The sequence below is a fragment of the Massilia sp. MP_M2 genome (genome assembly GCF_039123635.1).
In the GTDB taxonomy this organism is placed as follows: domain Bacteria; phylum Pseudomonadota; class Gammaproteobacteria; order Burkholderiales; family Burkholderiaceae_D; genus Telluria.
Genome location: NZ_JBCHJF010000001.1, coordinates 798,866 through 910,581, shown reverse-complemented (window position 1 = coordinate 910,581; position 111,716 = coordinate 798,866). Strand labels below are relative to the sequence as shown.

The 111,716-nt window shown below is 64.0% G+C and carries 109 protein-coding genes, 1 other RNA gene and 1 pseudogene (2 of these 111 running past the window's edge); 69 read left to right on the top strand and 42 right to left on the bottom strand.

What is annotated here, in order from left to right; translation table 11 throughout:
• Together RCH14_RS04100 and RCH14_RS04095 are read left to right on the top strand one after the other, a co-directional pair.
• Positions 1-204: the end of a dienelactone hydrolase family protein gene (locus tag RCH14_RS04100; RefSeq protein WP_343024872.1), read on the top strand. 681 nt of this gene lie to the left of the window's left edge; only the last 204 of its 885 coding nucleotides appear in the window; its start codon lies beyond the left edge, outside the window; the stop codon is at positions 202-204.
• 351 nt (positions 205-555) lie between these two features.
• Positions 556-1,254 carry a ZIP family metal transporter gene (locus tag RCH14_RS04095; protein WP_343025044.1) on the top strand — a complete coding sequence of 233 codons (699 nt, stop codon included), beginning with the start codon at positions 556-558 and terminating at the stop codon, positions 1,252-1,254.
• Positions 1,255-1,400: 146 nt separating this feature from the next.
• Here the strand turns inward: RCH14_RS04095 and RCH14_RS04090 are convergent, their stop codons facing one another.
• From RCH14_RS04090 to RCH14_RS04080, 3 genes are all read right to left on the bottom strand, one after another.
• Positions 1,401-2,249 (bottom strand): sulfurtransferase, encoded by an 849-nt coding sequence (locus RCH14_RS04090; protein WP_343024871.1) that lies wholly within the window; start codon positions 2,247-2,249, stop codon positions 1,401-1,403.
• A gap of 10 nt (positions 2,250-2,259) precedes the next feature.
• Positions 2,260-3,180, bottom strand: a complete 921-nt coding sequence (locus tag RCH14_RS04085) for a DMT family transporter (protein WP_343024870.1) — start codon at positions 3,178-3,180, stop codon at positions 2,260-2,262.
• Between the two features lie 235 nt (positions 3,181-3,415).
• On the bottom strand, positions 3,416-4,516 hold the full coding sequence (locus tag RCH14_RS04080) for an aromatic ring-hydroxylating dioxygenase subunit alpha (protein ID WP_343024869.1): 1,101 nt from the start codon (positions 4,514-4,516) through the stop codon (positions 3,416-3,418).
• Between the two features lie 331 nt (positions 4,517-4,847).
• Here RCH14_RS04080 and RCH14_RS04075 point away from each other — a divergent pair, with 331 nt between their 5' ends.
• Genes RCH14_RS04075 through dxs form a run of 3 tightly spaced genes read left to right on the top strand, consistent with a single transcriptional unit; the run spans position 4,848 to position 7,879 of the window.
• Complete coding sequence (locus tag RCH14_RS04075) at positions 4,848-5,114, top strand: exodeoxyribonuclease VII small subunit (protein WP_343024868.1); 267 nt, start codon at positions 4,848-4,850, stop codon at positions 5,112-5,114.
• Positions 5,111-6,004 (top strand): polyprenyl synthetase family protein, encoded by an 894-nt coding sequence (locus RCH14_RS04070; protein ID WP_343024867.1) that lies wholly within the window; start codon positions 5,111-5,113, stop codon positions 6,002-6,004. Before RCH14_RS04075 ends, RCH14_RS04070 begins: the two co-directional genes overlap by 4 nt.
• Positions 6,005-7,879 carry a 1-deoxy-D-xylulose-5-phosphate synthase gene (dxs, locus tag RCH14_RS04065; protein WP_343024866.1) on the top strand — a complete coding sequence of 625 codons (1,875 nt, stop codon included), beginning with the start codon at positions 6,005-6,007 and terminating at the stop codon, positions 7,877-7,879.
• A gap of 67 nt (positions 7,880-7,946) precedes the next feature.
• Here the strand turns inward: dxs and RCH14_RS04060 are convergent, their stop codons facing one another.
• On the bottom strand, positions 7,947-8,849 hold the full coding sequence (locus tag RCH14_RS04060) for a DMT family transporter (protein ID WP_343024865.1): 903 nt from the start codon (positions 8,847-8,849) through the stop codon (positions 7,947-7,949).
• Between the two features lie 94 nt (positions 8,850-8,943).
• Here RCH14_RS04060 and RCH14_RS04055 point away from each other — a divergent pair, with 94 nt between their 5' ends.
• Positions 8,944-9,999 carry a LysR family transcriptional regulator gene (locus RCH14_RS04055; RefSeq protein WP_343024864.1) on the top strand — a complete coding sequence of 352 codons (1,056 nt, stop codon included), beginning with the start codon at positions 8,944-8,946 and terminating at the stop codon, positions 9,997-9,999.
• On the opposite strand, the gene RCH14_RS04050 is transcribed toward RCH14_RS04055, so the two are convergent.
• From RCH14_RS04050 to RCH14_RS04035, 4 genes are all read right to left on the bottom strand, one after another.
• Positions 9,978-11,411, bottom strand: a complete 1,434-nt coding sequence (locus RCH14_RS04050) for an Ig-like domain-containing protein (RefSeq protein ID WP_343024863.1) — start codon at positions 11,409-11,411, stop codon at positions 9,978-9,980. The genes RCH14_RS04055 and RCH14_RS04050 overlap by 22 nt on opposite strands.
• A gap of 10 nt (positions 11,412-11,421) precedes the next feature.
• On the bottom strand, positions 11,422-12,648 hold the full coding sequence (locus tag RCH14_RS04045) for a DUF4214 domain-containing protein (protein ID WP_343024862.1): 1,227 nt from the start codon (positions 12,646-12,648) through the stop codon (positions 11,422-11,424).
• 214 nt (positions 12,649-12,862) lie between these two features.
• Positions 12,863-13,564 (bottom strand): 2OG-Fe(II) oxygenase, encoded by a 702-nt coding sequence (locus RCH14_RS04040; RefSeq protein ID WP_343024861.1) that lies wholly within the window; start codon positions 13,562-13,564, stop codon positions 12,863-12,865.
• 3 nt (positions 13,565-13,567) lie between these two features.
• A complete protein-coding gene (locus RCH14_RS04035; protein ID WP_343024860.1) occupies positions 13,568-14,122 on the bottom strand; it encodes a cob(I)yrinic acid a,c-diamide adenosyltransferase in 555 nt (184 codons plus the stop codon).
• Between the two features lie 80 nt (positions 14,123-14,202).
• On the opposite strand from RCH14_RS04035, the gene RCH14_RS04030 reads away from it, so the two are divergent.
• The 8 genes and pseudogenes from RCH14_RS04030 (at position 14,203) to RCH14_RS04000 (ending at position 20,117) form a co-directional block, all read left to right on the top strand.
• Positions 14,203-15,684 carry an FAD-linked oxidase C-terminal domain-containing protein gene (locus tag RCH14_RS04030; protein ID WP_343024859.1) on the top strand — a complete coding sequence of 494 codons (1,482 nt, stop codon included), beginning with the start codon at positions 14,203-14,205 and terminating at the stop codon, positions 15,682-15,684.
• A pseudogene (locus RCH14_RS24025) lies at positions 15,684-15,947 on the top strand (FAD-binding protein); the annotation flags it as partial. The gene RCH14_RS04030 and the pseudogene RCH14_RS24025, both read left to right, overlap by 1 nt.
• A 67-nt stretch (positions 15,948-16,014) precedes the next feature.
• The gene (gene glcE, locus RCH14_RS04025) at positions 16,015-16,734 is read left to right on the top strand and encodes a glycolate oxidase subunit GlcE (RefSeq protein ID WP_407070053.1); all 720 of its coding nucleotides are present in this window, start codon (positions 16,015-16,017) and stop codon (positions 16,732-16,734) included.
• Between the two features lie 3 nt (positions 16,735-16,737).
• Complete coding sequence (gene glcF / locus RCH14_RS04020; RefSeq protein ID WP_343024858.1) at positions 16,738-17,964, top strand: glycolate oxidase subunit GlcF; 1,227 nt, start codon at positions 16,738-16,740, stop codon at positions 17,962-17,964.
• A 37-nt stretch (positions 17,965-18,001) separates the two neighbouring features.
• A complete protein-coding gene (locus RCH14_RS04015) occupies positions 18,002-18,229 on the top strand; it encodes a type II toxin-antitoxin system Phd/YefM family antitoxin (RefSeq protein WP_343025043.1) in 228 nt (75 codons plus the stop codon).
• 137 nt (positions 18,230-18,366) lie between these two features.
• Positions 18,367-18,681 (top strand): hypothetical protein, encoded by a 315-nt coding sequence (locus RCH14_RS04010; protein ID WP_343024857.1) that lies wholly within the window; start codon positions 18,367-18,369, stop codon positions 18,679-18,681.
• Positions 18,682-18,753: 72 nt separating this feature from the next.
• Entirely contained in the window at positions 18,754-19,218 is a 465-nt protein-coding gene (locus RCH14_RS04005; protein ID WP_343024856.1) for a hypothetical protein, read from the top strand.
• Positions 19,218-20,117, top strand: a complete 900-nt coding sequence (locus tag RCH14_RS04000) for a DUF2145 domain-containing protein (protein WP_343024855.1) — start codon at positions 19,218-19,220, stop codon at positions 20,115-20,117. The genes RCH14_RS04005 and RCH14_RS04000 overlap by 1 nt, the downstream gene beginning before the upstream one ends.
• Positions 20,118-20,134: 17 nt before the next feature.
• Here RCH14_RS04000 and RCH14_RS03995 read toward each other — a convergent pair whose 3' ends face one another.
• On the bottom strand, positions 20,135-20,623 hold the full coding sequence (locus RCH14_RS03995) for a glutathione peroxidase (RefSeq protein WP_343024854.1): 489 nt from the start codon (positions 20,621-20,623) through the stop codon (positions 20,135-20,137).
• Between the two features lie 192 nt (positions 20,624-20,815).
• On the opposite strand from RCH14_RS03995, the gene RCH14_RS03990 reads away from it, so the two are divergent.
• Together RCH14_RS03990 and RCH14_RS03985 are read left to right on the top strand one after the other, a co-directional pair.
• Positions 20,816-23,089 carry a TonB-dependent receptor domain-containing protein gene (locus RCH14_RS03990; protein ID WP_343024853.1) on the top strand — a complete coding sequence of 758 codons (2,274 nt, stop codon included), beginning with the start codon at positions 20,816-20,818 and terminating at the stop codon, positions 23,087-23,089.
• 106 nt (positions 23,090-23,195) lie between these two features.
• On the top strand, positions 23,196-25,367 hold the full coding sequence (locus RCH14_RS03985) for a TonB-dependent receptor (RefSeq protein ID WP_343024852.1): 2,172 nt from the start codon (positions 23,196-23,198) through the stop codon (positions 25,365-25,367).
• 177 nt (positions 25,368-25,544) lie between these two features.
• Here the strand turns inward: RCH14_RS03985 and RCH14_RS03980 are convergent, their stop codons facing one another.
• Both RCH14_RS03980 and RCH14_RS03975 read right to left on the bottom strand, forming a co-directional pair.
• Positions 25,545-26,681 carry a PilT/PilU family type 4a pilus ATPase gene (locus tag RCH14_RS03980; RefSeq protein ID WP_343024851.1) on the bottom strand — a complete coding sequence of 379 codons (1,137 nt, stop codon included), beginning with the start codon at positions 26,679-26,681 and terminating at the stop codon, positions 25,545-25,547.
• A gap of 9 nt (positions 26,682-26,690) precedes the next feature.
• Complete coding sequence (locus RCH14_RS03975) at positions 26,691-27,734, bottom strand: type IV pilus twitching motility protein PilT (RefSeq protein ID WP_183556967.1); 1,044 nt, start codon at positions 27,732-27,734, stop codon at positions 26,691-26,693.
• Positions 27,735-27,788: 54 nt separating this feature from the next.
• On the opposite strand from RCH14_RS03975, the gene RCH14_RS03970 reads away from it, so the two are divergent.
• Together RCH14_RS03970 and proC are read left to right on the top strand one after the other, a co-directional pair.
• Positions 27,789-28,490, top strand: a complete 702-nt coding sequence (locus RCH14_RS03970; protein ID WP_343024850.1) for a YggS family pyridoxal phosphate-dependent enzyme — start codon at positions 27,789-27,791, stop codon at positions 28,488-28,490.
• A gap of 11 nt (positions 28,491-28,501) precedes the next feature.
• Positions 28,502-29,314, top strand: a complete 813-nt coding sequence (gene proC / locus RCH14_RS03965; protein ID WP_343024849.1) for a pyrroline-5-carboxylate reductase — start codon at positions 28,502-28,504, stop codon at positions 29,312-29,314.
• 63 nt (positions 29,315-29,377) lie between these two features.
• Here proC and RCH14_RS03960 read toward each other — a convergent pair whose 3' ends face one another.
• The 4 genes from RCH14_RS03960 to ubiA form a co-directional block, all read right to left on the bottom strand.
• Complete coding sequence (locus RCH14_RS03960; protein WP_343024848.1) at positions 29,378-29,680, bottom strand: hypothetical protein; 303 nt, start codon at positions 29,678-29,680, stop codon at positions 29,378-29,380.
• Positions 29,664-30,047 carry a phage holin family protein gene (locus RCH14_RS03955; RefSeq protein WP_343024847.1) on the bottom strand — a complete coding sequence of 128 codons (384 nt, stop codon included), beginning with the start codon at positions 30,045-30,047 and terminating at the stop codon, positions 29,664-29,666. The genes RCH14_RS03960 and RCH14_RS03955 overlap by 17 nt, the downstream gene beginning before the upstream one ends.
• Position 30,048: 1 nt before the next feature.
• Positions 30,049-30,369 (bottom strand): glycine zipper domain-containing protein, encoded by a 321-nt coding sequence (locus tag RCH14_RS03950; RefSeq protein WP_343024846.1) that lies wholly within the window; start codon positions 30,367-30,369, stop codon positions 30,049-30,051.
• 66 nt (positions 30,370-30,435) lie between these two features.
• A complete protein-coding gene (gene ubiA / locus RCH14_RS03945) occupies positions 30,436-31,290 on the bottom strand; it encodes a 4-hydroxybenzoate octaprenyltransferase (RefSeq protein ID WP_343024845.1) in 855 nt (284 codons plus the stop codon).
• Between the two features lie 304 nt (positions 31,291-31,594).
• On the opposite strand from ubiA, the gene RCH14_RS03940 reads away from it, so the two are divergent.
• Positions 31,595-33,097, top strand: a complete 1,503-nt coding sequence (locus tag RCH14_RS03940) for an alkaline phosphatase PhoX (protein ID WP_343024844.1) — start codon at positions 31,595-31,597, stop codon at positions 33,095-33,097.
• Positions 33,098-33,128: 31 nt separating this feature from the next.
• Positions 33,129-33,707: a PEP-CTERM sorting domain-containing protein gene (locus tag RCH14_RS03935; RefSeq protein WP_343024843.1), complete on the top strand. Its 579-nt coding sequence runs from the start codon at positions 33,129-33,131 to the stop codon at positions 33,705-33,707.
• A gap of 122 nt (positions 33,708-33,829) precedes the next feature.
• Here the strand turns inward: RCH14_RS03935 and RCH14_RS03930 are convergent, their stop codons facing one another.
• Positions 33,830-34,675 carry a rhomboid family intramembrane serine protease gene (locus RCH14_RS03930; protein WP_343024842.1) on the bottom strand — a complete coding sequence of 282 codons (846 nt, stop codon included), beginning with the start codon at positions 34,673-34,675 and terminating at the stop codon, positions 33,830-33,832.
• Positions 34,676-34,765: 90 nt separating this feature from the next.
• Complete coding sequence (locus tag RCH14_RS03925; protein WP_343024841.1) at positions 34,766-37,480, bottom strand: HWE histidine kinase domain-containing protein; 2,715 nt, start codon at positions 37,478-37,480, stop codon at positions 34,766-34,768.
• Between RCH14_RS03925 and RCH14_RS03920 the strand changes: the two genes are divergently transcribed.
• Together RCH14_RS03920 and RCH14_RS03915 are read left to right on the top strand one after the other, a co-directional pair.
• Entirely contained in the window at positions 37,479-38,144 is a 666-nt protein-coding gene (locus tag RCH14_RS03920; RefSeq protein WP_343024840.1) for a PAS domain-containing protein, read from the top strand. The two genes, RCH14_RS03925 and RCH14_RS03920, sit on opposite strands and share 2 nt — an antisense overlap.
• 396 nt (positions 38,145-38,540) lie before the next feature.
• Complete coding sequence (locus tag RCH14_RS03915; RefSeq protein ID WP_343024839.1) at positions 38,541-40,232, top strand: mechanosensitive ion channel family protein; 1,692 nt, start codon at positions 38,541-38,543, stop codon at positions 40,230-40,232.
• On the opposite strand, the gene RCH14_RS03910 is transcribed toward RCH14_RS03915, so the two are convergent.
• The gene (locus tag RCH14_RS03910; RefSeq protein ID WP_343024838.1) at positions 40,210-41,157 is read right to left on the bottom strand and encodes a LysR substrate-binding domain-containing protein; all 948 of its coding nucleotides are present in this window, start codon (positions 41,155-41,157) and stop codon (positions 40,210-40,212) included. The genes RCH14_RS03915 and RCH14_RS03910 overlap by 23 nt on opposite strands.
• A 147-nt stretch (positions 41,158-41,304) precedes the next feature.
• Between RCH14_RS03910 and RCH14_RS03905 the strand changes: the two genes are divergently transcribed.
• From RCH14_RS03905 to RCH14_RS03890, 4 genes are read left to right on the top strand one after another with little or no spacing between them, the layout of a single operon-like run.
• A complete protein-coding gene (locus RCH14_RS03905; RefSeq protein ID WP_343024837.1) occupies positions 41,305-42,495 on the top strand; it encodes a PilT/PilU family type 4a pilus ATPase in 1,191 nt (396 codons plus the stop codon).
• 18 nt (positions 42,496-42,513) lie between these two features.
• On the top strand, positions 42,514-42,987 hold the full coding sequence (gene rfaE2, locus RCH14_RS03900) for a D-glycero-beta-D-manno-heptose 1-phosphate adenylyltransferase (RefSeq protein WP_343024836.1): 474 nt from the start codon (positions 42,514-42,516) through the stop codon (positions 42,985-42,987).
• Positions 42,988-42,992: 5 nt separating this feature from the next.
• Entirely contained in the window at positions 42,993-44,162 is a 1,170-nt protein-coding gene (locus RCH14_RS03895; protein ID WP_343024835.1) for an aminotransferase class V-fold PLP-dependent enzyme, read from the top strand.
• A 14-nt stretch (positions 44,163-44,176) separates the two neighbouring features.
• Entirely contained in the window at positions 44,177-45,343 is a 1,167-nt protein-coding gene (locus RCH14_RS03890) for a lipase (RefSeq protein WP_343024834.1), read from the top strand.
• A 37-nt stretch (positions 45,344-45,380) separates the two neighbouring features.
• Here RCH14_RS03890 and RCH14_RS03885 read toward each other — a convergent pair whose 3' ends face one another.
• Both RCH14_RS03885 and RCH14_RS03880 read right to left on the bottom strand, forming a co-directional pair.
• Positions 45,381-46,535, bottom strand: coding sequence for an epoxide hydrolase family protein (locus RCH14_RS03885; protein WP_343024833.1), 1,155 nt, complete (start codon positions 46,533-46,535; stop codon positions 45,381-45,383).
• A 66-nt stretch (positions 46,536-46,601) separates the two neighbouring features.
• Positions 46,602-47,033: a pyridoxamine 5'-phosphate oxidase family protein gene (locus tag RCH14_RS03880; RefSeq protein ID WP_343024832.1), complete on the bottom strand. Its 432-nt coding sequence runs from the start codon at positions 47,031-47,033 to the stop codon at positions 46,602-46,604.
• A 75-nt stretch (positions 47,034-47,108) separates the two neighbouring features.
• Between RCH14_RS03880 and RCH14_RS03875 the strand changes: the two genes are divergently transcribed.
• A complete protein-coding gene (locus tag RCH14_RS03875) occupies positions 47,109-47,783 on the top strand; it encodes a TetR/AcrR family transcriptional regulator (protein WP_343024831.1) in 675 nt (224 codons plus the stop codon).
• A 7-nt stretch (positions 47,784-47,790) separates the two neighbouring features.
• Here the strand turns inward: RCH14_RS03875 and trmL are convergent, their stop codons facing one another.
• Together trmL and RCH14_RS03865 are read right to left on the bottom strand one after the other, a co-directional pair.
• Positions 47,791-48,261, bottom strand: a complete 471-nt coding sequence (gene trmL, locus RCH14_RS03870; RefSeq protein WP_343024830.1) for a tRNA (uridine(34)/cytosine(34)/5-carboxymethylaminomethyluridine(34)-2'-O)-methyltransferase TrmL — start codon at positions 48,259-48,261, stop codon at positions 47,791-47,793.
• A 28-nt stretch (positions 48,262-48,289) separates the two neighbouring features.
• A complete protein-coding gene (locus RCH14_RS03865; protein WP_343024829.1) occupies positions 48,290-49,030 on the bottom strand; it encodes a ComF family protein in 741 nt (246 codons plus the stop codon).
• A gap of 60 nt (positions 49,031-49,090) precedes the next feature.
• On the opposite strand from RCH14_RS03865, the gene RCH14_RS03860 reads away from it, so the two are divergent.
• The 6 genes from RCH14_RS03860 to RCH14_RS03835 all read left to right on the top strand — a co-directional run bounded on the left by RCH14_RS03860 (position 49,091) and on the right by RCH14_RS03835 (position 54,993).
• Positions 49,091-50,005 (top strand): methyltransferase domain-containing protein, encoded by a 915-nt coding sequence (locus RCH14_RS03860; protein ID WP_343024828.1) that lies wholly within the window; start codon positions 49,091-49,093, stop codon positions 50,003-50,005.
• Between the two features lie 308 nt (positions 50,006-50,313).
• Complete coding sequence (gene coxB, locus RCH14_RS03855) at positions 50,314-51,507, top strand: cytochrome c oxidase subunit II (RefSeq protein WP_343024827.1); 1,194 nt, start codon at positions 50,314-50,316, stop codon at positions 51,505-51,507.
• A gap of 39 nt (positions 51,508-51,546) precedes the next feature.
• Entirely contained in the window at positions 51,547-53,172 is a 1,626-nt protein-coding gene (ctaD, locus tag RCH14_RS03850) for a cytochrome c oxidase subunit I (protein ID WP_343024826.1), read from the top strand.
• Between the two features lie 119 nt (positions 53,173-53,291).
• Positions 53,292-53,873: a cytochrome c oxidase assembly protein gene (locus tag RCH14_RS03845; RefSeq protein WP_343024825.1), complete on the top strand. Its 582-nt coding sequence runs from the start codon at positions 53,292-53,294 to the stop codon at positions 53,871-53,873.
• Entirely contained in the window at positions 53,860-54,069 is a 210-nt protein-coding gene (locus RCH14_RS03840) for a DUF2970 domain-containing protein (RefSeq protein ID WP_343024824.1), read from the top strand. Before RCH14_RS03845 ends, RCH14_RS03840 begins: the two co-directional genes overlap by 14 nt.
• Before the next feature lie 48 nt (positions 54,070-54,117).
• The gene (locus RCH14_RS03835; protein ID WP_343024823.1) at positions 54,118-54,993 is read left to right on the top strand and encodes a cytochrome c oxidase subunit 3; all 876 of its coding nucleotides are present in this window, start codon (positions 54,118-54,120) and stop codon (positions 54,991-54,993) included.
• 15 nt (positions 54,994-55,008) lie between these two features.
• Here the strand turns inward: RCH14_RS03835 and RCH14_RS03830 are convergent, their stop codons facing one another.
• Positions 55,009-55,209: a twin transmembrane helix small protein gene (locus RCH14_RS03830; RefSeq protein WP_183557020.1), complete on the bottom strand. Its 201-nt coding sequence runs from the start codon at positions 55,207-55,209 to the stop codon at positions 55,009-55,011.
• 33 nt (positions 55,210-55,242) lie between these two features.
• Between RCH14_RS03830 and RCH14_RS03825 the strand changes: the two genes are divergently transcribed.
• The 7 genes from RCH14_RS03825 to RCH14_RS03795 all read left to right on the top strand — a co-directional run bounded on the left by RCH14_RS03825 (position 55,243) and on the right by RCH14_RS03795 (position 61,318).
• Positions 55,243-55,989 carry an SURF1 family protein gene (locus RCH14_RS03825; RefSeq protein ID WP_343024822.1) on the top strand — a complete coding sequence of 249 codons (747 nt, stop codon included), beginning with the start codon at positions 55,243-55,245 and terminating at the stop codon, positions 55,987-55,989.
• The gene (locus RCH14_RS03820) at positions 55,967-56,575 is read left to right on the top strand and encodes an SCO family protein (RefSeq protein ID WP_343024821.1); all 609 of its coding nucleotides are present in this window, start codon (positions 55,967-55,969) and stop codon (positions 56,573-56,575) included. The genes RCH14_RS03825 and RCH14_RS03820 overlap by 23 nt, the downstream gene beginning before the upstream one ends.
• A gap of 24 nt (positions 56,576-56,599) precedes the next feature.
• Positions 56,600-57,769: a COX15/CtaA family protein gene (locus tag RCH14_RS03815; protein ID WP_343024820.1), complete on the top strand. Its 1,170-nt coding sequence runs from the start codon at positions 56,600-56,602 to the stop codon at positions 57,767-57,769.
• Positions 57,769-58,662: a heme o synthase gene (cyoE, locus tag RCH14_RS03810; protein WP_343024819.1), complete on the top strand. Its 894-nt coding sequence runs from the start codon at positions 57,769-57,771 to the stop codon at positions 58,660-58,662. The genes RCH14_RS03815 and cyoE overlap by 1 nt, the downstream gene beginning before the upstream one ends.
• 41 nt (positions 58,663-58,703) lie before the next feature.
• A complete protein-coding gene (locus RCH14_RS03805) occupies positions 58,704-59,294 on the top strand; it encodes an SCO family protein (RefSeq protein WP_343024818.1) in 591 nt (196 codons plus the stop codon).
• Positions 59,295-59,323: 29 nt separating this feature from the next.
• Positions 59,324-60,403, top strand: coding sequence for an AI-2E family transporter (locus RCH14_RS03800; RefSeq protein ID WP_343024817.1), 1,080 nt, complete (start codon positions 59,324-59,326; stop codon positions 60,401-60,403).
• A 153-nt stretch (positions 60,404-60,556) separates the two neighbouring features.
• Positions 60,557-61,318: a glucose 1-dehydrogenase gene (locus tag RCH14_RS03795; RefSeq protein WP_343024816.1), complete on the top strand. Its 762-nt coding sequence runs from the start codon at positions 60,557-60,559 to the stop codon at positions 61,316-61,318.
• 100 nt (positions 61,319-61,418) lie between these two features.
• Here RCH14_RS03795 and RCH14_RS03790 read toward each other — a convergent pair whose 3' ends face one another.
• Positions 61,419-62,519 (bottom strand): NADH:flavin oxidoreductase/NADH oxidase, encoded by a 1,101-nt coding sequence (locus RCH14_RS03790; protein WP_343024815.1) that lies wholly within the window; start codon positions 62,517-62,519, stop codon positions 61,419-61,421.
• A gap of 258 nt (positions 62,520-62,777) precedes the next feature.
• On the opposite strand from RCH14_RS03790, the gene RCH14_RS03785 reads away from it, so the two are divergent.
• The 4 genes from RCH14_RS03785 to RCH14_RS03770 all read left to right on the top strand — a co-directional run bounded on the left by RCH14_RS03785 (position 62,778) and on the right by RCH14_RS03770 (position 67,189).
• Positions 62,778-63,077 (top strand): putative quinol monooxygenase, encoded by a 300-nt coding sequence (locus RCH14_RS03785; protein ID WP_343024814.1) that lies wholly within the window; start codon positions 62,778-62,780, stop codon positions 63,075-63,077.
• A gap of 259 nt (positions 63,078-63,336) precedes the next feature.
• Positions 63,337-63,903 (top strand): DUF3617 domain-containing protein, encoded by a 567-nt coding sequence (locus RCH14_RS03780; protein ID WP_343024813.1) that lies wholly within the window; start codon positions 63,337-63,339, stop codon positions 63,901-63,903.
• A 419-nt stretch (positions 63,904-64,322) separates the two neighbouring features.
• Entirely contained in the window at positions 64,323-65,351 is a 1,029-nt protein-coding gene (locus RCH14_RS03775; protein WP_343024812.1) for a glycerophosphodiester phosphodiesterase family protein, read from the top strand.
• 152 nt (positions 65,352-65,503) lie between these two features.
• Positions 65,504-67,189 (top strand): alkaline phosphatase D family protein, encoded by a 1,686-nt coding sequence (locus RCH14_RS03770; RefSeq protein ID WP_343024811.1) that lies wholly within the window; start codon positions 65,504-65,506, stop codon positions 67,187-67,189.
• Between the two features lie 43 nt (positions 67,190-67,232).
• Here the strand turns inward: RCH14_RS03770 and RCH14_RS03765 are convergent, their stop codons facing one another.
• The 5 genes from RCH14_RS03765 to RCH14_RS03745 all read right to left on the bottom strand — a co-directional run bounded on the left by RCH14_RS03765 (position 67,233) and on the right by RCH14_RS03745 (position 72,377).
• A complete protein-coding gene (locus RCH14_RS03765) occupies positions 67,233-67,592 on the bottom strand; it encodes a hypothetical protein (protein WP_343024810.1) in 360 nt (119 codons plus the stop codon).
• A gap of 28 nt (positions 67,593-67,620) precedes the next feature.
• Positions 67,621-69,171, bottom strand: coding sequence for an ATP-binding protein (locus tag RCH14_RS03760; protein ID WP_343024809.1), 1,551 nt, complete (start codon positions 69,169-69,171; stop codon positions 67,621-67,623).
• A gap of 6 nt (positions 69,172-69,177) precedes the next feature.
• Entirely contained in the window at positions 69,178-69,981 is an 804-nt protein-coding gene (locus RCH14_RS03755) for an alpha/beta hydrolase (protein ID WP_343024808.1), read from the bottom strand.
• Positions 69,982-70,067: 86 nt separating this feature from the next.
• Positions 70,068-71,408, bottom strand: coding sequence for a hemolysin family protein (locus tag RCH14_RS03750; RefSeq protein WP_343024807.1), 1,341 nt, complete (start codon positions 71,406-71,408; stop codon positions 70,068-70,070).
• Positions 71,409-71,468: 60 nt separating this feature from the next.
• Positions 71,469-72,377, bottom strand: a complete 909-nt coding sequence (locus tag RCH14_RS03745; protein WP_343024806.1) for a LysR family transcriptional regulator — start codon at positions 72,375-72,377, stop codon at positions 71,469-71,471.
• Positions 72,378-72,493: 116 nt separating this feature from the next.
• Between RCH14_RS03745 and RCH14_RS03740 the strand changes: the two genes are divergently transcribed.
• The 9 genes from RCH14_RS03740 to RCH14_RS03700 all read left to right on the top strand — a co-directional run bounded on the left by RCH14_RS03740 (position 72,494) and on the right by RCH14_RS03700 (position 81,501).
• Complete coding sequence (locus RCH14_RS03740; RefSeq protein WP_343024805.1) at positions 72,494-73,540, top strand: DUF475 domain-containing protein; 1,047 nt, start codon at positions 72,494-72,496, stop codon at positions 73,538-73,540.
• 134 nt (positions 73,541-73,674) lie between these two features.
• Complete coding sequence (locus tag RCH14_RS03735) at positions 73,675-74,250, top strand: TerD family protein (RefSeq protein WP_343024804.1); 576 nt, start codon at positions 73,675-73,677, stop codon at positions 74,248-74,250.
• A gap of 61 nt (positions 74,251-74,311) precedes the next feature.
• Positions 74,312-75,007, top strand: a complete 696-nt coding sequence (locus RCH14_RS03730; RefSeq protein ID WP_343024803.1) for a TIGR00266 family protein — start codon at positions 74,312-74,314, stop codon at positions 75,005-75,007.
• A 12-nt stretch (positions 75,008-75,019) separates the two neighbouring features.
• Positions 75,020-75,604 (top strand): TerD family protein, encoded by a 585-nt coding sequence (locus RCH14_RS03725; RefSeq protein WP_343024802.1) that lies wholly within the window; start codon positions 75,020-75,022, stop codon positions 75,602-75,604.
• 135 nt (positions 75,605-75,739) lie between these two features.
• Positions 75,740-76,144, top strand: a complete 405-nt coding sequence (locus tag RCH14_RS03720) for a GntR family transcriptional regulator (protein WP_343024801.1) — start codon at positions 75,740-75,742, stop codon at positions 76,142-76,144.
• The gene (locus RCH14_RS03715; protein WP_343024800.1) at positions 76,141-77,001 is read left to right on the top strand and encodes an ABC transporter ATP-binding protein; all 861 of its coding nucleotides are present in this window, start codon (positions 76,141-76,143) and stop codon (positions 76,999-77,001) included. Before RCH14_RS03720 ends, RCH14_RS03715 begins: the two co-directional genes overlap by 4 nt.
• Positions 76,998-78,392 (top strand): hypothetical protein, encoded by a 1,395-nt coding sequence (locus tag RCH14_RS03710; RefSeq protein WP_343024799.1) that lies wholly within the window; start codon positions 76,998-77,000, stop codon positions 78,390-78,392. The genes RCH14_RS03715 and RCH14_RS03710 overlap by 4 nt, the downstream gene beginning before the upstream one ends.
• Positions 78,393-78,410: 18 nt before the next feature.
• On the top strand, positions 78,411-78,560 hold the full coding sequence (locus RCH14_RS03705; RefSeq protein ID WP_343024798.1) for a hypothetical protein: 150 nt from the start codon (positions 78,411-78,413) through the stop codon (positions 78,558-78,560).
• Positions 78,561-78,654: 94 nt separating this feature from the next.
• Positions 78,655-81,501, top strand: a complete 2,847-nt coding sequence (locus tag RCH14_RS03700; RefSeq protein WP_343024797.1) for a PAS domain-containing protein — start codon at positions 78,655-78,657, stop codon at positions 81,499-81,501.
• 199 nt (positions 81,502-81,700) lie between these two features.
• Here RCH14_RS03700 and ggt read toward each other — a convergent pair whose 3' ends face one another.
• Together ggt and RCH14_RS03690 are read right to left on the bottom strand one after the other, a co-directional pair.
• The gene (ggt, locus tag RCH14_RS03695) at positions 81,701-83,467 is read right to left on the bottom strand and encodes a gamma-glutamyltransferase (protein ID WP_343024796.1); all 1,767 of its coding nucleotides are present in this window, start codon (positions 83,465-83,467) and stop codon (positions 81,701-81,703) included.
• Positions 83,468-83,896, bottom strand: a complete 429-nt coding sequence (locus RCH14_RS03690) for a hypothetical protein (protein WP_343024795.1) — start codon at positions 83,894-83,896, stop codon at positions 83,468-83,470.
• 177 nt (positions 83,897-84,073) lie between these two features.
• Here RCH14_RS03690 and pstS point away from each other — a divergent pair, with 177 nt between their 5' ends.
• From pstS to RCH14_RS03660, 6 genes are all read left to right on the top strand, one after another.
• Positions 84,074-85,102, top strand: a complete 1,029-nt coding sequence (gene pstS, locus RCH14_RS03685) for a phosphate ABC transporter substrate-binding protein PstS (RefSeq protein WP_343024794.1) — start codon at positions 84,074-84,076, stop codon at positions 85,100-85,102.
• Between the two features lie 90 nt (positions 85,103-85,192).
• On the top strand, positions 85,193-85,855 hold the full coding sequence (locus tag RCH14_RS03680) for a response regulator transcription factor (protein ID WP_343024793.1): 663 nt from the start codon (positions 85,193-85,195) through the stop codon (positions 85,853-85,855).
• A gap of 21 nt (positions 85,856-85,876) precedes the next feature.
• Positions 85,877-88,567 carry an EAL domain-containing protein gene (locus RCH14_RS03675; RefSeq protein ID WP_343024792.1) on the top strand — a complete coding sequence of 897 codons (2,691 nt, stop codon included), beginning with the start codon at positions 85,877-85,879 and terminating at the stop codon, positions 88,565-88,567.
• A gap of 107 nt (positions 88,568-88,674) precedes the next feature.
• The gene (locus RCH14_RS03670) at positions 88,675-89,244 is read left to right on the top strand and encodes a hypothetical protein (protein ID WP_343024791.1); all 570 of its coding nucleotides are present in this window, start codon (positions 88,675-88,677) and stop codon (positions 89,242-89,244) included.
• A 5-nt stretch (positions 89,245-89,249) separates the two neighbouring features.
• Positions 89,250-90,722: a hypothetical protein gene (locus RCH14_RS03665; protein WP_343024790.1), complete on the top strand. Its 1,473-nt coding sequence runs from the start codon at positions 89,250-89,252 to the stop codon at positions 90,720-90,722.
• Entirely contained in the window at positions 90,689-91,216 is a 528-nt protein-coding gene (locus RCH14_RS03660; RefSeq protein WP_343024789.1) for a hypothetical protein, read from the top strand. Before RCH14_RS03665 ends, RCH14_RS03660 begins: the two co-directional genes overlap by 34 nt.
• Positions 91,217-91,274: 58 nt before the next feature.
• Here the strand turns inward: RCH14_RS03660 and yghU are convergent, their stop codons facing one another.
• From yghU to RCH14_RS03630, 6 genes are all read right to left on the bottom strand, one after another.
• On the bottom strand, positions 91,275-92,117 hold the full coding sequence (gene yghU / locus RCH14_RS03655; RefSeq protein WP_343024788.1) for a glutathione-dependent disulfide-bond oxidoreductase: 843 nt from the start codon (positions 92,115-92,117) through the stop codon (positions 91,275-91,277).
• Positions 92,118-92,454: 337 nt separating this feature from the next.
• Positions 92,455-93,345: an RNA polymerase sigma factor RpoH gene (gene rpoH / locus RCH14_RS03650; RefSeq protein ID WP_343024787.1), complete on the bottom strand. Its 891-nt coding sequence runs from the start codon at positions 93,343-93,345 to the stop codon at positions 92,455-92,457.
• Between the two features lie 587 nt (positions 93,346-93,932).
• A complete protein-coding gene (ftsX, locus tag RCH14_RS03645; RefSeq protein WP_343024786.1) occupies positions 93,933-94,853 on the bottom strand; it encodes a permease-like cell division protein FtsX in 921 nt (306 codons plus the stop codon).
• On the bottom strand, positions 94,850-95,521 hold the full coding sequence (locus RCH14_RS03640) for an ATP-binding cassette domain-containing protein (RefSeq protein ID WP_343024785.1): 672 nt from the start codon (positions 95,519-95,521) through the stop codon (positions 94,850-94,852). Before RCH14_RS03640 ends, ftsX begins: the two co-directional genes overlap by 4 nt.
• Before the next feature lie 15 nt (positions 95,522-95,536).
• Entirely contained in the window at positions 95,537-96,709 is a 1,173-nt protein-coding gene (ftsY, locus tag RCH14_RS03635; RefSeq protein ID WP_343024784.1) for a signal recognition particle-docking protein FtsY, read from the bottom strand.
• Between the two features lie 99 nt (positions 96,710-96,808).
• Positions 96,809-98,506 (bottom strand): thiamine pyrophosphate-binding protein, encoded by a 1,698-nt coding sequence (locus tag RCH14_RS03630; RefSeq protein WP_343024783.1) that lies wholly within the window; start codon positions 98,504-98,506, stop codon positions 96,809-96,811.
• A gap of 251 nt (positions 98,507-98,757) precedes the next feature.
• Here RCH14_RS03630 and RCH14_RS03625 point away from each other — a divergent pair, with 251 nt between their 5' ends.
• From RCH14_RS03625 to RCH14_RS03605, 5 genes are all read left to right on the top strand, one after another.
• Positions 98,758-99,183, top strand: coding sequence for a hypothetical protein (locus RCH14_RS03625; RefSeq protein WP_343024782.1), 426 nt, complete (start codon positions 98,758-98,760; stop codon positions 99,181-99,183).
• 10 nt (positions 99,184-99,193) lie between these two features.
• Positions 99,194-99,751: a hypothetical protein gene (locus RCH14_RS03620; RefSeq protein WP_343024781.1), complete on the top strand. Its 558-nt coding sequence runs from the start codon at positions 99,194-99,196 to the stop codon at positions 99,749-99,751.
• 88 nt (positions 99,752-99,839) lie between these two features.
• Positions 99,840-100,187: RNase P RNA component class A (rnpB, locus tag RCH14_RS03615), an RNA gene on the top strand.
• 58 nt (positions 100,188-100,245) lie between these two features.
• The gene (gene glpK, locus RCH14_RS03610) at positions 100,246-101,739 is read left to right on the top strand and encodes a glycerol kinase GlpK (protein ID WP_343024780.1); all 1,494 of its coding nucleotides are present in this window, start codon (positions 100,246-100,248) and stop codon (positions 101,737-101,739) included.
• A gap of 53 nt (positions 101,740-101,792) precedes the next feature.
• Complete coding sequence (locus RCH14_RS03605) at positions 101,793-102,080, top strand: hypothetical protein (RefSeq protein WP_343024779.1); 288 nt, start codon at positions 101,793-101,795, stop codon at positions 102,078-102,080.
• A gap of 51 nt (positions 102,081-102,131) precedes the next feature.
• Here the strand turns inward: RCH14_RS03605 and RCH14_RS03600 are convergent, their stop codons facing one another.
• Positions 102,132-104,426: an EAL domain-containing protein gene (locus tag RCH14_RS03600; RefSeq protein ID WP_343024778.1), complete on the bottom strand. Its 2,295-nt coding sequence runs from the start codon at positions 104,424-104,426 to the stop codon at positions 102,132-102,134.
• Positions 104,427-104,771: 345 nt separating this feature from the next.
• On the opposite strand from RCH14_RS03600, the gene RCH14_RS03595 reads away from it, so the two are divergent.
• Entirely contained in the window at positions 104,772-106,244 is a 1,473-nt protein-coding gene (locus RCH14_RS03595; protein ID WP_343024777.1) for a diguanylate cyclase, read from the top strand.
• Positions 106,245-106,328: 84 nt separating this feature from the next.
• Here the strand turns inward: RCH14_RS03595 and udk are convergent, their stop codons facing one another.
• The 4 genes from udk to RCH14_RS03575 all read right to left on the bottom strand — a co-directional run bounded on the left by udk (position 106,329) and on the right by RCH14_RS03575 (position 108,673).
• Positions 106,329-106,970 carry a uridine kinase gene (gene udk, locus RCH14_RS03590; protein ID WP_343024776.1) on the bottom strand — a complete coding sequence of 214 codons (642 nt, stop codon included), beginning with the start codon at positions 106,968-106,970 and terminating at the stop codon, positions 106,329-106,331.
• Between the two features lie 73 nt (positions 106,971-107,043).
• On the bottom strand, positions 107,044-107,223 hold the full coding sequence (locus RCH14_RS03585; RefSeq protein ID WP_343024775.1) for a hypothetical protein: 180 nt from the start codon (positions 107,221-107,223) through the stop codon (positions 107,044-107,046).
• Positions 107,224-107,489: 266 nt separating this feature from the next.
• Positions 107,490-107,879 carry a response regulator gene (locus RCH14_RS03580; RefSeq protein ID WP_343024774.1) on the bottom strand — a complete coding sequence of 130 codons (390 nt, stop codon included), beginning with the start codon at positions 107,877-107,879 and terminating at the stop codon, positions 107,490-107,492.
• Between the two features lie 158 nt (positions 107,880-108,037).
• Positions 108,038-108,673 carry a response regulator gene (locus RCH14_RS03575; protein WP_343024773.1) on the bottom strand — a complete coding sequence of 212 codons (636 nt, stop codon included), beginning with the start codon at positions 108,671-108,673 and terminating at the stop codon, positions 108,038-108,040.
• A 503-nt stretch (positions 108,674-109,176) separates the two neighbouring features.
• On the opposite strand from RCH14_RS03575, the gene mraZ reads away from it, so the two are divergent.
• The 4 genes in view from mraZ to RCH14_RS03555 are tightly spaced (at most 7 nt apart) and all read left to right on the top strand, a layout consistent with a single transcriptional unit that may run on beyond the window.
• The gene (gene mraZ / locus RCH14_RS03570; RefSeq protein WP_343025042.1) at positions 109,177-109,605 is read left to right on the top strand and encodes a division/cell wall cluster transcriptional repressor MraZ; all 429 of its coding nucleotides are present in this window, start codon (positions 109,177-109,179) and stop codon (positions 109,603-109,605) included.
• A 7-nt stretch (positions 109,606-109,612) separates the two neighbouring features.
• A complete protein-coding gene (gene rsmH / locus RCH14_RS03565) occupies positions 109,613-110,572 on the top strand; it encodes a 16S rRNA (cytosine(1402)-N(4))-methyltransferase RsmH (RefSeq protein WP_343025041.1) in 960 nt (319 codons plus the stop codon).
• Positions 110,569-110,841: a cell division protein FtsL gene (gene ftsL / locus RCH14_RS03560; protein ID WP_343024772.1), complete on the top strand. Its 273-nt coding sequence runs from the start codon at positions 110,569-110,571 to the stop codon at positions 110,839-110,841. Before rsmH ends, ftsL begins: the two co-directional genes overlap by 4 nt.
• A protein-coding gene (locus RCH14_RS03555; protein WP_343024771.1) for a penicillin-binding protein 2 crosses the window boundary here: on the top strand, positions 110,838-111,716 show its beginning. The gene runs 897 nt beyond the window's last position; the window shows 879 of its 1,776 coding nt (coding positions 1-879); the start codon lies at positions 110,838-110,840; its stop codon lies beyond the right edge, outside the window. Before ftsL ends, RCH14_RS03555 begins: the two co-directional genes overlap by 4 nt.

The window sequence follows — 111,716 nt, the reverse complement described above, 5'->3', positions numbered from 1 at the left end:
GCAAAGGACACGGGCATCCCGGTCGAATCGGTCCAGCGCATGCAGGCCGCGCTCGACAAGGGCAACAGCCGCTCGACGATCCACGTCTACCCGGAATCCGGCCACGCCTTCCACGCCGACTACCGCCCGATGTACAACGCGGCTGACGCGCAGGATGGCTGGAACCGCGCGCTGGCCTGGTTCGCCAAATACGGCGTCGCCTGATCTAGGGAAGCACCGATTAATTCATGGCGGCGGACTTGGCGTTGAAAAGAGCCATCCTGCGGCGTTGCAAACTCTCGCAATAGCTCGCTATTGCGAGAGTTTGCGCCTTGCAGGCTGACTTTTTCAACTGCCAATTCCATCCCCCAGAATAAATCAGTGCTTCCCTAGCAGGCTTCGCCTTGGACGAGGGCAGGCCGGGAGCGGTACAATGCCCGGTTTGCGGCTCGTCGCGCGCACAGAACAAGAGGCTTTCAAATCGACCCGCTTTCAGCCCCATTCATCGACCCGACCCTGGGCTCCATCCTGCTGGCGACGCTCGTCGCTGGTGTCGTCAGTATCTCCGGGGCTGCCATCTTTTCGTTTGCCCTGTTGTCGAAAGTGGTGGAAAAGATGGTCAGCCTGTCGGTCGGCATCATGCTGGCCACCTCGCTGCTGCACGCGTTGCCGGAAGCGTTCGATTCGGGCGCCGACACCCGAAGCCTGTTCGCCACGCTGCTCGGCGGCCTGCTGGCCTTCTTTTTGCTGGAGAAGGCAGCGCTGCTGCGCCACTCGCATCACCACGAAGGCGATGGCCACCACCACGCCCATGGGCACGACGCGCGCGAAGCCGGCAAGGCCGGCTGGATGATCCTGCTCGGCGACGGCATGCACAACTTCACCGACGGCATCCTGATCGCTGCTGCCTTCCTGGCCAATCCGGAGCTGGGCATCGTCACCGCGCTGGCGATCGTCGCCCATGAAATTCCGCAGGAAATCGGCGACTTCATCGTGCTGCTCAATGCCGGCTTCTCGCGCCTGCGCGCCTACGTGTTCAACCTGCTGTGCAGCCTGATGGCGGTGGCGGGGGGCTTGCTCGGGTATTACACGCTGGACCGCGCCAGTGGGCTGATTCCGTACGTGCTGGTGTTTGCCTCATCAGGGTTCATCTATATCGCGGTGAGCGACCTGATGCCGCAGATGCAGCGCCGCTCGACATTGCGCGAGTCGGTGCCGCAGGTGTTGCTGATCGGGCTGGGCGTGGCGATTGTCGTCGCGTTGCACGCGTTTTGATGCGGGCACGGTGATCGGCAGCGGTGGTGCGTTCGTGCGCACGATCTTGACGTAGGGTGGACGGCTCCGCCGTCCACGCGGTGATCGGCAGTGGTGGCGTTTTGGTGACGGCCGATCGTGGCGTGAACCATCGACGCGTGGACGGGTTATCCCTTCACCACCGGCCGCGCGGGATCGGCAACCCACTCGCTCCACGACCCCGGATACAACGCGGCGCCCGGCAAGCCCGCCACTTCCAGCGCCAGCAGGTTGTGGCAGGCGGTCACGCCCGAGCCACACTGCATGATGGCTGCGGCAGGATCATCGAGCAGGGCGCCAAATTCTTCCCGCAACTGCGCTGCATCCTTGAAGCGTCCGTCTGGTCCCAGGTTCTCCTTGAAGAAGCGGTTCTTCGCGCCCGGAATATGCCCGCCGACCGGATCCATCGTCTCGTTCTCGCCGCGATAGCGATCGGCCGCGCGCGCATCGATCACGATGCGCTGACCGCTCTGCAGATTGTCCAGCACCTCAGCCACCGTCACGGTCGGCACGAACGGCGCCCGTATGCTGACGGCTCCGTGCGGCCTGGTGCGCACCTCGGTGGTCAAGGGCTGCCCGGCTGCCTCCCACGCGGCCATCCCGCCATCGAGCACCGCGACTGCCTCATGCCCCAGCCAGCGCAGCAGCCACCACAGACGCGCCGCGAACATGCCGCCGTGCGCGTCGTAGGCCACCACTTGCGTGGCGTCGTCGATGCCAAAGCCGCGCAGTGCCTCGACCAGCGTTTCTTTGTCGGGCAGCGGATGGCGGCCACGGAACATGCCATCGGCCCCGGTCTTGACGCCCGAGAGCACCGTCTCGATATCGGCAAACACCGCGCCCGGCAAGTGGCCGCCGGCGTAACCGGCACGGCCGGCTGCCATGTTCATCAGGTCGTGGCGGCAATCGACGACGACCCAGGCCGGGTCGTCGATGTGCGCGGCCAGGTCGGCGGCAGAAATCAGGGTCTGGTGCATGACGGTTCCTTTACGTTTCGCTGGCAATCGGATCGGTGTCCTTGACGACGGCGCCGCGCGCCGTCTTGCGGGTATTGTAGAACGTTGCAGCCACGCCCGACACCAGGATCACGCCCACGCCCAGCCAGACATGCCAGTCGAACGTGTCGCCCCACAGCAGCAGACCCCACAGGCACGAAAACACGATGCCGGTGTACTGCAGGTTGGCCACCACCAGCACCTTGCCGACCCGGTAGGCGCGGGTCATGGCCATCTGCGCCATCAGCGCCGCGCCGCCGATCCCGGCCAACAGCAGCAGGCTGTATGGCGTGTGTGCGTGGAACACGGCGCCCTTTGGCCCGTCGCCGGCCAGCGTGGCAAGCAGGCCCACCACCGCGGTGGTCAGCGAAAAGAAAAACACGACGCGGTATTCGGGCTCGCCCAGCAGGCCCAGTTTGCGCACCTGCATATACGCCGCGGCCGATACCACCGACGAGCACACACCGGCCAGCGCGCCCAGCCACTGCTGGCTTTCGACCGCCGGCTGCAGCACCATCGTCACACCGAAGAAGCTCATGCCGATGGCGACGACGAGCGGCCATTCGGCGTGCTTGGTGCCGGTCCACCAGCCCAGCGCGAACATCCAGGCCGCGATCCAGATCGGCGCCATGTAGTTCAGCGTCATGGCCGTGGCCAGCGGCAGGCGGCCGATGGCGAAGAACCACATCCACAGGGCGGTCACGCCGACGAAGCTGCGGATCAGGTGCGATTTCGCGAACGGCGTCTTGAACGTGCCGCCACGGTGGCGCACCATCGCCAGCAGGATGACGGTGCCGATCAGGCCCCGGTACATCAGCAGTTCGGACGTGGAGTAGAAGTCGGAGGCGAGTTTGACGCCCGCGCCCATCGCGGCGAACGCGAAGCTGGCGAACAGCATCCAGAGTGAAGCCATGGTATTCCCAATAAAAAAAGGAGGGGCAGCCGGCTGGCCACACCCTCCGCAGCGCTGCGTGTCACGACACGACTAGGGAAGCACTGATCTATTCTGGGGGATGGAATTGGCTGCGGAAAAAGCCGCCATGCAAGGCGCAAATCGCAGCAATAGCGAGCTATTGCGAGAATATGCAACGCCGCAGGGTGGCTTTTTTCCGCGCCAAGTCCGCCTCCATGAATTAATCAGTGCTTCCCTATAGCGCCATCTTGCTGCGATACCACTCATGGAAGTGCTGCATGCCGTCTTCCATGGGCGACTGGTAGGGACCGACCTCATTGACGCCGCGCGCCACCAGGATCTTGCGGCCGGCGTCCATGCGCAGGCCGATTTCATCATCTTCGACCGCCGTTTCCATGTACGCCGCGCGTTCGGCCTCGACAAATTCGCGCTCGAACAGCACGATCTCTTCGGGGTAGTAGAACTCGACCACGTTGCGCGTCTTGTCCGGGCCATCGGGCCACAGCGTCGAGACCACCAGCACGTGCGGATACCACTCGACCATGATGTTCGGGTAGAGCGTGAGCCAGATCGCGCCGTACTTCGGCGGCGCGCCGTTGTTGAACTTGAGGATTTGCTCCTGCCAGCGTTTGTAGGCAGGCGAGCCGGCCTTTTGCAGCGCGCGGTTCACGCCCACGGTCTGCACGCTGTAATCCTGGCCGAATTCCCATTTCAGGTCGTCGCACGAGACGAAGTTGCCCAGGCCCGGGTGGAACGGTTCGACGTGGTAATCCTCGAGATAGACCTCGATGAAGGTCTTCCAGTTGTAGTCGCATTGATGGACTTCGACGTGGTCGAGCATATAGCCCGAAAAATCGAGGTCTTTCGTCACTGACAGTTGGCCGAGCTTGTCCATCACGTTGTAGCCGTTCTGCTCGAACAGCAGCCCGTTCCAGTTCTGGAGCGGGGTCTTGGACAGGTTCAGGCACGGCGTATCGGCGAAATGCGGCGCGCCGATCAGTTCACCCTTGAGATCATAGGTCCAGCGGTGCAGCGGGCACACGATATTGGTCGCATTGCCGCGCCCATTGAACATGAGCGCCTGGCGATGACGGCAGACGTTGGACAGCACCTCGATGCCATTGGCATTGCGCACCAGCATGCGGCCTTCGTGCTCGGCGGCGAGCGTGGCGAAGTCGCCCGTTTCGGGCACCATCAATTCATGGCCGACGTAGCGCGGGCCATTCACGAACAGCTGCTGCATCTCTCGTTTGAGCAGCGCCTCGTCAAAATACACAGTTACCGGAAGCTGCGCGTTGGATCGCGCCAGCTTGGCGTGGGTAGCCAGATCGGACATCCCAACCCCCCTTAAATAAGCATCCAAAGAAGAGAAAGAATCCAAAGACCAGTATTTAAGTAAAGGAATACGGTATTTCGGACAGAACCGGCGATTATACTTCGTAACGAGCTCTACCGTCTTGGTCCGGCGCGCGGCTGTTGCGTGCGCTGGCGGGGAAATTGCCTTGGTGGCATGATTTTCATGATGAGGATGGGCGTGGCCCAATCGATGGATGGGGCTGCATGTTGCAAATGGTGCAATGTGCGCCCCCCGCAGTGTGGGATTGATCTAAAATACGCGATTGGATTGACCCACGGCGCACAACTGGACGCCCTTACGATACCGACTTATGGCAAAGAATATGACAGCGGGCAGCGCAGTGGCGACCACGACGCCACCCGAATCCTTCGAAGGGGCGATGGCCGAACTGGCCCAGCTCGTGACACAGATGGAGTCCGGCGCCTTGCCGCTGGACGCGTCGGTTGCGGCGTATGCGCGCGGCTCCGAGCTGGTCAAGTACTGCGCAGGGCAGCTCGAGAAAGTCGAGTCGCAGGTCAAGGTGCTCGAAGGCGACATGCTCAAGCCGTTCTCGGGCGACGACGAGGGCGTGCAATGAGCGCGCTGGCGTTCGCCGACTGGACCCGCCAGGTCCAGCACGATGTCGAGGGCGCGCTCGACGCGTTCCTGCCAGCGGCCAGCCAGGTGCCGCACAAGCTGCACGAAGCGATGCGCTACACGACGCTGGGCGGCGGCAAGCGCGTGCGCCCGCTGCTGGCGTATGCCGCCGGCGCGCTGTTCGACGCCGACCCGGCTGCGCTCGCGCGGGTGGCGAGCGCCGTCGAAATGATCCATGTGTATTCGCTCGTGCACGACGACATGCCGTGCATGGACGACGACGCGCTGCGCCGCGGCAAGCCGACGGTGCATGTGGCGTACGACGAAGCGACCGCGCTGCTGGTGGGCGATACGCTCCAGGCGCAGGCCTTCACGGTGCTGTCCGAGTGCGCCACCGTGCCGCCGGCGCGCCTGTTGACGATGGTGCGCCTGCTGGCGCAGGCGGCCGGCTCGAACGGCATGTGCGGCGGCCAGGCAATCGACCTCGACAGCGTTGGCCTGGCCTTGACGCGCGATGAACTCGAACGCATGCACCAGTTGAAGACGGGCGCGATGCTGCGTGTGTCGGTGCTGCTTGGCGCGCTCGCGGGGCGCGATCTGACGCCACTTGAAGTCGAGGCCCTGAACGCCTATTCGGGCGCGATAGGCCTCGCGTTCCAGGTGGTCGACGATGTACTTGATGCGACCGCCGACTCGGCCACGCTGGGCAAGACTGCCGGCAAGGATGCGGCCGACAACAAGCCGACCTATGTGTCGATCCTCGGCCTGGCGCCTTCGCGCGACCTGGCCGAGCAATTGCGGCGTGACGCGCATGACGCGCTGGCGCCATTCGGAGAACAAGCACAGCGGCTGCGTGAACTGGCAGACCTGATCGTGCAGCGGAAGGCCTAAATGAACCTGCTAGACAATATCAACGACCCGTCCGACCTGCGCAAGCTGACGCGCACCCAGCTCACGCCACTGGCCAAGGAGCTGCGCCAGTTCCTGCTCGAGTCGGTCTCGAAAACGGGCGGGCACCTGTCGTCCAACCTGGGCACGGTCGAACTGACCATCGCGCTGCACTACGTGTACGACACGCCGCGCGACCGCATCGTATGGGATGTCGGCCACCAGACCTATTCGCACAAGATCCTCACGGGCCGCCGCGGCCGCATGCCGTCGCTGCGTCAGCTCAATGGCCTGTCGGGCTTCCCGAAGCGCGACGAAAGCGAGTACGACACCTTCGGCACCGCCCACTCGTCGACCTCGATCTCGGCCGCGCTCGGCATGGCCGCAGCCGCCAAGATCAAGGGTGAAGACCGCCACGCCATCGCCGTCATCGGTGACGGCTCCATGACCGCCGGCATGGCGTTCGAGGCCCTGAACAATGGGGGCGTCGAAGACGACGTGAACCTCTTGGTCATCCTGAACGACAACGACATGTCGATCTCGCCGCCGGTCGGCGCGCTCAATCGCTACCTGGCGCGCCTGCTGTCGGGCCAGTTCTACGCCGCCGCCAAGAACGTCGGCAAGAGCGTGCTGCCGGCGCCCGTGCTCGATCTGGCGCGCAAGCTCGAAGAACATGCAAAGGGCATGGTGGTCCCGGCCACGATGTTCGAGGAATTTGGCTTCAACTACATCGGCCCGATCGACGGCCATGACCTGGAATCGCTGATCCCGACGCTGGAAAACATCAAGAAGCTCAAGGGCCCGCAGTTCCTGCACGTGGTGACCAAGAAAGGCCAGGGCTACAAGCTGGCCGAGGCCGAGCCGATCCTGTACCACGGTACCGGCAAGTTCAATCATCTCGAAGGCATCAAGCCGGCCACCGCGCCGGGCAAGATCACCTACACCGAAGTCTTCGGCAACTGGCTGTGCGACATGGCAGCGGCCGATCAGCGCCTGGTCGGCATCACGCCGGCGATGCGCGAAGGCTCGGGCATGGTTCGCTTCCACCAGGAGTACCCGCAGCGCTACTTCGACGTCGGCATCGCCGAGCAGCACTCGGTGACGTTCGCGGCCGGCATGGCCACTGAAGGGGTAAAACCTGTATTGGCGATCTACTCGACGTTCCTGCAGCGCGGCTACGACCAGCTGATCCACGACGTGGCGCTGCAGAATCTCGACGTGACCTTCGCGCTCGACCGCGCGGGCCTGGTCGGCGCCGATGGCGCGACCCACGCCGGCAATTACGACCTGGCCTACCTGCGCTGCATCCCGAACATGGTCGTCATGGCCGCGTCGGACGAAAACGAATGCCGCCAGATGCTCACGACGGCCTACCACTATCCCGGTCCGGCGGCCGTGCGCTATCCGCGCGGCGCCGGTGTCGGCACGCCGATCGTCGAGGCCTTGAGCTCGATCGAGATCGGCAAGGGCGAAGTGCGCCGTAACGGCAAGAACATCGCCATCCTGGCCTTCGGCTCGATGGTCTCGCACAGCATCCTGGCCGGCGACGAACTCGATGCGACGGTCGCGAACATGCGCTTCGTGAAGCCGCTGGACGTCGACCTGGTCAAGCGCCTGGCGCAAGACCACGACCTGATCGTGACGGTGGAAGAGGGCTGCATCATGGGTGGCGCGGGCGCGGCCGTGATGGAAGCGCTGGCCGCCGCCGGCATCGCCAAGCAGGTACTCAATCTGGGCCTGCCGGATACCTTTATCGACCAGGGCGATCCGGTGGCGCTGCTGTCGTCGGTGGGCCTGGACGCCAAGGGCATTGCGGCATCGATCCGCGCGCGCCTGTCGGCCTCTGGTGAACCGCGGCTGGTGGTGAATAACGGCTGACGCGATTCTTGCGCGTCGCGACGCAAAAAGGGCTGGCGATTCACGCCAGCCCTTTTTTTATTGTTTTTCAGGTTTTCCTGGTGCGTGTGCACAGATACACGGCACCGGCCGTGACGGCGAAGCCGGTAATCGACAGCGCGCCGAGCTGCTCGCCCAGGACGGCCAGTCCCATCAGCGCTGTTGTTCCCGGGATCAGGTAGAACAGACTGGCGACCCGGCTCGCATCGCCCCGCCGCATCATCAGGAACAACAAGCTGACGGCGCCGATGGAATTGACGAGCGACAGCCAGCCGGAGGCCAGGATCAGCGTCGGCGTCCACGTCACCTGCCAGCCTTCGAGACCCAGCGCCAGCGGCAGCGCGACGGCCGTGGCCACGGCCAGCTGGATGCAGCCGCCGGTGCGCAGGTCCAGGCCGGCGCAGTACTTTTTCTGGTACAGCGTGCCCAGCGTGATGCCGGCCAGGGCCAGCACCACGGCGCCGATCCCCGCTGCGCCCGTGTCCCAGTCCACGCCCTTGCCAAGAGTCACCAGCAGCACGCCGCCGGCGCCTGCGCCCAGCCCAAGCCACTGGCGCACGCCGACGCGTTCGTGCAGGAACACGCCCGCCCCGAACGCGGTACACAAGGGCATCGCGCCGATGATCAGGGCCGAGACGCCTGCGCTCACGCCCAATTTGAGGCCCGTGTACAGGCCCCCGAACTGCAATGCCTGCACCAGCAGGCCGACGACGACGAGATGCGCGTACTGCGCGCGCTGGCGCGGCCACGGTGCGCGGGTGAACAGGGCCACCAGCAGCAGCACCAGCGCGGCCAGGCCGAAGCGCAGGACCAGCAGCGTGAACGGGCCGGCAAAGGGCAGGGCCAGCTTGCCGACGACGTAGCCGGAACTCCACATCAGGACGAACACGAACGGTAGCGCGAATGCGGCAGATGGGCGTGCGACGGGAATGGGTTGGACGAGGATGCGCATGACGGTCTCCGGTGGTGGAGAAGCCACATTACGCCTCGCTGGTTACCGATACAATATGCTGATCGGTCAACATACTGTTTCCAATGGGGATGCAATGCTGGATTTGAAGCCACGCGATTTTACGGATTTGTGGGCCTTTGTCCGGGTGGTCGAGACGGGCAGTTTTTCGGCAGCGGCGCGCCAGACGGGCACAACCAAGGCCAGCGTCAGCAAGGCGGTGGCGCGACTGGAAGGCGCGTTGCAGGTCAAGCTGCTCAATCGCTCGACGCGCCGCATTGGCCTGAGCGAAGCGGGGCGCGACATTCACCGGCATGCGCTGCGCATCGTCGACGAAGCGCGCGCCATCGAGAGCACGGTCGCCGGCTTGACTGCAGGGCCGGCCGGCACGCTGCGCGTGACGACATCGATGGCGTTCGGCAATGCGCAACTGGCGGCCTTGCTACCGGCGTTCATGCGCCGTTATCCGGACGTGCGCGTCACCCTGACGCTGACCGACCGGCATGTCGATCTGGTGGAAGAGGGTGTTGATGTCGCACTGCGCCTGAGTGCCGACATCGGCTTGACGAGTGCCGTGGCGCGCCCGGTCGCGCCGCTGCGTTATGTGCTGACCGCCGCGCCGGCGTATGTGGCTGAACATGGCATGCCGCCCGATCTCGCGGCGCTGGGGGCGCATCGCTGCCTGACATTCGCCGACGCCGGCCCTGGAGCGCACTGGCGTTTCGACGATGCCGGCACGCTGCTCCAGATCACGCCGGCACGCGCGCTCGCCATCAACAGCAGCCAGGCGTTGCGTGAGGCGATGCTGGGCGGCGCCGGCATCGCGCTGCTGCCAACGTTTGTCGTGGGCGATGATATCCGCGCAGGGCGCGCCGTCCACGTCCTTCCGGCATCGAAGCCGCTCGGGATGTTCGGCAGCCACGTGCTGGCGGTGTATCGCGAGAACCGGTTCCTGCCGCAAAAGGTCAGGGTCTTCATCGATTACTTGCTGGAGCACTTCGGTACGCTGCCGCCGTGGGACGCGTTTCTGCTTGCGCCGCATCGGGATGGGGGCGCCCATGACGACACAAGCCCGCTGTCGTCAGAGAGCGGGCTTGCGATTGATTGTATTGCCGGCGTGCGGCAGGCAGCTTACGAGACGTTGCCGAAGTAGACGTTGCCCGCGCCGTCGGTGTAGGCCTGGCCGCTGCCGATGATGGCGATTGCGATATCGTCGTTATCGATGACGGCATCGCCGTTGTTTACTACCATCAGCTTGAAGTCATAGACGTCGAAGATGACTGCGTCGGTGCGTGACTGCGCTACGTCGTTGTAGGCCGCGGTGAGCTGCGCATACAGCGTTTCGAGGTCAGACGCACCATCAATGTTGTCGAGCGATCTAAAGACCTGCTGTACGTCCTGGGTGAAGTCGAATAACACCAACGCCGTGTTGCCGACCTGGACCATATCGATCGATGACGCCGACTGGCTGCCCGGAACGTACGTCGACAGGTTCGACTCGGCGCCAGTGATGTATGTCAATCTGTCAGTGCCCGCCGATACGATGATCAGGTCGCCGTTCAAGCCACCATCAATCGTGTCGTTGCCGTCACCACCGTGAAGAGTGTCGTTGCCATCGCCGCCTGACAAGGTGTCTGTGTCCGCGCCGCCAAACAGCAGGTCGTCGTCGTCGGTGCCGGACAGATTGTCTTCGCCGTCGAAGCCCCACGCCGTGCGGGCATTCACGATGACGTCGCTCCCGATCGTGCCGAGGGTGTAGACACCCTTGTTTTGATCAAGCGCCTGGCTTGTCGAGCCGTTGACCGCGAACGTGCCGCTGGAAACATCGACTTGTGCGCCGATCTGCACCGTGCCAGCAATCGCCCTGCCGTCCGTTTCGGTCGATTCCACCTCAGAGTCGGGTCCACTGGTAAGCATCACAATCTCGCCAGCGATGCTGCTGGTGAGCGAGATGCCCGCGTCATCGAACGATACTTCCAGCGTCGGTGTGGTACTGATCGTGAAATCGAGCGCTGCGGTTCGCGCGCTGATATTGCCGGCCACATCGTACTGGCGCACCTGCACGCTGTAGTTGCCAGCGGCGCTCAGTTCGAGCGTGTCCATGCCGCTGCCGTCGTTGGTGTCGCCGTAGGTCCAGCTCTTGCCTTTGTCGGTGGTGTATTCCCAGGCGGTGCCGGTATTCTGCTCCAGGCCGGTGATGTCGATCAGGCCGGGCGTGGCCGATCCATTGTTTGGCGCATTGTGCAACGCGATGGCCGGGGTGTCAGGCGCTTCGGTGTCGAGCGTGAAGCTGAATTGCTGGTCGTTGCGGTTGCCGGCCACGTCCGTGACGCGCACTACGAAGAAGTTCGCGCCTTCGTGCAGGGCTGGTTGCGCGGTCCAGACATCGGGCACCGACGCGTCGTTGACATTGACGCGGCCAATCTGCTGCAGTACCTGGTACTCGACCGTGGCACCTGCTTCGACGTACTCGAGATTCAGCGTGCCATCGTTCGTCACCCCATCGTTATTGGAGCCCAATTTGCCATGATAGCTGTCCGTGGCGAGCATGACATGGGGCCACATGGTGAAGCCGTCAAAAACGATCGTCTGTGTGACGGGGGGGGGTGGTCGAGCCGTTGGCATCGACGGCGCGCAGCGAAATGGTGGTGCTTTGATCGACCGGCGCAGGCGCCATGATGGACACTGCGTTGTCGTTGCCAAGCATCGTCAGGGTTGGGACTGGAAAACCCAACTGCACTTGCTTGAGTATCACGGTATTGGTGTTCGCATTGACGTCGATGTTGGCATCCGTCCAGTTCTTGCCGTCGAGCGAGTATTCGAAGTGCTGGCCTGTGCGCAGGTCGCGGCCCGTGTAGCTGAAGGTAACGTCGGCAGCGCTGTGGTTGGTGACGTTGTCGTCCTTCTGGTCGAGTTCGTCCTGTTCGACGTGTTCGAATGCCAGTTTCAGGTTAAACGTCGGGGCCGGCGCCGTCACGACCGGCGCCGGCGGATACACGACCTCGATCGCTGCCGGCAGGCCACCCTTGGCCAGGGCGGCAACAACGTCCTTGAGCGACGCATTGGCCGGCATCACCTTGAGCACCTGGTCCATGCCGCCGCCGCGCAGCAGCGAGTCGAGCGTGACCGGATTGCCGGCCGCTGCCTTGGCGGTGTCGGCCAGCGTCTGGGCCAGCGCGACCGGGTCGCCTTTGCCGCGCGTCGTGTCGAACAGGGCGAGCAGGGTGGTGCCGCTGGCGATCGCCTCCACCACTTGCGGGGTCTTGGTGGCGGTGTCGGCGAACGACACGGCAGCCTTGACCAGCGCATCGATGTCGCCCGTGGCGGTGTCAATGGTGACAGCGCGCACCAGGATGCGGGCCGCTTCGACCGACGCGTAACCGCTGTACTGACTGCCCGATGCTTCGACCTGGGCGGTGAAGGCGTCAACCGCCGACTGGCGCAGCGCAGTCAGCGCCTTGTCGATGCCCTGCGCGCCGCCCATGATGGCGACGGCCACGTCAGCCACTGATGCATGACCTTGCCCCACCACATTCGACCAGTACGCCAGGCCGACCGTATCCGGTGCGCGGTTGAACAGCGCCTGGTAGATATCGCTGATCCGTTCGTTGACGGTATCGCTGCCGTAGCGAACCTGCGCCTCTTCCGAATTAGCAAATGCCTGCGTGATTGCAGACAGGTTGCCATCGTTGTCGGCAAGTTGCTTGGTCCAGAATGCCAGGCCGGCAGGATCAGCTGGGCGACCATAGAAGGCCAGGTAGAACGAGTTGACGGTGGAGGCGAAGGCGGTTTGTGTGCTCATGATCCAAGAAAGTGATGGGCGGGACGGAGTGTTTCCGCAAATCATTATATTAATCACCAAACCAGCAAAAGTCGTCAATACATGAATGATGTGTGGGATAAATCTGACATTGCATAGCAGAATAGCATCGAATCATCGCCCCTCACGATGGCGAAGATGTCATGGAATTACGAAAAATCGCTAAACGGTAAATATGATTGTGGTACTCAAAGGATCAGTCAGCGTGGCCGAACAGCGCCTCGGCGCGCTGATACAGAATCCAGGATGTGGCGATGTATTTGTCGCCGCTGACAGGCACGTTGCCCCGGTGCGTGTGCGTGAAGCCCGCCGGTGCAATGACCAGCCGGCCTTTCTTGGGAGCGATCTTGCGGCCCTGGTACAGGAACTCGGTCTCGCCGCCCTCGGCCACATCGTTCAGGTAGACCATCCACAGCAGCACTCGATGGAGCGACTCGCCACTGGCGTTTTGCGGATAAATCTCGGAATGCCAGTGGTGATAGCCGCCGCTGCCACGCCGGTACTTCTGCAAGTTGATCGTGCCGGGGCGGTACAGCAGGCGCAGCAGCTCATCGATGTTTGGTCGCCCGAGCTCTTCGAAGTTGGCCAACGACAGCACGGTTGGCACGCCAGTTGCGGGATGCTCGAGCGTGGGCGAGAGTGACCCCATCAGCAGCATCCGATAGCGTTCGGCGTAGGCGGCCAGATGGCGCGCCATCGTGTCCACCAAGAGGCCGGTGGCGTCGGCCCACTCGGGGTGCTGGTTGATCGTGATGTCGTGGCTGTCCTTCTTGGCGACATCGACGCCGTTGCCCGTCTGCCCGCGCACGACCTTGTCGCTGGCATCGAAACGCTGCACCAGCGCGTCGCACTGCCGCGCGGTGAGCGCGTCGTCGTAGACGCCGATGAAGTCGTCCATGGCTTACTTTTGTTTGCGCTCGTGATTCCAGAGCACGTCGCCCCCGCCCGCAAAGCGGTTCAGTACGCGCGCCAGCACGAACATCAGGTCGGACAGGCGATTGACGTACTGGCGCGGGTGCGCGTGGATCTCTTCTTCTTTCGACAGCGCGACGATCGCGCGTTCGGCGCGCCGGCACACCGTGCGGCACAGGTGCGCCGTGGACGCCGCGCGCGAACCGGCCGGCAGGATGAATTCCTTCAGCACCGGCAGCGTGGCGTTGTATTTCTCGAGCATGGTGTCCAGGCGCAGCACGTGTTCTTCCTTGATCATCTGGTAGCCGGGGATGCACAGCTCACCGCCCAGATCGAACAGGTCGTGCTGGATGCCCACGAGTTCGTCGCGCAAATCCGGCGGCATGTCTTCGCACAGCAGCAGACCAACGAAGGAATTGAGTTCGTCGACTTCGCCCAGTGCGTGGATACGGGCGCTGTCCTTGCCGGTGCGGCTGCCGTCGCCAAGGCCGGTGCTGCCGTCGTCGCCGGTGCGGGTTGCTATTTTTGAGAGGCGGTTGCCCATGATGTTCTCTTATGCAGTAGGGTGAAAATACGATGGCATGAGGATACGACAAAACCTGCCGATTTGCTTACAATCGAACCATGTCTTCGTCCAATCCAGCCTTGCCTGACCGACGTGCGCAGGTCGTCGCCGCCCTGCTGGCGCGCGTGCCTGCAGCGTGCGTCCTGTTTGCACCCGAAGACACGCGGCCCTACGAATGCGACGGCCTGGCGGCGTACCGCCAGCTGCCGATGGTGGTGACGCTGCCGACCGACGAAGAGCAGGTGCTGGCGATCCTGGCCGTGTGCCGCGCATTGAACGTGCCGGTGGTCCCGCGTGGCGCCGGTACCGGCCTGTCGGGCGGCGCGTTGCCGATCCACGATGGCGTCGTGCTCTCGACCGCGCGCATGAACACCATCAAACGGGTCGATCACCTGGCCCGCACGGCTGTCGTGCAGCCGGGCGTGCGCAATCTGGCCATTTCCGAAGCGGCCGCCAGCCACGGGCTGTATTACGCGCCCGACCCGTCCTCGCAAATCGCCTGCACCATCGGCGGCAACGTCGCCGAAAACGCGGGCGGCGTGCATTGCCTCAAATATGGCCTGACGATCCACAACGTGCTGCGCGTGCGCGTGGCCACGATCGAAGGCGACATCGTCGAACTGGGCGGCGCCGCGCTCGACGCGCCGGGCCTGGATCTGCTGGCCGTGTTCATCGGCTCCGAAGGCATGCTCGGCATCGTGCTCGAGGTGACCGTGAAACTGGTGCCCAAGCCGGCGCTGGCGCAGGTGATCATGGCCTCGTTTGCCGACGTGGTCACGGCCGGCAATGCGGTGGCCGATGTCATCGCGGCCGGCATCATCCCGGCGGGCCTCGAGATGATGGACCGCACCTCGGTGCGCATGGTCGAACCGTTCGTCAAGGCCGGCTACGATCTGGACGCCGCCGCGATCCTGCTGTGCGAAGCCGATGGTACCGCGCTCGAAGTGGCCGAAGAGATCAGCCGCATGAGCGCCGTGCTGGCGCGCGCTGGCGCCACCGCCATTACCGTGTCGCAGAGCGAAGCGGAGCGCGGGCGCTTCTGGTCGGGTCGCAAGAATGCGTTTCCGGCGGCGGGGCGCATCTCGCCCGATTACTACTGCATGGACGGCACGATCCCGCGCAAGCAGCTCGCGCGCGTGCTGGCCGGTATCGCGGCGATGGAAGTCACGTACGGCCTGCGCTGCTCGAACGTGTTCCATGCGGGCGACGGCAATATGCATCCGCTGATCCTGTTCGACGCCAGCGTCCCGGGCGAATTCGATCGGGCCGAAGCGTTTGGCGCGGCCATCCTGGCGCTGTGCGTCGAGGTGGGCGGCACCATCACGGGCGAGCATGGCGTGGGCATGGAAAAGATCGGTTCGATGTGCGTGCAGTTCGGGCGCAAGGAGCTCGACGCCTTCTTCGCTGTCAAACACGCGTTCGATCCGTGCGCGCTGCTCAATCCCGACAAGGCCATCCCCACGCCGCACCGCTGCGCCGAATTCGGCAAGCTGCACGTGCACCACGGGCAGGTGCCGTTTCCCGACCTGCCGCGCTTCTGATGAATACCGTCGAATTCTTCCAGCAGCAGGTGAGGGCGGCGGCCGCCAGTGGCCAGCCGCTGTGCATCCGTGGCGGCGGCACCAAGGATTGGTACGGCGGCGCGCCGGGCGGCGCCATCCTCGACACGCGCGCCCATGCGGGCATCGTCGACTACGAGCCGACCGAACTGGTGATCACGGCGCGCTGCGGCACGCCGCTGGCCGAGATCGAGGCCGCGCTGGCCGAACGCAACCAGATGCTGGCCTTCGAGCCGCCGCATTTCGGTCCGCAGGCCACGCTGGGCGGCGTGATTGCCAGCGGCTTGTGCGGCCCGCGCCGCGCGCGACTTCGTGCTGGGCGCCACGCTGCTCGATGGCCGCGGCGACGTGCTGGCGTTCGGCGGGCGGGTCATGAAGAACGTCGCCGGCTACGACGTCTCGCGCATGCTGGCCGGTTCGCTCGGCACGCTTGGTGTGCTGCTGGAAGTCTCGGTCAAGGTGCTGCCACGGCCGTTTGCCGAGACGACGCTGCGTTTCGCGCTGAGCGAGATCGACGCGCTGCGACGCCTGAATGCGTGGGGTGGCCAGCCCTTGCCCATCTCGGCCAGCGCCTGGGTCGATGGCGAGCTGGCGCTGCGCCTGTCGGGCGCCGAGGCAGCAGTCGATGCCGCCGTGCGGGCTCTGGGTGGCGAGACGATGCCGGCGCCCGATGCGTTCTGGCGCGCCGTGCGCGAACAACGTACCGCCTTCTTCGATGGTGAGCATGCGCTGTGGCGCCTGTCGGTGCCGTCCACCACGGGCGCGCTGGTGCTGGGCGGCGCGCAAATGATCGAATGGGGCGGCGCCCAGCGCTGGCTGCGCGCCGATGGCGACGCGCTTGCCGCGCAGGCAATCCGGCGCACCGCGCAGGCGTGCGGCGGCCATGCGACGCTGTTCCGGGGCGGCGACAAGTCGGCCGGCGTGTTCCAACCGCTCGCGCCGGCGCTGGCGCGCATCCACGCGCGCATGAAAGACGCATTCGATCCGGCGCATATCTTCAACCCCGGCCGCATGTACCAGGAAAGCAAATAAGGCATGCAAACCACTCTGGCCGACTTCATCAAGGGCACGCGCGAGGGCAACGAGGCCGAGGCAATCCTGCGATCCTGCGTGCACTGCGGTTTCTGCACCGCCACCTGCCCAACCTACCAGTTGCTGGGCGACGAACTCGATGGCCCGCGCGGGCGCATCTACCTGATCAAGAATGTGCTCGAAGGCGCCGAGCCGACCCGCAAGACCCAGTTGCACCTGGACCGCTGCCTGACGTGCCTGAACTGTGAAACCACGTGCCCGTCAGGCGTGAAGTACGGGCGCCTGCTCGATATCGGCCGCAAGCTGGTCGACGAGCGCGTGGCGCGGCCCCTGGGTGAGCGGCTCACGCGCACGACGCTCAAGGCCTGCTTGCCGCGCGCGGCCCTGGCCACACCCGCATTCAGGGCGGGGCGCCTGCTGCGGCCCCTGTTGCCGCAGGGGCTGCAGGCCAAATTGCCGTCCGTGCGCGCCGCGGGCCGATGGCCGACACGCGTCCACGCGCGCAAGATGCTGGTGCTCGATGGCTGTGTACAACCGGGGATGGCCCCGAACATCAATGCCGCCGCCGCGCGCGTGCTCGATGCGCTGGGCGTGCAGCTGAACGTGGCACCCAGTGCCGGCTGCTGCGGCGCGCTGCGTTATCACATGAATGATCAGGACGGCGGGCTGGCCGACATGCGCCGCAATATCGACGCCTGGTGGCCGGGCGTGGAAAATGGCGCGGTCGAGGCGATCGTCATGACCGCGTCTGGCTGCGGCGTCACCGTCAAGGAATATGGCCACCTGCTGGCGCATGATCCCGTGTACGCCGCCAAGGCCGAACGCATCAGCGCGATCACGCGCGACCTGTCGGAAGTCCTGGCGCTGTTTCAGGAGCGGATCGCCGCACTGGCAAAAAAGAAGGGCGGCCCGCCCGTGGCGTACCACCCGCCATGCACGCTGCAGCATGGCCAGCAAATCCGGGGCAAGGTCGAAGGCGTGCTGCAGGCGGCCGGCGTCGATGTGGTGCTGTGCGCCGACAACCACCTGTGCTGCGGCTCGGCCGGCACCTATTCGGTGCTGCAGCCGGCCATCTCGCTGGCGCTGCGCGAGCGCAAACTGGCCAGCCTGGCCGCAACCGGGGCCGACCACATCGTGTCGGCCAATATCGGGTGCATCGCGCATTTGCAGGCAGGGACCGGGACGCCCGTGAGGCACTGGATCGAATTGCTGGAGCAGATGCTGTTCTGATCTGCATTTTTTTCTACCAATGCAGGCGTGAATGCATATGAGAATCTTCAATTTGCCTGACCCGCATGTGACTCTTGAGTCTGTTATCGACCACGCTGTCCAGGATGCCGACGTGATGGTTATTGCGCGTCGCAATGCCCCAAACGCGGTTGTCATGTCGTTCGACTATTACAGCATCCTGATGGAAACGATGTACTTATTGGGCACGCCAGCAAACGCTGCTCACCTGGCGAAGTCGCTTGCCCAGGCGCGAAAGGGAACATGAGGTATCGAAGGGTGCGCCGGACTGGATAGCGCGGTAAACAGCGTGTCTTCGCGTGGATCGGCGTGAGGCGAGGCGCGTCAAGCGCGCCCGTGGTAGCATCGCCCCGACCCCAGCAACGAACACCAGCAGGAACGATCTTGAGCTTTACCTTTCAACTCGTGCGCGAGGACGACGACAGTCCGCGCGCCATCGTCTTCGAAGACAGCAGCACCCCGGGCCTCGTGCCGGTATGGGAAGCCGCCGGCGTCTACGACGCGCTCTACAACAGCGATGGCCAGGTGGCACGCGACGTGTCGCGCCGGCTGGCGTATGGCGTCGACCGGTTGAATGACGACCCCGGGCTGGCCAATCTGCTGCCGCCCGGTCTGTCGATGGAGGTGGCGATCCGCTTCCTGGACAACGTCACCCGCGCCTGCATCACCCACGGCGCAGCCCATATCCAGACCCGCTAAAATTGCCCTATGGTCATTCGGCGCAAGGGCTTGTACCATACGAGCGTTCAGCTCGCCAAATGAAAGAGTGCCATGACCTTGCCTACCCTCTCCCGTACGCTGTGCCTGACCCTGTTTGCTGCGGCCTGCAATGCGCCCGCGCAGGCTGACAGCTTCACGTCGTCCGCGTCCAGCGCCGGCTCGGCGTCGTCGGCCAGCATTTCCGATTCGGTCAGCAGTTCCAGCAACAGCTCGAGCGACGACGACAAGGTCGCCGCCGGCCAGTACCGTGTGATCAACATCGCGCATGCCCCGAACAAGCCCGACACCACCCGCCTGACGCTGCGCGCGACCGCTGCCGGCCAGGCCCGTTCGTTCGAGCTCGACGTGCCCAACCGCGCCCTCGCGACCCGCACCGTGATCGCGGGCGACGTGGTCCAGGTCAGTGAGCGCGCCTACGGCTACGAATTCGCCTACGCGGACACCCAGCGGCCGTTCTTCCTGGCGCTGCAGGACGAGTGGTACCGCGAACTGGGCTCGCGCAGAGTCACGATCTGATGCTCGTGCGCCAGGCCGCGCTGGCGCTGCTGTTGTGTGCAAGCGGCAGTGCCTGGGCCGGCTTTCCCACCTTCTGCGAGCGCTCGCGCGAGCTCAGCGCGATGGAGCAGGACCGCGTGCTGCGCTTTGCCGGCGTGGTCAAGCAGGAGCTGGCGCGCTCGCCTGGCCGGGTCGCGCTGATCGCGCGCGCCGGCACCGACCTGAGTCGCTTCGATCTGGTGTATTCCCATGCCGGCGTCGCACTGCGCGACACGCCGGGCGCCCCGTGGGCCGTGCGCCAGCTGTATTACGCGTGCGACGAAGCGCGCCCGTACATCTTCGACCAGGGCATCGCCGGCTTCGCGCTCGGCGCCGACGCCCCGGGCAAGGGCCATATCGCACTGTTGTTCCTGCCCGACGAGCACAGCGCGTCGCTCGAACGCGCCGCCCGCGACAAGGCGCTCGCGCTGGCCCTGCTGGCCGGTCAATACAGTGCGAACGCTTATGCCTATGGCAGCAAGTATCAGAACTGCAACCAGTGGGTGGCCGAGCTGATGGCCAGCGCCTGGGGCGGGGCCGCAGGTGACGGCAACGCGCGGAAAGAAGCGCAGGCCTGGCTGCGCGCAAACGATTACGTCCCCGGTCCGGTCAAGGTGCCATCGCACTTCACGATGTTCGCCGGGCAGTTCGTGCCGCTCGTGCACGTGGACGACCACCCGGTGGAAGACCTGCACGCGCTGTCGCTGCAGGTCAGCGTGCCGGCCTCGATCGAGGCCTTCGTGCAGCGCCGCGCGCCCGAAACACAACGTGTCGAAATCTGCCACGACGAACGCCGGATTGTCGTGCGGCGCGGCTGGACACCGCTGGGCGCAAGCTGCGACCCGGGGCCGGGTGACGAGGTGATCGCCATCGCGCCTTGAGCGCCGGCGCTGTCGGATCAGGCCCCGTTCGCCAGCACCTTCTCGATATCCCCACCCAGGTCTTCCGGCTTGGTGGTTGGCGCATAACGCGTGACGACCGCGCCTTCGCGGTTGACGAGGAACTTGGTGAAGTTCCACTTGACGGCCTCGGTGCCCAGCACGCCGGGTGCCTCGCCCTTCAGGAAGCGAAACAGCGGATGCGCGTCGTCGCCATTGACGTCGACCTTGGCGAACATCGGGAACGTGACGCCGTAGTTCTTTTCGCAGAACGCGCCGATCGCGGCCTCATCGCCCGGCTCCTGGTGCCCGAACTGATTGCACGGGAAGCCCAGCACCACCAGCCCCTGGTCCGCATAGCGGCGCTGCAGCGCTTCCAGGCCCTGGTATTGCGGCGTGAAGCCGCAGGCGCTGGCCGTATTGACGATCAGGAGCGCCTTGCCCTGGTAGCGCGCCAGGTCGACCGGCTGGCCGTCGAGGGCGGTGGCGTTGAAATCATAGGCATTCATTGAAGTCTCCTTGTTGTAAACAGTGCAGTTTACGCTACTGCTGGCAGGCGCACTGCAGATCGTTGGCACCGGCGGTGTCGGTTGGCCAATCAACGCTGTGAGATTTCTTCCGTCTTAGCATTTCTTAACAAATTTCGGGCGCAACGCATGCGACAATCACGCTCGTTCAAACGTCCCGTCACCCAGGTATTCATGTCACGTCATCGTTCTTCCGCCCTGTTGTTCGCATTGCTCGCGCCTGTCTGTGCATTGGCCCAGGAAACCGCCGTACGGCCGGCCGATCCCGTTACCGGCGCCGTGACGCCGACCGCCCCGGCGCTGCAGGCGCTTGAGGTTCCCGTCGCCTCCACCGTCGCCGTGACGGCCGCGCGTTCGTCGAACCGGATCGACCGCCAGGCGTATGACGTCAAGAGCGACGCCGCGTCCACCAACGACACGGTGGCCGACACGCTCAACAAGGTACCGTCGGTGGCGGTGGACCCGGACGGCAACGTGACGCTGCGCGGGCGCAGCAATGTGCAGATCCTCGTCGACGGCAAGCCGTCGGCGATGATGCAGGGCGAGAACCGCGCCGCGGCGCTGGGCGCGATTCCGGCGGCCGATCTGGATTCGGTGGAAGTGATCAACAACCCCGGCGCGCAGTTCGGCAACGAAGGCGGCGGTGGGCCGATCATCAATCTGGTGATGCGGCGCGAGCGCACGCCGGGCGGTTTCGGCGCCGTCAATGCGAATGTCGGCCCGGAAGGGCGCGCCAATGCATCGAGCTTCGGCAGCTACACGACCGGGCGCATGAGCGTGCAGGGCGGCGTGTACGTCCGGCGCGACACGCGTGGCAGCGACGGCGAAACAAACCGCGACCGGATCGATCCGCTCACCGGCGCCGTGGCCAGCAGCACGCAGCGCTCGAACAGCGAGACCGACACCGAGGCCGTGGGCATGAACAGCTCTGTGACCTACAATCTGGGCGACAAGGACGTGTTGTCGGCCAAGGCCAGCTTCTCGGCCAACGGCAGCGACGGCCTGTCGCAGGAACGCTATCGCGGCGTCAACGCCGACGGCAGCATCGACGGCGACTACCTGCGCTCGACCGTGCGTGACAACGACAACCGCAGCTACAGCCTCAGTGGCGGCCTGGATCACAAGGGTGCGCGGCCCGGCGAAATCCTCAAGGTCGACCTGCGCCTGTCGGGCAACAAGGGCGAGGCCGACACGCGCTTTGCCAGCGATTACACGGTGCGCCCGGCCAATTCGACCGCACCTCGCACCCACCAGAACAACCTGACCGAAACGCGCGTGATCGACTTCACGGGCGACTATGAACTGCCGGGCGAGAAGGGCGTGTTCAAGGCCGGCTACAAGGTCGCGCAGAACAGCAATGTGTTCGACACGCGCTTTTTCAATGTCGATGAGGCGACGCTGGCGGAGAGCCTGAGCAACCAGCGCACCAACCGCTTCGAGCTCGATGAAACGACCGTGGCCCTGTATGGTACTTATCAGCTTCGCCTGGCCGAAAAGTGGGGCTTGCTGGGCGGGCTGCGCACCGAATATACCGACCTCGATCTGAACCAGGTCACCACGAACGTCAAGGCCAACAACCATTATTTCGACGCGATCCCGAGTGCATTCCTGACCTACGATCTGTCGGACGATACGGCGCTGCGCCTGAGTTACGCGCACCGCATCCGCCGGCCGGGCGCGGGCGACCTCAATCCCTTCGTCGTCTACCGCGACGAAACCAACGTCTCGTCGGGCAATCCCGACCTGATGCCCACCAAGACCGACTCGATCGAGCTGGGGCTCGAAACCAAACTGGGCAAGGTCGAAACCAATGTGCGTCTGTATGCGCGGCGCGACTCGGATCTGATCCAGGAGCGGCGCACCTTCATCTCCGATACGGTGCTGCTCACCACGCGCGAGAACGCGGGCAGCAGCAATTCGGGCGGCCTCGAATTCACGTTCAGCGGCCGCGTCACGCCCAGCTTGACGGTCAACGCCAGCGGCAACCTGGGGTATTCCGAACAGTCAGTGCTCGGCAGCAGCCAGGACGACAAGCGCAGCGCCACGTCGCTCAGCGGTCGCGCGCGCGTGAGCTACCAGATCAATCCGACCAATAGCCTGCAACTGGTGCTCAATGCGCAGGGCAAGACGCTGTTCGGCGAAGGCTACCGCCAGCCCACGCGCAGCGCTGACCTGAGCTACCGCCGTAACCTGAGCCAGGCCCTGAGCCTGGTCGTGAACGTCAACGATGTCTTCAACTCGCAAAAGACCGAATCGATTACCGAGACCGACCGCCTGCGCGAATACAGTATCCGCCGCCAGGAAGGACGCCTCGTGTATGTCGGGTTGTCGTACCGCTTCGGCAGCTTCGGCAACGCAGGACAGCGTCGGCCGGATGGATCGCGCGTCGGGCCCGGCGCTGGACCAGGATTCGGGCCACCGGGCGGCGGCATGGGGCCGGGACTCTGATTGATCGGCCCGCATGCGGGCAGGGTAATTTGACGATGTGCCGTTTGCGGCAGCAGGGGCATGACAGAATACGGCACCTTTGAATCTGTCATGACTGTCCCCCCAGATGCTTCGCCCCACGCTCGTCGCGCTTTCCCTGTCTGCCTTGCCTGCCTACGCCCAGAACGCACCGGCGCCGGCACTTTCCACGGACACTGTCCAGAAGGTCGAAGTCAAGGCCGACGCCAACGGCTATGATCCGCGCCGTGACGATACCGCCAGCAAGATCGTGGTCTCGACCGAGGAAATCCGGCGCTATGGCGACACCTCGGTGCTCGACGTGTTCAAGCGCCTGCCGGGGATCACGGTCAGTGGTGGCGCCGGGCGTGGCGGTGGCGAGATCCGCATGCGTGGCCTGGGCAGCGGCTACACACAGATCCTGATCGATGGCGAGCGCGCGCCGGCCGGCTTCGACATCGACGGGCTGTCGCCCGATTCGATCGAGCGCATCGAAATCCTGCGCGCCGCCAGCGCCGAGTTCTCGACGCAGTCGATCGCCGGCACCATCAACATCGTCCTCAAGCGCGCGGTAAAAAATGCGCAGCGCGAGCTGCGCGTCGGCTACGGCAAAAGCGGGGAGGTGAGCAATCCTTCGGCCAGCTTGAGCATGTCGGACCGCGTCGGCAAGATGTCGTACTCGCTCGCCGCGAGCGCCTGGCGCTACGAGTTCGACCGCCCGTCGCCATTCGAAGAATCGCAGATCGATGCCACCGGACGCCCCACCTTCGTGCGGCGCACCGTGCAGACCGATCGTGGCAAACCGCAGGGTATCAACCTCACGCCGCGGCTGAACTGGACGTTGGAGAACGGCGATACGGTCAGCTGGCAGTCGCTCGTGACGCACCAGCGCACCGATTACCAGGGTGGCGCCGTGGTCGACACCGTCCTTGGCCTGCCCCCGCGGTACGACGCGCGCAGCATGACCAGCGATGGCAGCAGCACCGTGGTGCGCTCGGACCTGAACTGGATGCATAATCTGGACGAGGGCGCGAAGCTGGATCTGAAGCTGGGCGTGAACGGCATGCGCAGCGATGGCAACTATCATGAAGAAGACGCCCGCACGACGGACGGCGTCGCCCGGCTGGCGCGTGACTCGGTGGTTCTCAGCGACACCGACGAAGCTGGCGTCACGGCGGTGGGCAAGTATTCGCGGCCGTGGAAAAAAGACCATGCGCTGTCGATGGGCTGGGATGCCGGCTACGCGGTGCGCGACGATGCGCGCGGCGAGGTGGAACGGTTCCCGCTCGCGGGCACGACGTTGCGCCGCAATGAAGAATACGAGGCTACCCTCAAGCGCCTGGCGCTGTTCGTCCAGGACGAGTGGAACGTGACCAAGCAATGGTCGATGTATGCGGGCCTGCGCTGGGAAGGGTTGGAGACGCGCAGCAGCGGCAACACGTTCGAGACCAGCACCAACCGCGCCAGCGTCTGGAGTCCGCTCGCGCAGACGCTCTACAAGCTGCCCGACAGCCGCGATCAGGTACGCGTGGCGCTGACCCGCACCTTCAAGGCACCCCTCACGGGCAGCCTGATCCCGCGACGCTTCACGACCCCGAACAACAGCCAGACCGACCCTGACTATCGTGGCAATCCCGACCTGAAGCCCGAACTGGCGACCGGCATCGACGCGTCCTACGAACATTACTGGGCCGAGAAGGCGCTGCTCAGCGCCAGCCTGTCGGTGCGGCGCATCAGCGACTACACGCGCCAAGGCCTCATCGTCGAAGACGCCCGCTGGATCCAGACGCCGGTCAACGATGGCGATGCGCTCACGCGCAGCCTGGAGCTGGAGGCGAAGTTTCCGCTGTCGGCCGTGTTGCAGGACGTGCCGGACATCGACCTGCGCGCGAGCCTGGCGCGCAACTGGTCGCGCATCGATGCGGTGCCGGGGCCGGACAACCGGCTCGACCAGCAGGTGCCTGTATCGGGCACGCTCGGCGTGGACTACAAGGCGCCGGGTGGCAAGCTCACGACGGGCGCGAGCTTCGCCTTCAAGAACGGCGGCAACGTGCGCGTGAACGTGGAGCAGTCACGCTACCAGAGCGTGCGGCGCGAGCTCGACGTGTATGCGCTGTGGAAGCTCAACCCGACCTACCAGCTGCGGCTGGCGGCAACCAATCTGCTGCGCCAGGATGCGGTGTCCGAGTCGCGCTATGCGGACGATAACGGCGTGCAGCGCAGGACGACGTTTGCCGATGGGCAGGCGATGGCGCGGGTGACGCTGGAGTCTCGGTTTTAATCGCCGCGGGTGAATCGATGCGCCCGATTGACCTTACCGGGTAGGGTGGACGGCTGCGCCGTCCACGCGGTGATCGGTATCGGTGCCGATTTCGTGCCGGATGAATTTGGCGCTAACCATCACCGCGTGGACGGCATAGCCGCCCACCCTACGTCACCAACCCATCTCACCACCCCATCACACCAACCCCAACGCCTGCGTCCCGCTCGAAAAATCGCGGTTCTTCGCGTGCTTGCTATTGAGCTTGATGTTCAGCCGCAGGTCATTGACCGAGTCCGCATTGCGCAGCGCGTCTTCGTAGGTGATCTTGTCGGCCTCGTACAGGTCGAACAGCGCCTGGTCGAACGTCTGCATCCCCAGCTCGCGCGACTTCTTCATGATTTCCTTGATCTCATGGACTTCGCCCTTGAAGATCAGGTCCGAAATCAACGGTGAGTTCAGCAGGATCTCGATCGCCACCACGCGGCCCTTCGATTCCTTCTTCGGAATCAGGCGCTGCGACACCAGGCCTTTCAGGTTCAGCGAGAGGTCCATCAGCAGTTGCTGACGGCGCTCTTCGGGGAAGAAGTTGATGATGCGGTCCAGCGCCTGGTTGGCGCTATTGGCGTGCAGCGTGGCCAGGCACAGGTGGCCCGTTTCGGCGAACGCGATCGCATGCTCCATCGTTTCGCGGTCGCGGATCTCGCCAATCTGGATCACGTCGGGCGCCTGGCGCAGCGAGTTTTTCAGCGCCGCTTCAAAGCTGTCGGTGTCCACGCCCACTTCGCGCTGCGTGATCACGCAGTTCCGGTGCGGGTGGACGAATTCGACCGGGTCTTCGACCGTGATGATATGGCCGTAGCTGTTCTCGTTGCGGTAGCCGACCATCGCCGCCAGCGTTGTCGACTTGCCGGAGCCTGTTGCGCCGACCATGATCACCAGCCCGCGCTTGGTCATCACGACGTCCTTGAGCGTATCGGGCAGGCTCAGTTCCTCGAACTTCGGGATCGCAGTGGTGATCACGCGCAGCACCATGCCTACGCAGCCCATCTGCATGAAGGCCGAGACACGAAAGCGCCCCAGGTCGCCCGGCGTGATCGCGAAATTGGCTTCGCGCGTGAGCTCGAACCCGGCGCCCTGCTTGTCGTTCATGATGGCGCGCGCCAGGTCGCCCGTGTGGCCGCTGGTGAGCGGCTGGCTCGAGACGGGCGTCATGCGCCCGTCGATCTTGATCGCCGGCGGAAAGCCCGCCGTGATGAACAGGTCCGAGCCGCCCTTGGTGACCATCAGGCGCAGCAGGTCGAACATGAATTTGGTAGCCTGGTCGCGTTCCATCAAGGGCCCTTAGCCGAGGAAGTTTTCGGGGATCTTGGCGGCGCTGCGCGCAGCCACCGACGAGATCATGTTGCGGCGTACCAGGTCGGTCAGGTTCTGGTCGAGCGTCTGCATGCCGACATTGCTGCCGGTCTGGATCGCCGAGTACATCTGGGCGATCTTGGCTTCGCGGATCAGGTTACGGATGGCCGGCGTGCCGATCATGATTTCGTGCGCCGCCACGCGGCCCGAGCCGTCCTTGGTCTTGAGCAGCGTTTGCGAGATCACGGCCTGCAGCGATTCGGACAGCATGGCGCGCACCATCTCTTTTTCTTCAGCCGGGAACACGTCGACGATACGGTCGATGGTCTTGGCGGCCGACGACGTGTGCAGCGTGCCGAACACGAGGTGGCCCGTTTCGGCAGCCGACAGCGCCAGGCGGATCGTTTCCAGATCGCGCAACTCGCCGACCAGGATCGCGTCCGGATCTTCGCGCAGCGCCGAGCGCAGCGCATTGCTGAACGAGAGCGTGTGCGGGCCGACTTCGCGCTGGTTGATCAGGCATTTTTTTGAGTCGTGCACGAATTCGATCGGGTCTTCGATCGTCAGGATGTGGCCATATTCCTGTTCGTTGAGGTGATTCACCATCGCCGCCAGCGTGGTCGACTTGCCCGAGCCGGTCGGGCCCGTGACCAGCACCAGGCCGCGCGGCTTCAACGCCAGTTCGCCGAAGATCTTCGGCGCATTCAGGTCTTCGAGCGACAGGATCTTGGACGGAATCGTGCGCAGCACGGCGGCGGCGCCACGTTCCTGGTTGAACGCGTTGACACGAAAACGCGCCAGGCCGGGAATCGCGAACGAAAAGTCGCACTCAAGCACTTCTTCGTACTGCTTGCGCTGGCCGTCGTTCATGATGTCATAGATCATGCCGTGCACGTCCTTGTGCTCCAGCGGCGGCAGGTTAATGCGGCGCACATCGCCATGGACGCGGATCATCGGCGGCAGGCCGGCCGACAGGTGCAGGTCCGAGGCCTTGTTCTTGACCGAGAAAGCGAGTAATTCCGATATGTCCATTTATAATCCCTGTGCCGCAAACGGCCTCAAAAATATTTCCTATAGAAAATCATTATGTCCATAATCGCCGGGAACTTGCAAGCTGTCGAAGCAACAATCACCGATGCCGTAAAGGCATCGGAACGCGCGCGCAACGATGTCCAGTTGCTGGCCGTATCGAAGACGTTCCCTGCGCAGGCGGTGCTGGATGCGATGGCCGCCGGTCAGCTGGCGTTCGGCGAAAACTATTTGCAGGAAGCGCTCGACAAGATCGCAAGCGTCGCGCAGGCGCAACCAGATGCGGCCGTCGAGTGGCATTTCATCGGCCCGATCCAGAGTAACAAGACGCGGCCCATCGCCGCCAGCTTCGCCTGGGTGCATACGGTCGAGCGGCTCAAGATCGCGCAGCGTCTGTCCGAGCAGCGGCCACCCGAACTGGATCCGTTGAATATCTGCCTGCAAGTAAACATCAGCGGTGAGGCCAGCAAGAGCGGCGCATCGCCCGAGGACTTGCCGGCGCTGGCGCGCGAGGTCGCGCAACTGCCGAACCTGCGCCTGCGCGGCCTGATGGCGATTCCCGAACCGACCGCCGATGTCGCAGAACAGCGCGCCGCCTTTGCGCGCGTGCGCGCCCTGTTTGACGCGCTGCGCGCTGAAGGCCTTGAATTGGATACGCTCTCGATGGGCATGTCGGGCGACCTGGCGCCCGCAATCGCCGAGGGCGCGACGATCGTGCGTGTCGGCAGCGCCATTTTTGGCAAACGCGATTACACCTGACAGGACCACGCATGAAGATCGTCTTTATCGGCGGCGGCAATATGGCCGCAGCCTTGATTTCCGGGCTCGTGAAGGTCGCGGCTTCCGGCGCGCACATCCACGTGGTGGATCGCAATCCCGAAGCACTCGAGCGCCTGGCACGCGACTATGGCGTGGGCACTGCGACCGCCATCGACGAGGGGGTGCAGCACGCTGAAGTCGTGGTGCTGGCCGTGAAACCGCAGCAGATGCGCGAAGTGGCCGCTGCGCTCGCGCCGCACCTGACGCGGCAACTGGTGCTGTCGATCGCGGCGGGCATCCGCAGCAGCGATCTGGCACGCTGGCTGGGCGGCTACGACGCCATCGTGCGCACGATGCCCAACACGCCCGCGCTGATCGGCATGGGCGTGACGGGCATGGCGGCGCAGCCGGGCGTGAGCGCCGCGCAGCGCGAGCAGGCCGACGCCGTCATGCGCGCGGTCGGCAAGACCGTGTGGCTGGACGACGAAGCGCAGATCGACGCGGTGACGGCGGTATCGGGCAGCGGCCCGGCGTATGTCTTCTATTTTCTGGAAGCGATGCAGGAAGCCGCGCGCGCGATGGGCCTGAATGCGGAGCAGGGCAGGGAACTGGCGCTGGCCACGTTCACCGGCGCGGCGCAACTGGCGGCGCAGTCGCCTGAAGCCGTCGACGTGCTGCGCGCGCGCGTGACGTCAAAGGGCGGCACCACGCATGCAGCCATCGACAGCATGGAAGCGGCGGGTGTGAAAGGCGCGATCGTCGCGGCGATGCGGGCCGCGGCAGCGCGTGGCAAGGCGCTCGGGGACGAGCTGGGTCAGGATTGAGCGCATGAAAAAAGGGGCGCCGCCAATGCGGACGCCCCCTTGTGTGATGCGGCAGTGCGGGGTTCAATGCACCTCGAACTTCCGCCACCCCAGCACTGGTAACACCTTCTGCGCCAGCTTGTAGGCCGACAACCCTGCGGTGATCGCACCGACCACCCAAGTGGGCCTGGTCAGCAGGATGCCCACCCCGACGCCGGCGGCAGTCAGAATGGCTTTCTTGTGCTGCGCCACGTAGCCCGTGGTGCCACCCATTGCCGACGGCGTGCGCAGCAGCGTCACGTCGGCCGACATCTGGGCGCGCTGTTCGGCGCATTGCGCCGCCAGCAGGCGGCGGCGCACCGCCAGTGGTTCAGAGTTTGTGGTCATCGATCGGCTCTCCTTTGACAGCTTGCGCATCCTTGCGCAGTTCGGCCAGCGTGGCAGCCATGATCGGCCCACGGGTCGTCAGGTCACCACGGACCTTGAAGAACGCCAGCACACTGCCCAGCGCGAACAGCAGCGTCATGCCGCCAACGGCGAGCAGGCGGTGCGTGTCCCAGAACAGCACCAGCACGAACAGGATTGCCAGCAGCACCGCGACCACGCCGAAGAAGGCGGCAGCGATGCCCCAGGCCACGTAGCCGAACAAGCGCTGCGTTTCTTCCTGCAGTTCGAGCGCTGCCAGTTCCAACCGCGTGCGCAGCATGGCCAGCAGATTGGCCCCGATGCGCGAGATGGTCGCGGGGATCGTCATCTTATTTACGGACGATCAGCATGCCGATGACGACACCGATGGCAGCGCCCAGGCCAACCGATTTCCATGGGTTGTCCTTGACGTATTCGTCGGTGGCCTTGGCGGCGACCTTGGTGCGCTCGACCACGGTTTCTTCAGCGTTGATCAGGCCGACCTTGGCCGAGGCCAGGGTCTGCTCGAACCTGGCCTTGGCCGATTTGAGTTCTTCGCCGGTCAACTGGCTGCCGTTGCGCAGCCACGATTCCGCGTCGCCGATGACGCTCTTCAGGTCGTTGACCAGCTGGTCACGGGTATTGGTCTGGGTCGGGATTTTTTCGATCATATTGGGCCTCTTGGTGTGGTGGTCGATCGCGCTGCCGGAGCAGCGCTGAATGCATTTTGGACAATATTAACCTAATGCATAATCTAGTGCGACACCAATGAACAGTGCGGCCCCCAGCCAGTTGTTATGGCGGAAGGCCTTGAAGCAGTTCGTCCGGTCGCGGTAACGGATCAGCGTGTAGTGATACAGCGCGATCGCGCCTGCCACCCCCACACCGGCCACGAACCACCAGCGCAGGCCGAGCGACCAGCCACACAGCAGGAAGATCGCCAGCGACGCGCCGTAGCACAGCATGATGGCTGCCACGTCGAAACGTCCGAACGTGATGGCGGATGTGCGCATGCCCAGCTTGATGTCGTCGTCGCGGTCGACCATCGCATACGCGGTGTCGTAGGCCACGGCCCAGAACACGTTGGCCACCAGCAGCCACCAGGCCACGCCCGGCACCGCGCCCTGCACGGCCGCAAACGCCATCGGGATGCCGAAGCCGAACGCGATGCCCAGGTAAGCCTGCGGAATGGCGAAGAAGCGCTTGAAGTACGGGTAGGTGCCGGCGACGATCACGGCCACCACCGACAACTGCTTGGTCAGCGCGTTCAGCGGCAGGATCAACAGGAACGACGCGATCGCCAGCACCGCCGCGACCATCACCGCTTCCCAGCCCCGGATCTTGCCGCTCGTGAGCGGCCGGTCGACCGTGCGCTTGACGTGGCGATCGAAGTCGCGGTCGGCATAGTCGTTGATGGCGCAGCCGGCGGAGCGCATCAGTGCCGTGCCGATGACAAAGATCGCCAGCACATGAAGGGCGGGCACGCCGCCGGAGGCCATCCACAGCGCCCACAGGGTTGGCCACAGCAGCAGCAGGATGCCGATCGGCTTGTCGGCCCGGATCAGGCGAAAGTAGAGCGCGAGCTTGTTCATCGTGTTCGCTTTTTGTGGCAAAAAATATTGATCGGAAGACAGCAATTCTAGCCGGTTTGAGGACGCCACGCGGCGCGCCCTTGCACCAGCAGGCGTCATGCTGCGGGCATGACAAGCATGTGTCACGACCAATGGTGTATGCCAAAAAATTGTCTTTTTGTTGTCATTAACTTGACACGATCGTTTGCTTTAATGCATCGGTCCGAGCCGTGGTGGTAAGGACAGGCGGGCCGCCGGTTCGGCGCTGCCAACATTTCAGATGCCGGCCCACCGGCTCGCACGTCCCATTAATGGAGAAGTACACATGAACAACCACGACACGTCGCCGTCGCGCCGCAACCTGCTCAAGGGCATCGCCGGCGCGGGCGCGCTGCCATTCGTCGGCGCCTTCGCTGCGCTGCACGCACGCGAAGCAGCGGCCGCCAATGGCGTCACCGCACTGATCGACAGCCCGTACGGCACGATCGCGCCAGTCGCTGATCTGAGCACCGGCCTGCCGCTGCTGCAACTGCCTCCCGGCTTCACGTACAAGAGCTATGGCTGGCGCGGCGACACCATGACCGATGGCCGCCCATGCCCGGCCGGCCACGACGGCATGGGTGTGATCGCCACGCGCAAGGTCGGCCGCAGCACCGAACAGGTGTTGGTGCGCAATCATGAAATTACCAGCAGTGCGGCTGGCAATTTCATCAACGCGTACAGCTTCTACGACGGCGGCACCATTAGCGCCAGCACGACCAACCGCTCGTGCGGCGGCACGACCAACCTGGTGTTCCGCGACGGCGACTGGGTCAGCATGACGCCAAGCCTGGGCGGCACGCAGCAGAACTGCGCCGGCGGCGTCACGCCATGGGGCACGTGGCTGACCTGCGAAGAAGTCGGTTCCGACGCGATCACCGCCGGCGGCAAGAAGCATGGCTACGTGTTCGAAGTGACGGCCGATCCGCGCCAGACAACCGGCCAGCCGATCGTCAACATGGGCCGCTTCGCGCACGAAGCCGCCGCCGTCGACCCGACCAACTGCAACGTCTACCTGACCGAGGATTCGTCGGGCAAGTCGGGCTTCTATCGCTACGTACCGGACATCAAGACCGGCGCCGCCGGTTCGCTGGCGCGCGGTGGCGTGCTCGAAATGGCCAAGGTCAAGGGCGTCAACAACGTCAACCTGGCCGTGGCCAGCGTCGACAACACCTACGAACTGGAATGGGTGTCGATCCCCAACCCGGACGCCAACCGCGGCAACAGCGTGGGCCTGAATGGCCAGGCGATCAGCAATGCCGCCGGTCCGTTCAACCAGGGCTGGGCCAAGGGCGCGCTGCGCATGAACCGTGGCGAAGGTATCTGGTACGCGCAGGGCAAACTGTACGTGATGGACACGTCGGGCGGCCCCGTCAATCGCGGCGCGATCTGGGAACTGGATCTGGCCAGCCAGACGCTCAAGTGCATCTATTCGAGCCCGAGTCAGCTGGTCGGCAATATGGGCGACAACCTGACGGTCAGCCCGCGCAATGCGATCCTGATCTGCGAAGACTCGTCCAGTGCCATTACCGACCAGTTCGGCTTCGGCCAGCGCCTGATGGGCCTGACGGGCGGCGGTGATGCGTACATCTTCGCCAAGAACAATGTCAACCTGACGACGGCCCAGCTGAGCGCCGCCGGCAAGTCGACGGCGCTTGCCGGCGATGGCCGGGGCAATGAATTTGCCGGCGCCTGCTTCGATCCGACCGGCCGCTACCTGTTTGTCAATATCCAGACGCCAGGCATCACCTTCGCGATCTCGGGTCCGTGGGCCAAGGGTCCGCTGTAATTCTCACCGCATTCATTCAAGGATATTCACCATGACCATCAACAAATTCGTCGCCGCCGGCCTGGCCGCGCTGGCGTTCTCGACCCTGGCGCCGGCCCACGCTGCGCTGCTGGTCAGCTCGGACAGCGCGGCTGGCAATATCGTGACCGACTACAGCGCTGCTGGCGCCGTGTCGTTCGACCTGGAACTGGTCAATTTCACCGGCACCACGCTCAACTTCGTGCTGCAGGAAGCCGATATCGGCGGCCCGCTGAGCCTGAGCGCGATGGTGCTCAACCTGAGCGGCATGTCGTTCCCGCAGTTTACCTTTGGCCTGCAGGGCATCCGCTTCGCGGCGCCGGGCACCGTGACCGCGTTCACGCAAGACCTCAGCGTCAACAGCTCGTTCTACAACGCGGCGATCACGTTCGCCAATGGCGAGCCGGCCGAGTTCCAGTTCGGGAACCCGACCGTCGTCGATGGCCGCAGCGACTGGCTGCTCGACACCAGCGGCATGCGCGCTGGCGACACGTTCTCGATTGTGGCCGAAGTGCCGGAACCGTCGACGGTCGCGCTGATGCTGCCGCTGCTGCTCGGTGGCTTGATGGTGGCCCGTCGCCGCCAGGGCTGATCGGGCTGGTTGCTTTGCGTTGAACGCGTGGGCGGGGTACCCGCCCACCCTACAACGAATTCGTAGGGTGGAAGGCTATGCCGTCCACGCGTTCAACCCGATGTTGCACCGCATGGACGGTATTACGGGCGTTCAGGGTGCACGGCCCGGGCCGCGTCGCGTTGCGCGGCGAGCGCCTCCGATGCGCGCAGGATCTGCGCGATCCGGCTGACCTGGTCGGACGGCGGCTGCTTGACCAGCACCACCAGCACCCCTAGGCCGACGGCGAACACGAGCGCCGACTGCACCGCACGGCCGATCCGCAGCACTCTCCCCGGCAACATCAGCAAGGCGCCGATGGCGATCCCTGCCAGCGCGCCGCCGACGTGGGCCGCGTTATCGGTGCCGGTCATCAGAAAGCCCATGCCGATATTCAGCGCCACCACCTGAAAGATGACTTTCAATTCGATTTTTGCCGCCGTCCCGGCGCACAGCGCATGCACCAGCAGGGCGCCGGACGCGCCGAGCAGCGCGCCGGACGCGCCGATGCTGACCGTGGTCGCGAAGTGGGGTGTGAAGCCCATCGCCGACGGCACCAGGTCGTAGCCCATATTGCGCACGGCCACGCTCGCATACCACCAGGCGCTGGCCAATCCGCCGAACAGCCCCGACAACAGATAGATCAGTGTAAAACGTGTACGGCCCCAGACCGCCTCGGACAATGGGCCGATCTGCGACAGCATGAACATGTTCAGGCCCAGGTGCAGCGCGCCGCCGTGCAGGAACATCGAGGTCACCAGCCGCGTCCAGTCGCCGGTGAGGGTGTAGGGGCCCAGGTTGCCGCCCCAGGCGGTCAGATCGGCCGGGCTGGGCGACATCCAGTCGACGCCGTTCATGCCAAGATAGACCCAGGCGCCGATATTGAGCAGGATGAGCCAGAAGGTGGGGGACGTGAAGAAGCTCGGGCGCTTGCCCGGTGTTGTCAGCATGGTTGTTTCCGAAAATAAATCACCGGTGAAAATAGCACCTTTCGGATTCGCCGTCGATTCGCTATCGCTGATCCGCGTCGATTGGCGCAGTCACGCCCGCTTCGCACCCAATGCGATGTGCAAAATCAATGCACTCGCATCATAGGGCTTCGACACGACAGGGCGCCCGCGGAATCGCTGGTCGATGATCGCCGTGTCGCCGTAGCCGGTGACAAACATGAATGGCACGCCCTGCTCGCTGAGATATTCCGCAACGGCCAGGCTGGTTTCGCGGCCAAGGTTGTAATCGAGTACGGCAAAGTCAGGCGTGAACTGGCGAAGTGTCTCGAGCGCTGCGGCAACGGTAGAGACGACCTGCACACTTTCGGCACCCATCGACAGCAGCGTTGACTCGGTTTCGATTGCGATCAGCAAATTATCCTCTACCAGCAGGATGTTTCCGATCGGCGGCGGCAGCAGGGACGACGGGGCTGGCGCGATGATTGGATACGACATGGTCGGTGCGTCGTCATTGCTTGATACATAACGCGCTGGAATCTCGAAGCGCGCTATCACGCCACCTGGCGCAAATTCGATCGCCGCTTTACCCCCCAGTTCGTGGGGAATCGCACGTTCGATGATGGTCGAACCGAAGCCGCGTCGGGTGGGCGGCACGACGACGCTGCCGCCGTGTTCGGACCATTGGACCGAAAGGTCACCCGCAGGGCCACGCTCCAGGAGCAATTCGGCATGGCCGCCCTCGTGCTTGAATGCGCCATATTTCGCTGAATTGGTGATCAGTTCATGGAACACCAACGCCAGCGTGCCGAACGCTTCTGGCTCAATGGCCCAATCGCTGCCAATGACGATCACGCTGGCAGCATTCTTGCCGAGGTAGGCAGCGGCCTCGATGCGTACCATATCGCTCAGCGACTTTGGTCGCCATCCGCTACTGGTCAATTGGTCGTGAGCACGCGCCAGAGCGTGGATGCGCGAGCTGATATCTTCGGTGAACTGCGTGACCGAGGTCGCGCTGTTGCCGCATTGGCGTACCAGTCCGACAATCAGATTGAGAATATTGCGGACGCGGTGGTTCAGCTCGGCGATCAGCGTGTCTTGCTGGTCATTGCTTTGCTTGCGCATCTTCTCGGCTGTATCGGTCATTCTGAGCATCACTTCAAGCAGAGAGACCCGCAGTGATTCGCCCGTGTCACGGTCGGCATCGCTCCATTGCGCCGATTGCCCATGCACACGTTCTTTCCACAGCGCGAAACTGGCGCGTGGCGTATAGCGCAAGACCCCTGCATCGGCGCGCACGACTTTGTCGGGCTTGCCCGCCCACTTCACCTCTGCAACCAGCTCATCGCGGAAAAACAGCACGAAGTCACGCGGGCTGCGCGAGATGGGAACGGCCAGCAATCCCGCCACGCCCGGGCAATCGGCCACCGCTTCCGGGCACGTCTGTGCCAGGCAATGCGTGGTAAAAACCTCGCTGATAGCGGCGCCGTTCAAGAATTTCACCAGCCGCATCATGGCGGGCAGGCCAGGTGTGGATCCAACCCGTCGCACGAGGCCGTCGACATACGTGGCCATGCCGCTGGCATGCAAGCTTGTGCGCAAGTCGGACAGCATCGCAAACAGATTATCTTCGCCAACCGCGTTGGGTGACACCAGCGACAACATGCGCATATGCGTCTCGCGAGACACCGCGCGCCCGCGCTCCTGCCCACGGCGGACAAAGTTCTCGATGATGGATGACGCCATCTGGCCGTAGAACTCAAGGGCCATCCGCAGTTTGGCGGCCAGGTAGCGGGGACTGTTATGGTGACATACCAGCAAGCCCCACAATTTGCCGTCGACGATCAGCGATACCGACATCGAGGCGCACACCCCCATATTGCTCAGGTATTCGATGTGTACCGGTGAGACGGCGCGCAGGGACGCCATCGACAGGTCGAGCATCTCGTTTTTGGCGTCGAGAAGCGGCACCAGGAGCGCGTTCTGCGCCTGTACGTTGACGACGACGCGCAGCGGGTTGACCAGATACAGCGCACGCGCCTGCGCCGGGATATCGCTGGCGGGGTAGCGCAGGCCCAGGAAGCTCTCCATGCCTGCTGCGCTGCGTTCGGCAACGACCTCGCCGCTGAGGTCTTCATGAAACTTGTAGACCATTGTTCTGTCGTACCCGCAGAGGGAGCGCGTCTGCGCCGCCAGCACATCGCAGAAGCGGTCGATATCGCTGGCGTCACGCAATTGGCTGAGCAGTGACACCATGCGCCCCGAGGCATCGTCACCGGCGGCCACCGATGGTTCGCATTCGATGATGATCGACTCGGCCGTACGCGAAACCGACAGATCGAACAAGTGCGCGTCGATCCCATCGGCACCGACCGGGACACTGAACAGGTGTCGCACGCCGCCTTTCATGCCGATGACCTGCAATTCACAGCGGACATCGTGCAGCGCGCGCCGTCCTATCAGCTCATGGAGTGGACGCCCACTTGCCTGGCTGACCTCGGTCGGCAGAAAATTTGCCAGGTTGTCGGAACAGCGAACGACGTTCCAATCTGGCGATACCTCGAGCAGAAAGCCATGTGGCTGAATCTGACCCAGAAATGCGATCCGTTCATTTTCACACGGCGTCGGTTCGATCTGTTGTACGCCCGGGTTGGTGATCATGCCGCGGCTTCCTTGAATGGTGATTGTCAGGCCAAGAGGAGCGATCATATCAAATGAGCCATAAAGGATCAAAACACAAATATTTTTTTCAAGAAAAGAATGAAAATAGTTCTTTATTTGCGTTTTCAATATGTAAAATATACGCATGGAAAATCTTTACACTTCTCAGCTGTTAGAGTTGCTTGTCGAGACGAGCGCCGTGACCTGGGCCGTTGGCGCGGACGGCTACATCGTCGATATCCCGGAATGGGCCGCCTTGACGGGCCAGAGCGTTGAAGACATCAAAGGAGAGGGGTGGATGAATGCAATCCATGGCGAAGACCTGGAGCGCGTGCGCTCTGCCTGGATGACAGCCATCGCGCATGGCTCGCATTACAACACCGACTATCGACTGCGATGTGCCGATGGCGTCTATCGTTGGTTCAATGCGCGGGGAATGCCAATCGTGAATGTCGAGGGAACCATCCAGAAATGGATCGGCGTCGTACTCCCCATTGCCGGATTGAACCGGTTCAGGCAGCCTGCGGCTGCGTCGTCAGGCACCACGGCGCCGTACGTCGACATCACGCCGGGCGCCTTGCGTGCGGCACGCGCGATGCTCGGCTGGTCGGCCAGCAAGCTTGCCGACATGGCCGATGTGTCAATTTCGACGATCCGGCGGATCGAAGAAGCTGATGAGCGCAACAGCACGCGCAGCACAACGGCGCGCAAGCTGATCGCGTCGCTCGCGCAGCAGCCGTTGACACTGATCGCTTCTGCCGAAGGCGTGATCGAGGGCGTGTCCAGGCGCACAAAAATGGGACAAGGATAAAGGCTGCCGAGACCATCGCCATGCATTGGGTCGGCGGTATTTGACAGCATGAGGCCGCCTATGGAAACGTCAGCGACTGGCCTGGCGTTGCCAGCAATAGTGCGGGCGCGACATCGACAGGATGCTAGACTTTGGGTCCCGGGCGCCACTGTCCGGCCATCCAGACCGATCGCATCGCAGGTCCGTGCCAGCGTGTTTGCGCCGGCACTTGCGTGCCCATCGCTGCCGAGCCGCAGGCGTGCCACGACGCGGGTGCGCCCGCCAGCGTCACGCCGGACCGGTCGCTTGCCATCGCGCCGGATGTCGTGATAACAGCACCGTCACGCCCGTCCGAGCCGCGCCATTCGCCGTGCGATCACACAAGTGCAAGGAGTCATTTTGAGTAGATTTTTTTCGATGAGATTACTGGTCTCGCTGTCCCTGGCCTTACTGCTGGGGCTTACCCACCCACCGGCGTTTGCCGCCGGCCAGGATGCCGAGGCGCCCGCCGCCGCCGAACCGGCCACCCCCGATCCACTCAAGCGCGAGACGCCGCGCTCGATGGTGTCCAGCCTGCTCGGCGCCCTGGGCGAATCCGACTACGATCGCACCGCGCTGTACTTCGACTTGCCGCCGGCGACCAGCTCGCGCCAGCGCACCAGCGCCGTGGCGCAGGCGCGCGCCTTCCATGCGGTGCTGGACGATGGCGGCACGCTCGATACCTTCATCACGCTGTCCAACGATCCCAACGGCAAGATGAACGACGACTTGCCGGTCGAGCAGGAGCGCATCGGCGAGATCGCCATCCAGGACAAGAAAATCCCGGTGCTGCTCTCGAAAGGGCAGGACGGCGAGCATCAGGTGTGGCGCGTGTCGCGCGAGACGCTGACCCAGATCGCTGCGGCCACCAAGCGCGCACCCGTGGTCACCGAGCCCGAGGTCGATGAGATCATCGTGGCTGGCGCACCGCTGAAGGACTGGGCGCTGCTGCTCGGCCTTGGCGTGCTGGTGTTCGGCGGCTTGTGGATGCTGTCGGCGCTGATCGTCGTCTGCATGCGCAAACTCGTGCCCGACCCGGAAGCCAACGGCCTGTACCGCTTCTTCGAGGCAGCCTTGCCACCGGTGAGCCTGTTGATTGCCGTGGGCGTGTTCTATAACTGGGCCGAGCAGTTGCCGGTATCGATCGTGGCGCGCCAGACTTTGCTGCGCTACACCGGCATCGTCTCGGTCATTGCCTTTGTCTGGTTCGGCCTGCGCCTGGTCGATGCGATCTCTGAACTGGCGATTGCCCGCATGCAGCGCAGCCAGCGGCGTCAGGTCATTTCGGTCATCACGCTGGCGCGCCGCGCCGCCAAGGTCATCCTGCTGGCGTTTTCGGGCATTGCGATCCTGAGTACCTTCGGCATCGACGTCACGACCGGGATTGCGGCGCTCGGTATCGGCGGTATCGCGCTGGCGCTGGGCGCCCAGAAGACCGTGGAAAACCTGGTCGGCAGCGTGACCGTGATTGCCGACCGCCCGATGCAGGTGGGCGACTTCATCAAGGTCGGCGACGTGGTGGGCACCGTGGAAGACGTCGGCATCCGCTCGACCCGCATCCGCACCAATGAGCGCACGATCGTGACGATTCCAAATGGCGACCTTTCGGCGCGCCAGATCGAGAACTACGCCGCGCGCGACCGGTTCCTGTTCAATCCCGTGATCGCGGTCGACTATGGCATTTCGTCGGCCAAGCTGAGGGAAGCGATTGCCATCGTCCAGCAAGTCCTGGCCGAAGAAAAGAATATGGCCGAAGGGCACCGCGCGCGCTTGGGCAGCATCAGCGAGCGCTCGTTCAACATCGAGGTGTTTTCCCACATCGATGTGCACGAATTCGATACGCAGGTGATCATTCGCGAAACGCTGCTGCTGACGATCTTCGAACGCCTCGAAGCGGCCGGCATCAGCCTGGCGTTCCCGACGCAGACCATCGTGTTCTCGCCGTCGCAGCTGGAAGCGGTCAGGGGCGGGCCTGCGGCCGGTGACGACGCCAGCGAAACTGGTGAGTCGGCCGTCGCTGCAGCGCCGCCAGCCGTCTGGACCGGCGCTACGCCGCCGCCTCGTACGTGATCATCTCGACGCCGGCCAGATGACATTCACTCACCGCCCGCATCACCGCATCGATGGCGGCGCGGCGGGTGAAGCTCTTGCGCCAGGCGATCACGACGCGACGCGATGGCGCCGGCCTGGTGAACGGCACATAGGCCAGCAAACCGTTCGACTCGCTCAGGTCGGTGACTGACGCACGCGGCAGCACCGTCAGGCCGATGCCGCTGGCGACCATGTGGCGGATCGTTTCCAGCGACGAGCCTTCGAACGTGCGCTGCATGCCGGTGCCACCGCCCGGCGCCGCGAAGCGCGCCATTTCGGGACACACTTCCAGCACCTGGTCGCGGAAGCAGTGGCCGGCGCCCAGCAGCAGCATCGTTTCGCTTTTCAGGTCTTCGGCTGAAATTTCCTTGCGCTTGGCCCACGGGTGGTGTTTGGGCATGGCCACGATGAACGGCTCGTCGTACAGCGGCTGCACCGCCATCCCGTGGTCGGGCAGCGGCAGCGCCATGATCGCGGCGTCGAGCTCGCCCTGGCGCAGCAATTCCAGCAGCTTGTGCGTGAAATTCTCTTGCAGGATCAGCGGCATCTGCGGCACCGTGTCGATCAGGTTTTTCACGAGCGGGGGCAGCAGATACGGGCCGATCGTGTAGATCACGCCCAGGCGCAGCGGGCCGGCCAGCGGGTCCTTGTTTTGCTTGGCCAGTTCCTTGATGGCAGCGGTCTGTTCCAGCACGCGCTCGGCCTGCGCGACGATCTGCGCGCCCAGCGGCGTGACGGAGACCTCGGAGCCGCCGCGCTCGAACAGCAGCACACCCAGTTCGTCTTCCAGCTTTTTGATGGCGACGGAGAGCGTGGGCTGGGCCACGAAACAGGCTTCGGCCGCGTGGCCGAAGTGCTTGGCGCGGGCGACGGCGACAATGTATTTCAGTTCGGTCAGGGTCATGGTGGGTGTCTCGACTAGGCGCGTTGCCGGCGCCGCGTGGTGAGCGGGGCAGCAGGGTGCACGCCGTGAAATAATGATGTAGCGAGAATGATAGTCGATATAATCTCTTGATAGGCTTGGCCTATGCATCTTTTCTGAAAGGCCCGCATGTCCACCACGTTTGGCCCGGCGGAAGCCCAGGTCTATATCCACAAACTGCTCACGGTGATGCATCACCAGGGCGGTTCCGACCTCTTCATCTCGGCTGATTTCCCGCCGAGCATGAAATACCAGGGCGCCATGAAAGCGCTCAGCCAGCAGCGCCTGAGCGGCGAAGTCACGCGTGCGCTCGCGATCTCGCTGATGAACGAGCGCCAGCGCGCCGAGTTCGAAAAAGAAATGGAGTGCAATTTTGCGATCTCGCTGCCCAACGTCTGCCGTTTCCGCGTGAACGTCTACGTGCAGCAGCAAAGCGTCGGCATGGTCGTGCGCACCATCTCGTCCGAGATCCCCAATTTTGAAAAGCTCGATCTGCCCGAGGTGCTCAAGGACGTCGTGATGACCAAGCGCGGCCTGGTGCTGGTCGTGGGCGGCACCGGTTCGGGCAAGTCGACGACGCTGGCGGCGATGATCGACTACCGCAACAACAATTCGGCCGGCCACATCATCACGGTCGAAGACCCGGTCGAATACGTCCACAAGAACAAGAATTGCCTGATCACGCATCGCGAAGTGGGCGTCGATACGCTGTCGTGGCACAACGCGCTGAAGAACACGCTGCGCCAGGCGCCGGACGTGATCCTGATCGGCGAGATCCGCGATACCGAAACGATGGAACACGCGATCGCGTTTGCCGAAACGGGCCACCTGTGCCTGGGCACGCTGCACGCGAACAATGCCAACCAGACGATGGACCGGATCATCAACTTCTTCCCCGAAGAGCGGCGCAACCAGCTGTTGATGGACCTGTCGTCGAACCTGCGCGCGATCGTCTCGCAGCGCCTGGTGCGCACTGAAGACGGCAAGGGCCGCAAGGCCGCCATCGAAATCCTGCTCAACACGCCGACGATTGCCGAGATGATCCTGAAAGGGAACTTCCAGAGCATCAAGGAGATCATGCACAAGTCGCGCGAGCTGGGCATGTGCACGTTCGACCAGGCCTTGTTCGAGCTGTACAACAAGGGCTTCATCAGCTACGACGAAGCGATCCGCAATGCCGACTCGGCCAACGGCCTGCGCCTGCAGGTCAAGCTGTCGGGCGAGCGCAAGGAACCGGGCCTGCCTGCCGGCGCGGCGCGGCCATCCGAATTGTCGATGGCGCTCGACGAAGAGCCTGACGAAGAACCTCCCAAGTATTGATCTGCCCTCTATTTATTTATGCCTTCATTTGAAAACAAGCTCTGCACGCGCGCCGACCTGGCTGCGCGGATCGCCGCACTGCCCAAACCGGTGGTGCTGACCAATGGTGTCTTCGACATCCTGCACCGCGGCCACGTGACCTATCTGGCGCAGGCGCGCGAACTGGGCACGTCGCTCGTGGTGGCGGTCAACACCGATGCCTCCGTCAAGCGGCTGGGCAAGGGCGACGACCGCCCGCACAACACGCTGGCCGATCGCATGGCCGTGCTGGCCTCGCTGGAGTCGGTCAGCCTGGTGGTCGAGTTCGACGAACAGACGGCGCTCGAAGTCGTCCAGGAAGGCCGGCCCGACATCTATGCCAAGGGCGGCGACTATGTGATGGACCAGATTCCCGAAGGGCAGGCCGTGCTGGCGTATGGCGGGCGCGCGGTGGCGATCGACTTTGAACATGACCGCTCGACCACGAAATTAGTGGCGCGGATCCGGGGCTGAGCGGCATGGTAAAGCCACCTGCGATGCCGGCACTGGCCGGCCTGTATCCGGCCTCGCCCGACGGCATCGTCAATCTCGAGCACGGCTACTTTGGCGCGATGGCGCAGCCGGTGCAGGCGGCGCTGGTTGAATCGGTCGACTATCTGAATCGCCATCTGAGCCCGTTCCTGCGGGGCGCGCAAGCGCTCGAGCATCACGCGGTGCTGTGCGCGCGGCTGGCCAGGCTGATCAATGCCGATCCGCACGAGATCCTGCTCACGCGCAGCGCCAGCGAATCGATGCAGGTGCTGATCGGCCAGTACCACCGGCTGGCGCCGGGCGACGGCGTCCTGTGGAGCAATCTCGATTATCCGGCGATGCGCTACGCGATGGCGTGGCTGGAAGGGCGGCGCGGCGTCGTGCCGACCGAGCTGCAATTGACGCTGCCCCTGTCCGGTGACGCGCTGCTGGAACAGTATGCGACGGCGATACGCGATACGCCTGGCCTGAAGCTGATCCTGCTCTCGCAGGTGTTCCCGGCCAACGGCCAGTCGGTGCCGGTGCGCGAAATCGCCGCACTGGCACGTGCGCGCGGCGTCGACGTGCTGGTCGACAGCGCGCATGCGTTGGGCCAGCTGGGCGTCGATGTGCAGGCCATGGGCATCGACTTCGCGGGTTTTAATTTGCACAAGTGGATCGGCGCGCCGCCGGGGCTGGGCTTTGCGTACATCCGGTCTGCGCGCCTCGACCGGATCGAGCCGCATTTCGGTGACCGCGATTATCCGGCGAACGATATCCGGGGACGCCTGCACGCTGGCATGCCGCCGATGAGCGCGATCATGGCTGCGCCGGTGGCGCTCGACGTGCATGCGCAGCTGGGCGGTTCGGCCGCGAAAGGCGCGCGGCTGGCGTGGCTGAGAAATTATTGGGTGCGGCGCGTGGCGGACCTGCCGGGCCTGCAGTTGATGAGCCCGCTGGTGGGCGACACGGCGCTGGCGGCGTTCACGATCGACGGCATGCGCGCGCGCGACGTGCAGGCGGCGCTGCTGGATCGCTTCGGCGTGTTTACGGTAGAGCGCCATATTGGCGACGTCAGCCTCGTGCGCGCCACGGTGGCACTGACGACGACAGTGGATGAGCTCGACCGTCTGGTCGAGGGATTGACGGTGCTGACCCGCGACGCGGCAGGTGCCTGATGCCGGGCACGTCCATGCACATGCTGTCGCCGATTCCCGCAGACCTGATCCATGGCGCAGTCGAGCTCGAACCGACCGACGCCGGCCTGTTGCCGCAGCGTTTGCCGGCCTGGGCGCTCGCGCATTGCCCGGATGTGCAACTGGCGCTAGCCGCAGCACAACCATCCGGCGTGCGCCTGGCGTTCCGGACCACGGCCCGCGTCGTCGAGTTGCTGGTGCTGCCGACCAAGCGCCGTTACGGCAAGATGGCACCGCGGCCCGACGGTATCTATGATTTGGTCGTTGATGGAAAGCTGCTCCAGCAGGCGAGCGCGCCGGGCGGCAAACGCCTCGACATCGACATGATCAGCGGCGCCACCAGGGTGCATCTTGGCGAGCCGCACTGGCTGCGCTTTGCCGACCTGCCGGCAGGCGACAAGACCGTCGAACTCTGGCTGCCGCATGACGAGACGACCGAGCTGGTGAGCTTGCACTCGGATGCGCCGGTGTCGCCGCTGTTGGCTGGCGGCCAGCGCCGCTGGCTGCATCACGGCAGCTCGATCAGCCAGGGCTCAAACGCGACCCACCCGACCGGCATCTGGCCTGCGGTGGCGGCCAGCCTGGCCGGCGTCGATCTGTTCAACCTGGGCTTTGGCGGCAATGCCTTGCTGGATCCATTCACGGCGCGCACGATCCGCGACCTGCCTGCGGACCTGATCAGCCTGAAGCTCGGCATCAATCTCGTCAACACCGACCTGATGCGGGTGCGGGCGTTCGGGCCGGCCGTGCACGGGTTCCTCGACACGATCCGCGAAGGACGGCATCGCAGCACGCCGCTCCTGGTGATCTCGCCGACCTGGTGCCCGATCCATGAAACGACGCCGGGGCCGACCATGTTCGATGGCAAGGCGATGGAGCAGGGCAGGCTGCTGTTTCGGGCGATGGGCAATGATGCCGAGCGGCGCCAGGGCAAGCTGACGCTGGGTGTCATCCGCGAGCAGTTGCACAGGATCGTGGCGCAGCGGGCCGAAGCGGATGCGCACATCCATTACCTCGATGGCAGCGCGCTGTATGGCGCATCGGACAACGCGCACCTGCCGCTGCCCGATGCGCTGCATCCGGACGCCGCCACGCACCGGCTGATCGGCGAGCGTTTTCATGCGCAGGTGTTTGCCGATGGCGTGTTCGGCCATCGGCTCTGACGGGTTACTGGCGTGGCCGATGCCGCCAGGCCTGTGGTCAGACCATCGTGCGGAACGTCGCACGAAGATGCTCGACCAGAGCAGCCGGGTTTTCCATCGCAGCGAAATGGCCGCCGCGCTCGGCTTCGCCAAAAAAGCGCAGATCGGCGAAGCGCGCTGCGGCCCAGCGCTGCGACAGCCGCATCTGCTCGCCTGGAAACATGCTGATGCCGGCGGGCAGGGGAAGCGGGGCGGTGGGCATGCCCTTTGCCATTTCGCGCGCGCCTTCCCAGTAAAAACGTGCCGAGCTCGGGCCGGTATTGGTCAGCCAGTACATCATCACGTCGTCGATCAGGCGGTCCGGTGCGATCGTGCGCTCCGGCTGGCCGCCGGTATCGGACACGTCCTGGAACAGCGCGTACAGCCAGCTGGCCAGGCCCACCGGTGAGTCCGCCAGCGCAAACGCGACAGATTGCGGGCACGTGCACTGCAGCTTCATATAGCCTGAATATTCTCTCTCGTAGCGGGCGGCATCGTAGAGCATGATCTGCTCTTCTGGCGTCGCGTCGGCGATTTCCTGTTTGGTCGGATGGAACATCACCATGTTCAGATGGATGCCCGCCAGGCCCGGCACGCGCATATGTGCCAGGGCGCTCGTGACGGCCGCGCCCCAATCACCGCCTTGCGCCACCCAGCGCTCGCCGTAGCCGAGGCGGCGCATCAATTCCGCGAAGGCCTGCGCCGTGCGGCCCACGCCCCACCCCGGTTCGGTGGGCTTGTCGGAAAAGCCGAAGCCGGGCAAAGACGGAATCACCAGGTGGAACGCGTCGGATGCCAGGCCGCCATGCGCCTGTGGCTGCGTCAGCGGACCGATCAGCTCGCGAAATTCCAGCACGGACCCCGGCCAGCCATGCGTCAGCAGCAGTGGGGTCGCGTCCGGTTCCGGTGAACGGATATGCAGGAAATGAATCCCCAGTCCATCGATGACCGTACGGCTGCTGCCCCAGTCGTTGAGCGCGGCTTCCGTGCTGCGCCAGTCGTAACCGTCCTGCCAGCGCTCTACCAGTGCGCGGATGCGGGCCAGTTGCGGCCCCTGCGAGGTGTCGTTCACGGTCTCGGCATCCGGCCAGCGCGTGCGCGCCAGGCGGTCGGCGAGGTCGGTCAGGTCGGCTTCTGGAATATGGATGGGAAACGCGTCGATTGCAGTGTGCATGGCAAGCCTGTCAGGTCGTTGATGGGGCAGTGGGCAGGACCGGCGCGGCCCATGTCCTTTTGGGTTTTACAGAACGATCTCGCCCTGGTCGGCGCCATTCCAGTAGTGGATTCGTGCGGCGCGAACGCGTATCATGACCAATCCCGGTGTGTCGACGCCTTGCTCGAACCAGTGATCGAGTCCCGCCGTCCAGTGCGCTGCGAACATGGTCTTGTCGCGAATCAGGTCTGCGTTGCCTTGTACCGCGATGAACAGCGGTGGCTGCCCGCGCGGACCAGGGGCGCCGGTGAAAGTCAGGCTCACCGCGGCGTCGCGCCCGATGTCAGCCACGGTACGGGCTTGTTCATAGGTGAAAAAATAACTGTCCCCGTCATAATCGACTTCGCCGTTGTTGCTCATCGGTCGACTGGCGAAGGCGCCGCCTTCGGTGCGGGTCGAGAGCATGCCAAAATCGATTGCCCTCATATTGTCAGATAGAAATTTCAAACGCATGTCCATCGCTTCACCTTTGATTGAGAGTCCAGAAACTGAACTATACCATTCAGTTCAGTTTAATATGATGACTATTTTGCCATGCAACTGACATCGAGCCTGCCGGAGCCAGAACCAACGCCCACCACGCGCAAGCGGGGCGGCCGGCCGTCTGCCGAGCATGCGGGTGAAGTGGATCGGCGCATCCTCGATGCGGCGACGACGCTGTTCCTGCGCGCGGGTTTCGATGCGACGAGCTGCGACCAGGTTGTGGCCATGGCGGGTGCCGGCAAGGCCACGCTGTACGCACGTTATGCCAACAAGGACGCGTTGTTCAGCGCGGTTGTGCACCGCGCTCTTGAGGGCGCCGCGCCGGCTGCGCCCGACTTGCCGGCTGCCATGCCGGTGCGGGAACGCTTGCGCGCAGTGGGACTGCATCTTCTGCAGCATGCTCTTACGGAAGAATCGGTAGCGCTGCTGCGGGTCTGTTTAACGACCGCACAGCGGCTCCCTGCATTGTCGCGGCTGGTGGACCAGTCCGGGCGCGACAGCGGCGTGGCGAGCATTGTGGCCGCGCTGGCCGGACCGGCGCAAGATCAGATCGCAGCAGCCACGGCCATCGCGCAGCGTTTCATCGATCTGGTCATCGTGCCACAGCAGATGCGCGCGCTGGTTGGCGACGATCGCGAGCACCTCGACGCCGCCGCGCCGCGCCGGGTCGACGAGGCCATCGATCTGCTGGCCCGCGCTGGTCTGCTGGATGCGTTCGAGGATTAGCGTCGGTTCAGGCGCCGCCGGCGTAGCCGTTCTGGCGCCAGGCTTCGTAGACGACGACGGCCACGGTGTTCGACAGATTCAGGCTGCGGTTATCGGGGCGCATCGGCAGGCGGATGCGCTGGGCGGGTGGGAAGGTCTCGCGCAGGGCAGGGGGCAGGCCGCGCGATTCCGGGCCGAACACGAACACGTCGCCCGGCTGGAACTGGGCGTCGGCAAAGGGCGCCGAGCCGTGCGTGGTCAGGGCGAACATGCGTGCTGGATCGGGCTGCGCATCAAGCAGGAACGCATCCCAGTCCTTGTGCACCTTCATCGTGGCGTAGTCGTGGTAATCGAGGCCGGCGCGGCGCATCTTGGCGTCGTCCAGCGGAAAGCCGAGCGGCTCGATCAGGTGCAATTGCACGCCGGTGTTGGCGCACAGGCGGATCACATTGCCGGTATTCGGCGGGATTTCTGGTTCGACCAGGACGACGTGGAACAACGTGCTTCTCCTTGATAAGACTTGATGCTCATGCATGTGGCGGGGTGCGCGCAAACACGATGTTCGTCACGCGCGCGGCGCCCGCCTGTTTCAGTACTGCGGCGACTTCTTCCAGTGTGTGGCCGCTCGACATGACATCGTCGATTACGCCCACATGCCGACCCCGCACGTCGACGCTGCTGGCCACATCAAATGCGCCGCGCACGTTTTTGCGCCGCTCGCCGGGTGCCGCGCCCGATTGCGGTGCTGTCTCGCGCAGCCGGTGCAGCAGTTGCGGGGCGACCGGCACGCCCAGCGCGCGGGCCAGTGGGCGCGCGACTTCGAGCGCCTGGTTGTAGCCGCGCTCGATCAGCCGGGCCGGCCCCAGCGGCACCGGACACAGCACGTCGGGCAGCACCGGCGCCGGATGCACGATGGGCACGATGGCCCCATGCAGCACGCGCGCCATCCACGGCGCCAGCGCCAGTTGCGCGCCAAATTTCAGCTGCAGCACCAGGCCGTCGAGCGGCGCCGCGTAATCGCAGGCCGTCCAGGTGGCGTCGAATGACGGTGCCTGCGCCAGACACGCACCGCAATGCCGCGCGGTGTCCAGCGCGCCGGTCGGGTTGGCGCAGCAGGGGCAACGCGGCACGGCCAGCACGTACGCCCGTTCGCATTCGGCGCACACGGCTGCCCGCGCGTGCCCGCCGCACAGTGCGCAGCAGGAGGGCAGCAGCGCGTCCAGCAGAGCGTGCAGGATGCGTGTCGGCAGCGGGCGAAGGTCCGGCATCGGCTCGGCGTCCCACAAACGGTTAAACTGCCCACATTATCTCATCACGCACCCGATCCCATGGCATCTCCTCAATCCCCGTCCACGCTGAGCGCGCCTATTGACCTGTCGCGGGTGCGCAACCTGTTCGCGCGGCCCGAGCGTATTGCATCGTCGGATTTCCTGCGCCGCGAAATCGCCGCGCGCATGCATGAGCGCCTGAGCCTGGTAAAAATCATCCCGAAGCAGGTGCTCGACGCCGGCTGCGGCCCCGGGGGCGACCTGGGCCTGCTGCAAAAGACCTATCCATCGGCGCAGATCGTCGGCCTGGACGGCGCCGGCGCCATGGTGCGCGCGGCGAAAAAGCCGGGTGCATCAGGGCCGCTCAATCAGTTATTGAGCCGGCTGATGCCGGCCAAGGCGGGCGTCGACATCCTGTGCGGCGACTACGGCAACCTGCCGCTCGGCCCGAACTCGGTCGATTTGTTGTGGTCAAACCTGGCACTGCACTGGCATCCGCTGCCCGATCGCGTGTTTGCCGAATGGCGCCGCGTGCTGCGCGTCGAGGGCTTGCTGATGTTTTCCAGCTTCGGCCCCGACACGTTTACCGAACTGCGCACGGCATTTGCGGCGCTGGATGCGTACCCGCACACGTTGCCATTTGTTGACATGCACGATTTCGGCGATCAGCTGGTCGAGGCGGGTTTTTCGACACCGGTCATGGACATGGAGCGCATCACGGTCACCTACGACACGCCGCAGGCGCTGCTGCGTGACGTGCGTGCGCTGGGCGGCAATCCGCTCGAATCGCGCCGGCGCGGGTTGATCGGCCGCGCAGCCTGGCAGCGGATGCTCGCTGCGCTCGAGGCGCAGCGCCTCCCCGATGGCAAGCTGGGCCTCACCTTCGAAGTGATCTACGGCCACGCATTTCGTCCGGCGCCGCGCACGACGACGGCCGGCGAATCGATCGTGCGCTTCCAGCCAAGAAAACCGTAATATCGCCGTCGTGCATGGCCAAATTGGCCAGCCCCCGATATTCCTTGAATAAAAATTAGTGCTTTAGATATAATCAATTGCTATTTTTCATGTCTAGCCGATAGAATCGCTTCAAAAAGCGGCATCGCCAGGCGCGCAACAGAAGCAGAGCAGAAACAGAAAAGCAACAGAAAAAGAATTGCAGCAGCCGCAGAGATGCCCCGGCACGGCATCGTTGTTCTGCGGCCAGCACGGAGCGGCGTCGTTCGTTCGTGGAATGGCTGACCGTTTAAAAATAATTCTTATTTTTTGGGTGGTTGGGGACATACATGACATATGCAACGCGACTTCGGGCCGTGCTGTACGGCTGTGCCGTACTCGGCGCCGCCGCTGGCTCTGCGCCGGCTTGGGCGCAGCAACTGACGGGCCGACCTCAAGAGCACCAGCTCAATATGCAGGCCCCGGTTACCGCCGTCGGCGCCGACATCTACGACTTGCACACCTGGATGATGATCGTCTGCCTGGTGATCTTCGTCGCCGTGTTCGGCGTCATGTTCTACTCGGTGTTCAAGCACCGCAAATCGCTGGGCCACAAGCCGGCCACCTTCCACGAATCCACCGCTGTCGAAATCGCCTGGACGATCGTGCCATTCCTGATCGTCATCGGCATGGCCCTGCCGGCCACCAAGACCGTCGTCGCGCTGAAAGACACGTCCAATGCCGACCTGACCATCAAGGCCACGGGCATGCAGTGGAAGTGGGGCTACGACTACCTGAAAGGCGAGGGCGAGGGCATTTCGTTCCTGTCGAACCTGGCCACGCCGCGCTCGCAGATCGGTGAACCCGGGGTAGCCCCGACCGAAGCGCGCACGCAAAATTACCTGCTTGAAGTCGACAACGAGATGGTCGTGCCGGTCAACAAGAAGATCCGCATGGTGTTTACCGCCAACGATGTGATCCACGCCTGGACGGTGCCGGCTTTTGCCATCAAGCAGGATGCGATCCCCGGCTTCGTGCGCGACGGCTGGTTCAAAGCCGAGCAGATCGGCGTCTACCGCGGCAACTGCGTCGAGTTGTGCGGCAAGGACCACGCCTTCATGCCGATCGTCGTGCGTGTCGTGTCCGACGCCGATTACACCGCCTGGGTCGCGGGCAAGAAAAAAGAGATGGCGGCGCTGGCCGACGATCCGACCAAGGTCTGGACCATTGACGAGCTCAAAACCCGTGGCGAAGCGGTCTACACCGCCAATTGCGTGGCTTGCCACCAGGTCAATGGCAAGGGCATCCCGGCCGCGTTCGCGGCGCTGGATGGCTCGCCGAATGTTCTGGGCAACAAGGCGAACCAGATCGACATCCTGCTGCACGGCCAGAAGAGCGGCAAGTTCCCGACCGCGATGCCGGCCTGGCCGCAATTGTCCGACACCGAGATCGCCGCCGTGATCACCTATACCCGCAATTCCTGGTCGAACAAGGCTGCAGAAAATATCGTCCAGCCGGCCGAAGTCCTGGCCGCCCGCAAATAATGTACGCCACCAACGCACGTAAAGAGCAGGGGTAACGCCATGAGCACCACGACGATCGACCACACACCGGGTCACGGCAACGAGCACGGCAACGAGCACGGCCACGCACACGACGGGCACCATGACCATCCGCACGGCTGGCGCCGCTGGGTGTATGCCACCAACCACAAGGACATCGGCAGCCTGTACCTGTGGTTCTCGTTCATCATGCTGCTCTCGGGCGGCGTGCTCGCGCTGATGATCCGCGCCGAGCTGTTCCAGCCAGGCCTGCAATTCGTGCGCCCCGAATTCTTCAATCAGCTCACCACCATGCATGGCCTGATCATGGTGTTCGGCGCGATCATGCCGGCGTTCGTCGGCTTTGCCAACTGGATGCTGCCGCTGCAGGTCGGCGCGTCCGATATGGCATTTGCGCGCATGAACAATTTCTCGTTCTGGCTGCTGCCACCGGCCGCGATCCTGCTGGGCGCGTCGTTCCTGGTGCCGGGCGGCGCCACCGCCGCCGGCTGGACGCTGTATGCGCCGCTGTCGACGCAGATGGGTCTGGGCATGGACATGGCGATCTTCGCGATGCACATCATGGGTGCCTCGTCGATCATGGGCTCGATCAACATCATCGTCACCATCCTGAACATGCGCGCGCCCGGCATGACCTTGATGAAGATGCCGATGTTCTGCTGGACCTGGCTGATCACCGCCTACCTGCTCATCGCCGTGATGCCGGTGCTGGCCGGCGCGATCACGATGACGTTGACCGACCGCCACTTCGGCACCTCGTTCTTCAATGCCGCCGGCGGAGGCGATCCGGTGATGTACCAGCACATCTTCTGGTTCTTCGGCCACCCCGAGGTCTACATCATGATCTTGCCGGCCTTCGGCATCGTCTCGCAGATCATTCCGGCCTTTGCCCGCAAGCCCCTGTTCGGCTACGCATCGATGGTCTACGCGACGGCATCGATCGCGATCCTGTCGTTCGTCGTCTGGGCGCACCACATGTTTACGACCGGCATGCCGGTGACGTCGCAGCTGTTCTTCATGTACGCGACGATGCTCATTGCCGTGCCTACCGGCGTCAAAATCTTCAACTGGGTCGCCACGATGTGGAAGGGCTCGATGACGTTCGAGACGCCGATGCTGTTCGCGGTCGGCTTCATTTTCGTGTTCACCATCGGCGGCTTCACGGGCCTGATCCTGGCGGTCACGCCGATCGACATCCAGGTGCACGACACCTATTACGTCGTGGCCCACTTCCATTACGTGCTGGTGGCCGGTTCGCTGTTCGCGCTGTTTGCGGGCTTTTATTACTGGGCGCCAAAATGGACCGGCCACATGTACCCGGAAGCGCGCGGCAAGACGCACTTCTGGCTCTCGCTGATCACGTTCAACGTCACGTTCTTCCCGATGCACTTCCTGGGCCTGGCCGGCATGCCGCGCCGCTATGCCGATTACGCGGTGCAGTTTACTGACTTCAACATGATCGTCTCGATCGGCGCGTTCGGCTTCGGCTTCAGCCAGGTGTACTTCCTGTTTGCGGTCGTGCTGCCGACGATCCGCGGTGGTGCCAAGGCGCCCGCCAAGCCATGGGAAGGCGCCGAAGGCCTGGAGTGGACCGTGCCGAGCCCGGCGCCGTTCCACACGTTTGAAACGCCGCCGCTGGTCAAATAAGGGGTATCTGATGACCACGCCACGCAAAACCAACAACCTGAGAACCGCGCTGTGGCTGGGCGGCCTGGCGCTGTTCTTCTTCATCAGCGTGTTCGTCAAGTTCACGCTCTTGAGCTGATATGGCCACCAGCCTCAAGTTGCTGCGCCTGAACCGCCGCACCCTCGGCAAGCTGGTGGTCGTGGCGGTGGCGATGTTCGGCTTCGGCTATGCGCTCGTGCCGGTGTACCGGCAGATTTGCGAAGTGCTGGGCATCAATGTGCTCACGCAGCAGGATGGTTTTGTCGCGGCGCCGACCAATAGCCAGGTCGACAAGTCGCGCACGATCACGATCGAGCTCGATGGCAATTCGCAGGGTCCGTGGCGGTTCCGGCCCACCACACGCAGCATCGACGTGCATCCGGGCGAACTGGCCACCGTCATGTACGAGGTCGTCAACACGCAGGGGCGGGCCGTGAAAGCGCAGGCGATTCCCAGTTACGCGCCGCAGTCGGCCACGCCGCACTTCATGAAGGTCGAGTGCTTCTGCTTCCGCGAGCAGACGCTGGCCCCGAACGAAGCGCGCCAGATGCCGGTGGTGTTCTTCATCGACCCAAAACTGCCGCGCGAAGTGAAGAACATCACGCTGTCGTACACGTTCTTCGAAATTGGCGGGGCGTTCAAGGCAGCCGCCGCGTCGAAAGAAGGCGATGCAAACGGATAAGCCCCATCAGCGCAAGGGCAGTTTTTTGTCCAGCATGAAGGCCGTGCTGTGGTCGTTCTTCGGGGTGCGCAAGCGCGCCGATTACGAGAGCGATGCGGCCAGCCTGAACCCGGTTCACGTGATCGTCGCCGGCCTGATCGGGGTAGCGATCTTCATTGGCCTGATCATGCTGGCCGTGAGTTTTGCAGTGGCCTAGTTTCTCAGTTCGACGCAACAATCAACAGCATCGCCCGAGGAGATAAAGATGAGTTCGTCACAACCAGCTTCGCCATCGACTGCCGCGCCTTATTACTTCGTTCCTGGCCCCTCGCGCTGGCCGCTGCTGGCCGGCCTGTCGATGCTGGTGACGATGGCCGGCGCGTCCGGCTGGGTCAACGGGCTGCCGTTCGCGGCGCCGGTTTGCCTGACGGGCATCGTTGCGATGCTGGTCGTGCTGTACTTCTGGTTCGGCGAGGCGATTGGCGAATCCGAATCGGGGCTGTACGGCAAGCGCATCGATTTGTCGTTCCGCTGGTCGATGAGCTGGTTCATTTTCTCGGAACTGATGTTCTTCGGCGCGTTCTTCGGTGCGCTGTTTTATGCGCGCGTGATTTCGATGCCGTGGTTGGGCGACCTGGATCACCAGATCCTGTGGCCCGATTTTTCGGCACATTGGGGCAATACGGGGCCGGCCGGCATCGTCGAGGGCTTCCGCACGATGGGGCCGTTCCCGATCCCGACCATCAACACGGCGCTGCTGCTGACGTCGGGCGTGACGCTGACCATCTCGCACCATGCACTGCGCGCCGGGCACCGCGGCAAGACGGCGTTCTGGCTGGCCGCGACCATTTTGCTGGGCGCCGTGTTCATGGGTTTCCAGGTGTACGAATACATGCACGCCTACCAGGACCTGAACCTCAAGCTCACGTCGGGCATCTACGGTTCGACCTTCTTCATGCTGACTGGGTTCCACGGTTTTCACGTGACGATGGGCGCGATCATGTTGTCGGTAATTCTGTACCGCGTGCTGCGCGGGCATTTCACGGCCGAACATCACTTTGGTTTCGAAGGGGCCGCGTGGTACTGGCACTTCGTGGACGTGGTGTGGCTGGGCCTGTACGTGGTGGTGTACTGGCTGTAAAGTAGGCGCAACCGGTCAGCGCAAACCCGTCGGCGCAATCCACCCCATCTGGTGCGCCGCCAGCAGGCACAGAAACAGCACGATCGACAAGCCCACCCGCAGCGCCAGCGCATTGACGGTGCGGTTGGTGCGCCCCTTGTCGCGCATCATGAAGAACAAGGCCGACGCCAGGCTGGCCAGAATCAGGACGAAGGCGATGGCAACGAAGATTTTCATGATGGGCCCGCGAAAGGTTGAGAATTCATTGTAATGCGCTTCGCCTTCCGATTTCGTCCCGTCGCCCTGATTGCAGCACTGATTGTGGCCCTCATCGGCATCTTGCTCGGCAACTGGCAACAGGACCGGGCCGCCTACAAGACCGAACTGCAGGCGCGCCAGCTGGCGCGCGCCGCCGAGCCGCCGTTGACCCTTAGCGCCACCACCGCCACCGCCACCACCGCCACCGCCCCGGCCCCGGCCCTTGAATTTCGCCGCGTGCGCGTGCACGGCGAATTCGTCGCCGGCTGGCCCGTCCTGCTCGCGAACCGCCCGCGCGCAACCCAGTCCGGGTTCTACCTCGCAATGCCGTTTAAAATAGCGGGTGCAGATACGCATGTGCTGGTGCTGCGTGGCTGGTTGCCGCGCCAGGCCGAGTTCGACAAGCTGCCGCCGTTTGCGACGCCAGCCGGGCTGGTGACGCTCGAAGGGCGCCTCGTCCTGTCCGCCGGCAAGGTGATGGAGCTGGGCGACGGCCCGCCGCTGGCGCCGGGAGCGGCGGTGCAGAACCTGACGCCGCAAGCGCTGGCGCAGGCGAGCGGCCTGCGCTTGCTGCCGTTCGTGGTGCAGCAGACATTGCCGGCAACATCGGCCGACCCGATGGTGCGCGACTGGCCACTGCCTGACGCGGGCATCGACAAACACCGCGGCTATGCCTTCCAGTGGTATGCACTGGCGGCGCTGGCCCTTCTTTTTTATGTGATGACGGGATTTCGACGTGGCTCAAGAACAACTCGCTGACCCTGACACCGCGCGCCGTCGCGGCCGCCTCAAACTGCTGCTGGTGCTGCTGATCTGCGCCGCGCCGCTGATCGTGTCGTACATTACCTTCTACATCGTCAAGCCGACCGACCGCACCAATTACGGCACGATCCTCGATGCGCGCACGCTGCCGATCCCGCAGATGGCCACGACCACGCTCGATGGCCAGCCGCGCACGCTCGCCGACCTGAAAGGCAAATGGGTCATGCTGCGCGTGGGTGGCGGCAAGTGCAATGACGAATGCATGCGCCAGCTGTACGCGATGCGCCAGTGGCGCACGATGCAGGGCAAGAACATGGAACGCATGGAACGCGTGTGGCTGATCACGGACAGCGAACCGCTCGACACCGTCCTCATGCGCGAATACGACGGCATGGAATTGCTGCGTTCGCCGGCCGCGACAGTGGCCAAGTGGCTGCCGACCGAAGCGGGCCGCCCCCCGAGCGACCATATCTACCTGATCGACCCGCTGGGCAACCTGATGATGCGTTTCCCGTACCAGCCCGAACCCGGCCGCGTCTACAAGGACCTCGCCAAGCTGCTCAAGGCGTCGGCCATCGGCTAAATCACGTCACCCGTAAAGAATCACATGGACCTGTCTTCCCTCATACACCTCGGCCTGATGGGCCTGCTCGTGGCCAGCCTGCCGCTGGCGATCGTCTGGATGTCGTCCGACGCCCACAAATACCGCAAGCTGGTCTGGGTGATGGTGTTTCTCACGTTCGACCTGATCGTGTTCGGCGGCTTCACGCGCCTGACCGACTCGGGCCTGGGTTGCCCGGACTGGCCGGGCTGCTACGGTGAAGCCAACCCGTTCCTGGCGCACGAGCAGATCGCCGCCGCCGAAGCGGCGATGCCGACCGGCCCGGTCACGGTGGCCAAGGCCTGGATCGAGATGATCCACCGCTACCTGGCGATGGGCATCGGCGCGCTGATCCTGGCGCTGCTGTTCACGTCGGTCAAGCAATGGCGCCGCACGCACGACGCCGTGTTCCAGCCGGCCATGCCGATCGCCTTGCTGGTCTCGGTGCTGGTGCAGGGCGCATTCGGCGCCTGGACCGTCACGCTCAAGCTGCAACCGGTCATCGTCACCATCCACCTGTTGCTGGGCATGACACTGCTGGCAATGCTGGTCTGGATGGGATGCCGTGAAGACGCGCTGCTCAAGCCGCCGGCGCCGCTGCAAAGGGCAGGCACTGCGCCGGGCCTGGTCGCACGGCTGCGCGCTCTGCGCTGGCTGTCGCCCCTCGCCGCCGTCGTGCTCACCGTGCAGATCGCGCTGGGCGGGTGGGTAAGCACTAACTATGCAACCATGGCCTGCGACACGTTCCCGCTGTGCCAGGGCGCGGTCGTGCCAGAGCTGGACTTCGAGCATGGCTTCCACCTGTGGCGCGAATTGGGCAAGACGATGGAAGGGCATTATTTGCCATTCTCGGCGCTGGTGGCGATCCACTGGGTACACCGCGCCTTCGCGCTGGCCGTCGTGCTGGTGCTGGGCCTGGCCGCGTGGCGCGCCTGGCGTCTGCCGGCGCTGGGCAAGACCGCACGTCTGCTGGTACTGGTCATGGTGGCGCAGCTGCTCACCGGCATCGCGACCGTGTATTTCAGCTTCCCGCTGGCGATTGCCGTCATGCATAACGCCGGGGCGGCGCTGCTGGTGATTTTGGTGACCATGTTAAACTACCGGGTGAAGTTCCAACTCGACGCGGCCCGCGCTGTCCCAGCGCCCGGAATCGCCGCGTCCGCAAGCACCCATTGATGACAACCCAGACAGCCATCCCCAAGCCCCAAAGCCGTTTCTCGCAGTATTGGACCCTGACCAAGCCGCGCGTGACGAAGCTGGCAGTTTTCTGCGCCGTGATCGGGATGTTTCTCGCTACGGACGGCTTCCCGGGCTGGCAAACGCTGATCGCCGGCACGGTCGGTATCTGGCTGCTGGCCGCTGCCGCATTCGCCGTCAATTGCCTGGTCGAGGCGCGTGTCGATGCGCGCATGACGCGCACCGCGCGCCGCGCCACGGCCTCGGGCGAACTGAGCACGACGCAGACCGTGGTCTTCTCGTCCATCATCGGCGGCCTGGGCATGCTGGTGCTCTACACGCTCGTCAATCCGCTGACCATGTGGCTGACCTTCGTCACGTTCGTCGGCTACGCTTTCATCTATACGCTGCTGCTCAAGCCGAACACGTCGCAGAACATCGTCATCGGCGGCCTGTCGGGCGCGATGCCGCCCGCGCTGGGCTGGGCAGCGGTGGCCAACGAGGTGCCGATGGAAGCGTGGCTGCTGGTCCTGATCATTTTCATGTGGACGCCGCCGCATTTCTGGGTGCTGGCAATGTACCGCCGCGAAGACTACGCGCGCTCGGGCCTGCCGATGCTGCCGATCACGCACGGCATGAAGTTCACTGGCCTGCAGGTGTGGCTGTACACGATCGGCCTGGCTGCCACCACCTTGCTGCCGTTCGCGGTCGGCATGAGCGGCCTGATCTACCTGGCGGCGGCGGTGCCGCTCAACGCCGTTTTCCTGCGCCACTCGTGGCGCGTGCACCGCAACTACAGCGATGCGCAGGCGCGCAAGACGTTCACCTGGTCGATCGTTTACCTGTCGCTGCTGTTCGCGGCGCTGCTGGTCGACCATTACTTCAAGTTTTGATTCGCAAATTTTAATGCGCAAGTTCTGATGATGGGTTCAAGATGAAACGACTGCTGACCATAGCGGCGTTCTCGGCCGTGGCGCTGTTTGCCACCGGCTGCGACAAGCTGCGCGACAAAGCCCCTGCCTTCCATAACACGGACGTGACGGGCGTCGACTATGCCAAGGGCTTCACGCTGACCGACCACACCGGCAAGGTACGCACGCTGCAAGACTTCCGCGGCAAGATCGTCGTGATGTTTTTCGGCTATACCCAGTGCCCGGACGTGTGCCCGACCACGATGGCCGAAATGGCGACCGTGCTGAAAGAAATGGGCCCGTCGGCCGACGAAGTGCAGGTGCTGTTCGTCACGGTCGACCCCGAGCGCGACACGCAGGAACTGCTGTCGCACTATGTGCCGGCGTTCGACAAGCGCTTCATCGGCCTGTACGGCGACGCCGCCGCGACCGCCAAAGTGGCCAAGGAATTCAAGGTTTTCTACGCCAAGGCGCCGGGCGCCGACGCCAGCAGCTACACGGTCGACCACACGGCCGGCAGCTTCGTGTTCGACAAGCAGGGCCAGTTGCGCCTGTTCGTGCGCCATGGCCAGGGGCCGGGCCTGATCGCTCACGACCTGCGCCAACTGCTATGATGCCGTAAACACCACTTCCCTGAGGCAGCATGGAGCAGCAACGATCCGGCAGAAACTACACCCGTATCGCCATGGTCATCCTGCTCACGCTGGGCTGCCTGTATGTGCTGCGGCCCTTCCTGCCGGCGATCCTGTTCGCCGCCGCCGTCGCCATCTCGAGCTGGCCGCTGTACCTGCGGCTGCTCACGCGCCTGAACGGCCAGCGCACGATTGCGGCGCTGACCATGACGCTCACGCTCACGCTGCTGTTCATCATTCCGTTGTCGATGGTCGCCTACAACTTGGGCGACGACGTCGCCCGTGGCTTCGGCGAACTGCGCATGCTGATCGAGCACCGCGAATTGGCGCCGCCCACCTGGCTGCGCGAGATCCCGCTGGTTGGCCCGTCGGTCGAGACCTATCTGAACGACCTGATCGCCAGCCGCGAGCAGATGCTGGCGCTGGCCCAGCGCATGCTCGAGCCGGCGCGCCACTGGCTGGTCAAGGGCGGGCTGATGCTTGGCACCGGCGTCGTGCAAATGAGCCTGGCCGCGTTCGTGAGCTTCTTCCTGTACCGCGACGGCAACGGCTTGCTCTCGATCATCGAAGTCACGATGCGCAAGGTGATGGGCGAGGGCGCCGAATCGATTCAGGCCACTGTCAGCCAGACGGTGCGCGGCGTGATGTATGGCCTGCTCGGCACCGCGCTGGCACAGGCAATCGTCGCCGCCATCGGCTTTGCGATTGCCGGCGTGCCAGGCGTGCCGCTGCTGTCGGTGCTGATCTTCCTGACGTCGCTGATCCCCTTCGGCCCGCCACTGGTCTGGGGCGGCGCCGCGCTCTGGCTGTTCGCGCAGGGTGAGACGGGCTGGTCGATCTTCATGACGGTCTGGGGTGCGGTATTGATCAGCGGCGTCGACAACGTCGTGCGCCCGATGCTGATCAGCCGTGGCAGCAGCCTGCCGTTCCTGCTCACGCTGCTCGGCGTGCTGGGCGGCCTGATCGCATTCGGCTTCATCGGGATGTTCATCGGGCCGGTCCTGCTGGCCGTGGGCTATTCCTTGATGAGCGAGTGGACCGGGACCGAAGATCCGATCGTCAAGCACGACGAGGAACGCGTCGTCGAATAGGGTTCAATCGAGTTTTCCTGCTGGAACCGTAAGAGGGGTGCGCGAACCCCTGTGCTATCGTCGACAGCACATACTCGTGAACCAACAAGGCGTGATGGATGGCTCGCTTGCTGCTTGCAACCGGGCTGTCTTCGCCTGCTCGAAAGGAATTCAATGAACCGTTTTAACGAAAAAACCATCCTCGTTACCGGCGCCGCGTCGGGTATCGGCCTGTCGGCCGCCCGCCGTTTTCTGGATGAAGGCGCCCGGGTCGTCATGCTCGATATCGATGGCGATAAACTCGACAAGGCCGCGGCCAGTCTTCCCCAAGATCGTGTGCTGGTGCAGGTCGGCGACACCGCCGACAAGGCCACCGCAACAGCGGCCGTCAAGGCTGCCGTCGAACGCTTCGGCAGCCTGCATATTCTGATCAACAATGCCGGTATTGCGACGGATGGCGACATCATGGCAACGAGCGAAGAAGACTTCGAGCGCGTCATGGCCGTCAATGTCACCGGCTACTATCACATGGCCAAGGCAGCGATGCCCGAGCTGGTCAAGTCGCGCGGATCGATTGTCATGACGTCATCGGTCTCTGGGTTGGGCGGCGACTGGGAAATGTTCGCCTACAACACGTCGAAGGGCGCGGTCAGCAATATGGTGCGCGCGATGGCAATGGATGCAGCCAAGGATGGGGTGCGTGTGAACGCGGTCAATCCAAGCTTGACCAAAACCGGGCTGACCGAGGACATGGTCAACAAGCCTGAGCTGATCGCCAAATTCAACGAGCGCATGCCGCTGGGCGCACCGGAAGATCCGGATGGCATCGCCGCTGCGATGGCGTTTCTGGCGAGCGACGATGCGCGCCTCATTACTGGTGTGAACTTGCCGGTGGATGCGGGATTGATGGCATCGAACGGTCCGCCGCCGCAGTAAGACATTGGCAGCACGGGGACATGCGTTTGGCATGCCCCCCGCTGTACGGTGATGTCAGGCGTGGGCGAAGCGCAATGAGCCCTTTCCGCCGACACACGGTTTACTTCTGCATGCTGTAACGCTCGAGCCAATGCGCATATGGCGCCGGCAACACCCAGGTCGGACGCTCAATGCCCAGCTCCTTGGCGGCTTCCAGCGGGTAATGCGGATTGGCCAGGTGGGCGCGGCCGACCATGACCAGGTCCAGCTGTTCGTCGGCCACGGCGCGCTCCGCCAGGTGCGGACCGTCGAAGCCCCACGCCGACGCGACCGGGATGCCGGCTTCGTCACGCACGCGCTTGGCCACCGGGCCCAGGAAGGCCGGTCCCCAGGGGATATTCACATCCGGAATCGTGAAGTTGACGCTGACGCTCAGCATGTCCAGACCGCGCTGGCGCATCATGCGAACCAGTTCGATCGACTCGTTGACGGTTTGTTCATCGTTGCCATCGTATTCGATGACACCAAGGCGCGCGGTGAGCGGCAGGTTGGTCGGCCAGATTTCGCGCACGGCTTCCAGGGTCTCGAGCAGGAAGCGGCTGCGACCGGCGAAGTCACCGCCGTACTGGTCGGTGCGCTGGTTGGAGTGCGGCGAAAAGAAGCTTTGGCCCAGGTAACCGTGCGCAAAGTGCAATTCGAGCCATTCGAAGCCGGCAGCAAGCGCGCGACGGGCAGCGTCGACGAAATTGGCCTTGACGCGCGCGATGTCGTCCAGCGTCATTTCCTTTGGCACTTTCGGCAGGTTGTTGCCGAAGGCAATCGCCGACGGTGCGATGGTATCCCAACCGTAGGCATCTTCCGACGGGATGTGGTCGTCGCCTTCCCACGGACGGTTGGCGCTCGCCTTGCGGCCGGCGTGGCCGATCTGGATACCGGCGACCGCACCGGCGGCCTTGATACGGGCCGCAATGTGGGCCATGCCCTCGACCTGTGCATCGTTCCACAAACCGGTGCAGCCCGGGGTGATCCGGCCTTCGGGCGAAACTGCTGTCGCTTCCACGATCACCAGGCCCGCGCCGCCGCGGGCAATGCTGGCGTAATGCGTCTGATGCCAGTCATTGACGAAGCCATCGTTGGCGGTGTACTGGCACATTGGCGGTACCGCGATGCGGTTGCGCAAAGTGACGTCTTTGAGTGTGAACGGTGTAAATAAGGCTGCCATTGATTTTTCGTTTTCGTAACGTGAGGGTCAAGCCGCGGTCTTCGCCGCGACGGTCGGCCAGTATAGAAGGAAGGCGGAAAGCGTGCTTGAGGGGCCAGCTTTTTGCGGCTGTGGCGGTCGATCCGCGCTGAACGCGCGTCACGCAAACTCCGGCCAGCGCGTCCGATCAGTCGCTGTTCCTGGGCAACGTGAAGCAGCCGACTGGCCCGCGCAGACCGTTGTGATAATCTTGTCGGCCGCTCACTTTCAGGGACCATCATGACGTTGCCCGTTGTTGCTATTTTCGTTGCCAAGCCCGGTTTTGAACAGAAACTGGAAACACTGTTATGCAGCGTTGTCGAGCCGACACTGCGCGAGGAAGGCTGCATCAGCTACCAAGTGAACCGCGACATCGCCAATCCACGTCGCTTCGTATTCACGGAGGAGTGGCAGAGCAAGGCGGACCTTGACCGGCATCTTGCAGCGCCGCATCTGAGGATGCTGGCGGAGCAGGTACCGGAGTTAATCGAATCGAGTGATGTGTTCCTGCTGGCGAAGCTTGTCGGCGGTGCAGCATAAGCTTGCTGGCCGTGAACTTCTAGAATCCAAAAACTGTTGAGCAATCGACTTGAGAAGTCTGGTATCAAAAGCCGGGGTCAGGTCCGACATTTGGACACGGACTCTGCGTTAAGCAGTCATCGTTCGTCCAGCAACGATAAGCATAGTGTTGAGCTCGTGTCTGAATGTCAGACCTGAGGTGGTCCGGATATTCTGCACGCGAATTTCACGCCTTGCCCGAATCGCATACACTGAAACCCCTCACCTATCAGGAGCCAGTATGCGAACGAAACACGCCACACAGATCGTCTTTGTCCTCGCCAGCCTCTGTGCAGGGCAGGTATTCGCGCAGCAACCGACCATCAAACCCGGGCTGTGGCAGATCGATATGTCGCTGTCTGACAAAGCGGCGGGCAATCCGCTGGGGGGCTATGTCGAGCTGATGAAAAGCCAGATGGCCTCGATGACGCCCGAGCAGCGCGCGCAGATCGATAACATGCTGGCCGCCAGCGGCACCGAACTGAAAGGCGATGGCTTACGCACGAGACAGTGCATTACCCAGCAAAACATCAACGATTTCGATTTGTTCGGTAAAAAAGGCGCAGATTCCTGCACCAAGAAGATGACACCCATCGCCGGCGGAATGAATGTGAACATGGTCTGCACCCAGCCTCGGATGAAGGTCGACGCCGTCTTGAGGGCCGACAGTGAAACGGCGTATCGGTTCGAATCGGTCGCTACCGTGCCGGGGCCGGGTGGCCAGGAGATCAGCCAGAAATCCAGCGGCACCGGTCGATGGCTGGGAAGCGACTGCGCAAAAACCGGCACGGCAGCCGCTGGCCGATAATCTGTACGGCGTCGTTTAACGTAGCAAAGGGCGGCCTGGCAGGCGCTCATTGCGGTACGCATCGTCCAATCCTGCAACACCCCGTTGTCACGCAGGCCATCTTCCGTAAAAAAAACCATACCTGATCGACATGCTGGCCGCCAACGTGCGCTGGCCATGTGTCGATCCACCGGGCCATCTCCGGCGCAAGGCAACCACTCCCAAAGTGTGGCCGCATCAACAACAGCTTGGCGCGCGAATTCATGCCACTGTCATCATGCCGAATTAGCATCCCCCCGTCAGCGCCGCCAGGATGGCGCTGACAACTTCTGCTGCGCCCGCCCGTAGCGCGAGGCAGTACAGCCAGACAGTCCGGCTGTTCCCCTGCAGCGCCTTGCTTGCTCAAAATAACGCATATAACTTGAAGAGGGTTTGCTTTTATGAAAACGTCGCATCTCGGACTGTTGCCGCTCGCGGCCATGCTGTTCGCGCCGGTCGCCGCCCACGCCATGCCCGTATCGACACTCACGGGCGAGCGTCCGCTGGTGATTGCCCATCGTGGCGCGAGCGGTTACCTGCCGGAAGAGTCGGTGCAGTCCTATCAACTCGCCATCCGCATGGGCGCCGACTATATCGAAGGCGATGTGTACCTGACCGCCGACAACAAGGCGGTGATGCTGCATGACGCGACGTTGAACGCCACGACGAATGTCGTGGCGTTTGCGGCGACGCATCCCGAGATCGCCGCCCTGCGTTCCAGCAATGGGACGTACGATGTGCGCAGATTCACGCTGGCGCAACTGGAGCAGCTGTCCGTGACGTGCCGCAACGCCAATGGCTACTGCACTGACAAGACCTATTTCGACCCGGCCATCTCGTACAGCTTCACGTCCTACGACGCCTTCCTCGACCTGGCCTACAACCACTTTCTGGAGACCGGCGTGGCCATCGGCGTCTTCCCGGAAGCCAAGCAGACCGGCCTTGGCGTGGCGGAAGCCATCCTGGCGGGCCTGACCAATGCGAAGTACAACGGCTATTTCACGACGGCGGGCCGCGCGCTGACGCAGTCGTTCAATGCGGCGCAGGTAGAGTACCTGAACACCAACTCGTCCATCCCGGTCAGCTATCTGGGCGTCTGCCCCACCACGGCGGCAGGGGCAGCAGCGGTCGCCGCCATCGCCGACGGGATCGGCCCTTCGGCGAGCCTGCTCAGCGCAGCCTGCGTAAAGGCCGCGCACGACGCCGGAATGACGGTGACGCCGTACACGTTCCTGAACAATCCGGCCAGCTATGAGGCGGCCTACAACCTCGGTGTGGACGGCGTCTTCACGAACTACCCTGACATCGCTGTCACCGCGCGCGACGCTGTATTCGGGCCGGCCACGCCGGTGCCCGAGCCGCATTCACTGGCGCTGCTGGGCCTGGGTCTGGCCGGCATCATCGGACTGAAAAAGCGCAAGCAGGCTTGACCACGGGAGTGATTTGCACGCCCGGCCGGCATGTCCGGCCGGGCGTTTTCTCCAGCGCCGGTAATTCATGCGGCAAGCATCGCCCGCGTCATCAGAGCGTCATCGGGGCTCGCTAAGATTTGCCGTCTTTCACTTTTGCCAATTGTCACCCCATGAACCAATCTGACTCACGCCGCAATTTCATTCGTACCTTCTCCCTCGGCACCGTCGCCGTGTCCGCACTCCCGCTCGCGGCCTGCGGCGGCGGCGACGGCGACGACCGCACGGTCAGCTTCGCGCATGGCGTGGCCAGCGGCGATCCTCTGGCCGACCGCGTCATCCTGTGGACGCGCATCACGGCCACCGGCGCCGGTGACATCGACGTCGGCTGGGAAATTTCCGAGACGAGCGACTTTTCGCGCACGGTGGCCTCGGGCAGCCTGCGCACCGGGGGCGCCACCGACTTCACGGTGAAAGTGGATGCCACCGGCCTGACGGCCAACCGCAGCTATTTCTACCGCTTCGGCTGCTACGGCCAGCTCTCGCCGGTGGGCCGTACGAAGACGCTGCCAACCGGCAGCGTGTCACGCGTGCGCTTTGCCGTGTTCAGCTGCTCGAACTATCCGGCCGGCTACTTCAACGTGTATGCCGACGCTGCCAGGTTTGACGATATCGATGTCGGCCTGCACCTGGGCGACTACATCTACGAATACGCCGCCGGCGGCTATGCCTCGCAGAGCGCGGCCACCCTGGGGCGCGTGTCGAAGCCGACCACCGAGATCATCACGCTGACGGATTACCGGATCCGCTTCCAGCAATACCGCACCGACCCGGACCTGCAGGCGGTGCATGCACGCATGCCCTTCATCACGGTCTGGGATGACCATGAACTGACCAACGACACCTGGAGCGGTGGCGCCGAGAATCACGATCCGGCCACCGAAGGCTTGTGGTCGGCGCGGCGCCAGATGGCGATCCAGGCTTATCACGAATGGATGCCGATCCGCGTGCCGGACGCCGCGCGGCCGGACAGGATCTATCGCTCGTTCGATTTCGGCAATCTGATTTCGCTGCACATGCTCGACACCCGCGTGATCGGTCGCGACAAGCAACTGGGCTACGCCAGCTATGTCGGCGCCGACCGCAGCTTCAACAGCGCCGCGTTCACTGCCGATGTGACGAACCCGGCGCGCCAGCTGATGGGCACGGAGCAGACCGCCTGGCTGCAGGGCCAGATGAGCAAGTCGACTGCCACCTGGCAGATCCTGGGCCAGCAGGTGCTGATGGCGCGCATGCTGCTGCCGTCGCCGATGGTGCTGGGCACCACGGGCTATCCGGCGTACTTCGCGATCGCCGCCAAGGTCAAGGCCGGTGTGGCGCTGACCGCCGCCGAAACGCAGTTGCTTGCGGCCACGCCGGTGCCATACAACCTCGATGCCTGGGATGGCTATCCTGCAGCGCGCGAAACGGTGCTGAACATGGCGCAGGCGCTGAACAAAAACATGGTGGTGCTGGCGGGCGACACGCACAATGCCTGGGTCAGCGATCTGGCCGACCAGCAGGGGCGGGCAGTGGGTGTCGAATTCGGCGTCCCTTCCGTGACCTCGCCCGGTTTCGAAAGCTATTTCCCGACTGCCGCGCCCGCCACCATCGCGGGCGGCATGGAGCAGCTGATCGGGCCGCTGCAATACGCCGAGACGGCCTTGCGCGGCTTCGTCGTGCTGACTGTGACGCCGACCGAAACACGGGCCGAGTACCGCTACGTCGATACGATCACGTCGAAGACCTACAAGGCGGCCGTCGGCAAGACGCTGCGCATGTTGCCGGGCGCAGCGAACCGCAAGATCGTGGCCGCCTGACGGGTGCGTGGAGCGAGGCGCCGGTCCTCGCTCCTTACCCCGTTCAACACAATCCCAGCTGCCAGACGAGCTTCTCCCGATCCTTTTCCAGCAGCTGCACCTCGACCCCCTTGCTGGCCGAGCGCGTGATCACGACCGTCTTGTGAAAGTAGGTGTACCCGATGCTGACCACGCCCGAGCTCTCGGTGCCCTTGACGTCGGCCCGGTCGAGGTTGAGCTTCAGGTTCTGCAGGATCTTCGCATCGGTCCAGCCGGCCGACAGGCGCACGTGGCGCGTGCGGTCGTCGCCATTGGCCTGCGGATAGACGCGCTCGCAGGCATGGGCGGGGGCGGGCGCCAAGACAAGCGTGGCCAGTGACAGCAAGCCTGCTGCGAGAAGGTTCAGGGACAAGGCGCGGGTCATGGTGTTGATGTCGGTAAGGAATAGGTGATCACTGTAGCAGCAAGCGCAGTCTCTCGAGATCGATCGGCTTGGTCAGGTGGTGGTCGAACCCCGCATCGTGCGCCAGTTGCCGGTCGCGCTCCTGGCCCCAACCGGTGGCTGCAATCAGCTTGGTGCTGGCGCAGGCATCCAGAGCGCGCAGGCGGCGCGCCAGTTCGTAGCCATTGAAGTCGGGCAGGCCGATGTCGAGCAGCGCGACCTCGGGCAAGAACGTCGGCGCCAGCGCCAGCGCGCCCGCCGCCGTATGCGCCAGCTGCGTCGTGCAGCCGAACAGCTCGAGCATCGTCGCCATCGTCTCGGCCGCATCGACATTGTCATCGACCACCAGCACCCGCAGCGGCGCCGGCTGGCCCGGCGCCGCCGTCGCTGGCTCGGTCACAGCGCAACCGGCAATCAGCGGCAGGCGCAGCGTGAACTGGCTGCCGCGGCCCGGCCCGTCGCTCTCGCCCAGGATGTCGCCGCCATGCAGCTCCACGATGCCGCGCGCCAGTGCCAGCCCGATGCCCAGGCCGCCGCAGGCGCGTTCGCGCCCCGGTTCCAGCTGCGTGAACAACTGGAAAATCGTGCCCAGCGCACCGGCCGGGATGCCGATGCCGTTGTCGCGCACGCGCAGCTCTGCGTGGCCGGCTGAGCCAGCCAGTTCAACATCGATCAGCCCGCCATCGGGCGTGTACTTGGCCGCGTTGCCCAGCAGGTTGATCACGACCTGCGCCAGGCGCGTTGCATCGCCATCGACGGTCAGCGGCATATCGGGCAATGCCAGGCGCAGCGTGTGGCGCGCCGCCGTCATCACCGGCGCCATGTCGTGCACCGCGCTGTGCACCAGCGCTGCCATGTCGACCGGCGCGCGCCGCAGCTGCATGCGGTTCTGCGTAATGCGCGAGACTTCCATCAGGTCGTCCACCAGCCGCGTCAGGTGGCGCAGCTGGCGGTCGAACGCGCCGATCACGCGCGCGTCGTCGTCGTTGCCATGCTTGATCTTCAGAACATCGAGCGCGCTGCGCATCGGCGCGAGCGGATTGCGCAGCTCGTGCGACAGCGTGGCGAGAAATTCATCCTTGCGCAGGTCGGCTGCCGACAACTGCGTGTTCACGGCCTGCAACTGCAGGTCGAGCTGGCGCTGGGACTCGCGGGCATCGTCGGCAGTGTCCGACCCGCACATCAGCGCGTTTTCGTACGCGTGCCGGCCATCATCGCGAAACAGCGCCCAGTGGTCGATCTCGCGATCGCCCGCGCGCTGGCGCACGAGCTGGAGCAGGACTGGCAGCCGCGCGCCGCCCGGCCTCAAGAGGTCGATCTGGATGTCATGCGCCGCGCCCTCGCTCTGCAGGCGCGGCACGCAGCACGTGTAGTGGAACAGGCGCGCGCTGGCCGGCAGCAGATCGTGCAGGCGCGTACCCACCAGCGCCCCCGGGCGCATGCCTAGCCACGCATGCAGGCTGGCGTTGGCCGTGAGGATCATGCCGTGTGCATCGGTTGCCATGAGGCCGCAAGCAGCCTGGTCGAAAAACAGGTCGGTCGCGGTGACGGCGGTATTCATCGACGGTCAGCGTGGTGGCTGCGCGAGGAAGGCGTCGATGGCGTCCGAGACGGCAGTCGGGGCGCTCATGTGCGGGCAGTGGCCGACGTTCGGTACCAGCGCGAGGGCGCTGTCCGGCAGGTGCCGGTGCAGCCATTGGCCCACCGTGCGCGGCGCGATCAGATCGTCACTGCATTGCAGGATCAGCGCGGGCGTCGTGGACCTGGGCACGTCAAGGCGATGGTCCGAGCGGAACGTGACGCTGGCGAAGTGATGGGCAATCTCGGGATCGTTGCGGCAGAAATTGGCCGTCAGACCGGAGGCCAGGTGAGGCTGGTTGGGGGCGCCCATGATGGCGGGTGCAAGGCTGTGCGACCAGGCGATAAAGTTCGTTTCCATCGTCTCGAGCAGTTCGTCGATGTCGTCGCGCGTGAAGCCACCGGTGTAGTCGCCGTCATTGATGTAGCAGGGCGATGGACTGACCATGATCTGCGCCGCGAAGCATCCGGGCGCGGCAACCGTGGCCAGCATGCCGATCGTCGCGCCGACCGAATGGCCGACAAACACGACCGGGCCGCTGGCATACGCGTCGATGAGGGCAAGCAGGTCGTCGGCGTGACCTTGCAACGACCCATGGCGAACATGGTCATAGGCCGACAGGTCGGAGCCGCCGGAGCCGGCGAGATCATAGGTGAGGACGCGATACCGGTGCTGGTAGGCGGGGGCGAGGTGACGCCACATTGTCTGGTCGCACCCGAAACCATGGGCAAACACCATGGTAGTGGCACCCTGGCCAGCGAGGTGAACGTTATGGCAGAGCTGGGCGGACATTGAATGCCTCTCGTCGGTTCACGCAGATGTACACAAAAAATAACATCATTCTTGTGTAATGTCAGCAATGCCGATGCAAAAGGCTGTTAGTCGTGGTCGTCGTTCTCGCCGGCGCGTGTCAATTGCGGGATCACCTTGACCAACAGGATGCGCGGGCCAGTCATTTTCTTGACCACGACATCGAACTGCGGAAAGCCGATGCGCTGGCCCTGCTTCGGGATATCGCCAAGCTTGGCCATCAACAGGCCGCCGACCGATTCCACGTCGTCCAGCCCCATCTGCTCGTTGTCGATGTCGATGCCAAGCAGGCGCTCGAGCGAAAAAATCGGCAGGCTGGCCTTGCCGATCCAGGTGCCGTCAGCCTGCTTGAGCCAATCGTTCTCGTTCATCCGGAATTCGTCGCGGATCTCGCCGACCATCGCGCCCAGCAGGTTGTCGAGCGTGACGAAGCCAACCGGGCGCTTGCCCTTTTCGCCGATCAGGGCGAAGTGGGGCGCGCCGCCGCGAAAGCGCCGGAAGATGTCCTGCGCCGGCGTGCGCGCCGAAATCGATTCGACCGGCCGCAGGAACTGGGTCAGGTCGCCGATGGGCCGGCCCGACTGCAGCGCGAAATACAGGTCTTTCAGGTGGACGATGCCGATGACTTCCTCGCCGTCCTTGTCGAAATACGGGTAGCGCGAAAAGCGGTTGCGGCGCACGGTTTCCAGGTTCTGCTCGAGCGAGCGGCTGGCGTACAGGGCGCTGACTTCGTTGATCGGTCGCATCAGCTCGGACACCGCCAGCTGGCTGAAGTCGAGCGACTGGGCCAGGATATTGCGGTCATCCTGCGTGATCTTTTCGGCCGGGTTGCTGGTGCGCAGAATCAGTTTGAGTTCGTCGAGCGAGTAATGATGGTCGTGCCCGCCCTTGCCGGCCAGGCCCGCCACGCGCAGCAGCGTATTCGCGCTGGCATTGAGCAGGGCAATCGCCGGGTACATCGCCCAATAGAACGCGTACAGCGGGATGGCGCACCACAGCGCCACCGATTCCGGCAGCCGGATCGCCAGCGTTTTGGGAGCCAGTTCGCCAACCACGATGTGCAGGAACGAAATGACCGAGAACGCGACGATGAACGAAATGCTGTGGATCAGCTCTTCGGATGTCACCCCGAGCAACGCGAAGACCGGTTCGAGCAGGCTGGCAAAGGCCGGCTCGCCGACCCAGCCCAGGCCCAGCGACGCCAGCGTGATGCCGAGCTGGCAGGCCGACAGGTAGGCGTCGAGCTTGCCGTGGACTTTCTCCAGGATGCGTCCGCGCAGGCCGGTGGTCCTGGCGATGGCGTTCACGCGGGTCTTGCGCAGCGTGACGATACTGAATTCGGCGGCGACAAACAGGCCGTTCAGCGCGACCAGGAACAGGGCGAGAACGAGGAAGAGAATATTTTCCATGCTGGAGATGTATTAACAAAAGGCAAAGCCAAGGGGGCATTGTACAACCCAAAATGGCCCTTATCCGTCTGCCAACGCGCCTTTGTGCACTGCCGACAGGATTGCCTCGACCGCCGGATGCTTGATCTTGCGTTCGTTCGAGATCGCGTAGAAGTGTTCGCGCACCTCCGGCACCCGCCCGACCAGCTCGGCGCCGAGCTGGTAGTCGATGTCGGCAGCGGGCGCAGCCGGCGTGAAGAACAGCCCCAGGCCACGCCGGCCAAAGGTATTCAATAACGCGTTGTCTTCGAATTCGCCGACCACGTCGGGCCGGATCGCATGGCGCTCGAACCAGTCGTCGATCTTGCCGCGCAGGGCGTTGTTGCGCGTGGGGAGCAAAAACGGTGCGCCATGCAGCGACCCCGGAAAGTCCTCGCGGTACTCGTGCGCCAGAACCGGGGCGCCGACGACGAACATCTCGCTCTCTGACAGCAAGTGGCTGAACACGCGCAGCGTGGTGCCGGTGGGCACGGCGCGGTCGGTGAGCACCACGTCGAGCTTGTGCAGCGCCAGGTCGCCCAGCAGCGCCTCGTACTGGTCTTCGTGGCATACCAGCCTTACCGGCGTGGCCAGCTGGGTCGTTACCTCCAGCAGGCGGTAGGCCGTGAACTTGGGCAGCGAATCGGAAATGCCCACCGCCAGGCGGATGCGGGTGCTGTCCGATGCATCGAGCGCCTCCTGCATCTGTTCGCCCAGCAGGAAAATCTGGTCTGCATACGACAGCGCCAGGCGGCCCGCTTCGGTGAGATTCAGGCGCCGGCCCTGCTGGGTGAAGAGTGCCTTGCCAAACGCCTGTTCAAGTAGGGTAAGCTGCGTACTCACCGTCTGGATGGCAAGCCCGAGGCGCTCGGCGGCGCGCGTAATGCTGCCTTCTTTTGCGACTACCCAGAAGTAATAAAGGTGACGAAAATTCGGGAGTGCATGGCTCATGGCTTCTGTTTTTCGGAAGTAATCTTTCGATTATCTTCGCTTTTTCAATTGCTTGCCAACCTTTACACTAGTTCGTCAGCACCGTTTTTCAAAAAATTTATAAGAGGGGAATATTAATGAAGTACTTTACCTGGTCATTCATCGTGACCGCGGTCTGCCTGGCCCTCTCGGCCTGGTGGGGATTTGAGCACGGTGGCGTTTCGGGCATGGTCACCGCGCTGGGCGTGGCGACCATTCTGGCCGTCATGGAAGTGTCGCTGTCGTTCGATAACGCGGTGGTCAACGCGTCGGTCCTCAAGACCTGGGACGAGTTCTGGATCAAGCTGTTCCTGGGCGTCGGCATCATCATCGCCGTGTTCGGCATGCGACTGGTGTTCCCGCTGGTCATCGTGGCTGTGGCCGCCGACCTGGGCGCGATGGAAGTCTGGGACCTGGCGCTGTCGGATCCAAAAGCATTCTCGATGCACCTGACCAATCACCACGCTGAAGTGGCGGCATTTGGCGGCATGTTCCTGCTGCTGGTGTTCCTGAACTTCATGCTCGACGATGAAAAAGAAACCCACTGGCTGGGCAACTTCGAGAAAAAGCTGGGCTCGCTGGGCAAGGTCTCGTCGATCGCCGTCATGATCGCCATCGCTGCACTGCTGTTCAGCCTGACGTATGTCGATGAAGCGCAGAAGATGGTCGTGGCGATCGCCGGTATGTGGGGCATCCTGGTCTACGTGGCAGTCGATATGCTCAGCAGCCTGCTCGAAAAGAGCGAGTCGAGCGGCGGCAGCGTCGGCGATGCGGTCAAAAAGGGCGGTATCGGCGGTTTCCTGTACCTTGAAGTGCTGGATGCATCGTTCTCGTTCGATGGCGTGATCGGCGCGTTTGCGATCACCAGCGACGTCGTGATCATCATGCTGGGTCTGGCAATCGGCGCGATGTTCGTGCGTTCGATGACCGTGTTCCTGGTGCGCAAGGGCACGCTCGATGAATACGTCTATCTTGAGCACGGCGCGCACTACGCGATCGGTATCCTGGCCGTGATCATGCTGGCCAGTATGAAGTGGCATGTACCAGAGCTGATCACCGGCGGTGTGGGCGTGGCCTTCATCCTGGCGTCGCTGTGGAGCTCGCTGCAGCACAAGAAGAAGCACGCCGCGCTCGCCGGCGCGTAAGGTGATGGCGCCGCCGTCCACGCAGTGATGGTTGACGGTGGCGCCATTCTGGTAGTAAAGAATTCGCTGCGAGTGGCAGAACACCAGCTCGCGGCGCTTGCAACCCGGTGTTCACTATTTAGGAGATTCTCACCATGGCAATCAGTCTGCAAAAAGGCGGCAACGTCAACCTTTCCAAAGAAGCGCCAGGCCTGACTTCATTGAAAGTCGCACTCGGCTGGGACATCCGCGCCACCGATGGCGCAGCCTTCGACCTCGACGGCGCCGTGTTCCTGCTCAACGCAGCCGGCAAGGTCCGTTCGGACAGCGACTTCATCTTCTACAACAACCTGAAGTCGGCCGACGGTTCGATCGTCCACTCGGGCGACAACACCACCGGCGCCGGCGACGGCGACGATGAATTCGTCACCATCGACCTGACCAAGGTCCCGGCCGACATCGACAAGGTCGTGCTCGGCGTGACCATTCACGAAGGTGAAACCCGTCGCCAGAACTTCGGCATGGTCGGCAAGGCGTTCATCCGCTGCGTCAACAACGGCAACAACGCCGAAGTGGCACGTTACGACCTGTCGGAAGACGGTTCGACCGAAGCGGCCATGATCTTTGGCGAAGTCTATCGCAATGGCGCGGACTGGAAATTCCGCGCGATCGGCCAGGGCTTTGCTGGCGGCCTGGGCCCACTCGCCCGCAGCTACGGCGTCAACGTTTAATCATTCAAGCCAGGGCGCTTCTACGGGGGCGCCCTGCGTGGAACCAATCTAAGGAAGCCAAATGCCAGTATTTACCGTGACCGGGGACGTCGATCCTTTCCTTCATGTGTCGATGAAGCAGGGCGAGACCATCTATTGCGAATCCGACGCGATGGTGATGATGGAATCGACCCTCGACCTCAAAGGCAAGATGAAGGGCGGGCTCGGTAGTGCACTGATGCGCACCTTTGCCAACGGCGAGTCGTTCTTCCAGCAGCACATCGAAGCCACGCGCGGCGATGGCGACTGCCTGCTCTCGCCAACCCTGCCGGGTGCGATGCAGACGGTCGATGTCGGTCCGAGCCACTACATCATCAGCGATGGCGCGTTTGTCGCGGCCACGTCCGGCGTCGACCTCAAGGTGCGTACGCAAAGCCTGGGCAATGCGCTGTTCGCCAACAGCGGCGGTTTCTTCGTCACCGAAACGGGTGGCCAGGGCCAGTTGGTGGTGTCGGGCTTCGGGTCGATGTCGGTGCTGGATGTCGAGCCGGGCAAGGACGCAATCATCGACAACTCGCACGTGGTGTGCTGGGACAGCACGCTGCGCTACGAGATTTCGATCACGACCGGCACCAGTGGCGGCTTCCTGGGTAACCTGATCAACAGCCAGACCAGCGGCGAGGGCATGGTCCTGCGCTTCTCGGGTCGTGGCAAGGTGTATGTATGTTCGCGCAACCGCACTGCATTCAAAGCCTGGATGCAGCAGCCAGCGAAATAACGGAGGAACGCAATGTCAGTCAATCTGCAAAAGGGCCAGAAGATCTCTCTGGACAAGGAAGCCGGTGGCGGCCTGTCCCGCGTGACCATGGGTCTGGGTTGGGATGCGATCAAGTCGAAGGGTTTCTTCGGCTTCGGTGGCGGCAAGTCGGACGCCGTCGACCTGGACGCATCGGTGGTCATGTTCGACGAATCGAACAAGCCGGTGGACGTGATCTGGTTCCGCCAGCTCAAGAGCAAGGATGGCAGCATCGTGCACACGGGCGACAACCGCACCGGCGCCGGTGATGGCGACGACGAGCAGATCACCGTCGACCTGAGCGCCGTGCCGGCATCGGTCAAGGCGCTGGTCTTCACGGTCAACAGCTTCACCGGGCAGACCTTTGCCACGGTGGAAAACGCCTACTGCCGCCTGATCAATGCAGGTAACCAGCAGGAAGTGGCGCGCTTTAACCTGTCGGTGACGGGTTCGCACTCGGCGCAGATCATGGCCAAGCTGTACCGCCATGGCGGCGAGTGGAAAATGCACGCGATCGGCGAGAACGGCAACGGCCGTACGTTCGACGATCTGATGCCGCAGATTACGGTGCATTTGTAATCGACGGGATTGTTTAATCAGAGAACCGGGGCCTTGTGCCCCGGTTTTTTTATGGCTTGGCCTCTTTCCGCATTGAGCATTGACAACGCCAACAACCGCGTTTACTGTATTAGCCAACTAATACACCAATACGCAATGACCACTTCACTGTTTTCGATCATCCCCGGCTCTTCCGAGCCGATCTACCGGCAACTGGTCGACCAGGTGCGGCGCCTGGTCGCCGGTGGCCAGCTGGCGCCCGGTGCGGCATTGCCCTCGGTGCGTGAGGTGGCCCAGCAGTTGACGGTCAATCCGATGACGGTCTCCAAGGCTTACGGCCTGCTCGAACTTGAAGGCGTGCTCGATCGCCGGCGCGGTGTCGGCATGGTCGTGGCCGATCGCGCAGCCGGTGCGGGCGCGGGCACGGCTGCCGATGCCGCCGATCGCGCCGCACTGCTGCGGCCCACGCTGGAGCGCGCGGCGCGTGAAGCGCGCGAACTCGAACTCGATCCGACCACCGTGCTCGCTCTTTTCACACTCATCCTCAAGGAATCACCGTGACACCATCCCCGATCCAGATGCGCGGCGTGGCCAAGCAATTCGACAGCAAGGCCATTCTCGATAACCTCGACTGGGAAGTGCGGCCGGGCCAGGTGGTCGGCTTGCTCGGGCGCAATGGCGCCGGCAAGTCGACGTTGATGGAATGCCTGCTGGGCCTGCGCGAGACCGATGGCGGCAGCGTCCTGCTGTTTGGCGAACCGCTGCATGCGTTGACGGACGCAACGCGCGCCCGCATCGGCTACGTGCCGCAGAAATCGGATCTGTTCGAGTGGATGACGGCGCTGCAGATGCTGGACTACTTCAAGGCGATGTACCCGCGCTGGAACGATGCGAAAGTCGCGTTGCTGCTCGAACGCTGGGGCTTCGATGGCCTCATGCGCAACAAGCCGATCCGCAGGCTCTCCGGCGGCGAGCAGCAGCGCCTGTCGATCATCCGCGCGCTGGCGCATGATCCCGACCTGCTGGTGCTGGACGAACCCGCGTCGGCGCTGGACCCGGCCGGCCGGCGCAGCTTCTTGTCCGAACTGGTCGACGGCGTGATCGAGCAGGGCACCACGGTGGTCTTCTCGACCCATATCCTGACCGACCTCGAGCGCGTGGCGCCCGACGTGGCGTTTCTCAAGAATGGTCGCATCGCGCTGCAGGGCGAACTCGACACCCTGCTCGATGGCGCGCGCCGTGTGATCGGCCCGGCCAGCATGCTGGGCACCGCCTTGCCGGGCGAGCTGCGCCGCAGCCAGGCGGGCGATGGTTCCGTTTGCGTCATCGTGCAGGGCGGGGCCCCAATGGCTGAAACGCCAGGCGTGCGCGTCGAGCCGCTCGGCCTGGAAGACCTGTTCATCGAGGTCACACGGTGAGCGCGCGTCTGCAACAGTACCGCATGCTGTGGCAAGCCGCGCATGTGCAGATCCATCCGCGCGCACAGACAGTCCTGTGGTCGGCCATCGCCATCCTGACCGTGGCCGTGGCCGCGCTCATGGGGGCGGCGTACGGCGTACTGACCGGGCTCGGCTGGGCCTTGTGCACGCCGGCTGGTCTGTTGCTGTTTGACTGGACCATGGCCTTGGTGCCAGGCGCGCTCGGCATGAACACGCCCGCCAACGCCCAACTGGTGCCGGCCATGCGCGCTCGTCTGGTCGAACTGGTGCTGCTGGTCTGGTTCGCCGCAGTCGGCCTGCTGGCCGCAGGGTTGCAGTTGATCCCGGCGGCGTCGCACCTGGTGCTGCCATTCGCCATGGCCGGCACACTGGGCGTGGCGACGCTGATCGCCGGCGTCGGCGCTGGCCTGGTACTGATGCTGCCATTCTTCTTTCCGTTCCTGAGCGAGGGGTGGCAGGAATGGCTGCGCGACGCTGCCGCGCAGCCTGGCGTCATGCCGCTGCTGGCGGCGGCCATCATTCTGCTTGTCATACCGGTGGTGCGGGCGCTGTTTCCCCGGGGCGGCGAGCGCCACTGGGCCATGCGCGAGCATCTCGCCCTGTTGTCAGGCGGCAGCGGCAGCAGCGCCTTGTGGGAAGGCACGCGCCGGTACTCGGTGCGCCGCTTCCTTGCGCGCCATGGACCGGGGCGGCATACGCCGGGCGCGCTGCTGCTGCATGCACTTGGCCCGAACCTGTTCTACCTGATGGTGTCGACAACCATCGGCGCGGCGCTGGCCTTCGCCGCCATGACCTGGCACTTGCGCGGCACCCCTATCTCCGACGAGAGTGTGCCCACGATGCTGATGATCGGCGGCACCATGCTGTGCTTTTTGTTTCCTGTTGCTGCCGTGCCATTCTGGCTGGCGCGCACCCGCGGCGAGCAGGCACTGGTACGGTTGGCGCCGGTGTCGCCGGTCGATCCGGCCCGCTTCAACGCGCTGCTGGCCCGGGCCATGCTGCGTCAGGGTCTGGCGATTTGGGCCTGGGCCTCGGCGGTTTCGCTGTTGCTGGCCCTTGCCATTGGTGCGCGCGGGATCGAACTGGTGTGGCAGGCGTGCCTGTGCTGCGTTACCTTGTCGGCACTAGCACTCTTGCTGCGCGACCATGCGCGTGCGCCGCGCTGGGGGATGGTGTTCTACGGACTGGCGGCGCTCGGACTGAGCTTTATCGGCCCGATCCTGGCCGTGTTTGGCGCCAAGTGGCTGGGCTGGCCGATCTGGTCCAGCGCCACTGTTAGCTCCCTCATGCTGACCGGCGTGCTCGTGCATCGGCGCTGGCGGCGCATGTGCGACGCACCGATCGCGTTTCCGGTGGGCCGCCTTGGCTGATCGCCACGCTGGCGATCCTTGGCCTTCTGCTACATCAATAACAGCATGCTGGCGCTGGCCAGCGCCAAGTGGGGGCCGCACGCGCCGGCGAGCAGGGCACCAGCACGGGCCCAGCATGTGCGTGCGCGCTGGCACAAGGCGCAGCAGCGCAGCGCCATGGCAGCGTAGTGCAATCGGGCGCACTGCCCATGCCATAATGCGCAGACCATGAGCGTGCGCACCCAATTTCCGCTGACAGCCGGCCCCGCAGTCTGTCGATCCGATGCGTGATCCCAACGCATTTCCCATCGACGGCGGGGCGCTCGGCGCCGCGATTCGCGACCACGACTGGGCCGCCACGCCGCTGGGGCCCATCGAGGGCTGGCCGGCCACGCTGCGCACCGGCGTGAGCATCGTGCTCGGTTCGGCGTTCCCCAGTTTTCTGGTCTGGGGCGCCGAGCAAACCTTGCTGTACAACGATTCCTACGCCGAGATCCTGTGCGACAAGCATCCGCATGCACTGGGCCGCAGCTTCCAGGCCGCCTGGCCCGAAATCTGGGACGTGCTCGCCCCGCTGGTCGAGCGCACGCTGGTCGGCGGCGAGTCGTACAAGATGCACGACCTGCCGCTGGTCATGCAGCGCAAGGGTTATGCCGAGCATACCTGGTTCACGTTTTCGTATGGCCCGGTGCGCGGCGACGGCGGCGAGATCCTCGGCCTGTTATGCACTTGCATCGAAACCACCGACACCATCCTTACCCGACGCCGTCAGGTGGCCGACGAGGCCGTGCTTCGCGAGCACGAAAGCAATTCGCGCATCGATGCCGAACGGGTGCAGCTGGCGCTGGCTGCCGGCGCCATCATCGGCACCTGGTTCTGGGATTTGCCGACCGACCGGTTCACGGTCGACGAGGCATTCGCGCGCGCCTTCGGCCTCGACCCGGCGCTTGGGCGGGTCGGTCTGAGCCTGGCCCAGATCGTCGCCACGGTCCACCCGGACGACCAGGCCGGCCTGGCGCAGGCGATCAATACCGTCATCGCGCGCGGCGGCCATTATGCCCACCAGTACCGCGTCAAGCGCACCGATGGACGTTACTACTGGATCGAGGCCAACGGCCGGGTTGACCTGGCGCCGGACGGTACCGGGTTGTCGTTCCCGGGCGTGCTGATCGACGTCGAGGGCCGGCGCGCGGTCGAGGCCGAACGCGACCAGGCGATCCTGAAGCTGCGCGCCCTCAACGAGCAGCTCGAGCAGAAAGTCATTGCCCAGGCACTGGCGCGTGGCCGCACCTGGCAGGTCAGCCCGGACATCCTGGGCGTGCTCAATGCTGACGGTTTCGTCGAGACGTCGAACCCGGCCTGGCAAACCACGCTGGGCTGGACCGAAGAAGAAATCGCCAGCACGCACTTCATGGAGTTCGTTCATCCGGACGACCGGGCGCTGACCCGGGCCGTATGGCGCGATGCGCTCGAGCGCGACATCCCGGCGCTGCGTTTCGAAAACCGCCACCGCCACAAGGCCGGCGGCTGGCGCTGGCTGTCGTGGGTGGCGGTGCCGGACGAGGGCAAGGTGTATTGCTCGGCGCGTGACGTGACGCTTGAAAAAGAAGCGCAAGCCGAACGCGACCGCATGTGGGACACGTCGCCCGACCTGCTGCTGACGATCGATTTCAATGGCGTGTTCCGGCGCGTCAATCCGGCCTGGACCGACTTGCTCGGTTATACCCCCGAGGAACTCGTCGGGCATCATGCCACTGACTTCGTCGTGGCCGAGGACCATGCCCTGACGGTCGATGCCTACGTCGCCGCAGCTGAAGGCAGGCAGCCGCGCCTGGTCAACCGCTATCGCCACAAGGATGGCTCGACACGCTGGATTTCGTGGGCCGCCGCGCCGGCGGGCAGTGTGACGTATGCGACCGGCCGCGACATCACGGTCGAGCGCGAGCGCCAGGCCGAACTCGAACGCGCCCAGGAACAGCTGCGCCACTCGCAGAAAATGGAAGCGGTCGGCCAGCTCACCGGCGGCCTGGCGCATGACTTCAACAATCTGCTGGCCGGCATCGCGGGCAGCCTGGACCTGGTCAAGATCCGCATCGCGCAAGACCGCGTGGGCGATGTCGACCGCTACATCGGCGTTGCGCAGGGCGCGACCCGGCGTGCGGCGGCACTGACCCATCGCCTGCTGGCGTTCTCGCGCCGCCAGACGCTCGCGCCCACGGCCATCTGCGTCAACGCCATGATCGAGGGCATGATCGACATGATCCGGCGCACGGTCGGCCCCGGGGTGCAGGTGGAGCCGCGCGGCGATCGGGCGCTGTGGGCGGCGCTGGTGGACCAGTCGCAGCTCGAAAATGCGCTGCTGAACCTGTGCATCAACGCGCGCGACGCCATGCCCGCCGGCGGCTGCATCACGATCGAAACGGCCAATCGCCAGCTCGATCCCGTTGCCGCACGCGCCCTGGAACTGCCGCCTGGCGACTACCTGACGCTGTCGGTCTCGGATGCCGGCACCGGCATGGCGCCGAACGTGGTGGCCAAGGCGTTCGATCCGTTCTTCACGACCAAGCCGATCGGGCAGGGTACAGGGCTGGGCCTGTCGATGATCTACGGCTTCGCCAAGCAGTCCGGCGGCCAGGTGCACATCGATTCGGTGGTGGGGCGGGGCACCACGGTGGGCATTTACCTGCCGCGCCATCGCGGCCAGGCCGAGGGCGTCGAGGCCGCGCCGCCCGTGGCGCTGGCGTCGCCCGACGGCCGGGGCGAGACGATCCTGGTAGTCGACGACGAGCCCAGCGTGCGCATGCTGGTTGTCGATTTGCTGGAAGATTTGGGATACCACGTGCTCAATGCCGAGGATGGCGCCAGTGGGCTGGCGTTGCTGCAATCGGCCGCGCGCATCGATCTTCTGATCACCGACGTCGGCTTGCCCGGGATGATGAACGGACGGCAGATGGCCGATGCCGCGCGCGTGGCGCGGCCCGAACTGAAGGTACTGTTCATTACCGGCTATGCCGAGACAGCCTTGCTCGACAACGGGCAGCTGGGGCCCGACATGGCGATCCTGACCAAACCGTTTTCAATCGAGACGATGGCGCAGCGGGTGCGCGACATGGTGGCCCGGCACGGGTGATGGCTGTTCGCCACTGCCTGTCCCACGGACAGCAACCAACAGCCTACAGCCAACAACAGCCAGGGTCAGGTCTGACATTCGGACACGGCCTCTACATTAGTTGGCCAAGCCCCTCGCGTCGGATTTCACGGCTGCCTTTCCGCACCATCGCTACTGATGTGATCGTGTCCGAATGTCAGACCTGACCCCGGCTTTTGCGTCAGTGTCCGCGTCGCTGCACCAGCGCCGTACCCACGCCATGGCGCTTGCTTTCGCTGACCGCGGTCACCGTCCCATCCGGGTTGAACACCAGCGCATTGGCTGCGCCGATTTCTTCTGGTGGTGATTCCCAACGCTGGCCGAAGCGCGCCAGCCCTGTTGCCTGCGCGCTGCGAGTAAAGCCCGGCTCGACCGAGGTGTCGGGCGCGTTGCGCTGGCTGATGCGTGGCGCATCGACTGCGTGGTTCATCGGCATGCCGAAGTCGACGTGGTTGACGATCGTTTGCAGCACGGTCGTGATGATGGTCGCGCCGCCCGGACTGCCCACTGAAAACGCCGGCTTGCCATCCTTGAGCGCAATTGTCGGCGCCATGCTCGAGCGGGGTCGCTTGCCGGCTTCGGGCACGTTGGGGTGCGGGCCGGCGAAGTCGAAGTCGGTCATTTCGTTATTCAGCAGGAAGCCGTAGCCCGGCACGACGATGCCGCTGCCGCCCCACGATTCGATGGTGAACGTGTAGGCAACCACGTTGCCATCCTTGTCTGACACCGTCAGGTGCGTCGTGTGCAGGCTTTCAGGTGGGGGCCGGATGCTGGCCCGCACCGGTGGGAGCAGCGGTACGCTGGGATCATTCTGGAACGCATACGGATTGCCCGCCGCCACTGCCCCTGGTGCGGCCTGTTGCAGCGAGATCAGCGCGCGGCGCGTGGCGGCGAAGTCCTTCGACAGGAAGCCGGCCAGCGGTGCATCGACGTATTCGGGATCGGCCAGATACGCGTTGCGGTCGGCAAACGCGAAGCGGCTCGCTTCGATAAACAGGTGCTCGGCCTGCGCGCGCGGCATGGCTTTCAGGTCATAGCCTTCGAGAATGTTGAGCGCATGCGCGACCGTCGCGCCGCCACTGCTGGGCAGCGGCATGCCGTACAGTTCATAACCACGATAGGTGCTGCGCAGGGCGGGGCGGATGCGCGCTTCGTAGTTGGCCAGGTCGGCCAGCGTCATCGTGCCGGTGCGGACTTGCACGCCCCTGGCCACGGGCGGGCGGTTGACGGTGTCGACGATCGCGCGCGCCATCGGGCCTTCGTAGAATGCCTTGGCGCCGCCGGATGCGATGGCGCGGTAGGCCCGCGCCATGCCGGGATTGCGCAGCAGCGTGCCGGTAGGGATGGCCTTGCCATTCTGCAGATACAACGCGCTGGTCGGCGTGAACTGGCGAAACTTGGCAAGGTTCTGGTCAACCAGGCCATTGAACGTGGCGTTGACCCGAAAGCCCGTGTCGGCCACCGTGATGGCGGGCGCCAGCACCTGCGCGAAGCGCATGCTGCCGTAGCGTTCGAGCGCCTCGTGCCAGCCGCGCACCGTGCCCGGCACACCCACTGCCGCGCCGCTGGCGACGGCCGTGTCGAAATCGACCGGCTTGCCATTGCGCTCGAACAGCGTGGGGCCGGCCTTGGCTGGCGCCGTCTCGCGGTGGTCGATCGTGATCACCCGTTTGTCCTTGGCCAGGTAGATGACCATGAAGCCACCGCCGCCGATGCCGCAGCTGAACGGATCGGTCACGCCCAGTGTGGCGGCCGCGGCCACGGCCGCATCGACCGCATTGCCACCCTGGTTCAGGATCGTCAGCGCCGCTTGCGACGCCTGTGCGCTGATGGTGGCCACGGCGCCGCCGTGACCCGTCGCGACTGGCGCGCCGGTCACCGGCGCAACGAAGATCGACAGGATCAGGCCGCATGCCAGTGCAGCGCTGACGGGCGCGCGGGCCGACACTCAGGTCCCGTACATATTGAGCACCACCGGATATGACGCCGGCTTTGCGTCGATCATGCCGCGCGCCGGCGGCTCGAACGACCGGTCGAGCTCGACGCGCGCGCCGCGCAGCGCCGGCGACGTGAAGCCCGGTTTGCCCGGCACCAGCCAGAACGCCTGCGCCACATTCTGGATGCGCAGCGTGAAGCGGTAGGCCACGCGCCCGGCCACGATGCAGCGTGCGTTGTCCGGGCAGCGGGTGTCGTCGACGCCTTCGTAGGTCAGGCTCAGGCGCTGTTCGGGCGCCAGGAGCAGGCTCTGGCGCTCAGTGAGCTTGTATTGCGCGTCTGGCAGGCGCTCGGGCGCAGCGCAGCCGGACGACAGGCCAGCGCCGAGGCAGACGGCGGCGATGCAGAAGACGCGGGCCGGACGGAAGATCGAGGGGCGCATGAGTGTCATCCAGGGTTTGACAGGAAAACCCATGATAGCAAAAGCGCAAGCGCAGCGGCGCGACTTGATGCGCCCATGCGTCATGAATACGCCGTTTTTGAAGTCATAAACAGGTCATATTCGCAGGCTATTCTCTGTCCTGTAGTTCAAAACATATCCCTCAACTAAGGAATAACAATGTTCAAAAAGATCCTCGCCGGCGCTGCTGCCGCACTCGTGATGACGACCTCGTTTGCCGCCGACATGACCGGTGCAGGCGCTACCTTCCCGTACCCGATCTACGCCAAGTGGGCCGAGGGTTACAAGGCAGCGACCGGCAATGGCCTGAACTACCAGTCGGTGGGTTCGGGTGCCGGTATCAAGCAGATCAAGGCCAAGACCGTCGATTTCGGCGCGTCGGACATGCCCCTGAAAGCAGATGAACTGGAAAAAGAAGGCCTGATGCAGTTCCCGGCCATCATGGGCGGCGTGGTTGCCGTGGTCAACGTCGAAGGCGTGACCCCAGGTCAGCTGAAGATGACCGGCCCGGTGCTGGCCGACATCTACATGGGCAAGATCACCAAGTGGAATGCTGCGCCGATCGCCGCGCTGAACCCGGGCGTCAAGCTGCCGGATACCGACATCACCGTCGTGCACCGCGCCGACAGCTCGGGCACCTCGTTCCTGTGGACCGACTTCCTGGCGAAAACCAGCCCGGCCTGGAAAGAAAGCATCGGCTCGGGCACCACCGTGAAGTGGGCCGTGGGCGTGGGCGGCAAGGGCAACGAAGGCGTCGCCGCCAACGTGCAGCGTATCAAGGGTTCGATCGGCTACGTCGAATGGGCTTACGCGAAAAAGAACAAGCTGTCGCACACCCAGCTGCGCAATAAAGAAGGCGTCGACCTGCAGCCAAGCGACGACGTGTTCAAGGCAGCTGCCGCGAACGCCGAGTGGACCAAGGCCCCAGGTTTTGGCGTGGTCCTGACCGACGGCGCCGGCAAGCAAAGCTGGCCAGTCACCGGCGTGTCGTACATCCTGATGCACAAGGAACAGGCTGACGCCAACAAGGGCAAGGAAGTCGTCAAGTTCTTCGACTGGGCCTTCAAGAACGGCGCCTCTGCAGCGGCTGAACTGGACTACGTACCGATGCCAGCGAGCGTCGTCAAGCAAGTGCAGGATGCCTGGAAAGCCAACCTGAAAGATGCTTCGGGCAAAGCGATCATGTAATCAGGCAGGCGATGTAACGATCCGGCAGCTTGACTGCCGGATTTTTTTATCAGCTCATTCAACCTCGGCATCTCACAGACTGGAAATCCCATGACAATGGCGAACACGATCGTCCTGGTGATTGATGACAAGCCGGCCATCGCCGAATTGCTCAAATTTTCGCTGCACGAGGACGAGTGGGTCTGGCACAACGTGCCAAGCCTGGCGCACGCCTGGGACTTCATCGGGCGCGAACGGCCTGAACTGCTGTTGCAGGAATCGATGCTGCGCAACGAAGGCGGCATGCGCCTGCTGGCGCGCCTGCGTGGCGACCGGCGTCTGCGTGAGCAGCCCGTCATCCTGCTGGCGGCCGAATGTGCCGAAGGCGAGCGTCCGCCTGCGTTGCCGGCAGCGGTGTCGCATCCCGAATTCATCCCGCAAGCGCCGATCGGCGAAGCGCGCGAACTGTCGCCCGAATCGCGGCTGCTGCGCTCGGGCCGCCTGGTGCTCGACCCGCTCAGCTGCAGCGTCAAGGTCGGCAACAGCCGGGTCGAAGTGCGGCACGCCGAATACCGCCTGCTGCGTTTTTTGTTGTGCCATCCGGGCCAGGTTTTTTCGCGCTCGCAACTGCTTGAACAACTGTGGGACGCGCACCAGTCGCTCGACCAGCGCACTGTCGACGTCCACGTGCTGCGTCTGCGCAAGGCGCTGGGCCGTGCGAAATCGCTGATCAAGACCGTGCGCGGCGCCGGTTACATGCTGGCGCCGACCTGACATGCAGCGTTCGCTGGCAGCATGAGCCACCCCCCGATTGCCCCTTCCGCCACGCCACACCGTAGCAAGCGCTATCTGGTGCTGGCATGGCCGCTGCTTGCCCTGCTGCTGTGCATTGCGCTGTGGGGCGCGACCCTGTTGCGGGTGGACGCCGAACAGGCGCGCGTCGCCGGCCAGGTCCGCAAGGACGCTGCCGCCTACGCCGAAGCCTACGAACAATACATCACGCGTTCGGTCGCGCAGATGGACCAGATCACAATGCAGCTCAAGTTCAGCTGGGAGAACTCGCGCAAGCCGGAACTACTGGCTGACATGCGGCGCGACGGCATGTTCACCGACAGCGCCTTCCAGGTGGTCGCCGTGCTGGACCGCTACGGCATCGTGCGCTCCAGCACGCGGCCCGGTCTGGTTGGCGCCGACCTGGCGGACGGCCCGTATTTTTCGCGCCACCGCGACAACAACTCGACGGCGCTGCGGGTCGGCACCACACCGGCGCAGTTCGGCGCAGCCGACGACGTCGTGCTGTTCACGCGCCGCCTCGACGACCGCGAGGACGAGTTCGACGGTGTGGTCATGATGGCGGTCGATGCGCGCTACTTCACGTCGTTTGTCAGCCCGGCCACGCTGGGCGCCGGCGGCATCGTGGCGCTGGCCGGCAGCGAAGGGCGGCTGCGCGTCGAACAGCGCAGCGATGGCGCCGCGTTCTTCGACACGGCCACGCTGCCGCGCCGCGGCGCCGCCTGGTCGGGCGAGCAGGGCGTGCGCGAGATCGACGGGGCCGATGGCTTTGCCGACGGCCAGTCACGCATCCTGGGCTGGCGCCAGTCGCCGGTCTATCCACTGGTGGCGCTGGTCGGCCTGCCAAGCCCCGATACGCTGGCCGCAAGCAATCTCTACTGGACCGAAAGCCGCGACCGCGCCATCGCCGCCACGCTGTGCCTGATGCTGCTGGGTGCGGTCGGCGCCGTTCTGGCGCAGCGCGCGCTGGGGCGCAGCAAGGAGCAGGACGATGTGCGGCGTGCCTACCGCACCGCCACCGAAAGCGGCAACGACGGCTTCTACATGGCCGCCGCCATGCGCGGGCGCGACGGGCAGATCGTCGACTTTCGCATCGTCGATTGCAATGAACGGGGCGCCTTCTTCTACGGCATGACGCGCGACGACCTGGTCGGCGCGAGCCTGGCCGAGATCGACGCGGGCCTGTTCGGCGAAGATTTGCTGGCCACCTACCGCAAGGCGATGGAGACGGGTTTCCATGAGGACGACCGCAAGATGCCGAGCGACAATCGTCTCAACATCAGCTGGGGCCGGCGTCGTCTGGTGCGGGTCGGTCATGGCCTGGCCGTCACGCTGCAGGACATCAGTGAGCGCAAGGCCCACGAGTCGCAGCTCGAGCGCCTGGCCAACGAGGATGCACTGACTGGCCTGGCCACACGTCACGCTTTCCTGGAACGCATGCCCGCGATGCTGGCGCAGGCGCAAGGGGCCAGCATGGGCGCGGCGCTGCTGTTCATCGACCTGGACGAATTCAAGCACGTCAACGATTCGCACGGCCATGCCACCGGCGACGCGGTGCTCAAGTGCGCGGCCCAGCGCCTGATGTCATTGCTGCGTCCGTCGGACCAGGTAGCGCGTTTTGGCGGCGACGAATTCGTCGTCCTGCTCACGCCGTGCGACGGCGAGCGTCAGGCGGCATCGGTCGCGGCGCGCATCGTCGATGCGTTCGGGGTGCCGTTTTTGCTGGGAGACGAGCTGCACGCCGTGGGCGCGTCGATCGGCATCAGCATGTACCCGCGCGATGGCACCGATGCCGAGACGCTGGTGCGCCACAGCGACATCGCCATGTATGTCGGCAAAAACGACGGCAAGGGGCAATACCGCTTCTTCGATCCGTCGCTGTCGACGACGCTCACGTCGCGCGCGCGGCTCAAGCAAAGCATGCTTGAGGCGCTCGAGGGCGACCAGTTCGTGCTGCACTACCAGCCGCGCGTCGACGCCCACAGTGGCGAATTGCTGAGCATGGAGGCGCTGGTACGCTGGCGCCATCCAACGCTGGGGATGGTCGCGCCGGGCGACTTCATTCCGCTGGCCGAAGCGACCGGCCTGATCATTCGCATCGGCGAGGTCGTGATCGACAAGGCGTGTGCGCAACTGGCCGCCTGGCGCGAGGCCGGCGTGCCACTCGTGCCCGTGTCGATCAACGTCTCGCCCAAGCAGTTTCTGCGTGGCGGCGTGCAGCGGCAATTGCATGCAGCCCTGGTGCGCTACCGCGTGCCGGCCAGCCTGATTGAGGTGGAAATCACCGAGTCGGCCATGATGGGCGACCAGGACGACATCCTGGCCGAACTGGCGGCGCTGCGTGCGCTGGGCGTGAAGCTGCACGTGGACGACTTCGGCACGGGCTACTCGTCGCTGTCGCAATTGCAGCGCCTGAAGATGGATGTGCTGAAGGTCGACCGCGCATTCACCAACGAGCTGGCCCGGTCGAAAGAGGGCAAGGTGTTCTTCCAGGCGATCGTGTCGATGGCGCATGCACTGGGGATGTCGGTCGTGGCCGAGGGCGTGGAAACTGCCGAGCAACTGGCCATCCTGCGCGGCCTGGATTGCAACGAGGTGCAGGGTTACTTCATCGCGCGGCCGATGCCGGCGCAGGACATGGCGGCGCTGATGACGCAGCGCTACCTGCTCGAGGTCGCAGCAGCAGCGTCGTGAGCGAGTGATCAGCGAAGTTCCGTGCTGACGTTTGAGCGGTATCGGTCTGGCGATGCAGGCGCGGCATAGAGTGGCTGCACCGGACATGCCCGGTGTGAAAGGATCCCATGCCGAACCTTCAAGATGTTGCCGACCAGATCAACGCGCGACTCGACCAAGTCGCAAGCAACACCGCCACCACGGCGGATAACACGGCCGATGTCCGCAACGAGCTGGTGCAGACCAACAGCCGCCTGGCCCAGATCGACGCCACACTGGCGACGGGTTTTGCCAATGTGTCGCAGGGCTTGTTTGCGCTGATTCAGGTGCAGATCATTGCCGCCGGCCTGCTCGACCACAATCGCAAGCAGAACGACACCATCATCTGCGAGCTGGCCAACAGCAATACGCTGCTGTGTAATAGTCTGCGCAAGCTGGCCCTTCAACTACGCATCAGCGAGGCATCTCAGGCGTCACTGGCGCGTATCGAGGGCATCAGCGAGCGCGTCCATGCGCCCGAGGCCGGCGACGTCGACCGCCACCGCGAACTCCTGGGGCAGGTGCAGGCTTGCTGCCCGCCCGCGCCCCCTCCGCAAGAACCTTGTCCCGCCGTATGCCCTTCGCCGGTGTACCGCGAGCGCCAGCCGACGGGCCAGGACTGGAAGCCGCTGCCACCGCCGCAACGGCCGATCGGATAGCCGCCATGGCCACGTTCATCCTGCAGGATGCGACCGGCATCGGGTCGGACGATCTCGATCCGACGCAAGGTTTTATCGACATGACGATCATCGCCAATGACACGGGCCTCGGCATCGCCGATCCTGCGGCCGGCAAGCAGCGCATCACCTATACCCGTTCTGTCAACGGCCCGCCCCAGCTGCGTCTCGACGCCATGATCAACACGGGGTTTTCGCCCGACTACGGCAGCGGCGCGAACAACGTCGACACGATCGTCGTTGCCGGCCTCAAATCGCTGGTACTCGACGATGGCACGTCGATGGCCAACAACGGCACCGCCTTGCCGCCCAAGTCGAGCGGCTTGCCGGGCGCCAGCCTCAACCCGACCGAGCAGTGCCTCGTCATTTACGATACGCAGCTGACCATTTGCGTGGCCAGCGCCGGTTCCGGCGGTTCGCTCGATTTGGGGGTGTCCGCGCCGGTCGCGTTGTACCACGAGTTTTCCCACGCCTTTCGCATCGTCAACAACACCTTGCTGGCCCTGACCGGCACCTGCGATCCGTCCTCACCCGAAGAACGCGCCGCCATCATCGACGAAAACGATCTGCGCACCGATCTGGCCAACCGGCAGGGCGCCAGCGCCACGCTGCGCGACCCCGGCAACCATTGCGGCAAGACCGATTCGGACTGCGAAAGCTGCTGCATCATCGCCACGCTGGTGTCCAGGTCGCCCGTGTCGCGGCAAGTGCAGATGCTGCGCTGCGCGCGCGACCACTTCGTGCGCGGGACCGAGGTCGGGCATGCGTTCTTCGACCATTTTTTCCGCGACTACTACGCGTTTTCACCACAGGCCTGCACGCTCATGGCGGGCGACCAGTCGTTGCGACGTCAGCTGCTCGACGGCTTCGTTGAACCCTTGCTCGACTTCTGGAACATCATGGTCGCGCGGGGCCGCCGCGTGATGAGCAGCACGCAGCTGGGCACCGCATTCATTGCGCTGCACCCCGATCGCCTTCACGCCGAGCGGCGCCACGCAGCCTTGCTGGGTACCAGCGCCTATTGGGAAAGCGCAGACGGACAATCCACCGAGACGCCGGCGCAGTTGATGGCATTGCTGCGCGAGCGTGCCTGGCCCAGCCCCTACATGCAGTGGGCACTGGTCGCGCCGGTCAGACTGATGCACGCGCTGCTGACCCGGTATCTGGCCGGCGCCGACGCCCCGGCGATCGGCCGCGCTTTCACCGAAGCGCTCGATGCATGGGCGCCCGAAGTGCCGATCTGCACATTATGGGCGGCGCTACCGGCCGCGCAGGTGCGGCGCGAGCTGGCGTTCTGCGAACGCGCGCTGCTACAGACGACAAAGAGTAAAACCCGCTTCCGGCAACGATTGGGCGAGCGGTTTTGCGATATCACGGCCGTGGCCGGCGTACTGGGCCAATCGCAGGCAATCGACAAGGGGGATACATGGCGAACAACGACAGCAAATCCGACGAGCTGAGCGCATCCATCCAGTCGGTGGCCCCGCTGGATGCGCGCCTGCAGGTCGTCGTGCGGCTGCAGAACAAGGCTGCGCGCGCGCTGCATTATGTGGCCGACGTGCGCGCCACGCGCTACGACCCGGCCACGCGCACCCTGACACTGGCGCTGTCCGACGAAGGCCGCGAAGTCATCCCGGGCCTGGCGGGCAGATTACCCTTGTTTCGCCATGTCGATCCGGGCAGCGAAGCCGAAATTCACCTGAGCGTCCCCGACAAGATCGTCAAGCTGTCGCGCTCCGCCGGGTCTGTCGAATCTGGCGAGCTGGCGTTCGAGACACAGCAATTATCCGACGTCCGGGAAGTCGTGGTCGAAGTGGCGTGGGCCGACGTGCCGTATTACCACGACACGCGGGCAAGCTCGCTCCAAGATGCACGCCTGCCTGCCGCCCGCTGGGAACAGCACAAGGCGCGCGCGACGAAGCGTCAGGACAAGAAACGGCCGCCCAAAGCATGACGCAGGCCTTGCTCAGTCGCGGGGCGTTGTGCAGCGGCGCATGCCCAGGCACGTGCGATCAGTCGAGATCAGCAGCGCTGTGGCGTTCCAGTACCTGGTCTTCTGCCGGCCCGAACGACCGGTTGACCTTGCGCCCACGCACCACGGCCGGGCGCGCAGCGATCGCATCGGCCCAGCGCTTGACGTGCTTGTACTCGTGCACCGACAGGAACGTGGCGGCGTCGTACAGCTGACCGAGCACCATGCCGCCATACCACGGCCAGATGGCCATGTCGGCGATCGTGTAGTCGTCGCCGGCCATGTAGCGGTTGTCGGCCAGATGGCGGTCGAGTACGTCGAGCTGGCGCTTGGTTTCCATCGCGTAGCGGTCAATCGGGTACTGCAGTTTTTCGGGCGCATACGCATAGAAGTGGCCGAAGCCGCCGCCCATGAATGGCGCCGAGCCCATCTGCCAGAACAGCCAGTTCATCGTCTCGGTACGTGCCACGCCATCCTTCGGCAGGAAAGCGCCGAATTTTTCGGCCAGGTACACCAGGATGGCACCTGATTCGAACACGCGCACGGGCTCGGCACCGCTGCGGTCGACCAGGGCGGGAATCTTCGAATTGGGGTTGGCGTCGACAAAGCCGCTCGAAAACTGCATGCCATCGTTAATGCGGATCAGCCAGGCATCGTACTCGGCGCCCGCATGGCCGGCGGCCAGCAGTTCCTCGAGCATGATCGAGACCTTCACGCCATTGGGCGTGGCCAGCGAATACAGTTGCAGCGGGTGCTCGCCTACCGGCAGCGCCCCCTCGTGGGTCGATCCGGCGACGGGGCGATTGATACTGGCAAAGGCGCCGCCCGGCGTAGCAGGCGGGGTCCAGACGGTTGGCGGGACATACGGCGTTGAATCAGGCATGGCTTTTCCTTGAGCTGACGTGTCAGAAGGGCCATTCTAGCCAATGGGCCGCAAACGTGTTGGCGGCTGCTTTAATGGGCTGGGGCCGCGAGCCTGTGCGTTCGTTCAGCGTGCGTAGATGCCGCAAAAAAGCCGTAGGGTGGACGTGGCCGGCGAGGCGGCTATGCCGTCCACGCGTTCAAATTACTCCGGTTTCGTGGCGGCCACATTTTGTTGAACGCGTGGACGGGCAACCCGTCCACCCTACAGCTAAAAATCCACAGAAGCGCCATTGCAAAAAACCAAACCGCATAAAAAAACCCCGCCAAGGCGGGGTTCCAGAGAGAGCAGGGCGGCTTTAAACAAACGCCGTCAGCGTACCCTTCATTTTCTTCAGGGCAGCCGATTCGATCTGGCGAATCCGCTCGGCCGACACGCTGAATTCTTCTGCCAGCGTGTGCAGCGTGGCGCCCGAACCGTCGTCGTTGGCCAGCCAGCGCGCTTCGATGATGCGGCGCGAACGCGGATCGAGCTTGCCGAGCGCCGATTCCAGGCCTTCGGACTGCAGACGTGTGACCTGCTGCGCTTCGAGTACCTTGGTCGGTTCTTGCTGCTCCGACGACAGGTAGGCGATCGGCGAGAACTTGTCGTCTTCGTCGTCGGTTGGCGACTCGAGCGCGATGTCGCGGCCCGACAGACGGGTTTCCATCTCGATCACTTCTTCGCGCTTGACGCCCAGCAGCTTGGCCAGATCGTCGACCTGGCCCGGCGACATCGCGTCCAGACCGGTCTTGTTGCTGCGCAGGTTGAAGAACAGCTTGCGCTGCGCCTTGGTCGTCGCGACCTTCACCAGGCGCCAGTTCTTGAGAATGTACTCATGCATCTCGGCCTTGATCCAGTGCATTGCGTACGACACCAGGCGCACGCCCTGGTTCGGGTCGAAACGCTTGACTGCCTTCATCAGGCCGATATTGCCTTCCTGGATCAGGTCGGCGTGTGGAAGGCCATAGCCCAGATAGCCACGCGCGATCGACACCACCAGGCGCAGGTGCGACAGCACCATCTTTTGCGCTGCGTCGAGATCGTTATCGTCGCGCAGCCGCTTTGCCAGCGACATCTCTTCTTCGTGCGTCAGCATCGGCAGGCGGTTCACCGCCGAGATGTACGCATCGATATTGCCGAGATTGCCGGTGAAACCTAGTCCCAGAGCACGATTGCTGGTCGGGACCAATGCGGATTGTGCGGACATGTTTATTTCCCTTTTAATAATCTTACTGCATCCTGATGGGCCTCGGCCTCATGCCGGTGACGCCATCACGAAGCGCATGTCGCTTCGTGTTAAGCGGATACTTTTTCTTGAAATTCGATTGCCTTGGACCATATATTAGCACTCCCCCAAATAGAGTGCCAGAACGTGGCCAGAACTTAAGACTGTCCAAAGTATTGCCCATGGGAATTAATTCCGCAAGCAATCCATTCTGGAACATCAGTCGGCTAGTCACTTGATTCAGCCCACGGTTGAGCCGATAAACGGGGGAAATCGCGGATAGGTTCAGAGTAAGGCGTGCTGGAGAACCGCTCTGTTGACTAACGCACGTACGCCTGGGAAGGTCTGTAGGAGTTCTACGCAAGACAGCGTAGGGAAGTGCGAAGTGACCGTAGGAGCATCGGCGCGCGGCGGCGCATGTTGATGGCCAGGTAATCGGGGAGGCAGCGCAACGGTCGCCTCGCCCTGCTCTAAAGGTGGTGCCACGTGGGGTTTTTTCAATACCCTGGGCCCATCTTTTTTATTCAGCAATATTGTAGGAGTGCCGCTGCCGGCACCCCTGCAGTCCCTCAGCGCATGCGTGCCAGGTGACGACGGACCGACAGCAGGGCGCCAACCAGGCCCAGTCCGGCACTGACCGCCAGCAAGCCGGCAATGGCCAGCCCGCCCAGCGGCGCCAGCTGGAATTGCGAGCCGTACAGCCGTGCAAATTCAGCGATGGCGCCATTGAGTGGGTGCAGCGCCAGCGCCACCACGCCCAGCGCCACGCCGCCCGCGCACAGGCCGAGCAGGGCGCCGGTGTAGAAGAACGGGCGGTGAATGAAATCGTTGGTGGCGCCGAGCAGTTGCGAGACGGAGATTTCTTCCTTCTGCGTCAGCACTTGCAGGCGGATGGTATTGAACACCACGGCGATGACGACAATACCGAGCGTGCCGGCCAGCAGCAACAGGGCCAGGCGCAGGATGCCGAGCAGCGCGGCCAGGCGCTTGACCCAGGCAGAGTCGACCTGCACCGTCTCGACGCCCGGCAGGGCACGCAGGCGCTCGGTGATGGCGTCAACCTGCGCCGCGGCGCCTGCGTTGGCGAAGCCGTCCAGTTTCATCACGTAACTGTCCGGCAGCGGATTCTCGCCCAGCGTTTCCAGCACGCCGCCCAGGCTGCTGCGTTCCTTGAGCGACTCCAGGGCTTCTTCGCGCGGCACGAACGTGACCTCGCCCTTGCCTTGCGCCACGATCTGGCGAATCTGCGGCAGCAACGCCTGTGCATCGGGGCGGCTGACATCCTCGCCCATGAACAGGCTGATCTCGGGGTCGACCGATAACTGCTCGGACAGCGGCCGTACATTGTCGAGCAAGGTGAGGCCCGCGAACGGCAGCGTGAGCGCCAGCGCGACGACGAGCACGTTGAACAGGAAGCTGCCGGGCGACTTGCGCACGGTCGACAGCGCGGCCACCAGGGCGAAACGGTGCTGGCGCAACCACGGGCTCATGCTGCACCTCCGACCAGTTGGCCATTTTCGAGCCGGATGACGCGCTCGGCGCGCTCCAGCACGTAATCGTCGTGGGTCGAGATCACGCAGGTGACGCCGACCGCATGGAACGAGCGCAGCGCATCGAGCACCTTGTCGGCCGCGACGCGGTCGAGGTTGGCGGTGGGTTCGTCGGCCAGGATGATCTGCGGCCGGTTGACGATCGCGCGCGCCACGGCCACGCGCTGCTGTTCGCCGCCCGACAGTTCAAGTGGCATCGCGCGCGCGCGGTCGAGCAGGCCGACCTTGTCGAGCGCGGCGCGGGCGCGCTGCTCGGCTTCTGCCGTGCGCGCACCGGTCACCAGCATCGGCAGCATCGTATTGGCCAGGATATTGCGGTCGTTGAGCAGGCGTTGCTGCTGGAAGATGATGCCGATATTGCGGCGCAGGAAAGGAATCCCGGCCGGCTTGATGCGGCCGACGTCATGCCCGCTGACGATCACCTTGCCGCTGGTTGGCCGCTCGACGCCGGCAACCATTTTCATCAGGGTCGACTTGCCCGCGCCCGACGGGCCGGCCAGGTAGACGAGCTCGCCCTTGGCGATGTCGAGCGTGACGTCGTGCAGCGCGTAGCTGCCCCGCGCGTCGCCATGGGTGTACTGCTTCGATACTGACTGGAATGCAATCATGGGGTCCTTGTTCGATCAGCCGAGCAGGGCGTCGACGAATTCTTCGGCATTGAATGGCTGCAGGTCTTCCAGCTTTTCGCCCACGCCGATGAAGTACACGGGAATCGGGCGGTTCTGCGCGATTGCGGCCAGCACGCCGCCCTTGGCGGTGCCATCGAGCTTGGTGACGACCAGGCCGGTCAGGCCCAGCGCATCGTCGAACGCCTTTACTTGCGAAAGCGCGTTCTGGCCCGTGTTGCCGTCGATGACGAGCAGGATTTCATGCGGTGCGCCAAGCATGCCCTTGTCGAGCACGCGCTTGATCTTTTTCAGCTCTTCCATCAGGTGCAGCTGGGTCGGCAGGCGACCGGCCGTGTCGATCATGACGACGTCGGTGCCGCGCGCCTTGCCCGACTGGACCGCGTCGAATGCAACGGCGGCCGGATCGCCCGACTGCTGTGAAATCACGGTGACGTTGTTGCGCTGGCCCCAGACCATTAATTGCTCGCGCGCGGCGGCGCGGAACGTGTCGCCCGCAGCCAGCAGCACCGACTGGTCGAAGCTTTGCATGTGCTTGGCCAGCTTGCCGATGGTGGTGGTCTTGCCGGCGCCGTTCACGCCCGCGATCATCATCACCAACGGGGCGTGGCGGCCCAGTTCAAGCGGCTTTTGCAACGGCAGCAGCATCTCGATCATCAGGCTCTTGAGCGCCCCCTTGACGGCCGCTGCGTCGAGCAGCTTGTCTTCTTTCACCTTGCGGCGCAGTTCGGCGAGCAGGTGTTCGGTGGCGGCAATGCCGGCGTCGGACATCAAGAGCGCCGCTTCGAGTTCTTCGTACAGGTCTTCGTCGATGCGTGCACCGACGAACAGCAGCGACAGGTTGCTCGAGGTCTTGGACAGGCCGGCTTTCAGGCGCGCCATCCACGAGTGTTTCTTTTCCTGCTCGGTGGTGGGGCGCTCGGCGGTTTCCGGGAACAGGTTGCCGCCTTCGTGCAGCACGCTGACTTCAGGCTTGACGCCGGTCTTGATTGCGGGCTTGACCTCGGGCTTGACCTCGGTCTTCACCTCGGTCTTGGCCGCGACGGGCGCCGCTGGCGCTGGCCTGGCGACCGGCGCCGCCGGTGCCGCTGGTGCAGCAGGTGCAACGGGCGCAGTGGGTTCGGGCGCCGGGGTATCGGGCGCTTTCTTTCTTTTGAAGAAGCTGAACATAGTGTCTGGTGGGGGACTTCGTGCGAACGCCGGCGGGGCCGGCGATGAAAAAACGTGCGAATATTTTACCAGAGCAGCAATACGTTCCCGCTTTGCGCGCTAGCGTGCTCCTTTTGCGGCCTCGGCCTGTGCGCGCATCATCTCGAGCGTGGCGTTCGGCGTGATCAGATTGCCGTCGTAACGCAGCTCGATCACGGCCGGCAGCTGTGCCTGCGCGGTGTAGGCCAGCGCGCGCGCCAGGGCCGGTGCGAAGTCGGCGGTCTGGTCGACCACTTCGCCGTGGCCGCCATAGGCGCGTGCCAGCGCCGCGAAATCGGGATTGTGCAGGTTGGTGCCTGACACGCGGCCCGGATAGGTACGCTCCTGGTGCATGCGGATCGTGCCGAACATATTGTTGTTGAAGACCAGGATCACGACGCCGGCGCCGTACTGCACGGCGGTGGCCAGTTCCTGGCCCGTCATCATGAATTCGCCGTCGCCGGCAAAGGTCACCACGGCGCGCTCGGGATGCACGATCTTGGCGGCGACGCCGCTCGGCACCGCATACCCCATCGCGCCATTGGTCGGCGCCAGCTGGGTGCGCATGCCGCCATAGCGGTAGAAGCGGTGTGCCCACGAGGCGTAATTGCCGGCGCCGTTGGTGATGATGGCATCCGCCGGCAATGCACTTTGCAGATCCTGCACCACTTGCCACAGGTCGAGCGGGACGCCTTCGCGCAGCAGGGCCGGTTGCGCCTGCCATGCGGCCAGTTCAACCCTGGCCTGCGTCACGCTGTCCTGCCAGGTTGCATCGACCGGCGCCATCGCGGCGAGCATCGCGCACGCTTGCGGCATGCCGGCCGCGATCATCAGTTCGCCCTGGTACACGCTGCCCAGTTCTTCCGGATCGGGGTGGATGTGCACCAGGCGCTGGGCCGGCACGGGCGCGGCCAGCAGCGTGTAGCCGCCGGTGGTCATTTCGCCCAGGCGCGGGCCGATGGCGATGACCAGGTCGGCGTCTTTCACGCGCGCGGCCAGCTTCGGATTGATGCCGATGCCCACATCGCCGATGTAGTTCGGGTGTGCGTTGTCGAGCAGGTCCTGGAAGCGGAAGGTGCAGCCCACCGGCAGGTGGTTGCGCTCGGCGAACTGCGCCAGGTCGGCGCACGCTTGCGCAGTCCAGGTGCCACCGCCGAGCAGCACGACCGGGCGTTCGGCCTCGGCCAGCATCGTGCGCAGCTGTGCGATCTGGTCGCTTGATGGCGCACCGTGCGCTGGCACATAGGCGCGCGTGTCGGCGACGTCTGCCATTGACACGAGCATGTCTTCGGGCAGTGCCAGCACCACCGGACCCGGACGGCCGCTGGTGGCAACCTGGAACGCGCGCGCCATGTATTCGGGGATGCGGTCGGCGCGGTCGATCTGGGCGACCCACTTGGCCATCTGGCCGTACATGCGGCGGTAGTCGATTTCCTGGAACGCTTCGCGGTCGACAAAGTCGTTGCCGACCTGCCCGATGAACAGGATCATCGGCGTGGAATCCTGGTACGCAGTGTGCACCCCGATCGACGCATTGGTGGCGCCGGGGCCGCGCGTGACGAAGCAGATGCCCGGCTTGCCTGTGAGTTTGCCGTAAGCCTCGGCCATGAACGCCGCGCCCCCTTCCTGGCGGTTGATCACGAACCGGATATTCGAATCATGCAGCGCGTCGAGCACGTCCAGGTAGCTTTCGCCGGGGACACCGAAGGCGGTATCGACGCCGTGGATGGAGAGGGCATCGACCAGGATCTGGCCGCCGGTGCGGGAAGGGTGCGTCATGGGGGGATCGTCCTTATAGGGTTCGCTTGCAAAGCATTCTATGTGAGCGCTCAAAACACGGCTTTTGAAATAACGACACTAAATTTCAGATTCGTCGCAACGCATGAAGTTACTGAAAAACAACGGCTTCATGCGTAAAGAATAGCTTTGAGGAAATGTTTCTTTTCGGATTGATGCGTACATACCGTCAAACCTACATTTGCGGGGCAACGATCGTTGTCAAAAAATATAACGCCAATAGGGAATACGGAATGAAAAAGACCATGACATCCATAGTAGCCGCGTCGATTGCGCTGGCTGGATGCGCGACTGCATCGAAGGATGTGCCAATCGCCTACACGTCACCGATGCAGTATCAGTCTTACGACTGCGATCAGCTGGGCAGCGAAATCCAGCGTATCCAGTCGCGCGTCGGGCAACTGGGAAGTCGCCTGGATGAAGCTGCATCGAACGACAAGGCCATTGCCGGCGTCGGCATCATTCTGTTCTGGCCTGCGCTGTTTGCACTGGGTGGTACGAAGCAACAGGAAGCTGACTACGCTCGTCTTCGAGGCGAGTATGAAGCAACCCATCAGGCGGCCATCCTGAAAAAATGCCCTGGAGCGGTTGGCACATCTGCCAGTCTGATCGGGCCAGCGCGCGTTGCTCCAGCGACCGCCACCGCCGCAGCGCTCTGAGAGGGTATCGATGTCGACACGTAAACTGACTTCGGTAGCGCTTGCTCTGACGCTGATCCTGTCCGGCTGCGCTGCGCCCGCGCGGATTGACCAGATGATTGCCCATTCATCGCCACAACAAAGGGTCGCGCCGACGCCTCTTCGCAGCAGTATTGCTGTTCGCGATGTTACAGGGGGCAAGGAAACGAACCCCATGTGGGTGTCCAATGTCGGCAACGGCGAATTCGAACAGGCTCTGGAAGGGTCGCTGAGAGAAGTCGGCCTGCTGGCTAACGGCAAGCAAATGGGCAAGTACATGCTGGTGGCGCACCTGGAGCGTGTCGATCAGCCGATGATGGGATTCGATATGACCGTGACGGTCGGCGTGACGTATTCCCTCGTCGAGCGTTCTACCGGCAAAGAACGCTTGAATCGTCGCATCTCGGTGCCGTACACCGCATCATTCAGTGAGGCATTTTCCGGTGTCGAGCGCCTTCGGGTCGCAAATGAAGGTGCGGTACGCGCGAACATTGCCAAATTGATCGAAGAATTGTTCGGCCTCGGCGCCGAATCGATTGCGCTCAATTAGCGGTTCTCCATCAGGGATTTGCGGAGCAGGTCTGTCATGCTACGACGATTCCCTGATCACTTCTTCAAACGGGTACAATACGCCCCGTGAAGCAGGCCAGGCAGTCGCTGGTCCACGCCGCAAGGTCGTGGACGGGAGGAAGGTCCGGACTCCATAGAGCAGGGTGACGGTTAACGGCCGTCCGCCGAAATCCGCTGGCGCAAGCCAGTGGTACAAGGCGAGGAATAGGGCCACAGAGACGAGCGTATTTAGTTACGGTGAAACGCGGTAACCTCCACTCGGAGCAATTCCAAATAGGCACGCGTTGATGTTGCTCGCGGAGCGTGCGGGTAGGAAGCTTGAGCGCTGGAGTAATTCAGCGCCTAGAGGAATGATTGTCCAAGTGTCGCCGCAAGGTGGCGCTACACAGAATCCGGCCTATCGGCCTGCTTTACACATAATTCATGACGCGCACCGCTCGGTGCGCGTTTTCCCCGGTCGTCCCGGAGACCTAAGTGCCCCACTACATCCTCGCCCTCGACCAGGGCACCACCAGTTCGCGTGCGATCGTGTTCGACGATGCCGGCGTGGCCATCGCCAGCTGCCAGCGCGAATTTGCGCAGCATTTCCCGCAGCCCGGCTGGGTCGAGCACGATCCGCGCGACATCTGGGACAGCCAGCTCGCCTGCGCGCGCGCCGCGCTGACCGACAGCCGCATCGATCCTTCGCGCATCGCCGCGATCGGTATCGCCAACCAGCGCGAAACGACGCTCCTGTGGGACCGCGCTACCGGTGAACCCGTGGCCAACGCCATTGTCTGGCAGGACCGGCGCACGGCCGGCGCCTGCGACCGGCTGCGCGAGGCGGGCAGGGCGGCGATGATCGCCGAGCTGACCGGCCTGGAACTGGACGCTTATTTTTCTGCGACCAAGCTGCAATGGCTGCTCGACCATGTCCCCGGCGCGCGCAAGCGGGCCGAGCGGGGCGAGCTGGCCTTCGGCACCGTCGACAGCTATCTGGTGTACCGCCTGTGCGGGCGGCACGTGACCGACACCAGCAATGCCGCGCGCACGATGCTGTGCAACATCCACACGCTGGCCTGGGATGACGCCCTGCTGGCGCTGTTCGACATCCCGCGCGCGGTGCTGCCCGAGATCGTGCCCAGCAGCGGCGTGGCCGGGCATGCCGCCGCCGAGTGGTTCGGCCACCCGATCCCGATTGCCGGCATCGCCGGCGACCAGCAGGCGGCCACCTTCGGCCAGGCGTGCCACCGCAAGGGCATGGTCAAGAATACCTATGGCACCGGCTGCTTCATGCTGATGCATGCCGGCGCCGCGCCACCGGTATCGCACCACCGCTTGCTGGCGACTGTCGGCTGGACGCTCGACGGGCGCACCGACTACCTGCTCGAAGGCAGCGTTTTCATGGGCGGGGCGACGGTGCAGTGGTTGCGCGACGGCCTGGGCATCATCGGCCAGTCGCGCGAGGTCGAGGCGCTGTCCACCAGCGTGCCCGACAGCGGCGGCGTGATGCTGGTGCCGGCGTTCACCGGCCTGGGCGCGCCGCACTGGGATCCGTATGCACGCGCCGCCATCCTCGGCATGACGCGGGGCACGACGGGCGCCCACATCGCGCGCGCCGCGCTCGAAGCGATTGCCTACCAGAGCGCCGAACTGCTGACGGCGATGCAGAAGGACGCCGCCTGCGCCGTCACCGAACTGCGCGCCGATGGCGGGGCAGCGCGCAACGACCTGCTGATGCAATTCCAGGCCGACCTGCTCGGCATCCCCGTGGTGCGTCCGCGCGTGACCGAGACCACGGCGCTGGGCGCCGCCTGGCTTGCCGGCCTGGCATGCGGCATCTGGGAATCGCCGGCAGCACTTGAACACCAGTGGCAGGTCGACACCTGTTTCGAGCCCCGGATGGACGCCGGGCGCCGCGCCGTGCTGATGGCGCGCTGGGCGCGGGCGGTGGCGCATTCACGGTCATGGGCGGAACCTGAAGCGTAGATCAGCGGTCTCATGACAGCGATGTAAGGCGTGTTGCAAAAAAAACGGCCAGCGTGCCCACGGTCGGCAATGCCGACACGCTCTATGGCGCCAGCTTTGCCGGCCACGGCACCGTGCAGTATGGCTTTGGCAGCGTGCCGCTGAGCGCGGCCTGCACCGCCAACAGCACGTACCAGATCGCGCTGAACTGCGGCGTGTCCGGCAATTTGGGGGCGCGCACGATGAAGAACAGCGTGATCGGGCAAACGCTGACCGACCGGATCTCCGCCACGCCCGACGGTCCGGCCTGGGGCGATGGGCTGGGGGGCACCATGGTCTACAGCGGCACCGGCAGCGCGTAGGCCGTCATGATGCACGGTATCGTGCCGCGCCGGGCGTGCGCCCGGCGACGCTCAGGCTGCGGCTTCGAGTTGGCTGATCAATTCGCCCAGCGGCATCGGGCGACTGAACAGGAAACCCTGCATGCAGGGTTTGCCATGCGACGCGAGAAACTGCGCCTGTTCCCGGGTTTCGATGCCTTCGGCGACCACGCGCAGACCGAGCTGGCCGGCCATCGCGAGGATGGACTTGACCAGCGCCGTGCCATTCACGTCGTGGGGCATGTCGCGCATGAAGCCCTTGTCGATCTTCAGTTCGTACAACGGCATTTTCTGCAGGTAGGCCAGGCTCGAGTAGCCGGTGCCGAAGTCGTCGATCGAGAAGCGGATGCCCAGCTCGGCCAGGACATGCATCCGGACCACGGTGGCGTCCATGTTCTCGACCAGCAGGCCCTCCGTCAATTCGAAGATCAGCTGGGTGGCGGGCACGCCCGTCTCGTCGAGGACCGAACGCACGACATCGACGAAGTCGGCTTGCTGGAACTGACGCGGACTGACGTTGATCGACAGCGGCAGCGCATGGCCCGCCTGGGACAGGCGCAGCCAGGCCTGGCATGCCTGACGCAGTACCCAGGTTCCCAGCGGTATGATCAACCCGGTTTTTTCGGCAATCGGAATGAACACATCGGGCGGCACCAGCACGCCGTCGGCACGGCGCCAGCGCAACAGCGATTCCGCGCCGATCGGTTTGCCATCGGGGCTGACCTGAAGCTGCAAGTGCAGCGCGAACTCGTCGTTGTCGAGGGCATTGCCCAGGTCGCGTTCGAGCATCAGGGTGTTTTCGGCGGCGGCCAGCATCGTCGTCTCGAACAGGGCGGCGCCGTTGCGCCCCGCGGCCTTGGCATGGTACATCGCCGTATCGGCTTCGCGCAGCAGATCCTGGGCGGTCTGTTCTGGCCGGGTGGGCAGGGAAATACCCACGCTTCCCGACGATTGGTACACCTGGCCATCGATCTCGATGGATCGGCGCAGGGCAGTGCCGATGCGCTCGGCCAGCGCCACCGCTGCAGCAGTCGCAGCAGCGGCGTCGTCGCCAAGATGCTCGGCAAGCACGACGAATTCGTCACCGCCCAGGCGTGCCACCGTATCGCGCCCGTGGACGGTATCGCGCAGGATGCCTGCCACGTGTTTCAGCAACGCATCGCCGGTCGCATGGCCGCGGGCATCATTGACGCTCTTGAAGTTGTCGAGGTCGAGGTAGAGTACGGCCCCGATCCCTTCGCCGCGCTGCGCCTTGTCGCTCAAGGCGCAGAGGCGCTCCATCAGCAGCCGCCGGTTCGGCAGCTCGGTCAGCACGTCGTAGAACGCCAGCTTGCGGATCGATTCGGCAGACTGGCGTTTTTCGGTGATGTCGCGGCCGACGGCAACCCAGTGCGTGATCGGTCCGCCCTCGCTGGCGAATGGCGCGATATCGACTTCCACCCAGCGCGGCTCGCCTGCTTTCGTGTAATTGACCAACTGCGCCGACGCGGCTTCGTAGCGCCCCATGGCATCGGCCAGGGTAGCGACGGTTTCGGTGCTGGTTTCCGGGCCGTGCAGCGCATGCAGGCTTCGCCCGATGATTTCGTCGAAGCGATAGCCGCTGTGGCGCTCGAAGGCGGCATTGGCGAAGATGATCGGTTGGTGCGTGGCGTTGCCGGGAATCGCCTGGACGATCAGTACCATGTCGTTCAAGCCCGCCAGTGCAGCCGAAGTCAGGCGCCATTCCTGATTCACACGCCGCAGTGCGATGCGCTCCTGCTCGAGCGACTCGGACACTGCGTCAGCCTTGTTCAGCGACCGCGACAAGCCCTTGAGCATGCTGCCCGCCGTCAGCGTACCCAGGGTGCCGACACACGCATAGTTCAGGGCGAAAATCAGTGCGCCAACGAGCGAATCACGCGCGAAGTTAGCAATGGTCAGCTCGCTGTGGCCGGCCACGCCAAGGACGACGATCGAAAGCGCGCCGGCTCCGATCGTGACATACGCAGCGCGCTGGCCCAGCAGGATCACGGCGATGACGGGTGTGGCGAGAAGGTAGCAAAGTCCGACCGCGCCGACAGTCACCATCGAGCCGACAGCAACGAAGAACATCATGCCAAGAAAGCTGACGACCCTGGCCGTGTACGACCAGCGATCCAGCCGGCAGATCGCCAGGATCCATGCCAGTGCGATCGTGTCCATCAAGGCGACCTGCGGATAGCCTTGGTAGACGGCGACCAGCGCGCTTGGCACTGCAACGACCAGCGACAGCACGAGCACGGCCGACATCAGCCTGGCAAATGCACGCACGCGCCACCTGAACAGGTAGCGATTGATTTTATGAGTCATGCTGACTGCCCATTATTACAACTATTATCATATTAATTTCACACAGGAAACATTCTATCACTTTGTATCAGAGCACGCGATTCAGGCACGCACTTGTTGCGCATTTGCGACCAGCGCCGTCAAGTCCATGCTGGTCCTGATTGCACCGGTTCTAAGCCATGAACAGACCACGAGTTCACGTTCTTATCGGCAATACATTTCGAGCGCTGACTATTAAGCTGTCGGGAAACAATCTCACCTGTCGTATCGCGACTGACCATGCCGCCAACCGCTGATCTCAACTTTCTTCGCCTGCAACACCTCGATGAGCGGCGCAGACCGCTGGTCGTGCGGTCGATTACGCTCATGGCAGGCGCTTGCCTGTTGCTGATCGGCCTGCATTGCTGGAGCTTGTGGGCGTCGCGCCAGGTAGAACTTGACCAGACGGCAGTCAGCACCGAAAACATGGCGCGTGCCCTGGCGTCGCACGCCGAGCGCTCGCTGACGGTGGCCGACTCGGCACTGGCCGAGCTGGTCGAACGGGTCGAGCAGTCAGGAACCCAGCCGCTTGACGTGCAGCACCTGCATGCGCGGATGGCGCGCATCACCCGCACCAGCGAAGAAGTGCGGGAGTTGTACATCTTCGGTCTGGATGGCGTGCGTCTGGCAACCTCGCTGCCAACGGTGCTACCGGGCAACATCCTGGACCGCGAATATTTTCGGTATCACATGACCCATACCGAGCTGGGCACGCGCATCGGCAAGCCGATCTTCAGCCGCTCAACGGGCATCCAGACGATTCCCGTATCGCGCCGGATCAACCGGCCCGATGGCAGTTTCGGCGGCGTTGCAATGGCATCGCTCAATCTCGATTTCTTCGGCAAGTTCTACGACAGCTTCGACGTCGGCCGCACCGGCACGATCATCCTGGCCATCAATGACGGCACATTGCTGTACCGTCGCCCGTTCAACGCAGCGATGGTGGGGACGAGCATCAGCAACGGCCCGGTGTTCCAGACGTATGCCAAATCGGGCCCCGTCGGGACGGCGATGATGACGTCCAGGATCGATCGCGTCGAGCGCCTGTACAGCTACCGCCATCTGGACGGCTTTCCGCTGCTGGTGGCGACGGCCCAGGCGAAGGCCGAAATCCTGGACGGCTGGTGGATGGCACTGATCAAGATGAGCTGCGTGGTCGTGTTCGCCGTGTGCATGCTCGGCTGGGGAGGGCACCGCATGATCAGCCAGTTGCGCCTGCGCGAGGCGCTGGAGTCCGAATTGCGCGCGGCGCGCAGTGCGCTCGAACTGCACAATGTATCGCTGCGCCACATGGCCGACGCCGACGCCCTGACTGGGCTGGCCAACCGGCGCCGCTTCGATGAAGTGCTGGCCCTGGAGTACGAACGCGGGCGGCGCAGCGGGCTGCCGTTTTCACTGATCCTGCTCGACATCGACCATTTCAAGAAGTTCAATGACTGCTACGGCCACGTCGCCGGCGACGAGTGCCTGCGCCGGGTCGCGGGAGCGATCGCCTCGGGGCCACGGCGCCCGACCGACCTGACGGCGCGTTACGGCGGCGAAGAGTTTGCGATCATCCTGCCGGATACCGACAACGACGGCGCCCGCGCGGTCGCCGAGAACATCCGCTCTGCCGTGCAGGCGCTCGGCCTGGCGCACGAGGGGAGTGCATACGGCCACGTCTCCATCAGTCTCGGAGTCCATACCTGCAATCAGGCCGAGCCCACCTGCGGAACGCCGCTCGCCTGCATCGAGGCTGCCGACCAACTGCTGTATCAGGCCAAGATGGACGGGCGCAATCGCCTTGCCGCTGCTGCGTAGGGACGGGCGGTGGTCCGGCGTTGTTCACCCCGGCGCCAGCTGATGCAAGACCATCATTTCGATCGTGCGCGGGCGCCGACAGGTTCAGGGCCGCTTCAGGCGGCCGACAATGCTCGCGACCTTGGTGGTGATCATGTCGACCGCCGGGCCGTTCGCGCCATGCGGCAGAATCACGTCGGCATTGCGCTTGGTGGGCTCGATGAACTGCTTGTGCATCGGGCGGACGGTGTCCAGGTACTGGCCGACGATGCTCTCCAGCGAACGGCCGCGTTCGGCGATATCGCGCTGCATGCGGCGGATGAAGCGCACATCGGACGCCGTATCGACAAAGATCTTCAGCGACATCATGTCGCGCAGAGCGGCGTCATACAGGGCAAACAACCCTTCGACCACGATCACCGGAGCCGGTTTGACGTGGATGGTCTTGTCCGAGCGGTTGTCGATCGTGAAATCATACTCGGGCATCGCGATCGCCTCGCCATTGCGCAGGGCCTGGACGTGCTGGATCAGCAACGGCCAGTCGAACGCGTGCGGATGATCGTAGTTCTGCTGGCGGCGTACTTCAGGGGGCAGGTCGGACTGGTCGCGGTAGTAATCGTCCTGCATCACGATCGAGACCATGTCGGCGCCGAACGACGCCAGCACTTGCTGGGACACCGTGGACTTGCCACTACCGCTGCCACCGGCGACACCAATGACGAACGGCGTAAAGGGAATGGGGTTCATCCCCGCATGATACCGGAGAGGCGCGCAGGCCGACAGGGCAGGCCTGGCGATTATCTGGCGTGAATGTCAGGGGTCAGAAGTAGGCGGTGACGCGACCGGCGTCCGGTCCGGCGCTGCGCAGCGATGGCGCGCTTGGGGCATCGATGAGATAGGGCGTGGTCGGGCTGGCGCAGCGGACCTGCACGGCGGCACCGGCATCGATCGAGCAGGTGGCCACGACCGTCAGGCGCGCTTCGAAGCTTGCCGGGACCACGTGCGCATCCGCGCCGCCCGATGAAGACCACCATCGCCACTTTGCTGGGGGCACGTGCAAACGCAGTGCAGTTCGATACGAGGATGGGTTGTAGCGGTATTTCGGGTTTGGCGGTATTTGCGTGCCGATTCGACCTGATCTGTTTCACCGAGGACCGAATTGCCACCAAGAAATTATGATAAAGATAAAAACGGTTATCGATTTTGCAGCATTATGACGACGTAGAGAATAGTCAACCAAGGAAACATTAGTTTAAAAAAGAAATTCTAGGCACTGCTTTCGGGCAGCTTCGCCAGCAAGCTGGCCACTGCACCGATCAATTCCATCGGGCTGAACGGCTTTACGATGTACAGATCGGCGCCTGCGGCCATGCCCGCCGCGACATCGCTTTGCTGGCCGCAGGCCGACAGCAGCACGATCTTGACGCCGGCGTTGGCGGGGTCCTGCCGCAGCTGGGCGCAGACGTCGAGGCCGCTGGCGCCAGGGCCGAGCCAGATGTCGAGCATGACCACGTCAGGCCGTTCGGCAGCAAACAGGGCAAGGGCCTGCTCGGCGTTGCCCGCTTCGACAATACGACCCAGCGTTTGCAGGCTCAGGGAGATCAGTAGCCGCAGTTCGTCCTGGTCATCGACAACAAGAATGGTAGTGGCGGCCATCGTCATGTGCCCATGGTGGAGGCAGGGAAGAATGCGCCAGCCTGGGTGGGCGGTGGCGGTGGTGTCGGCCCGTAGGGCAGGGGGGACAGGAAAGCGTTCATGGATGGTCTGGCATGCAGGGCGCGTCGGTGCGCCGAGCATAGCAGTTCACTTCGTGCTCAAGCGCGCGCCAGGCCGTGTTCGACAGCGGCGCGCAGTTCGCCAAACGGCACCGGCTTTGGGAAGACCGGGATATTGGCAGGCAAGCCCATGGCCTTGATGGTTGCACGGTCCAGGCCGCTGACCACGATCATGCTCATGCCGGCGCTGCCGCTGTCTTCGCGCAGCGTGCGGATCATGCGAAATCCGTCCATGCCCGGCATGTTCAGGTCGCTCACGAGCAGGTCGGGACGCTCTTCGCCGATACGGATCAACGCCTCGAAGCCGTTGTTGGCCTTGACCACGTCCAGGTCCATGCCCCAGCCAGCCATCTCGAGCTCGTAAAGGCGCAGCATGAGGGGATCATCGTCCACCACGAGCACGCGCCGCTTCGACGACGCCGGAGCGACCGGCGCGGCCGGGGGCGGTGCGTGGGCGGCAATGGCAATGCGGCGCCCTTCGACCAGGCGGTTGACCGATTCCAGCGTGATGCGGCGATGGCCGCCAGCCGTGCGCCATGCCTGCAGCGTGCCACTCTCCACCCACAGTTGCACCGTGCGATGCGACACGCCAAGGACGGCTGCCGCCTCCTTGGTCGAGCAATAGTCGGCGGGGTTGTAGGGTGCGGCCGGCTGCAGGTCGAGTGAATTTTTCATATTTGCCGATGTTACGTTTTAAGTTTCCCAAAGTCAAAATAGTTAACCCGAAAAATGAAGGGATTATTAAACCAAAAGTCGTTATCGGGTAGGGCAAAGCAGAGCATAGCGCATTGGCAAGTTCTCGATGAACTTGAAAATACTGGATGCCCGTACAGTTATTCCAGTCGCATGCTGGTTGTTACTTAATGTCAACAATATTCTTTGCCTTGCGCTTGCACAAACGTCGCCAGGTGGTTTCGAACTGAGGCGTGACCTTCACTGTAACGGCTAAGTCCCTAATTTAAAGGAATATTTTGAATTGTCGAGTACCTCTGATAAGCACCTAAGTCATTGGTTTCATTGGCAAAATTAGAAAAGCACGGTTGGGAATTCGCTTGACCGTCAACATTGCTTCCACTAAAGTGGGAAACAGTGTGAAAAAGTGTCGATTTGTGGGAAGAAATCCAGATCCCGGCGCCAGACAACAACGACCAACCGAATCTTCCAAGCTAGGCAATCACGTGTTCCAGGGCGCGTCAGCGATCAATCTCGATGCAAAAGGCCGGATGTCCATCCCGGCCAAGCATCGTGACGCCCTGACGCTTCAGTGCGACGGTCGCGTCACACTGACCAAGCATCCGCAGGGCTGCCTGTTGTTCTTTCCGCGCCCGGTGTGGGAAGAGCATCGCAAGCAGATCGCCGCCTGGCCGATGTCGGCCCGTTCATGGCAGCGTATTTTCCTTGGCAATGCCGTCGATGTCGAGCTTGACAGCGCCGGACGGATTCTGATTTCCCCCGAGCTGCGTGCTGCCGTCGGGCTCGAGAAAGAAGTGATGATGCTCGGTATGGGCAGCCACTTCGAAATCTGGAACGCCGCCAAACTGGCCGAGGACGAGGCCGCAGCCGTGGCGGGCGGCATGCCGGATGTACTTTCCAATTTTTCTTTCTGAGGCGCCGATGACGGATTCTTTGACGGTGCCTGATTATCAGCATCGCACGGTGCTACTTGACGAAGCAGTCGATGCGCTCGAGTTGGTGGGCGCACGTGCTTCTGGTACGTATGTAGATGGAACCTTCGGCAGGGGCGGTCATAGCCGCCTGCTGCTGTCGCGCCTGGCGCCGGAAGGGCGCCTGATTGCGTTCGACAAGGACCCGCAAGCCATTGCAACTGCGGAGCAGATCAACGATCCGCGCTTTTGCATTGTTCACGACAGCTTTGCCACGATGGCCGACGCGCTTGCCGCGCGCGGCATTCATCAGGTCGACGGCATCCTGCTCGACCTGGGTATCTCGTCGCCCCAGGTCGACGATGCCAGCCGCGGCTTCAGTTTCCGCCAGGACGGCCCCCTCGACATGCGCATGGACACCACGCGCGGCATGTCGGCGGCCGAATGGGTCGCGACGGCAGAGCAAAACCATTTGGAAAAGGTAATACGCAATTATGGAGAAGAGCGGTTTGCTTTTCAGATTGCAAAGGCGATTGTTGCTCGCCGCGCAGTCGAACCAATTTCAAGCACACGACAGCTTGCCGCAATCGTGGCAAACACGGTCAAAAGCAGGGAAAAAGGCAAAGATCCGGCAACCAGGACCTTTCAGGCTATCCGGATTTTCATCAATCAAGAGCTTGAAGACCTCGAAGCGGGGTTGACGGCGGCCTACAGCATGCTTGCGCCCGGCGCGCGCATGTCGGTGATCAGTTTTCACTCGCTGGAAGACCGCATGGTCAAGCAGTTCCTTGCATCGAAGGCCAACGTCGAGCAGCCAGACCGGCGCCTGCCGATCCGCGCGGTCGACCTGCCGCAGCCGCTGATGAAGCTGATCACGAAGATCAAGCCATCGGACGCCGAAGTATCGGACAACCCGCGCTCGCGCTCGGCGGTGCTGCGTGTGGCCGAACGCCTGGGAACGCCCACATGAGCGTGAAGGTGAACGTGTTTCTTACGACGCTGCTGGTCGGCTGCGCGCTGTCGGTCGTCAACGCCCGCTATCAGGCACGCCACCTGTTGATCGAACTCGAACGCCTGCAGCAGCACGCGCACCAGCTCGACGTCGACTGGGACCAGCTCCAGCTTGACCAGTCGCGCCTGGCCAAGAACGATCGCATCGAGCAGATCGCCCGTGCCGAGTTGAACATGGCGCCGCTGACGCCGGCCCGTACCCAATACCTGACCGAAGGCGCCCCATGACGCGCGGCGCTTCCAAATCCGGCGCACGCGTTGCTGCCTCGAAGGGGGTTGCGTTCACCAAGAGTCCGGTGCTCGCGGTGCGCCTGCCCGACTGGCGCTCGCGCCTGGTGCTGTTCGTGCTGTTCGCGTCGTTTGCCGCGCTGGGCGCGCGCGCCGTCTGGCTGCAGGGCGTGTCGAACCAGTTCCTGCAAAGCCAGGGCAAGAGCCGCTACGAGCGCACGCTCGAACTGCCGGCCACGCGTGGCCGCATCCTCGATCGCAACGGCGCCGTGCTGGCCACGTCGCTGCCGGTGCGCGCCGTGTGGGCGATCCCGGAAGACGTGCTGGCCTCGCCGCCAGAGAAAATTACGGCACTTGCACGGTTGTTGGAAATGCCCGAAGCCGACATCCGCAAGAAGCTCGACTCGGACCGCACCTTCGTCTACCTGAAACGTCAGGTCGAAATGCCCGTGATCGCCGAAATCGAAAAGCTCAAGATCAATGGCCTCGACACGCGCAAGGAATACAAGCGCTTCTACCCGCAGGGCGAAGTCGTCACCCACCTGGTTGGTTTTACCAACGTGGAAGACAAGGGCCAGGAAGGCATGGAGCTGCAACACCAGAAAACGCTGATGGGCGTGCCCGGCAGCCGCCGCGTGATCAAGGACCGCCTGGGGCACATCGCCGAGGATCTCGGCATGTTCCGCGAGCCGCACCAGGGGCGCGACCTGACGCTGTCGGTCGACAGCAAGCTGCAATACATTGCGTTTACCAGCATCAAGAACGCCGTCGAAAAGTTCAATGCGAAGGCCGGCGCCGCCGTGGTGCTCGACGTGCATACGGGCGAGGTGCTGGCGCTGGCGAACTACCCGACCTACAACCCGAACGACCGCTCC

Excerpts from the sequence above, each read along its gene's own strand:
- RCH14_RS04090 (WP_343024871.1), bottom strand. The coding sequence starts at position 2,249 with ATGCACCAGACCCTGATTTCTGCCGCCGACCTGGCCGCGCACATCGAC.
- RCH14_RS04085 (WP_343024870.1), bottom strand. The coding sequence starts at position 3,180 with ATGGCTTCACTCTGGATGCTGTTCGCCAGCTTCGCGTTCGCCGCGATG.
- RCH14_RS04080 (WP_343024869.1), bottom strand. The coding sequence starts at position 4,516 with ATGTCCGATCTGGCTACCCACGCCAAGCTGGCGCGATCCAACGCGCAG.
- RCH14_RS04075 (WP_343024868.1), top strand. The coding sequence starts at position 4,848 with ATGGCAAAGAATATGACAGCGGGCAGCGCAGTGGCGACCACGACGCCA.
- RCH14_RS04070 (WP_343024867.1), top strand. The coding sequence starts at position 5,111 with ATGAGCGCGCTGGCGTTCGCCGACTGGACCCGCCAGGTCCAGCACGAT.
- dxs (WP_343024866.1), top strand. The coding sequence starts at position 6,005 with ATGAACCTGCTAGACAATATCAACGACCCGTCCGACCTGCGCAAGCTG.
- RCH14_RS04060 (WP_343024865.1), bottom strand. The coding sequence starts at position 8,849 with ATGCGCATCCTCGTCCAACCCATTCCCGTCGCACGCCCATCTGCCGCA.
- RCH14_RS04055 (WP_343024864.1), top strand. The coding sequence starts at position 8,944 with ATGCTGGATTTGAAGCCACGCGATTTTACGGATTTGTGGGCCTTTGTC.
- RCH14_RS04050 (WP_343024863.1), bottom strand. The coding sequence starts at position 11,411 with ATGTGGCCCCATGTCATGCTCGCCACGGACAGCTATCATGGCAAATTG.
- RCH14_RS04045 (WP_343024862.1), bottom strand. The coding sequence starts at position 12,648 with ATGAGCACACAAACCGCCTTCGCCTCCACCGTCAACTCGTTCTACCTG.
- RCH14_RS04040 (WP_343024861.1), bottom strand. The coding sequence starts at position 13,564 with ATGGACGACTTCATCGGCGTCTACGACGACGCGCTCACCGCGCGGCAG.
- RCH14_RS04035 (WP_343024860.1), bottom strand. The coding sequence starts at position 14,122 with ATGGGCAACCGCCTCTCAAAAATAGCAACCCGCACCGGCGACGACGGC.
- RCH14_RS04030 (WP_343024859.1), top strand. The coding sequence starts at position 14,203 with ATGTCTTCGTCCAATCCAGCCTTGCCTGACCGACGTGCGCAGGTCGTC.
- glcF (WP_343024858.1), top strand. The coding sequence starts at position 16,738 with ATGCAAACCACTCTGGCCGACTTCATCAAGGGCACGCGCGAGGGCAAC.
- RCH14_RS04015 (WP_343025043.1), top strand. The coding sequence starts at position 18,002 with ATGAGAATCTTCAATTTGCCTGACCCGCATGTGACTCTTGAGTCTGTT.
- RCH14_RS04005 (WP_343024856.1), top strand. The coding sequence starts at position 18,754 with ATGACCTTGCCTACCCTCTCCCGTACGCTGTGCCTGACCCTGTTTGCT.
- RCH14_RS04000 (WP_343024855.1), top strand. The coding sequence starts at position 19,218 with ATGCTCGTGCGCCAGGCCGCGCTGGCGCTGCTGTTGTGTGCAAGCGGC.
- RCH14_RS03995 (WP_343024854.1), bottom strand. The coding sequence starts at position 20,623 with ATGAATGCCTATGATTTCAACGCCACCGCCCTCGACGGCCAGCCGGTC.
- RCH14_RS03990 (WP_343024853.1), top strand. The coding sequence starts at position 20,816 with ATGTCACGTCATCGTTCTTCCGCCCTGTTGTTCGCATTGCTCGCGCCT.
- RCH14_RS03985 (WP_343024852.1), top strand. The coding sequence starts at position 23,196 with ATGCTTCGCCCCACGCTCGTCGCGCTTTCCCTGTCTGCCTTGCCTGCC.
- RCH14_RS03980 (WP_343024851.1), bottom strand. The coding sequence starts at position 26,681 with ATGGAACGCGACCAGGCTACCAAATTCATGTTCGACCTGCTGCGCCTG.
- RCH14_RS03975 (WP_183556967.1), bottom strand. The coding sequence starts at position 27,734 with ATGGACATATCGGAATTACTCGCTTTCTCGGTCAAGAACAAGGCCTCG.
- RCH14_RS03970 (WP_343024850.1), top strand. The coding sequence starts at position 27,789 with ATGTCCATAATCGCCGGGAACTTGCAAGCTGTCGAAGCAACAATCACC.
- proC (WP_343024849.1), top strand. The coding sequence starts at position 28,502 with ATGAAGATCGTCTTTATCGGCGGCGGCAATATGGCCGCAGCCTTGATT.
- RCH14_RS03960 (WP_343024848.1), bottom strand. The coding sequence starts at position 29,680 with ATGACCACAAACTCTGAACCACTGGCGGTGCGCCGCCGCCTGCTGGCG.
- RCH14_RS03955 (WP_343024847.1), bottom strand. The coding sequence starts at position 30,047 with ATGACGATCCCCGCGACCATCTCGCGCATCGGGGCCAATCTGCTGGCC.
- RCH14_RS03950 (WP_343024846.1), bottom strand. The coding sequence starts at position 30,369 with ATGATCGAAAAAATCCCGACCCAGACCAATACCCGTGACCAGCTGGTC.
- ubiA (WP_343024845.1), bottom strand. The coding sequence starts at position 31,290 with ATGAACAAGCTCGCGCTCTACTTTCGCCTGATCCGGGCCGACAAGCCG.
- RCH14_RS03940 (WP_343024844.1), top strand. The coding sequence starts at position 31,595 with ATGAACAACCACGACACGTCGCCGTCGCGCCGCAACCTGCTCAAGGGC.
- RCH14_RS03935 (WP_343024843.1), top strand. The coding sequence starts at position 33,129 with ATGACCATCAACAAATTCGTCGCCGCCGGCCTGGCCGCGCTGGCGTTC.
- RCH14_RS03930 (WP_343024842.1), bottom strand. The coding sequence starts at position 34,675 with ATGCTGACAACACCGGGCAAGCGCCCGAGCTTCTTCACGTCCCCCACC.
- RCH14_RS03920 (WP_343024840.1), top strand. The coding sequence starts at position 37,479 with ATGGAAAATCTTTACACTTCTCAGCTGTTAGAGTTGCTTGTCGAGACG.
- RCH14_RS03925 (WP_343024841.1), bottom strand. The coding sequence starts at position 37,480 with ATGCGTATATTTTACATATTGAAAACGCAAATAAAGAACTATTTTCAT.
- RCH14_RS03915 (WP_343024839.1), top strand. The coding sequence starts at position 38,541 with ATGAGATTACTGGTCTCGCTGTCCCTGGCCTTACTGCTGGGGCTTACC.
- RCH14_RS03910 (WP_343024838.1), bottom strand. The coding sequence starts at position 41,157 with ATGACCCTGACCGAACTGAAATACATTGTCGCCGTCGCCCGCGCCAAG.
- RCH14_RS03905 (WP_343024837.1), top strand. The coding sequence starts at position 41,305 with ATGTCCACCACGTTTGGCCCGGCGGAAGCCCAGGTCTATATCCACAAA.
- rfaE2 (WP_343024836.1), top strand. The coding sequence starts at position 42,514 with ATGCCTTCATTTGAAAACAAGCTCTGCACGCGCGCCGACCTGGCTGCG.
- RCH14_RS03895 (WP_343024835.1), top strand. The coding sequence starts at position 42,993 with ATGGTAAAGCCACCTGCGATGCCGGCACTGGCCGGCCTGTATCCGGCC.
- RCH14_RS03890 (WP_343024834.1), top strand. The coding sequence starts at position 44,177 with ATGCACATGCTGTCGCCGATTCCCGCAGACCTGATCCATGGCGCAGTC.
- RCH14_RS03885 (WP_343024833.1), bottom strand. The coding sequence starts at position 46,535 with ATGCACACTGCAATCGACGCGTTTCCCATCCATATTCCAGAAGCCGAC.
- RCH14_RS03880 (WP_343024832.1), bottom strand. The coding sequence starts at position 47,033 with ATGGACATGCGTTTGAAATTTCTATCTGACAATATGAGGGCAATCGAT.
- RCH14_RS03875 (WP_343024831.1), top strand. The coding sequence starts at position 47,109 with ATGCAACTGACATCGAGCCTGCCGGAGCCAGAACCAACGCCCACCACG.
- RCH14_RS03865 (WP_343024829.1), bottom strand. The coding sequence starts at position 49,030 with ATGCCGGACCTTCGCCCGCTGCCGACACGCATCCTGCACGCTCTGCTG.
- RCH14_RS03860 (WP_343024828.1), top strand. The coding sequence starts at position 49,091 with ATGGCATCTCCTCAATCCCCGTCCACGCTGAGCGCGCCTATTGACCTG.
- coxB (WP_343024827.1), top strand. The coding sequence starts at position 50,314 with ATGACATATGCAACGCGACTTCGGGCCGTGCTGTACGGCTGTGCCGTA.
- ctaD (WP_343024826.1), top strand. The coding sequence starts at position 51,547 with ATGAGCACCACGACGATCGACCACACACCGGGTCACGGCAACGAGCAC.
- RCH14_RS03845 (WP_343024825.1), top strand. The coding sequence starts at position 53,292 with ATGGCCACCAGCCTCAAGTTGCTGCGCCTGAACCGCCGCACCCTCGGC.
- RCH14_RS03840 (WP_343024824.1), top strand. The coding sequence starts at position 53,860 with ATGCAAACGGATAAGCCCCATCAGCGCAAGGGCAGTTTTTTGTCCAGC.
- RCH14_RS03835 (WP_343024823.1), top strand. The coding sequence starts at position 54,118 with ATGAGTTCGTCACAACCAGCTTCGCCATCGACTGCCGCGCCTTATTAC.
- RCH14_RS03830 (WP_183557020.1), bottom strand. The coding sequence starts at position 55,209 with ATGAAAATCTTCGTTGCCATCGCCTTCGTCCTGATTCTGGCCAGCCTG.
- RCH14_RS03825 (WP_343024822.1), top strand. The coding sequence starts at position 55,243 with ATGCGCTTCGCCTTCCGATTTCGTCCCGTCGCCCTGATTGCAGCACTG.
- RCH14_RS03815 (WP_343024820.1), top strand. The coding sequence starts at position 56,600 with ATGGACCTGTCTTCCCTCATACACCTCGGCCTGATGGGCCTGCTCGTG.
- cyoE (WP_343024819.1), top strand. The coding sequence starts at position 57,769 with ATGACAACCCAGACAGCCATCCCCAAGCCCCAAAGCCGTTTCTCGCAG.
- RCH14_RS03805 (WP_343024818.1), top strand. The coding sequence starts at position 58,704 with ATGAAACGACTGCTGACCATAGCGGCGTTCTCGGCCGTGGCGCTGTTT.
- RCH14_RS03800 (WP_343024817.1), top strand. The coding sequence starts at position 59,324 with ATGGAGCAGCAACGATCCGGCAGAAACTACACCCGTATCGCCATGGTC.
- RCH14_RS03795 (WP_343024816.1), top strand. The coding sequence starts at position 60,557 with ATGAACCGTTTTAACGAAAAAACCATCCTCGTTACCGGCGCCGCGTCG.
- RCH14_RS03790 (WP_343024815.1), bottom strand. The coding sequence starts at position 62,519 with ATGGCAGCCTTATTTACACCGTTCACACTCAAAGACGTCACTTTGCGC.
- RCH14_RS03785 (WP_343024814.1), top strand. The coding sequence starts at position 62,778 with ATGACGTTGCCCGTTGTTGCTATTTTCGTTGCCAAGCCCGGTTTTGAA.
- RCH14_RS03780 (WP_343024813.1), top strand. The coding sequence starts at position 63,337 with ATGCGAACGAAACACGCCACACAGATCGTCTTTGTCCTCGCCAGCCTC.
- RCH14_RS03775 (WP_343024812.1), top strand. The coding sequence starts at position 64,323 with ATGAAAACGTCGCATCTCGGACTGTTGCCGCTCGCGGCCATGCTGTTC.
- RCH14_RS03770 (WP_343024811.1), top strand. The coding sequence starts at position 65,504 with ATGAACCAATCTGACTCACGCCGCAATTTCATTCGTACCTTCTCCCTC.
- RCH14_RS03765 (WP_343024810.1), bottom strand. The coding sequence starts at position 67,592 with ATGACCCGCGCCTTGTCCCTGAACCTTCTCGCAGCAGGCTTGCTGTCA.
- RCH14_RS03760 (WP_343024809.1), bottom strand. The coding sequence starts at position 69,171 with ATGAATACCGCCGTCACCGCGACCGACCTGTTTTTCGACCAGGCTGCT.
- RCH14_RS03755 (WP_343024808.1), bottom strand. The coding sequence starts at position 69,981 with ATGTCCGCCCAGCTCTGCCATAACGTTCACCTCGCTGGCCAGGGTGCC.
- RCH14_RS03750 (WP_343024807.1), bottom strand. The coding sequence starts at position 71,408 with ATGGAAAATATTCTCTTCCTCGTTCTCGCCCTGTTCCTGGTCGCGCTG.
- RCH14_RS03745 (WP_343024806.1), bottom strand. The coding sequence starts at position 72,377 with ATGAGCCATGCACTCCCGAATTTTCGTCACCTTTATTACTTCTGGGTA.
- RCH14_RS03740 (WP_343024805.1), top strand. The coding sequence starts at position 72,494 with ATGAAGTACTTTACCTGGTCATTCATCGTGACCGCGGTCTGCCTGGCC.
- RCH14_RS03735 (WP_343024804.1), top strand. The coding sequence starts at position 73,675 with ATGGCAATCAGTCTGCAAAAAGGCGGCAACGTCAACCTTTCCAAAGAA.
- RCH14_RS03730 (WP_343024803.1), top strand. The coding sequence starts at position 74,312 with ATGCCAGTATTTACCGTGACCGGGGACGTCGATCCTTTCCTTCATGTG.
- RCH14_RS03725 (WP_343024802.1), top strand. The coding sequence starts at position 75,020 with ATGTCAGTCAATCTGCAAAAGGGCCAGAAGATCTCTCTGGACAAGGAA.
- RCH14_RS03720 (WP_343024801.1), top strand. The coding sequence starts at position 75,740 with ATGACCACTTCACTGTTTTCGATCATCCCCGGCTCTTCCGAGCCGATC.
- RCH14_RS03700 (WP_343024797.1), top strand. The coding sequence starts at position 78,655 with ATGCGTGATCCCAACGCATTTCCCATCGACGGCGGGGCGCTCGGCGCC.
- RCH14_RS03690 (WP_343024795.1), bottom strand. The coding sequence starts at position 83,896 with ATGCGCCCCTCGATCTTCCGTCCGGCCCGCGTCTTCTGCATCGCCGCC.
- pstS (WP_343024794.1), top strand. The coding sequence starts at position 84,074 with ATGTTCAAAAAGATCCTCGCCGGCGCTGCTGCCGCACTCGTGATGACG.
- RCH14_RS03680 (WP_343024793.1), top strand. The coding sequence starts at position 85,193 with ATGACAATGGCGAACACGATCGTCCTGGTGATTGATGACAAGCCGGCC.
- RCH14_RS03675 (WP_343024792.1), top strand. The coding sequence starts at position 85,877 with ATGAGCCACCCCCCGATTGCCCCTTCCGCCACGCCACACCGTAGCAAG.
- RCH14_RS03670 (WP_343024791.1), top strand. The coding sequence starts at position 88,675 with ATGCCGAACCTTCAAGATGTTGCCGACCAGATCAACGCGCGACTCGAC.
- RCH14_RS03665 (WP_343024790.1), top strand. The coding sequence starts at position 89,250 with ATGGCCACGTTCATCCTGCAGGATGCGACCGGCATCGGGTCGGACGAT.
- RCH14_RS03660 (WP_343024789.1), top strand. The coding sequence starts at position 90,689 with ATGGCGAACAACGACAGCAAATCCGACGAGCTGAGCGCATCCATCCAG.
- yghU (WP_343024788.1), bottom strand. The coding sequence starts at position 92,117 with ATGCCTGATTCAACGCCGTATGTCCCGCCAACCGTCTGGACCCCGCCT.
- rpoH (WP_343024787.1), bottom strand. The coding sequence starts at position 93,345 with ATGTCCGCACAATCCGCATTGGTCCCGACCAGCAATCGTGCTCTGGGA.
- ftsX (WP_343024786.1), bottom strand. The coding sequence starts at position 94,853 with ATGAGCCCGTGGTTGCGCCAGCACCGTTTCGCCCTGGTGGCCGCGCTG.
- RCH14_RS03640 (WP_343024785.1), bottom strand. The coding sequence starts at position 95,521 with ATGATTGCATTCCAGTCAGTATCGAAGCAGTACACCCATGGCGACGCG.
- ftsY (WP_343024784.1), bottom strand. The coding sequence starts at position 96,709 with ATGTTCAGCTTCTTCAAAAGAAAGAAAGCGCCCGATACCCCGGCGCCC.
- RCH14_RS03630 (WP_343024783.1), bottom strand. The coding sequence starts at position 98,506 with ATGACGCACCCTTCCCGCACCGGCGGCCAGATCCTGGTCGATGCCCTC.
- RCH14_RS03625 (WP_343024782.1), top strand. The coding sequence starts at position 98,758 with ATGAAAAAGACCATGACATCCATAGTAGCCGCGTCGATTGCGCTGGCT.
- RCH14_RS03620 (WP_343024781.1), top strand. The coding sequence starts at position 99,194 with ATGTCGACACGTAAACTGACTTCGGTAGCGCTTGCTCTGACGCTGATC.
- RCH14_RS03600 (WP_343024778.1), bottom strand. The coding sequence starts at position 104,426 with ATGACTCATAAAATCAATCGCTACCTGTTCAGGTGGCGCGTGCGTGCA.
- RCH14_RS03595 (WP_343024777.1), top strand. The coding sequence starts at position 104,772 with ATGGCAGGCGCTTGCCTGTTGCTGATCGGCCTGCATTGCTGGAGCTTG.
- udk (WP_343024776.1), bottom strand. The coding sequence starts at position 106,970 with ATGAACCCCATTCCCTTTACGCCGTTCGTCATTGGTGTCGCCGGTGGC.
- RCH14_RS03580 (WP_343024774.1), bottom strand. The coding sequence starts at position 107,879 with ATGGCCGCCACTACCATTCTTGTTGTCGATGACCAGGACGAACTGCGG.
- RCH14_RS03575 (WP_343024773.1), bottom strand. The coding sequence starts at position 108,673 with ATGAAAAATTCACTCGACCTGCAGCCGGCCGCACCCTACAACCCCGCC.
- rsmH (WP_343025041.1), top strand. The coding sequence starts at position 109,613 with ATGACGGATTCTTTGACGGTGCCTGATTATCAGCATCGCACGGTGCTA.
- ftsL (WP_343024772.1), top strand. The coding sequence starts at position 110,569 with ATGAGCGTGAAGGTGAACGTGTTTCTTACGACGCTGCTGGTCGGCTGC.